This is a genomic window from Salmonirosea aquatica, assembly GCF_009296315.1.
Lineage (GTDB): Bacteria > Bacteroidota > Bacteroidia > Cytophagales > Spirosomataceae > Salmonirosea > Salmonirosea aquatica.
This window is the reverse complement of the sequence record NZ_WHLY01000002.1, coordinates 4,922,916-5,038,258: the sequence shown is the minus strand read 5'-3', so window position 1 is coordinate 5,038,258 and position 115,343 is coordinate 4,922,916. Positions and strand designations below refer to the sequence as shown.

General features: G+C 49.9%; 96 protein-coding genes and 2 pseudogenes (1 of these 98 only partly in view). 53 read left to right on the top strand and 45 right to left on the bottom strand.

Features of this window, described 5'->3' with window-relative positions:
* Positions 1–88 precede the first annotated feature (88 nt).
* From GBK04_RS21930 to GBK04_RS21915, 4 genes are all read left to right on the top strand, one after another.
* Positions 89–1,144, top strand: coding sequence for a M15 family metallopeptidase (locus GBK04_RS21930; protein WP_152763405.1), 1,056 nt, complete (start codon positions 89–91; stop codon positions 1,142–1,144).
* A 399-nt stretch (positions 1,145–1,543) separates the two neighbouring features.
* Positions 1,544–2,413, top strand: a complete 870-nt coding sequence (locus GBK04_RS21925) for a hypothetical protein (RefSeq protein WP_152763403.1) — start codon at positions 1,544–1,546, stop codon at positions 2,411–2,413.
* A gap of 4 nt (positions 2,414–2,417) precedes the next feature.
* Positions 2,418–2,810 carry a hypothetical protein gene (locus tag GBK04_RS21920; RefSeq protein WP_152763401.1) on the top strand — a complete coding sequence of 131 codons (393 nt, stop codon included), beginning with the start codon at positions 2,418–2,420 and terminating at the stop codon, positions 2,808–2,810.
* 110 nt (positions 2,811–2,920) lie between these two features.
* Positions 2,921–4,528: a hypothetical protein gene (locus GBK04_RS21915; RefSeq protein ID WP_152763399.1), complete on the top strand. Its 1,608-nt coding sequence runs from the start codon at positions 2,921–2,923 to the stop codon at positions 4,526–4,528.
* Positions 4,529–4,780: 252 nt separating this feature from the next.
* On the opposite strand, the gene GBK04_RS21910 is transcribed toward GBK04_RS21915, so the two are convergent.
* The gene (locus GBK04_RS21910; RefSeq protein WP_373331203.1) at positions 4,781–5,155 is read right to left on the bottom strand and encodes a transposase; all 375 of its coding nucleotides are present in this window, start codon (positions 5,153–5,155) and stop codon (positions 4,781–4,783) included.
* 685 nt (positions 5,156–5,840) lie between these two features.
* On the opposite strand from GBK04_RS21910, the gene GBK04_RS21905 reads away from it, so the two are divergent.
* Both GBK04_RS21905 and GBK04_RS21900 read left to right on the top strand, forming a co-directional pair.
* Positions 5,841–6,188 (top strand): hypothetical protein, encoded by a 348-nt coding sequence (locus GBK04_RS21905; protein WP_152763397.1) that lies wholly within the window; start codon positions 5,841–5,843, stop codon positions 6,186–6,188.
* A gap of 509 nt (positions 6,189–6,697) precedes the next feature.
* Positions 6,698–7,720 (top strand): ligand-binding sensor domain-containing protein, encoded by a 1,023-nt coding sequence (locus GBK04_RS21900; RefSeq protein WP_152763395.1) that lies wholly within the window; start codon positions 6,698–6,700, stop codon positions 7,718–7,720.
* A 76-nt stretch (positions 7,721–7,796) separates the two neighbouring features.
* On the opposite strand, the gene GBK04_RS21895 is transcribed toward GBK04_RS21900, so the two are convergent.
* From GBK04_RS21895 to GBK04_RS21870, 6 genes are all read right to left on the bottom strand, one after another.
* Positions 7,797–8,015 (bottom strand): hypothetical protein, encoded by a 219-nt coding sequence (locus GBK04_RS21895; RefSeq protein ID WP_373331202.1) that lies wholly within the window; start codon positions 8,013–8,015, stop codon positions 7,797–7,799.
* A 145-nt stretch (positions 8,016–8,160) separates the two neighbouring features.
* Complete coding sequence (locus GBK04_RS21890; RefSeq protein ID WP_152763393.1) at positions 8,161–10,044, bottom strand: malate synthase; 1,884 nt, start codon at positions 10,042–10,044, stop codon at positions 8,161–8,163.
* A 170-nt stretch (positions 10,045–10,214) separates the two neighbouring features.
* Positions 10,215–10,799, bottom strand: a complete 585-nt coding sequence (locus GBK04_RS21885) for a LutC/YkgG family protein (protein WP_152763391.1) — start codon at positions 10,797–10,799, stop codon at positions 10,215–10,217.
* Positions 10,800–11,469: 670 nt separating this feature from the next.
* On the bottom strand, positions 11,470–12,846 hold the full coding sequence (locus tag GBK04_RS21880) for a lactate utilization protein B (protein ID WP_152763390.1): 1,377 nt from the start codon (positions 12,844–12,846) through the stop codon (positions 11,470–11,472).
* The gene (locus GBK04_RS21875; protein WP_152763388.1) at positions 12,843–13,580 is read right to left on the bottom strand and encodes a (Fe-S)-binding protein; all 738 of its coding nucleotides are present in this window, start codon (positions 13,578–13,580) and stop codon (positions 12,843–12,845) included. Before GBK04_RS21875 ends, GBK04_RS21880 begins: the two co-directional genes overlap by 4 nt.
* Positions 13,581–13,647: 67 nt before the next feature.
* The gene (locus tag GBK04_RS21870) at positions 13,648–15,414 is read right to left on the bottom strand and encodes an L-lactate permease (protein ID WP_152763387.1); all 1,767 of its coding nucleotides are present in this window, start codon (positions 15,412–15,414) and stop codon (positions 13,648–13,650) included.
* Positions 15,415–15,549: 135 nt separating this feature from the next.
* Between GBK04_RS21870 and GBK04_RS21865 the strand changes: the two genes are divergently transcribed.
* From GBK04_RS21865 to GBK04_RS21815, 12 genes are all read left to right on the top strand, one after another.
* Complete coding sequence (locus tag GBK04_RS21865) at positions 15,550–16,896, top strand: MFS transporter (RefSeq protein ID WP_152763385.1); 1,347 nt, start codon at positions 15,550–15,552, stop codon at positions 16,894–16,896.
* Between the two features lie 185 nt (positions 16,897–17,081).
* Complete coding sequence (locus GBK04_RS21860; RefSeq protein ID WP_152763384.1) at positions 17,082–17,990, top strand: sensor histidine kinase; 909 nt, start codon at positions 17,082–17,084, stop codon at positions 17,988–17,990.
* Positions 17,991–18,129: 139 nt separating this feature from the next.
* Complete coding sequence (locus tag GBK04_RS30915) at positions 18,130–18,345, top strand: ATP-binding protein (protein WP_373331201.1); 216 nt, start codon at positions 18,130–18,132, stop codon at positions 18,343–18,345.
* A gap of 12 nt (positions 18,346–18,357) precedes the next feature.
* Positions 18,358–21,942 (top strand): response regulator, encoded by a 3,585-nt coding sequence (locus GBK04_RS21850; RefSeq protein WP_152763381.1) that lies wholly within the window; start codon positions 18,358–18,360, stop codon positions 21,940–21,942.
* Positions 21,943–21,953: 11 nt separating this feature from the next.
* On the top strand, positions 21,954–22,352 hold the full coding sequence (locus tag GBK04_RS21845) for a response regulator (RefSeq protein WP_152763379.1): 399 nt from the start codon (positions 21,954–21,956) through the stop codon (positions 22,350–22,352).
* Positions 22,339–22,959 carry a CheR family methyltransferase gene (locus GBK04_RS21840; RefSeq protein WP_373331200.1) on the top strand — a complete coding sequence of 207 codons (621 nt, stop codon included), beginning with the start codon at positions 22,339–22,341 and terminating at the stop codon, positions 22,957–22,959. The genes GBK04_RS21845 and GBK04_RS21840 overlap by 14 nt, the downstream gene beginning before the upstream one ends.
* A complete protein-coding gene (locus GBK04_RS30910; RefSeq protein ID WP_373331477.1) occupies positions 22,890–23,150 on the top strand; it encodes a CheR family methyltransferase in 261 nt (86 codons plus the stop codon). Before GBK04_RS21840 ends, GBK04_RS30910 begins: the two co-directional genes overlap by 70 nt.
* Before the next feature lie 91 nt (positions 23,151–23,241).
* Positions 23,242–23,718 (top strand): chemotaxis protein CheB, encoded by a 477-nt coding sequence (locus tag GBK04_RS21835; protein WP_373331199.1) that lies wholly within the window; start codon positions 23,242–23,244, stop codon positions 23,716–23,718.
* Between the two features lie 52 nt (positions 23,719–23,770).
* A complete protein-coding gene (locus GBK04_RS21830; RefSeq protein ID WP_152763378.1) occupies positions 23,771–24,784 on the top strand; it encodes a 2-hydroxyacid dehydrogenase in 1,014 nt (337 codons plus the stop codon).
* Positions 24,785–24,900: 116 nt separating this feature from the next.
* Entirely contained in the window at positions 24,901–25,818 is a 918-nt protein-coding gene (locus GBK04_RS21825; RefSeq protein WP_152763376.1) for a DUF4886 domain-containing protein, read from the top strand.
* Between the two features lie 49 nt (positions 25,819–25,867).
* Positions 25,868–27,529: a glycoside hydrolase family 140 protein gene (locus GBK04_RS21820; protein ID WP_152763375.1), complete on the top strand. Its 1,662-nt coding sequence runs from the start codon at positions 25,868–25,870 to the stop codon at positions 27,527–27,529.
* A gap of 211 nt (positions 27,530–27,740) precedes the next feature.
* A complete protein-coding gene (locus GBK04_RS21815) occupies positions 27,741–28,265 on the top strand; it encodes a hypothetical protein (protein WP_152763373.1) in 525 nt (174 codons plus the stop codon).
* 54 nt (positions 28,266–28,319) lie between these two features.
* Here GBK04_RS21815 and GBK04_RS21810 read toward each other — a convergent pair whose 3' ends face one another.
* Together GBK04_RS21810 and GBK04_RS21805 are read right to left on the bottom strand one after the other, a co-directional pair.
* Positions 28,320–29,390, bottom strand: a complete 1,071-nt coding sequence (locus GBK04_RS21810; protein WP_152763372.1) for an XRE family transcriptional regulator — start codon at positions 29,388–29,390, stop codon at positions 28,320–28,322.
* Between the two features lie 376 nt (positions 29,391–29,766).
* A complete protein-coding gene (locus tag GBK04_RS21805; RefSeq protein WP_152763370.1) occupies positions 29,767–30,099 on the bottom strand; it encodes a hypothetical protein in 333 nt (110 codons plus the stop codon).
* Positions 30,100–30,524: 425 nt separating this feature from the next.
* On the opposite strand from GBK04_RS21805, the gene GBK04_RS21800 reads away from it, so the two are divergent.
* Entirely contained in the window at positions 30,525–31,079 is a 555-nt protein-coding gene (locus GBK04_RS21800; protein WP_152763369.1) for a dihydrofolate reductase family protein, read from the top strand.
* A gap of 135 nt (positions 31,080–31,214) precedes the next feature.
* On the opposite strand, the gene GBK04_RS21795 is transcribed toward GBK04_RS21800, so the two are convergent.
* On the bottom strand, positions 31,215–32,075 hold the full coding sequence (locus tag GBK04_RS21795; RefSeq protein ID WP_152763368.1) for a helix-turn-helix domain-containing protein: 861 nt from the start codon (positions 32,073–32,075) through the stop codon (positions 31,215–31,217).
* 85 nt (positions 32,076–32,160) lie between these two features.
* The gene (locus tag GBK04_RS21790) at positions 32,161–33,459 is read right to left on the bottom strand and encodes a spondin domain-containing protein (RefSeq protein WP_152763366.1); all 1,299 of its coding nucleotides are present in this window, start codon (positions 33,457–33,459) and stop codon (positions 32,161–32,163) included.
* 346 nt (positions 33,460–33,805) lie between these two features.
* Between GBK04_RS21790 and GBK04_RS21785 the strand changes: the two genes are divergently transcribed.
* Both GBK04_RS21785 and GBK04_RS21780 read left to right on the top strand, forming a co-directional pair.
* On the top strand, positions 33,806–35,308 hold the full coding sequence (locus GBK04_RS21785) for a pyridoxal phosphate-dependent decarboxylase family protein (protein WP_152763364.1): 1,503 nt from the start codon (positions 33,806–33,808) through the stop codon (positions 35,306–35,308).
* Positions 35,309–35,344: 36 nt separating this feature from the next.
* Positions 35,345–35,635, top strand: coding sequence for a P-loop NTPase family protein (locus GBK04_RS21780; RefSeq protein ID WP_152763362.1), 291 nt, complete (start codon positions 35,345–35,347; stop codon positions 35,633–35,635).
* 106 nt (positions 35,636–35,741) lie between these two features.
* Here the strand turns inward: GBK04_RS21780 and GBK04_RS21775 are convergent, their stop codons facing one another.
* The 5 genes from GBK04_RS21775 to GBK04_RS21755 form a co-directional block, all read right to left on the bottom strand.
* Positions 35,742–36,191, bottom strand: a complete 450-nt coding sequence (locus tag GBK04_RS21775) for an SMI1/KNR4 family protein (protein ID WP_152763360.1) — start codon at positions 36,189–36,191, stop codon at positions 35,742–35,744.
* A gap of 9 nt (positions 36,192–36,200) precedes the next feature.
* A complete protein-coding gene (locus GBK04_RS21770; protein ID WP_373331476.1) occupies positions 36,201–36,368 on the bottom strand; it encodes an HNH endonuclease in 168 nt (55 codons plus the stop codon).
* A 304-nt stretch (positions 36,369–36,672) separates the two neighbouring features.
* Positions 36,673–37,059 carry a hypothetical protein gene (locus tag GBK04_RS21765; protein ID WP_152763358.1) on the bottom strand — a complete coding sequence of 129 codons (387 nt, stop codon included), beginning with the start codon at positions 37,057–37,059 and terminating at the stop codon, positions 36,673–36,675.
* A gap of 193 nt (positions 37,060–37,252) precedes the next feature.
* Positions 37,253–38,197 (bottom strand): DUF808 domain-containing protein, encoded by a 945-nt coding sequence (locus GBK04_RS21760; protein WP_152763356.1) that lies wholly within the window; start codon positions 38,195–38,197, stop codon positions 37,253–37,255.
* Positions 38,198–38,245: 48 nt separating this feature from the next.
* Positions 38,246–39,436, bottom strand: a complete 1,191-nt coding sequence (locus GBK04_RS21755) for an MFS transporter (RefSeq protein WP_152763354.1) — start codon at positions 39,434–39,436, stop codon at positions 38,246–38,248.
* A gap of 258 nt (positions 39,437–39,694) precedes the next feature.
* Here GBK04_RS21755 and GBK04_RS21750 point away from each other — a divergent pair, with 258 nt between their 5' ends.
* The 9 genes from GBK04_RS21750 (at position 39,695) to GBK04_RS21710 (ending at position 53,598) form a co-directional block, all read left to right on the top strand.
* Positions 39,695–40,048 (top strand): DoxX family protein, encoded by a 354-nt coding sequence (locus GBK04_RS21750; RefSeq protein ID WP_152763352.1) that lies wholly within the window; start codon positions 39,695–39,697, stop codon positions 40,046–40,048.
* 133 nt (positions 40,049–40,181) lie between these two features.
* Positions 40,182–40,415 carry a DUF433 domain-containing protein gene (locus GBK04_RS21745; RefSeq protein ID WP_152763350.1) on the top strand — a complete coding sequence of 78 codons (234 nt, stop codon included), beginning with the start codon at positions 40,182–40,184 and terminating at the stop codon, positions 40,413–40,415.
* 260 nt (positions 40,416–40,675) lie between these two features.
* Entirely contained in the window at positions 40,676–41,287 is a 612-nt protein-coding gene (locus tag GBK04_RS21740; protein ID WP_152763348.1) for a hypothetical protein, read from the top strand.
* Positions 41,288–41,636: 349 nt separating this feature from the next.
* Complete coding sequence (locus GBK04_RS21735; RefSeq protein WP_152763346.1) at positions 41,637–42,845, top strand: FG-GAP repeat domain-containing protein; 1,209 nt, start codon at positions 41,637–41,639, stop codon at positions 42,843–42,845.
* Positions 42,846–43,238: 393 nt separating this feature from the next.
* Positions 43,239–47,294: a CheR family methyltransferase gene (locus GBK04_RS21730; RefSeq protein WP_152763344.1), complete on the top strand. Its 4,056-nt coding sequence runs from the start codon at positions 43,239–43,241 to the stop codon at positions 47,292–47,294.
* Between the two features lie 230 nt (positions 47,295–47,524).
* Positions 47,525–49,885, top strand: a complete 2,361-nt coding sequence (locus tag GBK04_RS21725; RefSeq protein ID WP_152763342.1) for an ABC transporter permease — start codon at positions 47,525–47,527, stop codon at positions 49,883–49,885.
* A 122-nt stretch (positions 49,886–50,007) separates the two neighbouring features.
* Positions 50,008–51,483: an META domain-containing protein gene (locus tag GBK04_RS21720; RefSeq protein WP_373331198.1), complete on the top strand. Its 1,476-nt coding sequence runs from the start codon at positions 50,008–50,010 to the stop codon at positions 51,481–51,483.
* Positions 51,484–51,548: 65 nt separating this feature from the next.
* On the top strand, positions 51,549–52,007 hold the full coding sequence (locus GBK04_RS21715) for a hypothetical protein (RefSeq protein WP_152763340.1): 459 nt from the start codon (positions 51,549–51,551) through the stop codon (positions 52,005–52,007).
* A 13-nt stretch (positions 52,008–52,020) separates the two neighbouring features.
* Positions 52,021–53,598, top strand: coding sequence for an FG-GAP repeat domain-containing protein (locus GBK04_RS21710; protein ID WP_152763338.1), 1,578 nt, complete (start codon positions 52,021–52,023; stop codon positions 53,596–53,598).
* A 126-nt stretch (positions 53,599–53,724) separates the two neighbouring features.
* On the opposite strand, the gene GBK04_RS21705 is transcribed toward GBK04_RS21710, so the two are convergent.
* Together GBK04_RS21705 and GBK04_RS21700 are read right to left on the bottom strand one after the other, a co-directional pair.
* Complete coding sequence (locus GBK04_RS21705; protein WP_152763336.1) at positions 53,725–54,138, bottom strand: type II toxin-antitoxin system VapC family toxin; 414 nt, start codon at positions 54,136–54,138, stop codon at positions 53,725–53,727.
* Complete coding sequence (locus GBK04_RS21700; protein ID WP_152763334.1) at positions 54,135–54,377, bottom strand: DUF6364 family protein; 243 nt, start codon at positions 54,375–54,377, stop codon at positions 54,135–54,137. The genes GBK04_RS21705 and GBK04_RS21700 overlap by 4 nt, the downstream gene beginning before the upstream one ends.
* Before the next feature lie 248 nt (positions 54,378–54,625).
* Here GBK04_RS21700 and GBK04_RS21695 point away from each other — a divergent pair, with 248 nt between their 5' ends.
* Positions 54,626–55,525, top strand: coding sequence for a sugar phosphate isomerase/epimerase family protein (locus tag GBK04_RS21695; protein WP_152763332.1), 900 nt, complete (start codon positions 54,626–54,628; stop codon positions 55,523–55,525).
* An 83-nt stretch (positions 55,526–55,608) separates the two neighbouring features.
* Here the strand turns inward: GBK04_RS21695 and GBK04_RS21690 are convergent, their stop codons facing one another.
* Positions 55,609–58,311, bottom strand: coding sequence for a PQQ-dependent sugar dehydrogenase (locus GBK04_RS21690; RefSeq protein WP_152763330.1), 2,703 nt, complete (start codon positions 58,309–58,311; stop codon positions 55,609–55,611).
* Positions 58,312–58,525: 214 nt separating this feature from the next.
* Here GBK04_RS21690 and GBK04_RS21685 point away from each other — a divergent pair, with 214 nt between their 5' ends.
* The gene (locus GBK04_RS21685) at positions 58,526–58,756 is read left to right on the top strand and encodes a hypothetical protein (protein ID WP_152763328.1); all 231 of its coding nucleotides are present in this window, start codon (positions 58,526–58,528) and stop codon (positions 58,754–58,756) included.
* Between the two features lie 122 nt (positions 58,757–58,878).
* Here GBK04_RS21685 and kynU read toward each other — a convergent pair whose 3' ends face one another.
* From kynU to GBK04_RS21645, 8 genes are all read right to left on the bottom strand, one after another.
* Positions 58,879–60,174 (bottom strand): kynureninase, encoded by a 1,296-nt coding sequence (gene kynU, locus GBK04_RS21680; protein WP_373331197.1) that lies wholly within the window; start codon positions 60,172–60,174, stop codon positions 58,879–58,881.
* A 117-nt stretch (positions 60,175–60,291) separates the two neighbouring features.
* The gene (locus GBK04_RS21675) at positions 60,292–61,104 is read right to left on the bottom strand and encodes a class I SAM-dependent methyltransferase (RefSeq protein ID WP_152763324.1); all 813 of its coding nucleotides are present in this window, start codon (positions 61,102–61,104) and stop codon (positions 60,292–60,294) included.
* A 224-nt stretch (positions 61,105–61,328) separates the two neighbouring features.
* Positions 61,329–61,676, bottom strand: a complete 348-nt coding sequence (locus tag GBK04_RS21670) for a heavy-metal-associated domain-containing protein (RefSeq protein WP_152763321.1) — start codon at positions 61,674–61,676, stop codon at positions 61,329–61,331.
* A gap of 29 nt (positions 61,677–61,705) precedes the next feature.
* Entirely contained in the window at positions 61,706–61,951 is a 246-nt protein-coding gene (locus GBK04_RS21665) for a heavy metal-binding domain-containing protein (protein WP_152763320.1), read from the bottom strand.
* A 60-nt stretch (positions 61,952–62,011) separates the two neighbouring features.
* Entirely contained in the window at positions 62,012–62,578 is a 567-nt protein-coding gene (locus GBK04_RS21660) for a helix-turn-helix domain-containing protein (RefSeq protein WP_152763318.1), read from the bottom strand.
* A 5-nt stretch (positions 62,579–62,583) separates the two neighbouring features.
* A complete protein-coding gene (locus GBK04_RS21655; RefSeq protein ID WP_152763316.1) occupies positions 62,584–64,836 on the bottom strand; it encodes a TonB-dependent receptor in 2,253 nt (750 codons plus the stop codon).
* A gap of 79 nt (positions 64,837–64,915) precedes the next feature.
* Complete coding sequence (locus GBK04_RS21650) at positions 64,916–65,371, bottom strand: HYC_CC_PP family protein (RefSeq protein ID WP_152763314.1); 456 nt, start codon at positions 65,369–65,371, stop codon at positions 64,916–64,918.
* 75 nt (positions 65,372–65,446) lie between these two features.
* The gene (locus tag GBK04_RS21645; RefSeq protein WP_373331196.1) at positions 65,447–65,680 is read right to left on the bottom strand and encodes a heavy-metal-associated domain-containing protein; all 234 of its coding nucleotides are present in this window, start codon (positions 65,678–65,680) and stop codon (positions 65,447–65,449) included.
* A gap of 162 nt (positions 65,681–65,842) precedes the next feature.
* Here GBK04_RS21645 and GBK04_RS21640 point away from each other — a divergent pair, with 162 nt between their 5' ends.
* From GBK04_RS21640 to GBK04_RS21625, 4 genes are all read left to right on the top strand, one after another.
* Positions 65,843–67,249 (top strand): DUF1800 domain-containing protein, encoded by a 1,407-nt coding sequence (locus GBK04_RS21640; RefSeq protein WP_152763312.1) that lies wholly within the window; start codon positions 65,843–65,845, stop codon positions 67,247–67,249.
* A gap of 13 nt (positions 67,250–67,262) precedes the next feature.
* Positions 67,263–68,462, top strand: a complete 1,200-nt coding sequence (locus tag GBK04_RS21635; RefSeq protein ID WP_152763310.1) for a DUF1501 domain-containing protein — start codon at positions 67,263–67,265, stop codon at positions 68,460–68,462.
* A 110-nt stretch (positions 68,463–68,572) separates the two neighbouring features.
* The gene (locus GBK04_RS21630; protein ID WP_152763308.1) at positions 68,573–69,436 is read left to right on the top strand and encodes a TIGR02587 family membrane protein; all 864 of its coding nucleotides are present in this window, start codon (positions 68,573–68,575) and stop codon (positions 69,434–69,436) included.
* Positions 69,437–69,444: 8 nt separating this feature from the next.
* Complete coding sequence (locus GBK04_RS21625; RefSeq protein WP_152763306.1) at positions 69,445–69,852, top strand: hypothetical protein; 408 nt, start codon at positions 69,445–69,447, stop codon at positions 69,850–69,852.
* 28 nt (positions 69,853–69,880) lie between these two features.
* Here GBK04_RS21625 and GBK04_RS21620 read toward each other — a convergent pair whose 3' ends face one another.
* The 9 genes and pseudogenes from GBK04_RS21620 to GBK04_RS21580 form a co-directional block, all read right to left on the bottom strand.
* Positions 69,881–70,282 carry a VOC family protein gene (locus GBK04_RS21620; RefSeq protein ID WP_152763304.1) on the bottom strand — a complete coding sequence of 134 codons (402 nt, stop codon included), beginning with the start codon at positions 70,280–70,282 and terminating at the stop codon, positions 69,881–69,883.
* A gap of 52 nt (positions 70,283–70,334) precedes the next feature.
* Complete coding sequence (locus tag GBK04_RS21615; RefSeq protein WP_373331195.1) at positions 70,335–72,950, bottom strand: ABC transporter permease; 2,616 nt, start codon at positions 72,948–72,950, stop codon at positions 70,335–70,337.
* A pseudogene (locus tag GBK04_RS21610) lies at positions 72,947–75,555 on the bottom strand (ABC transporter permease). Before GBK04_RS21610 ends, GBK04_RS21615 begins: the two are co-directional and overlap by 4 nt.
* Positions 75,552–78,215, bottom strand: coding sequence for an ABC transporter permease (locus tag GBK04_RS21605; protein WP_152763302.1), 2,664 nt, complete (start codon positions 78,213–78,215; stop codon positions 75,552–75,554). Before GBK04_RS21605 ends, GBK04_RS21610 begins: the two are co-directional and overlap by 4 nt.
* Positions 78,212–78,550, bottom strand: a complete 339-nt coding sequence (locus GBK04_RS21600) for a PadR family transcriptional regulator (RefSeq protein ID WP_152763300.1) — start codon at positions 78,548–78,550, stop codon at positions 78,212–78,214. The genes GBK04_RS21605 and GBK04_RS21600 overlap by 4 nt, the downstream gene beginning before the upstream one ends.
* 141 nt (positions 78,551–78,691) lie before the next feature.
* Positions 78,692–79,408, bottom strand: a complete 717-nt coding sequence (locus GBK04_RS21595) for a LytR/AlgR family response regulator transcription factor (RefSeq protein ID WP_152763298.1) — start codon at positions 79,406–79,408, stop codon at positions 78,692–78,694.
* A gap of 8 nt (positions 79,409–79,416) precedes the next feature.
* Positions 79,417–80,454: a DUF6242 domain-containing protein gene (locus GBK04_RS21590; protein ID WP_152763296.1), complete on the bottom strand. Its 1,038-nt coding sequence runs from the start codon at positions 80,452–80,454 to the stop codon at positions 79,417–79,419.
* 39 nt (positions 80,455–80,493) lie between these two features.
* A complete protein-coding gene (locus GBK04_RS21585) occupies positions 80,494–81,567 on the bottom strand; it encodes a sensor histidine kinase (RefSeq protein ID WP_152763294.1) in 1,074 nt (357 codons plus the stop codon).
* Between the two features lie 156 nt (positions 81,568–81,723).
* Positions 81,724–82,455 (bottom strand): DoxX family protein, encoded by a 732-nt coding sequence (locus GBK04_RS21580; protein ID WP_152763292.1) that lies wholly within the window; start codon positions 82,453–82,455, stop codon positions 81,724–81,726.
* Positions 82,456–82,792: 337 nt separating this feature from the next.
* Between GBK04_RS21580 and GBK04_RS21575 the strand changes: the two genes are divergently transcribed.
* Complete coding sequence (locus GBK04_RS21575) at positions 82,793–84,190, top strand: amidohydrolase family protein (RefSeq protein WP_373331194.1); 1,398 nt, start codon at positions 82,793–82,795, stop codon at positions 84,188–84,190.
* 50 nt (positions 84,191–84,240) lie between these two features.
* On the opposite strand, the gene GBK04_RS21570 is transcribed toward GBK04_RS21575, so the two are convergent.
* Complete coding sequence (locus tag GBK04_RS21570; protein ID WP_152763288.1) at positions 84,241–86,475, bottom strand: heavy metal translocating P-type ATPase; 2,235 nt, start codon at positions 86,473–86,475, stop codon at positions 84,241–84,243.
* A 221-nt stretch (positions 86,476–86,696) separates the two neighbouring features.
* Between GBK04_RS21570 and GBK04_RS21565 the strand changes: the two genes are divergently transcribed.
* The 9 genes from GBK04_RS21565 to GBK04_RS21525 all read left to right on the top strand — a co-directional run bounded on the left by GBK04_RS21565 (position 86,697) and on the right by GBK04_RS21525 (position 98,301).
* A complete protein-coding gene (locus GBK04_RS21565; RefSeq protein ID WP_152763286.1) occupies positions 86,697–87,923 on the top strand; it encodes an ABC transporter permease in 1,227 nt (408 codons plus the stop codon).
* 300 nt (positions 87,924–88,223) lie between these two features.
* Complete coding sequence (locus GBK04_RS21560; RefSeq protein WP_152763284.1) at positions 88,224–88,670, top strand: hypothetical protein; 447 nt, start codon at positions 88,224–88,226, stop codon at positions 88,668–88,670.
* A gap of 58 nt (positions 88,671–88,728) precedes the next feature.
* Positions 88,729–90,120 (top strand): SMEK domain-containing protein, encoded by a 1,392-nt coding sequence (locus GBK04_RS21555; RefSeq protein ID WP_152763282.1) that lies wholly within the window; start codon positions 88,729–88,731, stop codon positions 90,118–90,120.
* Positions 90,110–91,513, top strand: a complete 1,404-nt coding sequence (locus GBK04_RS21550; RefSeq protein ID WP_152763280.1) for an argonaute/piwi family protein — start codon at positions 90,110–90,112, stop codon at positions 91,511–91,513. The genes GBK04_RS21555 and GBK04_RS21550 overlap by 11 nt, the downstream gene beginning before the upstream one ends.
* Positions 91,514–91,809: 296 nt before the next feature.
* Positions 91,810–91,941, top strand: a complete 132-nt coding sequence (locus GBK04_RS21545) for a DUF2281 domain-containing protein (RefSeq protein ID WP_152763278.1) — start codon at positions 91,810–91,812, stop codon at positions 91,939–91,941.
* A 34-nt stretch (positions 91,942–91,975) separates the two neighbouring features.
* Positions 91,976–93,076 (top strand): lactonase family protein, encoded by a 1,101-nt coding sequence (locus GBK04_RS21540; RefSeq protein WP_152763276.1) that lies wholly within the window; start codon positions 91,976–91,978, stop codon positions 93,074–93,076.
* Between the two features lie 138 nt (positions 93,077–93,214).
* Positions 93,215–95,788, top strand: coding sequence for a cation-translocating P-type ATPase (locus GBK04_RS21535; RefSeq protein ID WP_152763274.1), 2,574 nt, complete (start codon positions 93,215–93,217; stop codon positions 95,786–95,788).
* Positions 95,789–95,947: 159 nt separating this feature from the next.
* Positions 95,948–97,249, top strand: coding sequence for an aminotransferase class V-fold PLP-dependent enzyme (locus GBK04_RS21530; RefSeq protein ID WP_152763272.1), 1,302 nt, complete (start codon positions 95,948–95,950; stop codon positions 97,247–97,249).
* A 173-nt stretch (positions 97,250–97,422) separates the two neighbouring features.
* Entirely contained in the window at positions 97,423–98,301 is an 879-nt protein-coding gene (locus tag GBK04_RS21525) for a sensor histidine kinase (protein ID WP_152763270.1), read from the top strand.
* Here the strand turns inward: GBK04_RS21525 and radA are convergent.
* Positions 98,290–99,656: pseudogene (radA, locus tag GBK04_RS21520) on the bottom strand (DNA repair protein RadA). The gene GBK04_RS21525 and the pseudogene radA overlap by 12 nt on opposite strands.
* A gap of 247 nt (positions 99,657–99,903) precedes the next feature.
* Here radA and GBK04_RS21515 point away from each other — a divergent pair.
* On the top strand, positions 99,904–100,626 hold the full coding sequence (locus GBK04_RS21515; RefSeq protein ID WP_152763268.1) for a porin family protein: 723 nt from the start codon (positions 99,904–99,906) through the stop codon (positions 100,624–100,626).
* Positions 100,627–100,707: 81 nt separating this feature from the next.
* Here GBK04_RS21515 and GBK04_RS21510 read toward each other — a convergent pair whose 3' ends face one another.
* From GBK04_RS21510 to GBK04_RS21495, 4 genes are all read right to left on the bottom strand, one after another.
* Positions 100,708–101,538 (bottom strand): amidohydrolase family protein, encoded by an 831-nt coding sequence (locus tag GBK04_RS21510; RefSeq protein WP_152763266.1) that lies wholly within the window; start codon positions 101,536–101,538, stop codon positions 100,708–100,710.
* A 6-nt stretch (positions 101,539–101,544) separates the two neighbouring features.
* Positions 101,545–103,191 (bottom strand): UxaA family hydrolase, encoded by a 1,647-nt coding sequence (locus GBK04_RS21505; protein WP_373331193.1) that lies wholly within the window; start codon positions 103,189–103,191, stop codon positions 101,545–101,547.
* Between the two features lie 88 nt (positions 103,192–103,279).
* Entirely contained in the window at positions 103,280–103,618 is a 339-nt protein-coding gene (locus GBK04_RS21500) for an L-rhamnose mutarotase (protein WP_152763264.1), read from the bottom strand.
* A gap of 235 nt (positions 103,619–103,853) precedes the next feature.
* On the bottom strand, positions 103,854–104,252 hold the full coding sequence (locus GBK04_RS21495; protein WP_152763262.1) for a LytR/AlgR family response regulator transcription factor: 399 nt from the start codon (positions 104,250–104,252) through the stop codon (positions 103,854–103,856).
* Positions 104,253–104,576: 324 nt separating this feature from the next.
* On the opposite strand from GBK04_RS21495, the gene pheS reads away from it, so the two are divergent.
* Positions 104,577–105,617: a phenylalanine--tRNA ligase subunit alpha gene (pheS, locus tag GBK04_RS21490; RefSeq protein ID WP_152763260.1), complete on the top strand. Its 1,041-nt coding sequence runs from the start codon at positions 104,577–104,579 to the stop codon at positions 105,615–105,617.
* Positions 105,618–105,789: 172 nt separating this feature from the next.
* Here pheS and GBK04_RS21485 read toward each other — a convergent pair whose 3' ends face one another.
* On the bottom strand, positions 105,790–106,521 hold the full coding sequence (locus GBK04_RS21485) for an esterase family protein (RefSeq protein WP_152763258.1): 732 nt from the start codon (positions 106,519–106,521) through the stop codon (positions 105,790–105,792).
* Between the two features lie 511 nt (positions 106,522–107,032).
* Between GBK04_RS21485 and clpB the strand changes: the two genes are divergently transcribed.
* Positions 107,033–109,639, top strand: a complete 2,607-nt coding sequence (clpB, locus tag GBK04_RS21480; RefSeq protein WP_152763256.1) for an ATP-dependent chaperone ClpB — start codon at positions 107,033–107,035, stop codon at positions 109,637–109,639.
* A gap of 135 nt (positions 109,640–109,774) precedes the next feature.
* The gene (locus GBK04_RS21475; protein ID WP_152763254.1) at positions 109,775–110,338 is read left to right on the top strand and encodes a type 1 glutamine amidotransferase domain-containing protein; all 564 of its coding nucleotides are present in this window, start codon (positions 109,775–109,777) and stop codon (positions 110,336–110,338) included.
* A 64-nt stretch (positions 110,339–110,402) separates the two neighbouring features.
* On the opposite strand, the gene GBK04_RS21470 is transcribed toward GBK04_RS21475, so the two are convergent.
* On the bottom strand, positions 110,403–111,872 hold the full coding sequence (locus tag GBK04_RS21470) for a gluconokinase (RefSeq protein ID WP_152763252.1): 1,470 nt from the start codon (positions 111,870–111,872) through the stop codon (positions 110,403–110,405).
* 136 nt (positions 111,873–112,008) lie between these two features.
* On the opposite strand from GBK04_RS21470, the gene gnd reads away from it, so the two are divergent.
* Complete coding sequence (gnd, locus tag GBK04_RS21465; RefSeq protein WP_373331475.1) at positions 112,009–112,926, top strand: phosphogluconate dehydrogenase (NAD(+)-dependent, decarboxylating); 918 nt, start codon at positions 112,009–112,011, stop codon at positions 112,924–112,926.
* A gap of 93 nt (positions 112,927–113,019) precedes the next feature.
* Positions 113,020–113,205, top strand: a complete 186-nt coding sequence (locus tag GBK04_RS21460) for a hypothetical protein (RefSeq protein ID WP_152763248.1) — start codon at positions 113,020–113,022, stop codon at positions 113,203–113,205.
* Positions 113,206–113,291: 86 nt separating this feature from the next.
* Here GBK04_RS21460 and GBK04_RS21455 read toward each other — a convergent pair whose 3' ends face one another.
* Positions 113,292–114,530: a metallophosphoesterase family protein gene (locus tag GBK04_RS21455; RefSeq protein WP_152763246.1), complete on the bottom strand. Its 1,239-nt coding sequence runs from the start codon at positions 114,528–114,530 to the stop codon at positions 113,292–113,294.
* A 141-nt stretch (positions 114,531–114,671) separates the two neighbouring features.
* Between GBK04_RS21455 and GBK04_RS21450 the strand changes: the two genes are divergently transcribed.
* Positions 114,672–115,343, top strand: the 5' portion of a protein-coding gene (locus GBK04_RS21450; protein ID WP_152763244.1) for an endonuclease/exonuclease/phosphatase family protein. Its footprint extends 387 nt past the window's final position; the window shows 672 of its 1,059 coding nt (coding positions 1–672); the start codon lies at positions 114,672–114,674; its stop codon lies beyond the right edge, outside the window.

The following is a 115,343-nucleotide window of genomic DNA, read 5'->3' as shown; positions in this document are numbered from 1 at the left end:
GAAGATCGTGATTTTGTGAGGGTAGAATAGGTTTAGTACCACACCAAAATTCTGAAAAACAATCACCCTTCCTGTCCCTGTATGGCCTATGGAATGCTCAAACCTTATTGCTACCGCCTTACAGCAAGGAGACATCAGTGCTTCCTTATTCAAAGGTTCTGCTCACACCGCTTTAATTGCCGACCTGCAACGGGTACTTTTTGAACTAGGCTTCAAACGGGAGTTAAAGTTTGAAAATTACCAAGCCACCGGAGCGTACGACTCGGCCACGGCAAGCGCGGTGACTGCTTTTGCCACAAAAAACAACTTACTTGGCGACGGAACAACCGTTTCGAATCCGTTAGCCAAACTGATGCTTCAGCGGCATAGCTTCCTGCCGGAAATGTACCTGCTGTGGTCCATCCATAATTCCGACCTGAGGACGAAAAAATACATTTCCAAAGGTACCCGGATGAGCGTTACGGCCATCCAACTCATGCTGTTTGAAAGAGGATACGCCGAACAACTAAATTTTAAGAAATTCGGGGCAGATGGAAGTTATGGCAAAAGCACCCGCAAAGCCATGATTGCCTACGCCAAAGACAATGGCCTCGAATCGGATGGCGACCTATTGACCAGGCCCTTGATGGATATCATGCTCAAAGACATCGATGCCTTTTACGGCAAGGATTGGAGCGAACTGGCCGTAAACAATTTACCCAACGCTGATTCACCCCTCGTTTTGTTCGAAGCTTCCCGATTTCAGGGCAAACCCTGCCGCGCGGATGTGCTATTTGTGCCGATGCTCACGAAAATCAACCGCTACGCCGAACAAGCCGATGTTTTTGTTCATGTCACGAGTTCCTTCCGAACCTCCTCGAATGTGGCGGGCGCGATCGTGAAACCCGCCACCCGCTCCAACCACATGGCCGGACACGCCATCGATATGAATGTGATATATGACAATAAACGACAATTTGCCAACTCGAAAGTACTAGCCCGTTATCCGGAAGTACCCGACCCCGTCCGGCGCTTTATCAAATTCATTATAGATGATCCTGATCTTCGGTGGGGCGGTGATTTTAGAGATCGTGATCCGGTGCATATTGATGATCACTTGAATCGGAATTTGGGGCGTTGGGATGAGAGATATTTGGCGATGTAGTGGGCAGTGTAGTTGGGGGAACACTATCAGTGTAATTTCAAGTCTTTATTCCGACTTTTTATGGTGTACAAAAAAAATACTACCGCTTGATAAGTTTTGTGAGATTGACCGTCTCAAGTATTGATTTTATTCTCTACTTTTCCTGAGCGAAGCTAATCATTGATTTTTACTTCTAACGAAAGAATTTGATTAGACGTCGCATATTCGTTGATTATTTTTCGCGGGTATAGCAACATTTTTCTAAGACCTGTGGGAGCACAGGCCACGGTGAATAGATTACCTTAATAGTAGGCATTCTTGCTGATTTACAAACGAAAAAAAAATTTACTCTACATCTGTTATTTTTTATTTTCATATAAAAATTCTTTATTTAATCCTTACACTTAAATACCTAAAGCAATGGCTAAATTTATAAGCTTACTCAAAACAATAATTTTACTTATTTTCTTCGGAGTAAGTATAAGTAGTTGTGTGAACTTGAAAGCAGTTAATGACTATTCCACAAGTTCTTTAAGTAGCATAAAAAAATATGAAGATTTACATTATAGTTTCACTATTCACTGTATTGAAAGGTGTAATTTTGAATTAGTTAGAAAATTTGAAATTAAAAGGGATAATGAGGCAACTTGTGATTGTGAAGACTTTAAAAAAGCCGATCAAGCAACATCACTAATATATCAAGGAATTGTGGGATACTTTGATGGACTATCAAAGTTGTCAAATAAAGATTTGACAACTTATAATTTAGATGGACTCAAAAAATCATTAAATGAAGGAACGTTTGGTGATATTAAAATTGAAAAAGAACAAGTTGACTCTTATTCTAAAATAGCTAATATACTATTACGTGCTACTACTGATGCATACAGAAATAAAAAAATAAAAAGTTATATTGGAGATGCTAATGAGCCTATCCATAAATTACTCACTTCTTTTCAGTTTATCATTAATGATAACTTGAAAAAAGAGCTTGATTTTAAAAAAGAAAAATTATTTTCGTATTACCAAGAATTAAAAAAAGGAAAGACTTTAACGGACTTTGAAAATGGCAAAGCCACGACAGAATATTACCATCAACTTTCAGATATAAATACGAAACAAAAACAAATGGAAATATTTGCAAAGGGTCTATCAAAAATATCAGAAGGCCATCAAAAGCTTTATGAGAATAGAGATAAAATGACAGCTGAAGAGATTAAACAATTAATAATGACATTTTCAATTGATATTAAAGGAATGGTTTCTGAGTTTAACAAATTAAACAAGTAAACACATGGCAAATCTTAGTGCACAAGAAGCCAATAGGTTGGCAAATAACTTTTTAGGATTGGCTCAATCAATTGGTGATTTCCGATTTAACAATTGGAATGTTTTGACAATTGATGAAAATCAGCGGATGGGTGATTTGCAATGGTCAATCTTAAACTATGGTGAAGATATTCTAGCTCTCTCGACTCAGTTAGTAGTCGAAGACTCAAAACAGTCTTTGGAAGAAATTAATGATATATCGACTGAAATAAAAGCTACTATCAATACAATACAGCAAATACAAAAGGGTATCAATGTAGCTACTTCAATAGTTGTTTTGGGGGGCGCAATAGTTAGTAAAAATCCACAAGCAATCATTGATGCATTAAAAGGTGTTGTAGAAAGTTTCAACACCTGATTTTGTATTCCCCCCAGTTCGGGGTAGTGTTCCGAGCGCCGTTGTGCGGGGTCTTCCGAAGGGATACTCCGTACAATATTAATGATGTAGAATGTAAATTATCTTCTGGTATGAGAAATACGTATTTGCTAAGTTTGACATTACTATTAGTTTTGTCACAAGGATGCTTAAAGGATCATTCCTTCCCAGATCCTGAGCAAGGTTTACGGGTATCGGGTAAAGTGCTTCTGCCAACCGGAAGTAAAATAGATGTAAACACGTTATTTGTAAACAATGGCCTGGAAGAAAGTAAAGTGACCGATCAAAAGTATTCAATTATAAACCCTTCCTCTGATTTTACATTCCGGTTTCTTTTAAATGCGAATCAAAATATAATCATGATGGGATATAATTATCCGGAACAAAATAACTATGACATTTCAGTCAGATCTACCGCTATTGGTCTTATTATGAATGTTCCATCGGCTCTTAGCCTTACAAAGGAAGGAAAACTTAAAACTATAAACTTTCTACTTAGTAGTCCGTTGCTCGTGAACGTTGAAAAAGAAATTGAAAAGGTTATCTTTAATAAGATGGACTTATTTGACATAACAAATAAGTCGCTAGCAAAGAGTGTAAGTATCCTATTTACTGCGGCATCAGCAAGAATTTCCGTTGAATCAGAGGTGCCAGTTAATACTTTTCGAGCAGGTACAGAGCTAACGCTTGTAAATAATGCAAGATCACATAAAACGATTGTCGGAATCTATAAAGATGGCGTTAGGCAGAAGATTGAGCAGGAAAATTTTTTGACAATTGACGAAGTTGAATTTGTTCCTGCTTCGTTGAGCGAAATCGCAAACTCAATCTTACAAGTTCCTGAAATAAAAGAGTATAAATATGAAATGAAAGGTGAGGGGAAATTTGAGCTAAGGTACAGAACAGGTAGACCTGGTGAAAGCTTCGATAATAGCGATGAAGCAAAAGATGCATTCCTGAAAAACGTAAAATATGGGGTTTCTAAAATTGGTCTATTGGTCTTGAACTATCTTCCTATTGATGGATGCGCATCCTTATATGGAACGATAATTACGAATCGAGTTGCATTTTTGATCAATAACTATTCGAACAAGAATATTGATGCTGCCGATTTGGTGATTGATGTGCTTTCAAGTGTGTTTTTAAATGACGAAGATGTCGAGGAGCTGACTAAGTGTTTAAAATTAGAGCAAAAAGAGCCCGGAATTAAATTCTTGAAAAATTTTGGAAAAATGCTCAGGTTCGTAGGTCTGGTTAACACTGTTGGGAGCATTGGAAATGCAACTCTTTTCGGATTTCACTGGGACTTCTCAATTTCAAAAATGGATAAATGTTACACTATTGAGAAAGGTGTAGTAAAAGAATGTGATCAAATTACAAAAGATTTTGTATTAAGTGGCGGGCCATCGCCGAGTGCAGAGATTGGAGCTGATGACGATTTTGAAATTTATCTAAATAGCAAAATTATTTTTCAAAATATGGATGGAGTTTCAAATGGATCTCCTGCTCTAAAATTTCAGGCAGCAACTGGCGATACAATAAGAATTGTTGGATACAACACTATACCTCCCTGTGCAATAATTACTCCTTTTTATCTGCACATAGATAATAAGGTGCAAATTTTAACCACAGGGTATCCTCAAAATTGTTCTGTTGCTACGGGTGTATTTTTCGATAAATCATTTACAATAGAATTGTAAGTGAGTAATTCCCCAGTGCTGCGCAGTGTTCGGCTGTTTTGCGGGATCTTCCAAAGTGAGACTCCGTACTCTAAGTGGAAGGCCGTTTGTAACTGTCAGCCTCGTCAAAAGCATAGAAAAATTTCGCATTTTTTCTATGCTTTTGCCATAGAAATCCTTGTTGTGCGAGGTCTTCCGAAGGCAGACTGCGTACCTCATATAATCGGCAGTCTGTGACTGCCACGTTACCATGTTTACGCCTATAACCATCGCTCAAATCAACTCCACGTCCAATAATCCCTTCTGATCATTCATATAATCCCGCGGCGAGGAGCAGCGGTACTCCCAAGGCTCGTCTACCAGCCCCACCTTCACTGGATTCATGTGCATATAATCCAGCTTCTGGTCAATAAACTTATTGCTGATGAGTTCAATCAGATAATTTTCCTGCTGCCAAAATTGGTATTCTTTATTCTTAGAATTTGCCTCCCCAGCTTGTCGAAAAATCCACAACATCCAGCCACGCCGACTTTCGGGCTGCTCCTTATCTGCAATAGCGGCTATGATTTTCCTGGAAGTAATCTTTTTCAAATCCCGTAACGCATCGGAAGGATGATGGCCAAACTCCGTTGAAATCATTAGATTCACATGTTTAGACATATAGCACCAGGCATGGATTCGTAGACCTTTTCTGGCAGTATCGGATACTCTCAAATATAATATCCACATAAACCGGACGCGTGAAGACATCCACCGCACGGGCGACCCCGCCATTGTACGGTAGCGAAGGTCACGAAGTACAGGTCTTCGGGATTTTGGATGCGACGGGCGAAGGGCATGGTTTTGTTCGGTAAGGCTGAGTAGTAAATTTACTAAATTTGTGGCGTTTGTCTTCGAGGCCGTTACAACGGGGCCGGCCTACCGGCGGCCAGCTATTTTCAGTACGCAGTCATTCGATGGAAGACCACGCACAACTCCGAGAAGCTGGCACCTGTTAAAAAGTTAGTATTCGCCATCCCTTCCCAGTAAACTAAGCCTCCTTCTCAAAAGATACCTCTACTCCGTGCAACTTTTAGTATCAGGTAATAGTCTTTGGATCAGATCGTTAAAAACTAAATCTTTGATGTAACAACTCCCTTTCTACAACTGCTTTATAAAGCAAACGCGACTCGGCAAGGATAACCGTAGTAATAACCAGCCATTTCAAGTCTGAATCCTGCCTTTCCGCTTTGTCTCAGACAACTTTTACATATCGTTTACATTCTTTAACAAGTCATTAACCAAAATCAGGAACAATGCTTTGTATGTTTGCTGAAATCCTTAAAATAAAAAAATGATGAAACACCTACCCGTGTACGCTTTGTTACTATTTGTTTCCTGCACTCTCTGTCAGGGACAAATTAAAACGGACCTGTCAAAAGCTACCGAGAAGACCGAAACCAACGTCGCAGCTACTGACAATCGCGCTAATTTTTCTGGGGTATGGAAATTAAATGAGTTGAAAAGTGAACAAATCGGAAACTTTCCTGTCTGCCTTTTCGGAGGATATCATGACCATGTCAGTTCAAAAACCATGAAAATAGCCGATCATGCCGGTTTTCTGACCGTGGATGTACCAAGTCCTGGCGGGGTCCAGTTTACAAGACAAGAGCAACTGACCTTCGACGATAAAGAAAGGTAAGCCATCAGGGTCGGATACCCCAGGGAAAAGTCTACCGCAAAGTGGTCCGATGATGGACAAACGATGACGGTTATCTCGGCAAGAACCTTTGATCCCTATAGTGAACAAGCGGCTGTTGAAGTAACAGAAGCTTGGAAGTTGATCAATAATGGCCAGTCTATCGCTGTCCAGGTCAATGTGAGCTCAACTTCCGGTGAGAATACCAGGAAGCTCGTATATGATAAGCAGTGATCGGTGGATAGTATCACGTATTCCCTGCCACCTGCTCATCCCGCTCTTTGCTCATGACAGTCGCCCGCTGGTAGAGTAAGGACTATCCCATCGCTGGCCGAGTGATCTACCTACTACCGGTTGTTGCTGGTGATAAAAAAGTTTAGAACACCGCTATTCAAGGTTTTCTCAACCAATTTTAACATATCGTTGACAATCATTTACGAGCCATTAACAAAAACCCAGCCCATATACTTGTAGGTTTGTCAGGATTCTTTGTTATCAAAAAAAAGAGGATAATGAAACACTTACCTGCTTACGTTTTATTAATGTTTGTTTTTTGCACTTTCTGCAAAGGACAAAATAATACTGACTGGTTAAAAACTACTGCCAAGCCCGAAACCAAAGCCGTACTTACTTCTTACGGACCTAATACTATTACCCGGAACATACTACAAGATAAAAAGGGCAACATTTGGTTTACCTCCTGGGAGGGTGTTTTTCGGTACGATGGAAAGAATCTGACCAATGTGATCGGTGACGTAAGTTCGGCCCGCTTCTTTTCTATTCTAGAGGATAGTAAAGGCAACTTCTGGCTCGGGTCGATTGGCTCGGGAGTGTATCGTTATGATGGAAAATCCTTTCAAAACTTCACCACCAAAGACGGGCTTCTCAACGATGAGATTACTTGTATGTATGAAGACAAATCCGGTGCTATCTGGTTCGGTGTCAATGGGGGAACAAGCCGTTACGATGGGAAATCATTTCGAAACTACCTGATGAAAGGGGATTCAATAAGTGAAGATTTTACGGGAATACCTTTCCCCAATTTTACCCGCCCACCTCATGAGATTACTTCTATTATTGAAGATAAATCAGGCCAGTTTTGGTTTGGGACCAGGGATAAAACCTTCGTTTATGATGGAAAAACATTTACCCCGGTAACCCATAACGGCGAACCTTTTACGAATGTCCGTACAATCATCGAGGATCAAAGAGGAAATATCTGGCTCGGTGGAAACGATGGCCTTTGGCGCTACGACGGCAGTACCTTTGCCAATATCACGGAAGACTTCGTTGGATATATCTACGAAGATAAAAAAGGCAATATCTGGACGAGTTCAGAAGCGGCCCAGGGTTGGGTACTTTCCCGATACGATGAAAAATCTTTATCCAACAAAAAACCCACGGCCACCGAGATCAATCCTAAAGACGGGAAGATGCTTTTTGGGATCCTGGAAGACAAGGACGGAAATCTTTGGTTCGGTGCTGATGGCGCCTACCGTTACGACGGAACTACCCTCACCGAGCTTATGAAATAAAGCACTTAAAAAGTACTGCGTATATCCAACCGCGTAACTGCTACTTTAAGCATCTTCGCACCTATGGATAGAGGCACTATTCCAGTCCGTATTTATCAATGAGGTAAATCATCGCCGCCATGGCGGCCCCACCCATTTCAAGTTCCCGCTTGCTCACGGCATCGAAGACATCGGAAGCCGCATGGTGGTAGTCGAAGTACCGCTGAGAGTCGGGGATCAGGCCCAGAAGCGTAGCTCCCTGCTGTCCTAGCGGACCAATATCGGCTCCTCCCCCGCCTGGGCCGATTTCGTGCATACCGTAGCGGGCAAATAAGGGCTGCCACGACTGAATTTTCGCCTTTGGGCAGGAGTACCCACGATCGATCCCTCCGCAAACCCGGATCTTCGCTCGACATTGCATCCGCCCGCGTTTGCAACTCGAACAACCGCAAAAGTTTCCCCTACCCCAAAAAATCCAAATTTTCCGTAACCCGCTTCCCTCCCTCAACAAACTGCTCCCTATATAACCCAATCCGCCGCTTCGCCTCGTCCAGATCGGTCGTATTCAGGTTTATATTCAGAAAATCAATAAACCAGGGAAACTTCTGTTCACTGAGTACGTAGGTGAGGACGATCTCCCGGGCGATGGGCAGAGTGGTGGTTTTGGAGTCGTCGAAGACGTCCTTACTGCGGGCGTTCAGGAGTTTTTCGTACTCTTCGGCTACCAGCTTTTTGAATAGGTCGGCGGTAAAAGTATCCCCGGCTTGGGTACTGGTATGGGCGTCGTCTTCGGTGAGGGTGGCGCCTTTGTGTACCCACTCCCACAGGATGCTGAGGCGGATTTCGCCCGTGGCCATGTCTTCCATCAGGTACAGGATGTCGTCGTTGCCAAAAAAGTCGGCCGCTTTGAGGGCGGCGGCCTGCATGCCCTGTCCGAAAGCATTGCCGTACTGCAAGGCCACGCTCAGAAGGTTGCGGGCCCCGCGGATGGTGGTGGGGGCATTTTCAATCAGGATCAATCCGTCGACATCTTGTTGGGTATATGTCAGCCGCGGAAAGGCGCGGCCTGCTTGGTTGGCTTCACCGACTTCCTCCCAAACGGGGCGGACGATGTGTACCATTTTCCAGTGCGCTACCCACTTGCCGCTCGCGCCTTCGCGCTGCTCGCGCTCGGCTCCGGCCACGGCTTTTTTCATACTCGCCGTCACGCCCTCCGCCGAGCCAACGGGGATGTTGGGTTCCATGCCACCCTGCCAGAGGGCAAAGTTGCCGTGGAGGTCGGGGGTATTCACCGCGCAGCGCACGCGGTTTTCGTAGTTGCTCATGTACCCGTAGGTCATGGTGATGGCCTCGATGTCGGGGTTGATAAAACTTTCGTCCCAGGCCATGGCGTCGGATACGCTGTTGATGTAGTCCCAGCGGCCGGTGTTGTAGCCCACAAAGTGCTTGCCCAGCGCCGCCCGGATTTCCATCAGTTGGTGGGTAGCTTCCAGTTGTTCTACCAGTACGTACACTTTGATGGTACCCATGGCCAGGCGCAGATGCGTTTCCAGCGCCGACAACAGATCATTCCACAGCGCCGCTTCGCCCGCGGTCTGAATTTTGGGTAAATACAACACAATCGAAGCGCCTTTCTTTTGGAGCTCCTGGTAGTTGTTCACCACGTACAAAGTAGCATCCACGAGGGAGGCGGCCATGGCTACCCCGTCGGCATCACGGATATGGCGGTCGTCGAGGTGCAGGCCCCGCGCCCGGAAGATGATGGTGGTACAGTCCAGTTGCTGCTGCCAGTCGTGGATGATCTTTCTGCCAAAAAATCCTTGCGCCCAATGATTCATTTCGTCAGCTACTTTCTCAGCCGCTTTCAGGAACCCGGGGTCTTTTTTAATGGCTAGTTTGAGATTTCGCTGGTTATCCAGCGAAATACTGGCGATTTGTCCCAGCGCATCCTCGCCATCGAACATCCAACCATCGGCTCCCGACAGCAAAGCATAGGCTACGTTGCGGATGCTGCTTTCCAGCGGGGCGTTGGGCTTGGCGGCGGGGCCGGTACCCTGTATCCACTGCCGCTGCAAATCAGCCGGGATCACCGATCCTTCAAATTTTCCATCGCGGGCATCCTGTACCTTGATGCTGGTGCGTGGAATGGTGCTTTTTGGGTCGAGGAAGGTGATCCGCTGTCTCTGTTCGGCGCGCTGGGCGCGTCGCTGGAGGCGGGCCTGCATGGCTTCTTTGATGTCTTTATTGAAATGCGCCAGGGCCGTGAGGGCTGCGAGAGCCTCGGGGGTATATATATCGCTGTATTCCTGTTGGAGGTTGCCGTGTATGAGGATTGAATTGTTCATTGTTGCGGGAATTGATTCATTGTTTAGAAAAAGTGTTAACGGTCAACCGGTACGCCGGAGCGGGTTAAAGGTCAAACGGCGTTCTATGCTATCCCGCACGGCGTCCGCTTTTGCCGACAGTTGATAGCCGAAATCAGTTAACCGTTGACCTTTGCCCATTAACCCGACAACTAGCTCAAAAGAAAAACCGCCATCGACAACGGCCCGTGGGCGCCGAGGACGAGGGCCTGTTCGATGTCGGCGGTTTTAGAGGGGCCGCCGATGAAGCCGCCGAAGCCGTAGGTACCTTCACCGATGATCTCATAGGCTTCGTGCAGGGTAGGTACGATGCTATCGGCGCGTACCACGACGGCCAGGTGCTGGCAGATGTAGGGGATGATGCGCTGGCCCATGACTTCGTCCGACAGCCACACGGCCCCGTTTTCGGCGACCGCAAAATGTCCGCGGATGATCGCCAGTTCGATATCTTCGTACGTATGGGGGTCTGCGTTCGGGACAATCCATTCAAAGCCTTCGGTCAGTTCCGGCAGCGTGGTGGCGATGCGTTTTTCGGTGTCGTAGCGCTCGTGGATGATCGCCTGGATGGCGGCGAAATCATCTACCCGGTACACGGTACCCCCAATACTTTCAAAAACGGCTTGGTACCTTTGAACTACTTCCTGTTCTTTGCCCCGGAATCGGGCAATGTCCGGCAGCGGCAGCGAAGCGGGTTGGTTTTGTAAAACTTCTCCCAATATTTTCTCCCGGCTTGTCATGGGTGGTGATTGGTTACTGGTTGTTCGTAAATCTATTTATTGAAAAAATAATTAGCATAAAACTATATCGAAATGCACCTATGTTTGCGGCACCTGGGGCCGGGGCGATTCTCTGTCTTTCTGTATTTTATGCTGATTTATCGGCTCGTGCCAACGCTTGCCCTCCTGGGGCGGGCAGCCCCAATTCCATTGCGGCCGCTTTCTCAACGCCTCTGTATAAAAATGGCCTGCGCAATCCAAGCGCACAAATGCCATTTTTATAGGGTCGGTTTATGAGAAGGCTGAAATTGATTTGCATTTTACTGTATTGCTTTGAATGTTTTCAAAATATATGGTTCGATTCTTGAATTTACCTTTACAAGTAGCTCATTATTATTTTGACCCGTTCATTTCACCATTTTTGAAAGTGAATAAACCTTTTATTGCATGACGCCCCATTTCTCAGCTCTCTCATAAGCCGACCTGATATCAATGGCCAGTGTGCGGCAGGCATGCGCAGGGCCATTGATATCCAAAGGCGTTGAGAAAGCGGCCGCAATGGAATTGGGGCCGCCCGCCCCAGGAGGGCAAAAGCCAGCTTTGCCCAGAACATTGAATAATTGGCAAAAGCATAATAAGTACTACCTTCGACCAGATCACTGGTATGAGCGAGTTACTAGAACCCAACAATCTACTTTTCGTTTTTAAGGTACCATTCACTGAAAGACTCTTTGGGACCTTCCGGCATGTCGCGCTGCTTGTACCAGGGATTGAGCTTGTTATTGACGACGAAGGGTACCTTATGCATAAACCACCTCCCGGCCCGACCGGCTTTGTCTAATTTTTCGGGCGAAGACAACGTCCAGGCCATAGCCTTCATGCCCAGCGCCTTGGTACTCGAAGCGTGACCCTCTTTCACAATCTCCTGCCGCCACTTGTACAGCTGATCGTGGATGTTGATTTTAACTGGACACACGTTGGAGCACGACCCGCAGAGCGTGGAGGCGAAGGGTAGGTCCGCGTGTTTTTTCATATCCAGATTGGGAGCCAGAATCGCGCCAATTGGCCCGGAAATGGTATTGTGGTAGCTCAGTCCGCCGCTTTTGCGGTACACCGGACAGGTATTCATGCAGGCTCCGCACTTGATGCATTTCAGGGAATTTTGAAAATCCTTCCGCCCCAGCTGCCGCGTCCGGCCCGCGTTGACCAAAATCAGGTGCATTTCCTGCCCTTCGCGCGGCTTTTTGTAGTGACTCGAATAGATAGTAATGGGTTGTCCAGTGGCGCTCCGGGCCAGCAGGCGCAGAAAAATACCCAGGTGCTTTTTCTGCGGGATGATCTTTTCCAGACCCATGGAGGCAATCTGTACTTCAGATAAGTGCGCGCCCATGTCGGCGTTGCCCTCGTTGGTACACACCACGTATTCGCCCGTTTCGGCTACGGCAAAGTTGACGCCCGTCAGCGCGGCGCGGCGGGTCATGAACACATTGCGCAGGTGCTTGCGGGCTACCCGCGTCAGCTGCGTTGGGTCCGACAATCCTTTTTCGGTACCCAGGTGCTCATGAAACAGTTCACCGATTTCTTCCTTGCGTTTATGGATGCACGGCAGCACGATATGGCTGGGCGGCTCGTTGTCGATCTGCTGGATGTACTCGCCCAGATCGGAATTGATGACGCCGATGCCCCGCGCTTCGAGGTACTCATTCAGGCCGCACTCTTCGGTGAGCATGGACTTACTTTTCACCATCTGATCGATCTCCTTCGCTTTCAAAATGGCGTACACGATTTCGTTGTGCTCTTCAGGGGTATCGGCCCAATGCACCGTGATACCGTTTTTTTTCAGATTGGCTTCAAACTGCAAAAGGTACCCATGCAGGTTGGAGATGACATTGCTTTTGATCTGCGAGGCGGCTTCTCGCAATTCCTCCCACTCGGGGATGGATTTGGAGGCGATGTCGCGTTTGGCCCGGATGTACCAAAGCGCCCCGTCGTGCCAGTCCACCCGCTCTTCGTCCTGGATGAAGGCCTCGGCCAGGGCCGCGTGATCTTTTGTTTTAGGTTGGCTCATAGCGTTGCATTGAGTATTTCTGAAATATGAATGACCTTGACCGCGCTGTTTTTCCGGTGCAGGATACCTTCCAGGTGCATGAGGCAGGACAAGTCGGACGAGGTGATGTACTCGGCCCCGTTGCGGGTATGGTCCGCCACCCGGTCTTTCCCCATTTTCACGGACACGGCTTCTTCCGACACGCAGAAAACGCCGCCAAATCCGCAACACTCGTCACAGCGATCAAGAGGTACCTGTTCCAGCCCTTTTACCATGGCCAGTAACTGCTGGGGTTTGGAGAAATCGGGCGCGTTGAGTTCGCTCATTTGGGCCAAGCGCAATCCGCGCAAGCCATGGCAGCTGTGGTGTAGCCCTACCTTGTGGGGAAACGCGGCGTCGAGTGATTCGATTTTCAATACATCGGTCAGAAACTCGACCAACTCGTATACTTTTCCCCGAATTTCGGTGGCTATCGCCTCCTGCGTATCCGAATGAAGATGGTCTTTCAGGTGCAGAATACAACTGGCCGACGGCCCGACGATGTAGTCGAACGCCGCAAAGTTTTCGATGAAGGTATTGTTGCAATCCTGCGCCAGATGCTCAAACCCCGAGTTGGCCATGGGTTGCCCGCAGCAAATTTGTTTGGTAGGGTACCTCACGTTAACGCCCATTTTCCGAAGCAATTCCAGCGTCGCCCGCGCGGCTTGGGGGTAAAACTGGTTGACGTAGCACGGTATGAAAAGTCCGACGTTCATGTGAGTCTGTTAAGGGTTGGGTAAATATCAGATTGAACGGAGTTAAATCGCTCGTACTGATATACTTCTATTGTGAAATTCGTGGAAACACTTTTTTTCTGTTGATTACTTTGACCGCCGCCACAAAGACTACCAGTACAATAGCCAAAATCAGCAGGTACAGGTACCCCTCCGTAAAATCAGGGATTACCGAAGCGGCGCCTGCGGCGATCATTTGATAGTGTGGCACAACCCAGCTGAACAGATAAGCCTGGGCCAGTACAATGCAACAGATTGCCATGAGCATGTAGAAACTATGCTTGACCGTAAACCGGAAAAGTTCTGATTCTTTTCCGACCAGATCCCCCGCCGCCGCCGCCACCGCGATGGACTGCGGTGAAATCATTTTGCCGATTACGCCCCCCGATACGTTAGCCGAAACGGTAACGACGGGATCGACCCCAATGGAAGTGGCGGTGGAGGCTTGCAACTTCCCGAACAGCGCATTGGCCGAGGTATCCGAACCCGTAATGAATACCCCCAGCCAGCCCAGCATCGGCGCAAAGAAAGGGAACAGAACACCGGTGTTGGCCAGCGCTTCGGCCATGGTGAGGCTGATGCCCGAATCATTGACGATGTAGGCAAACCCCAGCACGGCGGCGATGGTGATGATGGGAAACGTGAGCTGCCGGAGGGTTTCGCCAAAAACTTTCGTCGCCTCCCGGTATCTCATACCCATCAGGGGAATTGAGATAAGGGCCGACAGTAAAATGGCCGTGCCGGTAGCCGACAGGTAGTTGAACTTGAACAGGTGGGGTACCGCATGGCCGCTGGTATCCAGAATGACATTATGCAGGCCCGGAAACTCAAATTGTACCTGCCCGACCGCGTTGAAAACATCCTTGATCGGTTTTAGGCCCCAGGCGATGATGACGAGGGTGAGCAGTATGAACGGCGACCACGCCCGGATGATCTGCCCCGTTGTGTAGTTGATATCGTTCAGTATCGTCGGGGCGGGCTCGTTGGGAAAGCGCCAGGTACCTTTGGGTTTCCAGAATTTCAATAACACGATCAGACTCACAATGGAGCCGATGCCCGCAATGACATCGGGCAGCGCCGGACCCAGGGTATTGGAAGAAAACCATTGCAGAAAAGCGAACGATACCCCCGCCACCACAATGGCCGGCCATACCTCCCGGGTTTTTCGGAACCCCGCCATAATGACGACCAGATAAAAAGGCAGAAAAACCGACAGGAGCGGTAGCGTACGCCCGACCATCTGCGAAATGGCCAGTTCAGGGATAGCCGTCACCTGCGAGGCTACCGTGATGGGGATACCGACCGACCCGAAGGCCACGGGGGCGGTATTGGCGATCAGGCAAAGGCCAGCCGCATACAGCGGGTTGAATCCCAAACCTACCAGCAGGGCCGCCGTGATGGCTACGGGCGCCCCAAAACCAGCCATGCCTTCCAAAAAGGAACCAAACGCAAAGGCAATCAACAAGGCCTGCAAGCGGCGGTCGGAGGTGATGGAGGCCATATAGTGCTTGATGACCTGAAACTGACCGCTCCGGACGGTGATGTTGAACAGAAAAACGGCAGTAATGATAATCCAGCAGATGGGAAACAGTCCGTACAGGGCTCCGTTGACCGTAGAAAGAAGCGCCAGTTTTACGGGCATGCCATAAGCAGAAATGGCAATGAGGATGGCCAGGACGGTGGCGATCAAACTCGCCTGGTACCCTTTCATTTTTCGGATGATGAGTGCCCAGAATATAAAAAGAATCGGAACCACCGCCAGCAAGGCCGACAGGCCGATATTGCCGAAAGGATCAATTACCTGTTGCCAGTTCATAGGTCGGGTTGCCGGGGGGTTGGAGGGATGGGATTTGATAGCAAAAGAATTTCTTTAAATGGATTTACCTACCGGGCTGAACGGCATTTCTTCTCTTACCAAAATCAAACTACTTTTGGAAAAAACCCTATTCCGATGAATTTGAGAAAACCCGCCCTGTCTTTCGGCCAAATCATCAATATGAATTTCGGCTTCTTCGGGCTGCAATACAGTTTTGGCCTGCAACAGGCCAACATGAGTCCCATTTACTCCTACCTGGGCGCCGATGAAAGCAGTCTGCCGTTGCTCTGGCTGGCGGGCCCCATGACCGGGCTGATCGTACAGCCCATCATCGGGGCCATGAGCGACAAGACCATCACCCGCTGGGGCCGCCGGACGCCCTACTTTCTGATCGGGGCCATTTTTTGCAGCCTGTCGCTACTGATCATGCCGTTTAGTAGCTCGGTGTGGATGGCGGCCAGCATTCTGTGGATTCTGGATGCGGCCAACAATATCACGCAGGAGCCCTACCGGGCGTTCGTGAGCGACAAGCTCGACAAGACCCAGCATTCGCTCGGCTTCCTGACCCAAAGCGCCTTTACCGGACTGGGGCAGACGCTCTCGTACCTGACTCCTTTCCTGCTCATCAATTTTTTTGCCGTATCCGAGTCCGGCCGCATTGGTCGGATACCTACCTCCACCCTGGTGGCTTTCCTCATCGGTTCGGTGGTTTCGATCACCTCCATTCTTTGGACTTTAAAAACCACCCGGGAAATCCCCCTGACCGAGGCCGAAAAAGCGAAAATCAGGGCTTCTCCGGCGGGTGTGCGCTCCACCTTTGCCGAAATCTTCGAAGCGCTGCGCGACATGCCCCTGACTATGAAAACGATGGCACCTATGATGCTGTTCAGCTGGTACGCGATGTTCATCTACTGGCAGTACATTGCCAAGTGCGTTTCCCAAACCCTCTATGGTACCATCGATTCCGAGAGTCCGCTGTTTCGCAAAGCGGAGATTTGGGTCGGGCCGATGGGGGCCTTTTACAACGCCGTCGCGTTCATTTCGGCCTTTGGCCTGGCCTACCTGGCGCGGCAGTACGGCCCCAAGTACCTCCACGGGCTTTGCCTGGCGTCCGCCGGAATCGGTCTGCTGGCCCTACCCTACCTGCACGACAGGTACCTGCTCCTGCTCCCGATGCTCGGGGTAGGATTGTCGTGGGCCAGTATGATGGGCAACCCCTACATCATGCTGGCGGGCAGCATCCCGCCCGAGCGGACGGGCGTGTACATGGGTATTTTCAATATGTTTATCGTAATTCCTATGCTGCTGGAAACCTTCACCATGCCCATGTACTACAAAGCCTGGCTGGGGGATAGCCCGGTCAATGCCATCCGGTTGGCCGGCCTGTTGCTGGTTTTGGCGGCGTTGTCGGTCTTGTTTATCAAAATAAAAAAAGGAGCAGTCGCCGGAGAACCGGGATTTGTAGGAAGTGTTGGACACTGACCTTGGTGTTTTGCTGCGATCATTTTCAGGAAAATCCTTACTTTTACCGCAAATATTCCCCTACCTGCCATGTTGTCTCAGCTGACATCCCTCTGGTTTGTAAAGTCTGGCAAAATGAAGCAAAAGATCCAGTTAAGTAAGGTACCTGCAGGGCTGTTGATGAGTCTGGCTTTCCATCCCCACCCATGATCCTCATTGTCGACGATACCCAGGAGAACCTTTTCTCGCTCAGAACCCTCCTGCAGCTGAATTCCTACGAGGTGGACACCGCCGCTTCCGGTGAGGAAGCTCTGTTAAAAATACTGAAGAATGAATACAGCCTGATAATCCTGGATGTCCAGATGCCGGGCATGGACGGCTTCGAAGTAGCCGAAACCATCACGGGCTACAGCAAAACCCGGGACATTCCCATCCTGTTCCTGTCGGCGGTCAATGTGGACAAGCGCTTCATTACCAAAGGGTACGCTTCGGGTGGAGTAGACTACATCACCAAGCCCTTCGATTCGGACCTGCTGCTGTTGAAAGTAAAGACCTTTTGCCGCCTGCACGATCAAACCCGACAATTACAGCGCGTCCAGAAGGCCTTAAAGGAAGAAATTGAAATCAGGAAACAGGCTCAGGAGGCCGTCGAAGACGTGAATGCACGGCTGGAAGAGCACGTGGAGGAGCGAACCCGGGAATTGCGCCTGGCCAACAAAGAACTGGAAACCCGCAACACCGAACTGGCCCAGTTTGCGTCGTTAGCGTCGCACGACCTGCAGGAACCCCTGCGCAAAATCATCACCTTCGGGCAGCTTTTGGAAACGAAGTACCTGGCTGATTTGGGCGAAGCGGCCGAGCTTTCGCAAAAAATCAATGCCTCAGCCGAGCGGATGCGCAACCTGATCAACGATCTGCTGAACTACTCCAAGCTTTCGGCCCACACGCTGTTCGAACCCGTTGACCTCAACGAATTATTGCAGGACACCCTGTTGAATCTGGAAATTGCCATCGCGGAAAAAAATGCGGTGATCAGGACTGAATTCCTCCCCCCATCGAGGCCATACCCGGCCAGATGCGCCAGGTGTTTCAGAACCTCATTGGCAATGCCCTGAAATTTTCGCAGAAAGGTACCCCCCACTGGTCACCATCCGGGGGGGCTACATCGCCGAGGGCGACCTTTCTGCTCCCTGGACCACCGAGGGAGCGTACATCCGGATTTGCATCGCTGACCGGGGCATCGGATTTGATGAAATGTACCTCGGCAAAATTTTTGCCATTTTCCAACGGCTGCACACCCAGAACGAATACGAAGGCACGGGAATCGGGCTGGCGATTGTCAAGAAAATTGTGGAAAAACACAACGGCCTGATCAGCGCAAATAGTAAACCGAACGAAGGTACCACGTTTAATATCATATTACCCGTCCGGCAGTCCAAGACTTTTGTTCCAGACGAAACACCCGCTTAACTCCCTCCCTACATGAAGACATTCAAACGCAACCTGCTGCTTGGCTACGGCATTTCCATCCTGCTGCTGATGGTCAGTTCCATTGCGTCTTACATCAGTATCCGGAACCTTCTATCCAGCGCCGACCTGGTCAACCACACCAATCTGGTCATCAGCGAACTGAACACGCTCACCTCGGCACTCAAAGACGGCGAGGCCGGCCAGCGGGGGTACCTCCTTACGCGCGACCGCCGCTATCTGATTCCCTACCAGGAAGCGCGGGCGCTGTCGCTCGAAACGAGCCGAAAAGTGGATGAACTGACCAGTGACAATACCGAGCAGCACGCCGACGCCGACGTACTTAAGACATTGACGGATAAGCGGTACAGCATCCTGCAGCAGGTCATTCAGAAATACAACCGCGTGGGTAAAACGGAGGTCACGGACCTGGAAGCCGGACGGGAAACCATGGATCAGATCGAGTCCGTGGCAGAACGCATGGCCGTGCGGGAACAGATCCTGCTGGCTTCCCGGACCGACAAGCTGAAGCAGTTCTCGACCCTGACGCCCATCCTGATCGTACTGGCCTCCCTGCTGGCCATTGTCGTGACGGGGGTATCGTTTGCACGCGTCAACACCGATCTGGAAAAACGAACGCAACTCCAACGGGTACTTCAGGAGAAAGACCGCGAAATATCGGAACGCCTCACTATGGTACAGGGCGTCGCCGACCAAATTTCGTCAGGCAATTATCAGGTCAAGGTAGACGACCAAGGCAAGGATGCCCTGGGCGGAATTGCGGGCTCGCTGAATACCATGGCCGCTTCGCTGGCTGCTTCCTTCGCTACCCTGACCGAAAAGGAATGGCTGCAGACGGGCATCGCCTCCCTGAACGAGAACATTATCATCGACCAGAGTATAAAAGCCTTAGCGCAGAACGCCCTGACCTTCATTACCGAATACTCGGGGAGTCAGGCCGGAGCATTTTACATACTGAACAGCGAAGGTACCCTCGAACTGAAAAGCAGCTATGCGCTCACGGCCACTCAGCTCCGTACGTTGGTGTCCCTGGGCGAAGGCCTGGCCGGGCAGTGCGCCCAACGGGCCCGGATGATGGAAATCGACGAGCTCGTACCCGACGACTATACGCTCAGCATTGTTTCGGGGCAGGTGAAGCCCCGTTCGGTCACCGCCATACCCATCCTGTATAATAACCGGGTGAAGGGCGTCATCGAATTGGCTTCGCTCACGGCCTACTCGCCCAAAGTGAAAGCCTTTTTCGAAGCGGTTTCCCAGAATGTCGGCATCGCCATCAACTCGGCCCAGAGCCGGGAGCGGGTGCAGGAATTGCTGGAAGAAACCCAGGCGCAGGCGGAGGAACTACAAGCCCAGCACAGCGAACTGGAGAATATCAACGCCGAACTCGAAACCCAGGCCGAAAAGCTGCAGGCCTCCGAAGAAGAGCTTCGGGTACAGCAGGAAGAGCTTCAACAGGCCAACCAGGAACTCGAAGAGCGGAGCCGTACCCTGGAAGAGAAAAACGAGTTGATTCTGGAGCGCAATCTCGAAATCCAGGCCAAAGCCGAAGAACTGGCCCAAAGTACCAGCTACAAGTCGGAGTTTCTGGCCAATATGTCACACGAACTGCGCACCCCGCTCAACTCCATTCTGCTGCTGTCGCGGCTGCTGAGCGAAAACCACGAAAGCAACCTGTCGTCAGATCAGATCGAATATGCCAACGTCATTCAAAGTTCCGGCAAGGGCCTGCTCACGTTGATTGACGAAATTCTGGATCTTTCCAAGATCGAGGCCGGCAAGATGCAGCTGGAGTACACGGACGTAAAAATGCAGGATGTGGTCAACGACCTGCTGTCCCTGTTTTCGCCCATCGCCAAAGATAAGGGGATTACGTTCACGGCTACCTTACTGGAAGGCGTGCCGGGTACCCTGGAAACGGACCGGCTCCGGCTGGATCAGATCCTCCGCAACCTGATTTCCAATGCCCTGAAATTCACCAAAAAAGGATCGGTTTCGGTAACGGTGGCCCGGGAAGCCGCTTCCCTCGCCATGACCATACAAGACACCGGAATCGGCATTCCGGAGAACAAGCAGAAAACCATTTTCGAAGCGTTCCAGCAGGCCGACGGCTCCACGCGCCGGCAGTTCGGGGGTACCGGGCTCGGCCTGTCCATCAGCCGCGAGCTGGCCAAACTGCTGGGTGGAGAAATCAAAGTCACCAGCGAGGTAGGTAAGGGCAGCGAATTCACCCTGATGGTACCCTTGCATCGGAGACAGCAGGCTTTCCGGCCGGAAAAAATGAATATTCCGGATGCCAATCCCTTACCCGTATCGGGGGAGGCCGCCCAGCCCGTGGCAGGCAATGAGTACCTGAGCAGCGTCATTCCCGCTTCGATCCCCGACGACCGGGCTACCATCACCAGCGGCGACAAGGTGATTCTCATGATCGAGGATGACACCAATTTTGCCAAATCGCTCCTGGACTACACGCGTAACAAGGGCTACAAGGGCGTGGTGGCAGTGCGGGGCGACGAAGGACTGGACCTGGCCCGGAGGTACCTGCCGATTGGTATTCTGCTCGATGTGCAGTTGCCCGTCAAAAGCGGCTGGGAAGTCATGGATGAACTGAAAGCTGATGCCACCACCCGGCATATTCCGGTGCACATGATGTCGTCCTTCCAGGTCAAGCACCGCAGCCTGTCCAAAGGTGCCCTCGACTTCATCGACAAACCGGTAGCTTTCGAGAAGTTGAGCAGCGTGTTTTCAAAGATCGAAGAAGCCCTGAGCCGGCATCCTAAAAAAGTGATGATCGTGGAAGAAGACGCCAAGCACGCCCAGGCGCTGGCGTATTTCCTCGAAAATTACAATGTCGTGTCGGAAATCAGGCATACCGTGCAGGAGGGAATCATTGCCATCAATCAGGATCAGGTGGACTGCGTGATTCTGGACATGGCCGTAACGGGGAACCAATCGTACGACTTTCTGGAAGAAGTAAAGCAGACGCCGGGCTTCGAGAACATCCCCATCATTATTTTTACGGGCAAGAATCTCTCGACTACCGAAGAGGTGAAGCTCAAGCAGTACGCCGACTCCATCGTGGTCAAAACCGCCCACTCCTACCAGCGCATCCTCGACGAGGTGTCCCTCTTCCTGCACCTGGTGGATGTGAACAGCACCGAAACCAAAACCACTCGCTTCAAACGGCTGGGCAACCTGGAAGAAGTACTGAAAGGAAAAACCATCCTGGTAGCCGACGACGACGTGCGCAACATATTTTCGCTTTCCAAATCGCTCGAGAATTATAAGATGAACGTAGTGTCCGCCGTGGACGGCAAGGACGCCCTCAGGCAACTGGACAAGCACAAAAGCATCGATCTGGTGCTAATGGACATGATGATGCCCGAAATGGATGGCTATGAGTCCACCCGCCGGATCAGGTCCAACCCCAAATACAAGAAGCTGCCCGTGATCGCCATCACCGCCAAAGCCATGACCGGCGACCGGGAAAAGTGCATCCAGGCCGGAGCATCCGACTACATCACCAAGCCCGTGGATGTGGATCAACTCATCTCGCTCCTCCGGGTGTGGCTGTACCAATAAACTAACCCGCTATGAAGAAGTCCATTCTAATCGTCGACGACGACCCCCGAAATATTTTCGCCCTGTCGGCCATGCTGAAAGCCCGGGGGTTTTCCGTTCTATCGGCTACGGGGATGAAGGAAGCGTATACGGTTCTGGAGCAGCAGGGAACGGTCGACGTCATTTTGCTGGACATGATGATGCCCGACATGGACGGGTACGAGGCAATTCCCCGACTGAAACAAGACGACCGCTACAAACATATTCCGCTGATAGCCGTTACAGCACAAGCGATGGCCGGCGATCGGGAGAAATGCCTGGCCGCCGGGGCCGACGCCTACCATTCGAAGCCCATCGACATCGATGCGCTGCTCGAATTGCTGAAATCCCCACCAATAAATCAGATACGGAATACGAATGATACAGGATGAGGATCTGAATCTGTTGTTAAGTGAACTTTCGCACCGCTACGGGTATGACTTCACCAACTATGCCCGGGCATCCCTGAAACGCCGCGTGAACCGGCTGCTGACGATGGACCGTTTCACGAGCTTTGCCGAGTTGCTCTATAAAGTAAAAAACGATTCCGACTATCTGCCGCACGTCGTGGAGCAATTGACGGTGAACGTCACCGAAATGTTTCGTGATCCCAGCCTATTCAAAACGCTCCGCGAGCAGGTACTACCCGTGCTGTCCACCCACCCGCTGATCCGCATCTGGCACGCGGGCTGCTCCACGGGCGAGGAAGTGTACTCGCTGGCCATTATGCTCGAGGAGGCCAATTTGTTGCACAAATCCCTGCTCTACGCCACGGATATCAATCCCACGGTGATTGAGAACATCAAACGGGGTATGTTTCCCATCGGCAACATCAGGCAGTACACCGAGAACTACCTGCAGTCGGGGGGAAGAAAGACTTTTCCTCGTATTATCAGGCTCAGTACGAGTGGGCCAAGTTCGATGAAAGGCTGCGCGCCAATACGATCGTTGCGACGCACAACCTGGTTTCGGACCGTTCTTTCAATGAATTCCAGTTGATTCTGTGCCGCAACGTCCTCATTTATTTCGATAAGGAGTTACAGGATAAAGCCCTGACCCTATTTGACAACAGCCTCGAAAAGCTGGGGTTTCTGGTACTGGGTTCCAAGGAAAACCTCCGGTTCTCACCCATTGCCGCCAGCTACACACAACTCGAAAACAAAGAAAAAATATGGCGAAAAATGCGATAAATCAGCCAAGGTACCTCGTCATCGGTGGCTCGGCCGGGAGCCTGGAAGTAATCCTGGATTTGGTAACCCACCTACCTACCCCCCCCATGCGGTGGTAATCCTGGTGGTGCATCGCAAAAAAGACAAAGACTCCATTCTGGTGGACCTCCTCTCCTACCGTACCAAGCTGCCCGTCAGGGAGGTGGAGGATAAAGAAATCATCAGTCCCAATACCATCTACCTGGCTCCGCCCGACTACCATCTGCTCATCGAGCGAGCGGATCTTTTCTCACTCGACAGCTCCGAAAAAGTCCATTACAGTCGCCCCAGTATCGACGTTACCTTCGAGTCGGTCGCCGAAGCGTTTGGTGACCGCGTGATCGGCATCCTGTTGTCCGGTGCCAATGCAGACGGCGCGGTCGGAATGGCGAAGATCCGGAAAGCCGGTGGCTACACCATCGTGCAGGACCCCGCCACGGCCGATGTCGGCTACATGCCGCAGCAGGCCCTGGCTCTGACTCCGGTCGATAGTGTCCTACCCGCGGCGGAGATACCCGGACTTTTACAAAAGCTGCTGAGAATCCAGTAATATCGGACCTACCGGCCCTGAAAAATTCCCCTCACCCTACTGCAACACATCCATGAAAACCGCCCTATTCAGTACCAAACCCTACGATCGTCACTACTTCGACCGCTACGCATCAGAATACAAGCAAGAACTCACCTACTTTGAAAATCGCCTGGATCTTCGGTCGGCTCCTCTGGCTGGTGGTTATGATGCGGTATGCGCCTTCGTCAACGACCAGCTCGACCGCCCGGTACTGACCCTACTGGCCGAAAACGGCGTGAAACTGATTGCCCTGCGCTGTGCGGGCTACAACCACGTCGATATCGACGCGGCGCAGGAACTCGGCCTGATTGTAGTGAGGGTACCTGCCTACTCACCCCATGCTGTGGCCGAACACGCCGTGGCCCTGATTCTGACTCTAAACCGCAAAATCCACAAAGCCTACAACCGGGTGCGGGAGGGAAATTTCGCGCTGGATCGGCTGGAAGGGTTTGACTTATACAAAAAGACGGTGGGCGTAATCGGAACGGGGAAAATCGGGCAGGTCTTTTGTACCATCATGCAGGGGTTCGGCTGCCGGGTACTGGCCTACGACCCCTACCCCAATGAAGCTCTGGCGCAGCAGGGCGTCACCTACGCAACCATTGAAGAAGTGTTGAGCCAGTCGGACATCGTGTCGTTGCACTGCCCGCTCACGCCCGAAAACCACCACCTGATCAACGCCGGTACCTTACGCCAGATGAAGGAGGGCGTCATGCTCATCAACACCAGCCGGGGGGCACTGATCGATACCAAAGCGATACTGCACGCCCTGAAGCACCGCAAAGTAGGGTACCTGGGCATCGATGTGTACGAGCAGGAAACCGATTTTTTCTTCCAGGATTTATCCGAAGAAATCATCACGGATGACGCCCTGATGCGGCTCATCAGCTTCCCCAACGTACTCATTACCTCCCACCAGGGTTTCTTTACCGAGGAGGCCCTCACCGAAATCGCCCGGATTACACTGACCAACCTTACAAACTACGAACGGGGAGAATTTATAGAGGCCAATACGGTGGTGCACGGCCAGGTCACGGGCAGGTAACTTTACTGGTAGTGATTGAAATGAGTCTGCTCATTTTCAGAAATATCATCCGGGCATCGGTAGAACCCGGCAAATCAGCCGTTTTTATGATTTGCCAAAGCCACAAACCGAACCCTATGACGCTTTTCCTGAAAAAATTCAGTTGTTCTATTCTGCTGTGCCTGCTGGCGTGGGGTACCTTTGCCCAATCGTCGGATACGCTGCACCTTTTCCTGATTGGCAACAGCTTTTCTCAAAACGCCACCCGCTACCTACCCCAGATGGCGGCCGAAGGAGGCCATCCGCTGGTGATCCAGCGGGCCGAGCTGGGCGGCTGCTCGCTCCAGCGGCACTGGGAGCACGCCGCTGCCGCCGAAGCTGACTCCCTCGATCCCAAAGGCAAGCCCTATAAAGGCAAATCACTGAAAATGCTGCTGGCCGAAGGTACCTGGGACATCATCACCCTGCAGCAATATTCCATGCTCTCGGCCGATCCGGCTACCTACGAGCCCTACGCTTCCAAACTTTACGCCTACATCAAGGCCCTGCAACCCCAGGCCAAAATCGTATTCCACCAGACCTGGGCCTACCGCGCCGATGCCGACGGCTTCGGACAGACTTCGGAAGAAAAATTGGCGAGTTCCGAGCAGGAAATGTGGGAGAAATCTCGAAGTGCCTACCACACAATAGCCGATAAGCTGAACACGACCCTGATTCCGGTGGGCGATGCTTTCTGGAAAAACAGCGCGGACCGCCAGTGGGGCTACCACCGAGACACCCAATTCGACTACGCAACGCCCAGGTACCCTGCCCTGCCCGACCAAACCCACTCGCTGCACGCGGGCTACCGCTGGACCAATGACAAAAAACTGGGCTTCGATTCGCACCACGCCAACGAGGCGGGCTGCTACCTGGGCGGACTGGTATGGTACGGTTTTCTGTTCGGCGAATCGCCGCTCAAAGTCAATTTTTTCCCCCAGGAGGTACCCGGAGATTTCGCCACTCATCTCAAAAAAGTGGCCGACGCCACCCTGCTGGAAGCCAAAAAACATTGACCGGCAAGATTCTTAGTTGATTGCCTTTTCACCCTACCTACCCAAACCCATGCGCGCCCTGGTTTCTCTCCTCGTGTTGCTTTATCTAATTGCCCAGCCCGCTCTGCTCCACGCCCAGACGGGCCGTTGGATGAAGTACGAACAGGCATTCCAGAGCGACAAGACCTACGAAAACCCTTTGTATAATGTCCAGAAATTCAGCGTCCGGTTTACCTCACCCTCGGGAAGAGTCAAAACCGTTTTGGGTTTCTGGGATGGGGGTACCTCCTGGCGGGTCCGCTTCGCGCCCGACGAGGTAGGTACCTGGACCTACGCCACCGAATGCTCCGACCAAACCAATGCCGGGCTTCACGGGCAGAAGGGTACCTTCACCTGCGTGGACAAGGCCAGTCCGTACGATATTTACACCAAGGGTACCATCATGCACCCGCAGGGTACCTACCACCTCACCCACGCGGATGGTACCCCCTTCTTCTACACCGCCTGCACGGCCTGGAACGGGGCCCTCAAATCGACTGATGCCGAATGGGATACCTACCTCAAAGACCGCGCGGCCAACCATTACAACGTGATCCAGTTCGTGACTACACAGTGGCGTGGCGGCTCGAAGAACAGCCGGGGACAGGTAGCTTTTACCGGCAGTGGACGCATCAGCCTCAGCCCGGAGTTTTTCCAGTTGCTGGACAAAAAGGTGGATGAAATCAACGCCCACGGGTTGGTGGCTGCGCCCGTGCTGCTATGGGCGTTACCCACCGGGGCAGGGCGGGAGCTTAGTCCCGGCTACCACCTCCCCGAGCCGGAGGCCATTCTGCTGGCCAAATACATGGTGGCCCGCTACGGGGGCCATCACGTGATCTGGTTTCTGGGTGGCGACGGCAAGTACATCGACGAGTATGAGCAACGCTGGAAGAACATCGGCCGCGCCGTATTTGGCGGGGAGAACGGGAACGCCCGACCGCCGGGCGTCGTGGCGCTGCACCCGCAGGGCCGCTCGTGGGTAGGCAAGCAGTACGCCCACGAAGACTGGGTAGATATTCTGGGCTTTCAGACCGGCCACAACGCTACCCCCAACACCCAAAAATGGATCACGGAAGGTCCCATAGCCCAGGAGTGGTCGTACCTACCCCCCAAAGTGTTCATCAACCTCGAACCCGTCTACGAAGATATCAACAAAGACGCCGACGCTGCCGATATCCGCAACGCCAGCTACTGGAGCGTCTTTTCTACGCCCGTGGCGGGCATTACCTACGGCGCCAACGGCATCTGGCCGTGGATACGGCCCGGCGAAGAAATCGAAAACCACGGCAAGCCGCCCATTCTGCGCCCTTGGGACGAAAGCATCAAACTCCCCGGCAGCGTGCAGATAGGGTACCTGGCCGAGTTCATGCGGAAGTACCCCTGGTGGCAACTCAAACCCGCGCCGGAACTGCTGGTCGAAAATAAGGAAGCGGGTGAATTCATCTCCGTGGTACGTTCCGACGACCGCAGTACGATTCTGGCGTATGTACCCCGGCCCGCGACGGTAAAACTCTTCAATCTGTCAGGTATTTCGTATCAGGGGCAGTGGTTCGATCCGGCGAAAAATACCTACGCGCCGGCTACCCTTTCGGTGAAGCAGGGGGTACTGCAAGCGGCTTCGCCGGGCGACGCCTCGCCGAGCGACGCTTCGCCCGACGATGGTGATCGGGTGCTGGTGTTGCAGAGGAAGTAAGGTTGTGCGAAAAAGATAGGTTCTGTGAATCGCAGGCCGGGTGTATGCAAAATCAGCAGCGGGACGGATGAGAGGAAATTTGCGGACTGGAAATTATAGTAAAGGACACATTGTCAGGCACTACCCGTTCACGAAAAGTCTATTCCCGGGTTTGGCTGCCTGCTGATTTTATCGTTACTTTCTTGTCTGTAAACCCTAAATTGCCTCAGGAATGGAACCCAACCCAACGCACGACTATCGTGGTGGCCAGCACGTACCCGCCCAAATTGTACCCCTCACGGCCGAAGACCGGGCTTTTTTTGAAGAAAAGAAAATGAAGATCAGCCCCTGGATGAACTTCCTCATTGCGGCCGCTATCGCCTTTATTTCCTATAAGGTTTTCACCTCCGGGGCCACGATTTGGGTTAGCCTCGGGTTCTGTGTCTTCGTGGGGTTGTGTGTGTTTCTGTTTCGCTATTTTTTCATCACCAAGACCAACCGGATTCTGGCGCATGGCCTGAAACATACCGGCCAGGCCAGAATCGCTAAAAAAATTGCCTACCAGGATTCCAACGGCTCCGCGAGCATCTTTACCCTCACCCTGGATTGGGAATTCAGCAAGAAAATTGGGCAGGTACAGGTTAGCGAGAAACTATACGACCAACTGCAAGAAAACGATTGGGTGTACCTAGAAGCTTCCCCCCTCTCCAAACGGCCCCTCGTGGTGGAGAAAGTTTCTCCTACTAATGAAATTTAAGGGTAGGTTAGGGAACTCGCAGATCGGCAAAAGAGCCAAGCGACTGCGGGAGCTTTAGATAACAATTTTAAATTTAGCCCTATTGGGTTCTTTACCTAGTAGGAAGAAATCAAAGTCTTCACTACTTATACTAATAATGTTTGATAATTCTTCACGAGTGTAGCCAAGTTCATTTATATAGGTTGCAGTAATGAGTTGTAGCAAAGCAGGGGAATCCAAATTAACGTCATTTCTCTCTACTTTCCGTTCACCCGCTCTGCTAAGCTCGATCATCATATTAGTATACTTAGTCTTATCAACATGTTTCAGATCATAAGCTCTTCGAATCAAGGAAGCCTTAGAAACTTTCCAAAAGGCTTTCAAGTCACCAAGCTTGGAAAAGCGAAAGTTTATCAAGTCTCTTCGGATATCTAGTTCAGGCATTAAAAATTCAGAAGCAAAACTGTCAGCTTCCCTTTCTACATCTCTGTCAGGGTCAAGAATTGGAGAAAACGGAAGATGCATAACGTTATGCCCAAACTCATGCGCAATAGTATAGCGCTTACGGTCATTAGACAAAGAATCATTTATTACTATGATGCGCTGTCCAGATTGGGTAACTATTGTAGTACCATCAAATTTCTCAGGCGCATTCTTTAAAAAATACACCATAATTCCGTGCCTTTCGATTGCACGTACAAGATTGTCTATTGGCCCTCTCTGTAAACCCATCAATGCTCTAACCTTACGGGCAATCTCCTCTGGGCTATTATTTCCTTTTACTTCAATAGGGGGTAATTTAAACTCTGGAACATCAACGTCTTGCAATAATCCTTCAATCCAAACCCTGAGGATATCAAAAGTCGCTTCAAGTTTTATTTGCAACTTCCTGGGCATTGAAGCTCGCTTTCTGTAGTAATATTCAGCTTGGTCCCTTATTGGCTTTTCATGAGTAAAAAAACTAGGTAAAAAGTTAAGTTTCTTGGCAATTTCATGCCATGTATCCTCAGGGACAGCAAGTAATCCCTTCTCCATTCGTGAATAGTTTCCCTGGCTTAAATTAGGGATCAGTTTTGTCAACTCGGCCTGGGTTAGCCCACGTGCTTCCCTTGCAATAGGCAAAATCTTAAAATTAAATTTTTCCATAAAAGTGCGTCTCTATGATGGCCGTTGAAAAGTAGACGCAACTCGCTAGTGCTAAATGCTTAACTAGCCGAGTTGGCCTGATTGTCCCGCCTATTTTCTTTTGGTTGTACAATTAATGGTGCGTCATCGTTTGGCGTTATTGGGAACAGGTTAGTCTGCACATGTCCAGATCCACCTAGACGCCTCAAATCTGTAATCCATACTACGTTTCCAAGTGAAATGTAAACTGCACATATCTTTTTAATCTCGTCCCATGCTGTGTTCGGTAAGTACCCAATGAAAATTTCTACTGGCGTATCATTATTGAATGGCAGCTGATACTGATTTAGTATCCGCCTAGACCGCACAGTTGTAATATTCATGGGCTTAAAGGATTTCAATTTTTTGAAGTACAGCCTATACCCCCTTTAACGAAGTAAAAACGATCCGAATCCTCTTTCATTTCATCTGGGAATCGCTCAAAAAGCATGCCTTTGGTCAACTCATTGATTTTGTTTGCTTTTGAAATCCTGTTCTGATAGATAGGAGGGCGTCTTGCCAATTCTGATAGTCCTTCATTAAATGCTGCCTCTATGATACTAGCAAATACTGGAAGTTCTTCTGCCAGTTCAACTTCAAATACCTCTTGAACTGAACGTTGATGGCGCAGACTTGATGGTTGATTTGGCTCTTTGGAACTATCGTAGTCCCACTGTAAATTAGTGTCCATAAATGTGTATAGTTAAAGTTTTATGATAAGATGATTATAATCTGATAACAACACCTCGTCTGCCATTAGCAGTTATTTACTCTGCAAGTATAAATATTTTTTCGTTATAAGTTGTATATATTTATTCATTAAAAGTTGTATTATTTACAACAATCTGATTATGTGAACAGTAAGTTCAGGCGAAATTAGAATTATATTCCTAAATCCATGGTCTGCATTGACTCCTAATGTATTGTGTGGCATATGCCACCACTGTGACCTGAGTCTCCTCAAGTCCTGAAATATGATTTATTGGAGGTATATCATTCCACAGGGTACCTTATCTTTCGCAGTTGGACTGCTACTCGTTTGCCATCGTACTATGACGACTGTGCAAACTTGATTCGCCCAAAATGAAAACAGACAATTGATCAAAACAGAATAAAATGAGAAAGCTAATTGGAGCCATCAACATGACACTTGATGGGTTTTGCGACCATACCGCCATAACTCCTGACGAAGAAATACATCACCATTACGCAGATTTGTTAAGGAACGCAGGTACCATTCTGTACGGGCGGATAACCTACCAACTTATGCAATACTGGCAAACGGTGGTAGAAAACCCTACCGGCAACCAAACCATGGACGAATTTGCGTCGATCATGGACAACGTACCAAAAATGGTTTTTTCCCACACGCTGAAAGACGTAGCCTGGGAAAGTGCCACGTTGGCCAACCGTACCCTTGAAGCAGAAATTTCAGAACTCAAACAGCAAGCGGGTAAAAATATTTTTGTCGGCAGTCGGAGTTTAATCATACAGTTGATGAAACTCAATTTGCTGGATGAACTCCAACTTTGTGTTCACCCGGTCATAGCAGGCGGCGGGTTACCCTTATTCGAAAACATACATGACAGCACGATTCTTACCCTCATACGAACCCAAACCTTTACGGGTGGTGCCGTTATTCTATACTATAAGCCGACAAAAAATGATTGACCGATTGCGTGTACCAAACTTAGGATCAAGAAAAACCGTACACGGAATTCGTGACGGATGGTACCCTTTAAAATAACCCATCCTTGATGCGTTATTTCAGCCTGATGTATCTGATAACCGGAGGGTTGATTTGGATTATTTTTCAAGCGTAAGCAACTGCTGATTCCTGAATTCTGAAAAGTTCATACCCGCATGCAGTTTAAAAAAACGGCTGAAATGGGCCATACTCGTAAAACCAAGCTCACAGGCAATTTCTTTGGCCGATTTGTTGGTGAAATACAAATAACGCTTGGCCTCCGCGATAATCCTTCTTTGGATCAGCTTGGAGGGAGACGGATAATTGCATAACCCGAAGATATTGGTAAGCGTTTTGGGTGATTTGTTCATGGCCTGGGCATAAAACTGTACCTCGTGTTGCGAGCGATAATTGACTTCTACGAGCAGATTGAACTTACGGATTACATCCATTTTCTCTTCGGTGAAGCAGTCGTAATTTTCGGTTTGTCTTTTGGCAATCCGGGTTACTTTGATGATCAGCCGCTTCAAAAGTGTACGCAGCATTTCGCCCTGCATCTTGTCTTTGATCGACATATCTTCCACACACATGGTTTGAATAATGGAAAACCCTTCCATTTCCTGTTCTGACAGCGCAATAAAAAGCGGGTTCTGAATGCCGTAAAACAAAAAACCCACACACCCCACTTCCGCATCGTGATCGGCTATGCAGTAAAAGCTCCGGTTGAACTGCCAGGCAATCAAGCTTTGCGGATTGTCAAACAAAAAATGCTGGTTAGAAACAAGCGGCAGGATTGAACCCGAAGGAAAGGTATGCGTGATTTTATCGATTACAACCTGCTGATCCGGGCCCGGATTAAGGACAATGGTAGACAGTAATTCCTTACTTCCGTTCAGAAGGCCGTCGCCCTTCAGCGTGGTTTCGCCAACGCTCACCTTAAACTGCCCATTCGTCATCCGGTTTTCAAATTGCCACTTCATACTGTGTATGGGTTAAAAACCATACACCATGCATGAGCCTTTTTAAAGGGCCATGCATGGCTATGGGTTTTATGGGTTTCCTCGTTTATTGGATAGTCACTTTTATAAAATCAGTAATGGCTGGAAGCGTCGTGAACGGATTCGGATTAGGTACCGGCGCAATGGGCTTACTTTCGACCAGCGGGGTACCTGCCAAATTAAACTGTGTAATACCGGCTCCCGGGAACTGGTCCAGCGCCGTTCCGTCGTCATACAGCTTGATACTCGATGAAATGTCTCCTTTTTGCGTTGCATCTACCCCGTTATCTATATTGGTAAAAAACCAGTCATTGGAAAATCCGTACATGGTTGCAATGGCAAGGCGGTCGCCACTTTTAACCGAAAGCTCCTGGGACACGCTGCTGCCCGGTGCGCCGTTGATCTTCGGAAGCAGTACCGTGCTCGTTGGTGCGGCAAGAATATAGACGCTCTTAACCCCCGGTTTTGTTTTCAAAGAGGCAGCCAGGTCCGTCGCATTCCCCTGCTGGGCCAGTCTTTTAAGGCCTTCTCCCCGATCGTTTTCGCCCACTTTGAAAATCGGGTTATCGATGCCGTTGTATACGACGACCAGTATGGGCGAAAGCGGTGTAAAGATGCCCGTCTGGGAGGTAACGTAAGCACTCAGCGGCATATTATCCCCCATTTCAGCAATCGAGGTCAATCCGTTGGCGGTGGGCATACCTTCTGAATAGAGAGGGGCCGGGCTCAGTAAATTGCCCCCCACGATATAAGAAACCGACCATACCCCGGGACTGAAGGGTGTTTCGTTGGCCGTTCCGCCGGAAGTGTTCTTCAGCGTCAGGGTGAAGTACGAATTGCCATCATATTTCAAAGTCGCCTGCATCAGGGCCGAAGCTGCCAGATACGTATTACCCTGGGCGTCAGTACCCTTGACCTCCGTGATATTTTTCACCTCCGCGGTGCCCGGGTGGGTTACTGCCGCGCCGGGCATCTGGTTGATACGCGTACCATTGTCCCAAAGCCTGATCTGGGAAGAAACATCACCTTCTATAGGTACCCCTGCCCCGTCATACACCATAATACCCGGATTGGCGGGCGCGAAAAACAAGTCATTGGACCAGCCATACATGGTGGCAAAAGACAGTGCTTCCCCTTTTGCCGCTGAGAATTTGATCGTTACTGACTGCCCGGGAAGAATAACGGGCGGTGTACCTGTTCCCTGAAACGTTCCGGACTCAACCAGGGGCCGGGAATCCAACACATTTTCGATGCTGATCGTCGACTTCTGATCCATGATCACTGGGTCATGATCGGTACAGGCGAAAAAAAATACGGGCGATAAAGCCAAAACTGTCCGATAAAAAATCTGTGTGCGGTGTTTCATAATTGTCTCATAGTTTGCAGGAAACAACCCTGTTTCCTTGTAATGATTGTATGAAACAAATGTAGGCGGCCGGGAAATATGGATAAATGCCCGTATTTCCCGATTACTTGCCTATACCGCCCGACTTGGGGATGCAATGAATGTTTTATAGCAAAATAACAGCAGTTGCCTGTTTTTTTCCGGCCAAGGAGCAGCGCCCTCAAAAATGACGGCTTGGGTGAAAACATCAAATGTATCGTCGTGGCGTATTTCGGGTTGGTACCCTGGCCTGGAATATTTGTACATTCAAAATCCAATCGGTAGATTCAGGTATTGGTTGTACTTCCCTATTCTTTCTCTCACTCCCATGGATACGAATCCTGAACCCTTTGAGAGCCTGGATCTTGACCCGGAGGAGTTCCGGAAGCTGGGCTATCGCTCCGTCGACATGATCACGGACTACTATGCCTCGATTCGGGAATTGCCGGTGTTCCCAAACAGTACCTCCGTCGAAGTGGAGGAAGTCTTCAGAGAAAACCTTCCGGAAACAGGACAAGACCCGCAGCATATCCTGGACGAATGGCAATCGAAGGTGCTTCCCTATACGACGCACCTGGGTTCGCCGCGTTACTTTGGTTTTGTAAACGGGTCGGGCACGATGATAGGTACCCTGGCCGAGGCCCTGGCTGCCTCCGTGAACATGAACACCGGCGGCTGGAAACCCGCCCCGGCGGCTACCGAAATAGAACGTCAGACCATTGCCTGGATGGCCGAACTCATCCACTACCCGACCGACTGCGGCGGGCTGTTTACCAGTGGGGGTACCATGGCTAATTTCACCGCGCTCCAAACGGCCCTGCGGAATATCGCTCCCTATGACACGACAGTCAAAGGACTACAGAATAAAGCGTTTTCCGGTCGCTTCACCGTGTATATGTCCGATCACGAAGGGCATATTTCCATCGTCAGGGCGGCGGATCTTCTGAATTTGGGCCGGGAGTCCATCCGGCTGGTCAAAAGCCGGGAAGACTTTACCATGGACACGCAGGATCTGGAACAGAAACTGGATGAGGATATTGCCCAAGGCGATGTACCGTTTTGTGTGGTGGGGCAAGTAGGCTCTATCAACGTCGGGGCCATCGATCCGCTGGTCGAAATTGCCGAAATCTGTCGGCAAAGGGGCATTTGGTTTCACGCCGACGGGGCCTGTGGAGCCGTCGGGGCCATGCTGCCCGAAAAAAGACCCCAGTACCAGGGCCTTGAATTGGCCGACTCCGTCACGCTCGATCCGCACAAATGGCTGTATATTCCCTACGAATGCGGGTGCGTACTCGTGCGTTATCCCGAAAAACTCAGGCGGGCATTCTCCCTCACCGCACCCTACCTACGGGGCACGCTGCCCTCGGACTACACTGGCCTCTGGTACCTGGACTACGGTCCGCAAATGTCGCGCGGGTTTCGCGCCCTGAAAGTCTGGATGTCCCTCAAACACTACGGCGCCGAAGGATACAGGAATTTGCTGTCCCAAAACATACGGTGCGTGGAGTATCTGGATGCGTGTGTCCGTCGGGATAAAGACTTTGAACCCCTGCACAAACCGAACCTGCTCATGTACTGTTTTCGGTATGCTCCCCGGGATTTGCGTCAGCGATGGGACGATCCCGAAACACTAAACGACTACCTGGACCAACTCAACCAGCAAATAGCCGACGAAATTCAACGCAGTGGGGTTGCCTTTATCATGACGAGCCGGATCCGGGGGCGGGTGATCATCCGGCTGTCGGTCTGCTCCCACCGAACGACACCGGAAGACATCGATATCGTGCTTGCGAAGCTGAAAGAGATCGGGGAAAAGCTCATTCGTATGTAAAACGTAAGCTGTCTGCCTCAACGCCAACTTATATCCTTGTTGTCGGGTGTTTCCACCCGACAGCACACCAATAACTTTGTCGTGGTCTCGACCCACGATCTGGAACTGGCGGAGTACCTGAAAACTTCCTTCGGGCTGTACCACTTTACGGAAGTTATCGAGAACGATCAGATCACATTCGATTATAAGCTGAAACCCGGCAGCCTCACCACCACCAATGCCATTCGAATTCTGGCATTGAATGGGTACCCAGACGAATTGGTTGAGGAAGCTTTCCGCTTGTCGGAAGAAATTAAAAGAGAGAAGGAGCGGAAATTTCACCAGTAGTAAACATAGGCCAGAATCCCGCAAATTCCATTCTGCGAGAAAATGTTCGGGGGGTACCTTCGGCAGAGAGCCGAGCGACTGCGGGGTACAACTAGGGCTTACATTATCAATATAATTTCTCTAAAAAATCTGCGAAACTATCAGCAATCAGATATAGATTATCCCAGGTAAGGTTTCCATTTTCGTCCTTGTTTTCTACTTCATGATCATAGAAATAAACCTTTCCATAATCATTGCCTTGATTTACATTTAGACAAACATAGTTGCCACCAGCGTCATGTCCTATAGGAATAATATGACGTATAAACCTATCTGTATAATTATCAACTAAGTAGTCTAAATTTGAAAAACGAGGTTTAACATCTAAGCCATGAAAAACATCCAAAATATCTATCCCTTGGGAATCACTAATATTAAACTTATCTCTTGTTGGATAACCACCGTTATAGTTTTTTAAAAAACTGAAATAATCATCAGGGAGCTTAAATTTATTCTTTTCTTCAAATGCAATAATTCTAGGGGTGAAAATCATGTCAAATTTTTTCAGAAATTCCATAGTATTTAATTATTCGTCTAGTGATATGTTGTTTTTATAAACCCCTATTCCTCCGGTGTGTTTTACCTGATCATGAATATCAGTAGGAATTAATACCATTGTTTTTGTATCCTCTACATGATGCCATGTTATTTTGTTTTCATCTCTATATCTAAAATTAGAGTTGTTGCACTGAATTAATAAAAGTCAAAATACTATAAATCAGTAAGTTAAATAGATGCCAATGAGTTCGATAGACTGGAAATTTCTGTCAAACTGACCTGATAACCGACTAAATGTGCTTCATGGTCTCTACTACGTATTTTTTGAGATCGGCAAATAGGTGCGGATTTTATTTAACTACCTTATAATCAGCAATGCAACAAGTCTATTAATACCCATTTCAGCATCTGCCGCCCTAAAATTTGCATTCCTATTACCCTTTGTTTGTATAGTTACTTTTACTCCGCACAACGAGGGGTTATCCTTGGTTTACTGACAATTACCCATAGACATAATGATAAATTTGGGTATTGTTGTTTCCCCAATCGATCAGCAGTTCGGTTAAGCTTTGATGATCTAGATTTTCAATAAATATTGAGGGAAGTATCAATGCCTTTACTTCCGAATTTGAGAATGACAAAATATGAGAATTCACACTAAAAAACTCAAATAATTTGGCATCTCGTAGGTTTTCAGCCAGCTTATCATATCTATTATCATTTGGATGCAAGCCTTCCTCCTTCTCCAGATAATAAACCGTATTGTTAGACTCAAAAATCAAATAAGCTGCTTTCTTTCTTACAAAATAACCTCCTGCATGGTATTCAATCGAACTACCAATGTAACTCTTGAAAATTTTATTAATAACCCTTTGCTCTAAATTCATGACATTTTATTTAGAAAATGTCCTAAATCGAATCCCTGGCCTAAAAGACTCAGGCATTAAAACACGCTTCATTGGAGAAATACGGTCTCAGGGTACTTTGTCGCTCTTAGCTAAGGCTGTTTCTCCCTCATCGTAAACTTATATCCTCGTTGTCGGTGGAAACACCCGACAACACACCGATCATTTGCCAGGATTAATGGGCAGTCTTTGCTGTGGAGCGCTTGAAGAGTTTCTGGGCCAGGGCTACCAATTGGGCGATGATGGCCCCCAACACGATACCGCCCAGCGCAAGCACCAGCACTTTCACCAGCCACGCGACGGCAGGTACCCCTCCCAAGGCATGTTCCAGGGCTTCTAATGGATGGTGCAGAAAGGGTAAGCCATGGGCAATGATTTCGGCCCCTACCCAGAGCATGGCCGCCGTACCTATATAACCCAATATAATCAGAAACCGGGGCATCGACTTCACAATACCCCGCCCGATCTTTTGGATCGTCGGGTTGGCACTTTCCCGGGCCAGGTGCACGCCAATGTCATCAGCTTTTACGATCAGGGCCACAAAGCCATACACCGCAACAGTGATAAAGATAGCCACCACAAACATCACCAGGATTTGGTTGACCAACGGACTTTCGGTCACGGTGGAATAAGCAATGGCCATGATTTCGGCGGAAAGGATAAAGTCGGTGCGCACGGCACTGCCTACCCGCTCTTTTTCGAGTTCTTCCGGGGTAATCACTTTCATGGCCTCGGTGGGCTGATCGTCCGGGGCGTGGGCGGATTTACTAAAAATGGAATGGATTTTCTCATAGCCCTCAAAGCACAGGTAGGCCCCACCTACCATGAGCACGTACGGTATCGCCCACGGCGCAAAGTACCCGAGCAGCAGGGCGGCCGGTCCTAAATAAATCACTTTGTTGATGATTGATTTTTTACCAATCTGGTAGATGATGGACAGCTCGCGCTTCGGATCGAGGCCCACCACGTACTTTGGCGTGACGGCCGTATCATCGATCACAATGCCGGAAATCTTGCCTGTGGTTTTAGCTACCTGCGTGGGAACGTCATCGAGGCTTGCCGCACTGACTTTTACCAGCGCCGCCACATCATCTAAAAGTGCCAGAAGTCCTGATGCCATGAATAAGGGATTGGATTATGGATAAAGTTAAGTTCATGTTGCCTCTTCTCAAACTCTTGTGCCAGATGGAGCCGGGGTGCCTTTCCCGGCAGCAACTTTACGGTTCAGGGCATACGTCATGTAGACCTTGGCCAGCAGCACTACGCCCAGAAAGCCCGGTAAGAACGCATAGCCAAGGTAGGAGGCCAGTTTTCCAAAAAGCAGTGGCATGAGGGTGATTCCCACGTAGGCACTGGCCATTTGCAAACCCATGATGGCTTGTGAGTGCTTTTCACCAAAATTGCGCGGAGTCTCGTGCAGCAGGCTGGGAAAAATGGGGGCGCACCCCAGTCCGACCAGAAAAAAGCCCGGCCAAACGGTCGCGTTCACCGGTAGGAACAGGAAGAGCACGCCCAGCAAGATAAGCCCTTGCCCCAGATACACCAGTTGCTGATTCGTGAGCCGGGCGGTTAGGAAGCCGGCTACAAACCGGCCCAGCGTAATGCCGATAAAATAAGTGGAAACTAAGGTAGCTGCTTTTTCGGGTTCATACTGCCGGACGAGCACCAGATAACTTGCTCCCCACAGGCCGAAGGTAGCCTCGATGGTGCAGTAGAGAAAGAAGACCAGGAGGACCTGTCTGAGGCCGGGAATAGCCAGTAGTTTGATAAAAGAAAGCTTTGCCTCGTCTTCTGCCTGCTCCGCTTCCGGCTTTTTGATCCAGTAGGGAATGGAGAAGAACAGCACCGCCACCAGGCCAATCTGAATCCAGCCGACGGTGTTGTAGCCCATGGTCCAGGATTCGCCCCGGGCGAGGTACTTCGCCATGATGAACGGACCGATGGCCGCCCCTACGCCCCAGAAACAGTGTAGCCAGTTCATGTGCCGGGCCTGGTAGTGCAGGGCTACGTAGTTGTTGAGGGCGGCATCCACACAGCCCGCCCCCAGTCCGAGGGGAATGGCCAGAAGGCACAGAAAAAGGAAGCTACTTGAATACGAAAACCCCAACAAGGCCAGGGCCGTGAGCAGTACACTGAGAGTCGTGATGGTGGCTACCCCAAACCGCTGGATGAGTCGGGCGCTGAAGAGGCTGGACAGGACAGTACCTGCGGCTACGACCATCGAAATAACACCCGCGAAATGAACAGGTACCCCGAGGCTCCGGTACATAGTAGGCCAGGCTGGCCCCAGCAACGAATCAGGAAGTCCCAGGCTTATGAAAGCCAGGTAGATGATGATCAGAAGTAGACTCCTATGCAATGGCAGACCAGTTTAGTGACCGCACAAGATACGCAGGGATTTGATTTTAAAGTCTCAACCTTTTTAAACTTACATTACTCCATCGGGTAGTACAGACCATGTGAATACATATAACAACCTGGTTTTTATGGGATAGGATTGAATCATCAAATTGGCGGTAGCGCGGGAGATCTTTGAAAATCCATTTGCGATTAGAAATATGGTATCGCCTACTTTCTTTTTTACTTAAAGAGCCAGACTAACCTTCTTCCACAACCGATGAATACCGCCCTATGGATAGTACAGTGCTTTCTGGCCGTCGTCTTTCTGGCGACAGGTCTGATCAAACTCTTGCAACCCTCAGACAAAGTGTATCAATTGGTACCCAGAGCGTTTCCCTTGCCCTTCATTCGGATATTGGCCGGACTGGAAGTAGCCGGAGCCGTGGTAATGATGGTGCTACTGCTCACGGGTACCTGGCCGATGCTAACGGGCATCATAGCAGTCTGCATGAGTATCGTGCTACTAGGTGCGGGCGTGATTCATACCAGACGACGTGAGTGGTCGAAGCTACCCTTTATCAGTTTTTTATGGATTGGGGCTCTGTTCATTGCCTATTATCATTTTTTTTAGCCCCGCTTGCAAAGTAGAACGAGCGTAGGGGTAGGTTACGCTGAGCAACGCGGTTTAACATTGGATTAGCCTGGGATTAGGACGTTTGGAAACTACTCGGCAAACCTTTAACTTGCTTCCAAACAAATAAGATATGCGCTTTCCCTACATTACCTCCGACGCCGCTATTTTGGGTGGGAAACCCATTATCAAAAATACCAGAATCAGCGTTGAGTTTATTCTTGAACTGATTGCTTCGGGCGGTTCCGTCAGCCAGATTGCCGAAAGCTACCCCCACCTATCAGTTGAAGCCATCCAACAGGCCATTTCTTTTGCCGCTTATAATCTGCGCAACGATGCCTTTTACGAAATGACCCCAGCGATGTGAGGCTCTCTGAATTTAGGTTTCTTACCGATGCACACTTTCCAAATCCAGGATCTGTAAAATCACCTCGGCCGGAGTCGTCTCAGCCCTTCAAACGTGCTATATTTGAGAAATATAGCCTAGGGTACCCTATATCTTCAACGGGGCACAGTTTTTTATTATTCCTTACTACCCTACCAACTTCCTGTTACTGAACTACTACTTAGTATTGGCCCATGTAGGTAGAAGGGGTTTATTGGTACCGTCCCTAACTGATTTGCGCGATGAAAGAAAACGAAGAAATCATCCCTGAACACTATACGGGCAGGACTATTGATACTACCCGTTCCCTTGAACTCGCTAGTAACGAGGAAGCCCGAATCTTTTTTGAAGTAGTCAAAGCGCGGCTTTTGGAGGTGAATTCATGGGGAAAGATAGCGGGCGTAGCAACAGCCGACTTTCAGGTGGTCGATCGGGATGGAAAGGAAGTAAACCGACCGGTCAGGGAAGGTGATTACTTCAAAATCGATGTACCCGGACCTGGCTCCCTGGATGGGGAAGGTCACGATTGGGTGCAGGTTGAGGAATTAAAATTGCTTTCCGGCGCAGATGAGGAAAGTTTAGGAATTCGGGTAAGGCCCAGTGCGAATCCTCAAAGCACGGATAAGAACATAGCCCACTTTTATTCCAGAGAATCCACGAGCATTTTTATGGTAACCCGGCAAGGAAAAAAAATTACGGCCGGGGTTTACGATAGAAACACCAAGCCCAATATGGAAATGCAGAATCCGGTAGATAAAGTACGCCATTGGGTGGTAGGTACCTCCGCTGTGGTCTGGTTCTCGAAATTCCAGTGGCATCAATTAGTAAAGGGATTGCTGGATCAATCCATGTAACGTCAGCGGTACCTTGCAGTTGATTTCCCTAAAAGCCCAAGGTACCTTACCTGCTCCGGGTACTGTCGCCCTATTGGCCAGGCACCCTGGATTCCTGATACTGATACACCCCTAACCTACTCTTGATCAGAAAGAAAAAGTTGGTTTTTACGCTGCGTACGTAGAGGCATCTCGGAAAATTTCCTAATATTACCAATGAATCTTTTTGGCCTACCCATCGCGTTTTGTGACCCGTCCGCCCGATTTTTAGCGCGTATTCGCAAGGCGGGTTGATGAACTGCTGGCTAATGGCCGGGGGTACCTGCCGAGAAGTCATCAAAACGTACTAAACCCTTCAAATCGGATAAACATGGTCCAGAGAATCTATTCAGAATGCCGGAACGGCTTGTTCGCAACACTGCTGGTGATAAGTTTATCGACCACCCAGGCAACCGGCCAGGCCAAAACCTCCACGAACTCCGCTGACTTCAAAAAGATAACCCTTACCCGTGATTTTCTTTCGGAGGGGGTAGCGGTGGCCGATCTGAACAAGGACGGGCGCATGGACATCGTGGCCGGGTACTACTGGTTTGAAGCGCCCGGCTGGCAGCGGCACGAAATGGCCCCGTCGCGCACATTTGACCCCCGGAAAGAGTACAGCAATTCGTTCCTGAACCTGGGCATGGATGTCAACCAGGATGGCTGGGACGACGTGGTAATTGTGGATTTCCCCGGTAAGCCGGGTTTCTGGTTTGAGAATCCGAAAAATAAACCGGGCGAATGGATCAAACACATCCTGGCCGACTCCGTGGGCATCTCGAACGAGTCGCCGGGCTTCATCGACATCGATGGCGACGGACGGCTCGACCTACTATGCGGCGACAAAGACAAGAAACAGATCGTGTGGCTGAAGGCACCGTCCCAACCCGGCGAAACGGAATGGAAGCGGTTTGCACTCAGTCAGGAAAATGTTCCGGGTACCGAGATTTTCTCCCACGGCATGGGCTGGGGCGACGTAAACCAGGATGGCCTGGCCGATGTGGTCGTGCGCGAGGGCTGGTTTGAAGGCAAAGCAAACAAAAAATCGGGTGACTGGACCTTCCATCCCGCCGCCCTGGGCGAACCCTGCTCTCACATGCAGGTACTGGACGTGAATGGCGATGGCAAAAACGATGTGGTCAGTGCGTCGGCCCACGCCCTGGGCGTATGGTGGCACGAACAGGTACCTGACGAATCGGGAAAGATCAACTTCAAAACCCATTTGATGAGCAATACCACCGCTCAGACGCATTCCTCCCTTATGGCCGACCTCAATGGGGACGGCCGGGCCGATTACATCACCGGAAAACGCTTTCTGGCGCACCACGGTCGTGACCCCGGCGACAGCGACCCGGCTATTCTGATGTGGTTTGAGTTTACACCCGGACAGGCCCCTTTTTATAAAGAACATATTGTGGACAACGACTCGGGGGCTGGACTCAACATCACTGTGCACGACATGAACGGTGATAAGAAGCCAGACATTATCGTCGCAAATAAGAACGGCGTATTCCTCTTCGAGAATCTTCTGAAAAAATAAAAATCCTCACGAACATCAAGCAACCAGACACCGATGCTACGGCGTCTGAGGCTATCGGCGGCTTCATGACGGGGCGAAGCAGGTACCCCCCTCAGAAGCAGCCGACCTGATGTCGGGCTGGGGCCACACCAGCCTCCACGTTCCACTTCTCCTGTCCAAGGCTCTGTAACGCAAATTACATCCGTATTTCTTTGCAGAATGGTACAGATTTTATAAGATTAGTCTCAATCTATTTCTGCTACCCTAGCCCTTACCATTATCCATAGGGTAAAAATCCGCCTCGGTATGGTTTATGTAGTTTCTCCCAGTAATCATCTAATCGTAGAAAAAGACAAAATAATACCCGAAACGATTGCTTAACCGAAGGCAATTGCATGATTGAGTTTTAACAGCATGGAAGACCGAGAAGACATTTACGTAGTAGGGGTAGGTGCATCAGCCGGAGGCCTGGATGCCTTATCCCGGTTGCTTTCCAAGTTCAACGGCAATACACATAACTTCTGCGTCGTGATTGTCCAGCACCTGAGTCCTGATTACAAGAGCGAACTAACTTCCATCCTGCGCAGGCGCTGCAAGTGGCCGGTGGAAAAAGCCGAGGACGGTACCCACGTAGCGCCACATCGGGTGTACGTGACTCCCCAGAACTGCTCCATCCTCATACATAACGGTACCCTGCTTCTGGAGAAGCTTCCCAGAAATTATTCCAACGCTCCCTCCATTGACACGTTTCTGAACTCACTTGCTCTTGACAAAAAACAGAAGGCTATCGGCGTTATTATGTCGGGTTTCGGTCAGGATGGTTCGAAGGGGATTCAGGCCATCAAGCAAGCCGGAGGATTTACTCTGATCCAGGACCCTGCCTCGGCCGAACACAAGGACATGCCCATGTCGGCCCTCGCCACCGGCCATGTCGACAGAGTACTCGAACCTGCGGTTATGTATGAAGAAATAACGCACTACATCAACAACCACACCGTACTGCAATCAAGCAATCCCAGGGAAAGAAGCGTCGACGCGATATTCGATTTACTGGCCCAGCGATCAGGAACGGATTTCTCCCAGTACAAGTCCTCGACCATCATGCGCCGCATGGACAAGCGTGTAGAGGCACTGAATCTGCCTTCTTATACGGATTACTACAAGATGATCAGGCAGAATCCCAAGGAGCTGGATGTACTGTTCGACACGGTACTGATAGGAATCACCGAATTTTTCAGGAATAAAGACTATTTCGATTCGCTGGCGAATGAACTGGAATTGCTACTGGGGGAAAAGAAATCCGGCGATAGCATCCGGGTATGGTGCGTGGGTTGCGCCACGGGTGAAGAACCTTATACCGTGGCCATTCTGCTAAGCGAACTTCTGGGTAGCACGATGGGCGATTACCAGCTACAGATCTTTGGCTCCGATATTGATGAAAGAGCGCTCAGCGCAGCCCGAAAGGGGGTATATGCCGCGAAAGATCTGAAGCATTTGCCCGAGGAGATCATGGCGAGGTATTTTGAAAAAACGGTTCAGGGCGGTGGGTACCAGGTCAGAAAAACGCTCAAGAAATACGTCCTATTTTCGAAACACGATATTACCAACGACCCTCCTTTCGTCAAGCTCGATCTGATTACCTGCCGAAATTTGTTCATCTATTTCAATTCCAGTCTTCAGAAAGAAACCCTGAAAGTGTTTCATTACGCATTGGTAGAGAATGGATTGCTCTTCCTGGGAAAATCCGAAAACATTTCCTCGGCCAGCGATCTTTTCATGAAAATCAACAAGCATAAGATTTTCAAGAAAGTCAGTTCGGAAACAACCCATAACCTGAATTTTTCAAGACGCAATGTGAACTATGCGTTTCAGCCTGATATGGAAAAGAAAGCACAGTCGGTCCGGAATATGTCCATCATTGACATCGCCAAAGAAACCCTGTACCATACCCATGAAAACCCTTTCGTCATCATTAACGAACAGGCCGAAATCAAGGAGGTCCAGGGTAGCCTGCGTCTGTACCTGGAAATAAGCCAGGGAGCCATGAATTCGAATCTGCTCAAGATGTCGAACCAGGAAATGACCCTTGAGATCAGGGGATTGCTGGCCCGAGTCAAAAAAACGGGGAAACTACAGGTTGGAAACGTCATCCGGTTTACGCTTTTTGAGAAGGAGCATTTTGTGCGGATCAAGATCATGCCGTTTATCTACCCCACGGGAGAAATGGACCATTTCATCGTGATGTTCGAGCAGATTAATCCGGGCGAGCATTACCTGATGCTGGATCATCAGGCCTCAAGTGCCGATTTTGTCGATTTTCGGATCAAGGAACTTGAACAGGAGCTGAGTATGGCCCGGGAGTACATGCATACCTTCACGGAAGAACTGGAAACCAGCAACGAGGAGCTACAGTCGCTGAACGAAGAGCTACAGTCGGCCAATGAAGAGCTCAAATCGTCCAACGAAGAGATGGAAACCAGTAATGAGGAATTGCAGTCGGCCAATGAGGAGCTGAACACCGCCAATAACGAATTGAGAATTTCCAACGAAATGATCATCGAGCGCGAGGCCGAGCTGAAGGTAGCGACGGATGAATTGAGGCGAAACGAAACCCTGTACCGAACCATTTCGGAGAATATCCCGAACGGGACCGTTGGGATTCTGAATGAGAAACATGAGATAGAATACATCGCAGGGAAAGGCCTGGAACAGTTCAAGATTGATCCCCGCGCCCTGGTAGGACAGAATCTGCCTGATCTGAACCCGTCGTCAACTCAGCGGAAATTATTGAAAAAAACTTTTCGGGATACGCTTGCCGGCAAATCCTGCACCATCGAATTTTCGTACACCAGCCATGCGTATTCTTTGCATACGATTCCCCTAAAGCTGGACATCAACAGCTCTACCAACAAAATCCTGTTTCTTTCCCAGGAAATAACCGAGAAAAAACTGGCCGACAACAGACTCAAACTGGCCATTGAAGCTTCCCGGTTGATTACCTACGATTATGACATTACTTCGGACCGCTATACGCTTTCGCCCGATTTTTATACGTTTTTCGAACTGGAAGAAGACGAATCGATCGGCCTTCAGAGTATTCTTCCCCTGATTCACCCCGATGACCTGCCCATTCGGGATGCGGCGTACGCCGATGCCATGGAGTCCGGGGAATTGAAATACGAAGCCAGACTTGTGCTGAAATCGGGCATAAAATGGATGAAGGTATTTGGGCGCATAATAAACGATACGGAAGGAAAACCACAAGGCGTAATTGGCGCCATCCTGGACAGCACAGCTGACCATGTGCTGCTGGATAAAATAAAAGAAAGTGAGGAACGCTTCAGAATTATTGCCAACAGTGCCCCGGTGAAGATCTGGATGAGTGACCAGGATAAAAGGTTTACTTATTTCAACTCCAAGTGGCTGGCTTTTACCGGCCGAACCCTCGATCAGGAATTGGGAGACGGTTGGCTCGAGTCCGTTCATCCCGAAGACCGGGCACAACTCATGGCTGATTTTAATGCTCATTTCGACCGGCGTGAGCCTTTCGTGCTGGAATACCGCATGATGCGGCATGACGGCACTTATCGCATCATGCAGGATGATGGTGTCCCCCGTTTTTCCGACGGAGGGGTGTTTGAAGGCTATATCGGTTCCTGTGTCGATATTACGGATAAAAAGCAATTCACTGACACCTTGGAACAGGAAGTGCAGCTGAGGACCGAACAACTGAAAGAAAGCAACCAAAAACTATACAAGGTCAACCTGAATCTGGAACAGTTCGCTTATATCGCCAGCCACGATATGCAGGAGCCACTGCGTAAAATCCAGATGTTCATCGCGCTGATGCAGAAGAATCTTTCGAACGAGGAAAAAGCGCTTGCCTACAGCCAAAAGGTTGCTAGTGCCGCCGACCGCATGGCAGCTCTGATCACCAATATACTGGAATACAGCCGGGTAAGCTCGGAAGATGAACGTTTTGAGGAGCTGGATCTCAACACGATCATTGACGAAATAGTCGTGGATTGCGAGCTGTTGATTCAGGAGAAAAATGCGGAACTGATCTACGGTGACCTCGGAAAAATATGGGGAGTCGAAATCCAGCTGTACCAGCTGTTCATCAATCTGGTCAAAAACTCATTAAAGTTCAATGAAGGTAAGCCCATCATTCGTATTACTACCGAAGAAATGGAAGGGAAGTCGCTCAAATCGACTTCTGTGCTCGATCCGGAACGTACCTATAAAATGATCAGAATCCAGGATAATGGAATCGGATTTAAGGAAGAGTACTCCGAAAACATCTTCGAAATGTTCAAAAGGCTGAACAGCAAGGACAAATACGTCGGTACCGGGATCGGTTTGGCCCTTTGCCGTAAAATTGTCGAAATGCATCATGGCTACATCGAAGCAGCCAGTCATGTGGGAGAAGGGGCTACCTTCACCCTGTACCTTCCGGTTCAGAATCGATAATGCTACCCAAAAAACAGAGCTACCTAGGGGTACCTTAAGGTGATTGATCACAGCGATTACCAGTCATAACCAATATCGGCCAGGCTTCACAAATCAGTTCTTCACACGGTACTTGATCGCTACATTCATCGAACAGATTCCGGTCCACTCTGTTCAGGCTCAGCGTAGGGGTGACGGGAATTGATACCCTAAATTCGCTTTTCCCGACACTTTTACCCATTAGCCCAGCCATGATACAAAACTACCTCAAAATCGCCTGGAGGAATCTGCTCAAATACAAGCTTTTTTCCTTCATCAACATCATCGGATTAAGCCTCGCCATTCCTTCCGCGCTGATGGCCCTGATCCAAATCGTGAATTACTATGAGTACGATAATTTCCACCAGGACGAAGAACGAATCGTACGTATCATAACCGACGAAAAACTGAACGATGGTACCATCACCAACTGGGCTTCGAGTCCGGTTCCACTGGCAGGGTACCTTGAAGAAAACCTGCCCGGCATTGACAACTCGGCCACAATCGTGAGGGATTCCAAATGGGTACTGAGTAACGGAATAAAAACCAAAAATATCAATGCGATTTATACCGACGCGTCGTTCTTCAATATGTTCAATTTCCCTTTGGAAAAGGGTACCTACCCCGTCGAGCCTAATTCGATTGTTTTGACCCACGAAACCGCCCAATGGTTTTTTAAAGATACCAATCCCATTGGCAGTATACTGGAGCATCCCCGCTATGGCGGCTTTAAGGTTGTGGGGGTTCTGAAGCATTTCAACCAACAAAAGACTCAGTTCCGAACCGACCTGTTTGTACCCTTCTCCAGCTATCTGAACACCCCGGATAAAACCAGGGACTGGTCGGCGCTCAATGCGCATACCTTCGTCAAACTATCCAGGGGGGTAGTTCGTGCCGATCTTGACCGGCAGTTGTCCGGGGTTTCGGGGCGAATCAGCAAATTCATTAAAACCGGGGATCAGAAAAGCTTTCTTCTGAAAGCGCAGTACCTGAACGAAATTTCGCCGTCGAAGACCATACTGGAAAACGATCCTTATGTCCAGGATATCAGGAGCATCTACCTGAATTTTGCGTTCCAGCTCATCATGATTTTGCTTGCTTCCCTGAACTACATCAACCTTACGTTGGCCCGGTCCATGAACCGAAGTCGTGAAGTGGGCGTGAGAAAAGTGGCCGGCGCTACCAAGACCCAGCTTGTCCTTCAATTCCTGGTCGAATCCGTGTTGGTTTCCTACATTGCCCTGGGGCTTGGACTGCTTTTATTGTGGTTCATCAAGGCTCAGATCCACGTGTCCTGGCTGACCTGGGAAATCGACCACCTAGGCTACCTGATCATACTGTTTTTTGTGTTCAATCTGATTCTGGGCTTGGTAGCTGGCCTATTTCCCAGTCTAATCCTGTCTTCCTATCAGCCGGTAAAAGTGTTGAAAGGTACCATTTCACCCGTAGGTTTTGGGCGAATCGGCTTTCGGAAATCCCTGATCATCGTTCAATTCACCATTGCGCTGGTCTATATCTTTTTCATTGGGCATGGGTTCCATCAAATCAATTACATGGCCCATGACAACGAAAACTACCAGCGCCAGGATATCCTCAATATAAACGTACCCAATGAGCGTTACAGGCTGTTGTCCAACGAATTGAGTGCGCTTAAGGAAGTACAACAGATCGGGTACACCTCGCTTACTTTTGGCAACACGCCCACCCAATCAGAAATCAAATTGGACAAGAACAGCGCGGGGCACCTGGCCTATTTCTATGCTGCAGACCGTCCATACATGGAGAATATGGAGCTAAAAATCGTGGCTGGGACCAATCTACTGGAGAGCAATTCCGATTCAGCCTCATCGATGGTCGTAGTCAATCAAAAGACGGTTGAAAAACTTAATCTGGGTTCAGAAAAGGATGCGATTGGAAAGCCGATCGTTTTGAATGATACCGTTACGGTAACCATCTCAGGAGTCGTAGCCAATTTCTGCCACTACGACTATGAAAAGAAGATCGAACCCATGGTTTTTCAGTACCGTCCCTCCTCATTTAAGGTGATGTGTTTGAAAACAAGCCCCGGGAGTGATCGGGAAGCGCTTGAAGCTTCCGTAGCCGCTATTTTCAAAAAATTCAACCCGTATCAGGAAATGAATGCCCAATGGCTCGATACCGATATGTATGAGCGCTACTACCCCTACGCCACCATGCGATTCATGGGCATGCAGGGTTTGGTGATTTTCGTGATTGCTATACTAGGGATGATTGGCATCCTTACGTACAGCCTGGAGAAGCGCACCAAGGAAATAGGCATCCGAAAAGTAATAGGAGCTACTACCGGCGAAATCATCCGATTGATGTCCCATGATTTTGTCAAACTGCTGGTAATTGCCACGATCATAGCCATCCCGGCCGGCGTTGCCATTGGGCTTTATATGAACACCTACCTCGTGTTCAACAACGGTATCAGTTACCTGACCATGTTTCTGTTGCTGGCCGTTGTGCTCATTTTTGCGCTGGGAGCGGTGGGTTATTTTTCCTGGCGTGCCGCCCAAACCAATCCGGCGGCGACACTGAAGGCCGAGTAGTATTTACTGCACGGTTTGCCTTTGGGCTGTCATGTCGGGCTTCAGAACCATTGGGGTCTATTATGGGTTAAAGGAAACAGTAAATTTCCTCTGTCTCCTTTAACCCTTCAACTTTCAGGCTCGTGAAAAACAGCATATTTACACTTGGCCTCGCTTTTTTACTGCTTCCGGGCCGTGCTTCCGCCCAGTACCTGCAGCCTGGTTTCGACAAGGTCGAGTATATCGAACTCCTGAAAGTGTCGGCGGCTTTTGGCGATTCGGCCTACGTGGCTACCTTTCCCAAGCCCGAACGCTACGATTTTGTGTACCGCTCGCCCGTCGTCGGGCTGGACAACCGATGGGATTTGTGGGTAGCCAAAGACAAAACCCGCCCCACCGCTGTGGTGAGTCTGCGGGGTACCACCGCCAACAGCGTGAGCTGGCTGGGCAATTTTTACGCCGCCATGGTACCCGCCAAAGGCGAGCTTACCTTGGGCGAAAAAGATACTTTCCCCTACGAACTGGCCACCAATCCGGCGGCAGCGGTGCACGTGGGCTGGCTGGTGAGCATGGCGATCCTGTCGCGCGACATCCGTCCCAAGCTCGATTCGTGCTACCGGACGGGTATCCATGATTTTATTCTGATGGGCCACAGCCAGGGCGGAGCCATCAATTATCTGCTCACGGCCTACCTGTACAACCTGCAAAAGAAAGGCGAACTACCCGCCGACCTGCGCTTCAAAACCTATTGTAGCGCGGGGCCCAAGCCCGGCAACCTGTATTTTGCCTACGACTACGAAGCCGCCACGCAGGCGGGCTGGGCCTACAATGTGGTCAACTCGGCCGACTGGGTACCGGAGGTACCTTTGTCCATTCAGACACTCGACGACTTCAATGTTACCAATCCATTCGTGGGGGCCAAGGGGATTATCAAGAAGCAGAAATTCCCGAACCGGGTGGCTTTGAAATACGTCTACAACCGCCTGAGCAAACCTTCACGCCGCGCCCAGAAGAACTACCAGAAATACCTCGGGAATATTGCTTCGGGACTGGTGCAGAAGAATATCGCGGGCTATACACCCTCGGAATATTACAACAGCAATAACTACGTCCGCACGGGCAATACCATCGTGCTGCTCGCCGACGCCGACTACTACCAGAAGTTTCCGGATAGCGCCGAGAAAGTTTTCACGCATCATTTCCATCCACCCTACCTATATTTGGCCCAAAAACTGGACTTGAACAATACGAATTCCGAAACAGGGAACGCACCGACTCCGCTCGAAGGTACCTGGGAGGCCAACTATGTCATGGGCTCTCCCACGCCCTTTGCGGAGCTGTACCCCAACAAAAAACCTGCGCTTGTGTTCGATCTGGCCGAAAAACGGGTGAGTGGTAACACGGGCTGTAATCAGTTCAGTGGCCCGCTGGTGCGCGATGGTAAAAAAATCCAATTCTCCGATCAGATGACCATGACCCGGATGTTTTGTCCCGGCGGCGGAGAAACCTTGTTTTTGAAAACCCTGAATTCGGTCAATTCCTATGCCATTAGCCCCGACGGTACCACGCTCTCCCTGATTGGGGGCGATGTAGCCCTGATGCGCTTGACCAAAAAATAGCTGAAATTTTTAGCTGATGGCTTTACTTTTTGTAAAAAAACACAAACCTAAATCTTTCGAAACCGATGAAGTACCCTCTCTTGCTGGCTACCCTGCTTTTAACCGCTGCCTGTACCTCCGAAAAAACCGACCAAACCGATACCAGTCAGGAATCCGAAGCCGTCGAGGCCGCCGAATCGTCCACCTGCTATGCCGCCATCCTGGGTCAGGATACCCTTTCACTGCGGGTAGAGCGCATGAGCGATGACGTGACGGGTGACCTGGCGTACAATTTTTATGAAAAAGACGATAACGAAGGTACCATCGAGGGAAAAATGCACGGCGATACACTGCTGGCCGACTATACCTTCATGTCCGAAGGTACCGAGTCGGTGCGGCAGGTAGCCTTCCTGAAAAAAGGCGACGGTTTCGTGGAAGGGTACGGCGATATGGAGGATCAGAATGGCAAAATGGTCTTTAAAAATACCGCAGCGCTGGATTTCGGATCGAACTCGGTATTTAAGAAAGTACCCTGCAACGAGTAGCTCCTTCACGACCATGACATTACGCTTTTCATTTTGTGTGATGCTGTACGTATTCGCTGCATGTACGGCCAAAAAGCAGAATGAAAAACCGGAAATCGAGGATATACCCGCTTCCGGCCTTTCCGGAAAAGAGCTTTCCATCGCGCATTGCAGTCGGTGTCATGGGTACGTAAATCCTGAATTATTGCCAAAGTCAAGCTGGCAGGAGGTACTTCCAGCCATGGGACATCGGATGGGTATCTACAGCTCCGGCTCCAGGCCCGACAGCCTGTTTGATGGCGGTACAAGCGGTGCCCGGGTACGCGAGGCCGATATCTTTCCCGAGAAGCCGATCCTGGCGCGGGAGGATTGGATCCAACTGGTGAACTATTACCTCGACAATGCGCCGGACACGATTCCGCCCCCGCTGCGCAAAAGTCCGATCCGCATCGGCCTGAAACATTTCAAATACAAAGAAATCGCCGTTTCGCACCGTCCGGCCCTGACCTCGCTGGTCAAAATCCTGCCCAATCGCCGGGGCATTGTGTATGGTGACGGAAAAAGTGGGCGCAATCTTCTGACCTTTCTCGACGCCGATCTTCGTGAGAATTACAGCCTGCCCCTACAATCGACGCCCGTCCAGTTTTATGAAAAAGACAGTGCCATATACCTGACCACGGTAGGAAAGGGCGTTTTTCCAACGGATGCCGCCGAGGGTACCCTACAGCGGCTGACGAAAAACGGCGCAGCACCAGGCTACCAGCCTGGTGCTGTGGCCATTCAATACCTGCGGCGGCCCGTTTCGATGGCCTACGGCGATTTGAATCAGGACGGGCTCGACGATGTGGTGGCCTGTGAATTCGGCAATCAAACCGGACAATTGGCCTGGTATCCCAGCAACGGCCGGGGAGGGTATGATAACAAACGGATTTTACGCGAGAAACCCGGTGCCATTACGGCCATCGTCAAGGACGCCAACCGCGACGGGCTGCTGGATATTTACGTGCTCATGGCGCAGGGTGACGAGGGCGTTTTTCTGTACGAAAATCAGGGCAAGGGTACCTTTCGGGAAAAACGGCTGCTCTCTTTCCTCCCCCTCAATGGATCGCAATACATCGAACTGGCCGATTTTAACAAAGACGGTTTTGACGATATTGTGTATGTGTGTGGCGACAACGCCGACAAAACCCCGATTCAGAAGAATTATCACGGCATTTATATTTATCTCAACGATGGCAAATCCAACTTCACCCAATCCTACTTCTACCCCCTGAATGGCGCTTATAAAGCCATGGTGCGGGACTATGATCTGGATGGCGACCTCGACATTGCGGCTATTTCGTTTTTTCCGGACTACCTCCGTTATCCCGAGGAAAGTTTCATCTATTTGCAAAACAAGGGAAATCTGAAATTCGACGATTATTCATTTCCCGAAGCTGCCAAAGGTAGGTGGGTGGTGATGGATGCCGGCGACCTGGATGCGGACGGGGATGTGGATCTGGTGCTGGGTTCTTTTGTCTATTTCCTGCCGCAGGGCGATACTACAGGATTAGGTAAAAAATGGCTGTCCACCTCGCCTTCGGTGATTGTGCTGGAGAATACCATTCGTTAAGCAGTATGGCCTGGATTTTACTTATATTCGTCCTTTCACTAAATTTTAGTGACCCATGAATGCTATCCAAACCTTTGCTACGCCTGACCGACTTCGATTGAAAAATCACAATTCAGGTCGATATATTTATAGAGTCAAACAAAACGCATCAGGAGGCTGTATCTTTATTTCGCTTCCTTTAAAATCCTTCACATTGCGTGTAATGATACAGTCAATTTTTTCTACCGAAGACGCGCAGAAAATTTGAATAGAATCTTCGAAATCTTTATGAGTAGACCGTAGTCCTTTTTTTATAATATCCACATCAACGGCTATTACCGTAAGGAATTCCAAAAGAGTATTTAGTACCTCTCTAAGATTCTTTTCTTCAATGTACTTTTTCAATAAATAGTGCGTCGTGGCAATGGAATGTGAGGAGGTAAATAATTCCAAATTGCCTTCTTCTGCATTTTGAAAAATCTCAATGGCGTATTTACTAAACGGCTTTCGATCCGAAATCAGATCCACAATAATATTGGTGTCAAGAAAGATTTTAGTCATAGATGCTTTTTTCCCAATTCGGCTCTTAATACTTTCTTTTCGTCAAAATCGTGTGGAAGATTAACCACGCCTACAATTTTTTTTAATTTAGGAGACAATTCCGTTGTGGGATCTTCTTTTGTTACCATATCAAGATAATTTTCGATTATCTCTGATAAACTTCTTCCCGTGTGCTTAGCGTATGCTTTTGCTCGCTCTATTACTGATTTTTCGACCGTCAAAGTGAGTTTCGTATTCATAACACGTATATTTTTTTTAAAAGTACGTATTACGTTTGAATTCTCCAACCAGCTTGCCCATAAGGTAGCGCAAAAGGGAGGAATTATTCCATTCTAACAGTCACCCCGTCACATTTTAAAAAAAAAGGGCAGGGTACCTTGCCTTTCCTTCGTCATTAGGTCATCCCATCGATTTCAGGAGAAATGAGGGTACCTTTACTTTTGACTCATAACCTACCACTTGTACCAATCAATTATTTAACGACTACATGAAAAAACTATTTGTCCTGACCCTTTTGCTGGGGTTGATTTCCAACATTTCCTTTGCCCAGAAAGGCAAGCCGATGTTTCCGCCCACCGATCAAGAGAAGCTCGGCATGGTATCCTACACCTACCGCAACAGTTTTTCGAAAGATGTGGGCGCTACGCTGGATACCATCAAGGCACTGGGTATTACCAATATCGAATTCTCGAACCTCTTTAAGCGCACGGCGAAAGACATCCGGGCGCTGCTGGACGAGCGGGGCATGAAGTGCACTTCGTTTGGGGTACAGTACCCCGATCTGGAAAACAAAATTGCGGAGGTAGGTACCAATGCCAAAACCCTGGGTGCGGAGTTTGTGCGGGTAGCGTGGGTACCTCATCAGGGCGATTTTACGCTGGACATGGCCAAAAAGACCGTGGATGATTTTAACAAATTCGGCAAGACTTTGAAAGACGACTACGGCCTTGCCTTTACTTACCACAACCACGGCTACGAGTTTCAGCCCGTACCCGCCGAGGTAGCGTCGGAAGTAAAGGGAGGCAACGAAAAAACTTTGTTTGACTACATCGTCCAGAAAACCGATCCCAAATACGTGAATTTTGAAATGGACATTCTCTGGACTTTCTTCCCCGGACAAAATCCGGCCGAAATCCTGAAAAGGTACCCCAACCGCTTCAAACTCATGCACGTAAAAGACCTTCGCAAAGGCGTGGAAGGCAATTTGTCGGGAGGTACCCCGGTGCAGAATGATGTGGCACTGGGCACCGGCCAGCTGAACTTAGCCGAAATCCTGAAAGCCGCCGACAAAACCAGCATCAAGTACTACTACATCGAGGACGAAAGCCCGAGCATTTCGACGCAGGTACCCATCAGTATTGCTTTTTTGCGGGGCGTGAAAAAATAACATCTTGCCCTTGGCCTAAATAGAAAAGCCCCCTGGCATCGGATTCGCCGATGCCAGGGGGCTTTTTTGATTTCCATTATTTTCTAGTCCTTATTGAAATACATCCAGTCCAGGAAGAACATTTCCTCCTTGGCTCCCGAAGGGCTTTTGAAGACAAAATACAGGTCGTGCACACCGGCAGTTGGCTTCAGGCTCGCCGTGGCGTCCTTCCAGCCCTTGGTGTAGTCGGCTGCTTTCCCAGGGGGTACCTTTAGGGTACCTACCAGAGGGCCGTCGGCCTTGTCGAGGTGAATTTCGAGGGTACCCCCTACTCCTTCTTCCAGCAGCCGGAAGGTGATGCTTTTGATATGCGTCAGATCGAGTTGATTAAACCTGACGAACCGATTAGGGTAGGTCTGCCGGATGTAGGTAATAAAGCCTGTGTTTTCCGTCCCGATCACCACCCACACGTTTCCATCTTCATAGTCTTCCAACTCCACTTTGGGATTGCGCAGCACCAGATGCGCCCGCGCCGGCAAAGGTTCGATGCCGTTGGCACCTTTGTCGAGGTAGTTAGCCAGGAGCACGTACGCACCCTGACTGCCTTTGCCAATATGATCGGTCAGCTTGAGTTGACCGCTGAGCGGAAGTGAAACCGGTTTTTCGTCGAGCGAGAGAATGTATCTCACCAGCCCTTTGGCCTCATCGGACGGCAGGTCAGGATGCGCGGACATGGCGTAGGTACCCCAGTTGCCGCTTCCTCCCTTAATCACTTTATCCGCCAGGGCATCCACGGCCCCGGCTTTTCCGTGGTAACGCCCGGCGATGTCTTTGAGGCTGGGCCCGACGGATTTGGAGTCGCGGGCATGGCACGCCTTGCAGTCCAGGGTGTTGTAGAGCTTTTCGGCCTCCGCGTGCCGAAGATCGCCCTGGGTAGCGCCGCTGAGGGCACCGGCCAGGTCTTTGCCAAAGGGCAGGTAGTTGAACGAAACCGTTGCCCGTGTGGCATCGATCGGGTTGTCCTCTGAATCCTGAATCTGCACGCGATAATCCAGCCCGGTACCCTCCCAGTAAAAGCTGCGGTTGGAAGCGCTGGCAATCGTAGCCCGCGGGGGCGAGTTACCTACCTTGATCTCAACCGTAGCCGTCCCTGTGCCGCCCTGCTGGTCCGTGGTTGTCAGGGCCACAGGGTAGGTACCCGGCTTGGTGAACACATGGCTGATTTCCGGCCCGGACCTGGTTTTGCCACCGACCTTCCAGGTATAGGTAAGCTTATCCCCCTGATCATAATCCCGCGAATCGGCGGCCGAAAGTTTGACGGTGAAAGGTACCGCTCCGTACAAGCCACTGGCCCTGATGGCAGCCACCGGATTCCGGTTGCCCTCCGAATACTCCACCCGCAACAGGCCGGCATCGGCACTTTTGGCAAACCAGTTGGTACCGTACGCCAGCAGGTACACGGCCCCGTCGGGCGCAATCTTCATGTCCATGGGCGATATCACTTTCAGGTGGGGCAGGAAGGGCTCCATGCCGACATAATTGCCGTTCGGGTCCAGGGTAACGGCCATGATCCATTTCCGTATCCAGTCATAAATAAAAAGCTTTCCGTGGTAGTAGTCCGGCAGTTTGTAGGGAGCATCGGGGTACAGGTCACTGTAATACACGGGCCCGGCCATGGCGCTGGCTCCGCCCTTTCCCACCAGTGGGAAGCGGCTGGACTCGCCTTTGTTGTACCAGATCATGGGCGGCTGGGCGGGAGGCAGCTCCCGGATGCCGGTGTTGTTGGGCGAATCGTTGATCGGCCGCAGGGGGTCTTTTTTTGGGCCCTCCTTTTTGGTGGCGAAGTCATACTTGGGCAATGCTTCGTTGTTGCCCACAAAATACGGCCAGCCAAAAAAGCCCGGCTGGCGGGCCTGGTTGATTTCATCGAAGCTTATCAACCCGCCCTCGGCCGAGGGTACCTTGGTGTCGGGCCCTACGTCGCCCCAATAAACATAGTTGGTTTTGGGATCGATCGAAACCCGGAACGGATTCCGACTGCCCATGGTATAGATTTCGGGTCGGCCCTTGCTTCCATCCGCCGGAAACAGGTTGCCCTCGGGGATCGAGTAGGCGGGCGCGCCCGCGGGTCCATCCGGTTCGGGCTTGATACGCATGATTTTACCGCGCAGATCGTTGGAGTTGGCCGAGGTACCCTGATCGTCGGCTAGTTCGCGGCCGGGCCGCTCGTCCACGGGTACATAGCCTTCGGTTTCTTCGGCGTTGGTGTTATCGCCCGTAGAGAGGTACAAAAATCCTTTGGCGTCAAAGGTAAGGTACCCCGCCGAATGACAGCAGTACTTGCGCTGGGTAGGAAATTCAAGGAGTGTTTTTTCGGTGTTCAGTAAAAGCTGATCCCCCCGTAGTTCCATGCGCGAGAGCCGGGAGATGGACTTGTCGCCCCCTACGGCATAGAAGAAATAAAGCCAGTGGTTGCGCGCGAAATCCGGGTCGGCGGCAACCCCCAGCAGACCATCCTCGATCCCGCTGAACACGTGCAGGCGGGCGAGGGTTTTGAGTTGCTTTGCCTGAGCGTCGTACATCCGCACGCCCCCTTTCCGCTCGACGATCACCACATTCAGATTGGGCAGAATGGCCATTTCCATGGGTTCGTCCAGGCCCTGGGCCAACATCATGGGCGTAAAACGGCTGCTGTCCGGGATAGCACGCCCGGGCGGGATACCTAGGGTAAGGCGACGATCGGAAGAGACAAAAGAGGCCAGCAATAGCCCCGACCAAACGACCAGATTTACAAGTTTGACGGACATGACATTCAGCGCATTGAAATTAGGTACCGTGTAAAAGTATCCGCTTGCTTAAACCTACCCTGGCAAGGGTTGTTAAACACACCCCTAGGAATCGAGTAGACACAAGGCAAACCCTGTATGTGAGATACGGTCTAGGAAATCGGCATGTCACAAAAAGTCAGTTTGATAATAGAAAATTAATTATTTCCTTACGTCAAACTAACAAGATATACAGATGGACGAAAAACAAATATTTAAGATAACACGTAAGTTTTATGAAGACCTTTTAGATGACTATCAATGGCTTCAAATGACTTTTACTGATAATCTTTATGAAACAATAGAAAAGGTAGTTTCTGAAAATAATGACAAACCGATTTGGATAATTAAAGAAAAGGTAAATTCAGCTATCAGTCATCTATATTTTAATTACCGAACTGTTCGGTTGCAAAGAGATTACATTTAGAGTGTGTTTGTGGTTTGCGGTATTTAAATGTGAGCAGATGCTTTACTTCATAACAGAGAAAGAAATCTCCTAATACTTAATAACTTGATTATGTGCAAGCTACTCCAGCTTATTCCGATAAATTAAAAACTGTTATAAGCATTCGCATTATTGTAAAATTCCTCAAAAACCTCCCCTACCCGCCATACGTCCTCGAAGGAGTTGTAGAGCGGTGTGGGGGCCAGGCGGATGCAATTCGGCTCGCGCCAGTCGCCGATGATATTGTTCTCAACCAGCGTATCAAAGAGCTTTTTGCCGTCTTTTTCCACCAATAACGAGAGTTGACAGCCACGCGCGGCGGGTTCGGCCGGTGTCATGATCGTAATCGGGTTACCAAATTTCTGGTTTATTTCCCCCAGAATGTATTCAAGGTACCCCGTCAACCGCTCGCTTTTGGTCCGCAGATTACCGATCCCGGCTTGCTCAAAGATTGCCAGCGAAGCCCGATGCACGGCCAGGGCCAGAATGGTGGGCGTACTGAGTTGCCAGCCGTCGGCCCCCGGCATGGGCACAAAGCCGGGCGTCATTTCAAAACGGCGGGCTTCATCGTAGCCCCACCAACCCGCCAGGCGGGGCAGGTCGGCATCGTGGTTCTTCTCATGGACAAAAATCCCGGATACCCCGCCCGGCCCCGAATTGAGGTACTTATAGGAACACCAGGTGGCAAAATCCACGCCCCAGTCGCGCAATTGTAGTGGAGCGTTGCCCACCGCGTGGGCCAGGTCGAACCCTACTTTGATGCCGTGCCGGTTTGCTTCGGCGGCAATAGCTTTCATATCGAATACCTGCCCCGTGTAGTAATGCAGTCCGCTCATCATCACCAGCGCCAGGGTACCTTGGTGTTCCCGGATAGCGTCCAGCAGGGTTTCGGTTTTCAGGGTGTAGCTTCCGGCCTCCGGCTTGATTTCGATGATCGTATCAGCCGGGTCGAGGCCCCGGCTCCGTACGTGGGTTTCGAGGGCGTACTGATCGGAAGGAAAATCGCCCGCCACGGTAAGTACCCGGGTGCGGGTACCCTCGGGGCGGTAAAAACTCGTCAGCATCAGGTGCAGGTTCACCGTCAGGTTATTCATCGGGCAAACTTCCGACGGTTTGGCGCCCACAATTTCTGCCAGCGTTTGCTTACAGTACTTATGGTAGTACAGCCAGGGCTCTTTGCCTTCAAACCAGCCCTCCACGCCATGATTTTGCCAGACATCCAGTTCGCGTTCCAGCACCTGCCGCACCGATTTGGGTTGAAGACCCAGCGAATTGCCGCAGAGGTAGGTGATCGTTTTACCATCTTTTTTGGGAATCAGGAATTTGTCGCGAAACGAGCGCAACGGATCGTCCTGATCCTGCTGTTGGGCGTAGGCAAGCGTGGGCGGGTAGTGAAGCACGGGTGGGTATCGGTCAGTTGAATAGTACGAAAATGTAAATCTACTGGAAAGCCGGGGCGAAACCTCAACGCTCCGTACCGACTTTCCGTGATTCAATCCCTTACTACCCAACTACCCTCAACATTGCACCGTTACCCGCAGGTAGATGGCCGGTATCGAAAGGGTGTCGGGGGTAGGACTCGTATTCTGGCTGTTAAACAAGTTTTCGAGTTCCTCCCGCAGCTCGGCGGCCTTGCCATTCTTTTCGGCCGCCTCGAATGCATTCATGGTAGGGCCATAGTATTCCCTGAACATCCTGACAAATTCGGTCGGAGAATAGTCCGCGTAAAAAGTAAAGGTATCGCGCATGAAAGAGATGTTGTCCCGGGAAATCCCCGCAGCACCAAAACGCTCGATCACGTGCTCTTCCACGCCCCATAGCATCGGACTCACAAAGCCCTCGGGAGGTGGTGGCGTATAGGCCGAGCTGATCCTGAGAATCTGAGCAACCAGGGTAGGGTCACCCGGGATCCAGTTTCCCATGACGATTTTTCCACCCGGACGCGTGACACGCACCATTTCCTTAGCGACGTCAAACGGCCTGGGGGCAAACATGACGCCAAAGATGCTTATGATGCGGTCAAAAGCCTGGTCGGGCAATTCGCGCAGATCGGTGGCGTCCCCCTCCTGAAAGGTACAATTGGTCAGTCCCTGCTCCTGCGCACGCCGGTTGCCCGCTGCCACCAGGTTGCTGGCGATGTCGACCCCTAATACCTTAGCACCACGTTTGGCTTCGGGCAGGGCCGTCGTACCATCGCCACATCCCAGTTCAAGAATTTCCAGGTCCGGTGTGATATCAAGTTTGGCGACCAATTCCTCACCGCTTTTGCGCATGGTTTCGGCCATACGGGTAAAATCGCCCTTTTCCCATAATGCTTTGTTTGGATTCATTGTGTTTTGTTTAGATGAAGTAGCTAATTGGAATGCACAACGACATACGGCTTTCTGCCTAACTATGAAATCATTGCCTCCCAAAATTAACATTCCCCCAATAACAGGCTACTAAAACTTAGTGAGTGGTAGGTAGGGGCCGCTACGCGCTACTGGGCATTAAAAAGCCGGAACTTTGAGTGTTCCGGCTATCCTAAAAAAGTAGGTACGCGATTCGGTCAGCCTTACATGTCGCTGTGCGCTGCCGCTGTTTTCTGGCAGCACTTGGGTAGCTTGTCGTGGGCTTTCTGGTCGGCAACCACTTCGTCGGCATCATAGCCGGTTTTCACAATGGTTTCCTTGATAGAAGCTACGTCCGTTTTCTTCGGATTATACTTCACGGTCATGACCTTGTCATCGAGATTGAGGTTGGATTCCTTCACGCCCTTGGACAGTCCCAGGTTACGTTCCAGCCGTTCCTTACACATTTCACAAATGGCGGAGGTCTTTATTTTCACTACTTTCTCACCCGACTGCGCGAAGCTCATTGTCAGGGAAAAGGCGAAGAGAATTGAAAAAAGGATTGTTTTCATGATAGTTATTGATTTGGGTTTTAAATACATTAATGGTCGTGTTGAGTACTGTCGGCATTGGCAAGAGCGATTTCTTTTAAACCCATGGAGCAAACGGGACATTTCCCGGCTTCGGCGTAGGTTTTTTCGCCCTCGCATTTCATCGGGCACGCATACTGCTTGGAACCAGCTACCTGCTCTACTGCGGTTTTTCCGGTAGCCTCGGTGGTACTTTCTTTATGGCCCGAACAAGCGGCCAACGTTCCAAACACCAACGCAAAAAAGACTTTTTTCATGTTTTAAAAGTTGTGATTGATCTGGTAAAATTATTTTCCGGGTAACGCTGACCGCGTTGGTTAAACCTGATCCAGCGTTTTCCGCACCAGACCGGCGTCTTTCTTGTATTGGCCGGGGGTTAGTCCGGTCACTTTCTTAAACTGATTACCCAGATGCGCCGCGCTGCTATAGCCCAGCCGCCAGGCAATTTCGGTCATCGACAGTTCGCCGTAGGAAAGCCATTCTTTCACCTTTTCGATTTTTTGGGCAATGATGTACTGCTCAACGGTTTGTCCAGTGGTCGCCGAAAACAAATGACTCAGGTGAGAATACTCGTAGCCGCATTTTTCCGACAGGTAGTCCGAAAAATTCATCTGCGCCGGTTTCCGGGCTTTAAGGTGTTGTACCTCGTCAATAATCAGCTTTTTCATGTACTCCACCAGCACCAGCCGCGCATCTTCCAGCAGTTCGAAGCCGTTGGCCTCCAGGCGCGCTTTCACCTGCTGCGCCTGTCCGGCGGAAAGCGTCCCGGCCAGTTGGACGGAACCCAGTTCGATTTGTTCAACGGTCAGGCCCAACGCTTCTAGTTCCTCCCGCACCACTTTGATGCAGCGGTCGCACACCATATTTTTGATGGAAAGTTTCATAGGCTTCAGCGTTTGATTTTATAACGTACCCCCGCGTAAATCGTGCGTCCGACTACGGGGGCCCACACGATGCCCGCATCGAACCGCTGTCCGAAAGGATCATTGGCCCCGATAATTGGGTTCGACTGCCGGTAATTGCCCAGATTCTCGCCCCCCAGGTACACATCCCACCGGACAAAGGTCCGGGTAACCTGCGCATTCAGATTAAAGAAAGCCGGAGCTAGGTCGGTGGGCATATTCAGGTACGAAGTATGGTCGTAACCCGGATCCAGGTTCGGGATGCGCCGCTTTCCATTCCACTGTACTGTAAAATCAAACTTCCATTTGTCGTAGGGTAGCGCGTAGCCCGCATTGAACAGCACCCGGTCGCGGTTGATCATCATGCGGGGCAGCAGTACACTTTCTCCGAACGGCTCGCCCATGGTCTGTTTTACGTCGAACAGGCGGTAGGCCAGTTTTAATTCCAGCCGCTTGACGGGAACGAGGTTCACTTCGGCCTGGAAGCTGTTGGCAAAAGCTCTGTCTTGCAAATTATAAAAGTACAGGTACCCCGGATGCTCCACGTCGGCCACCAGTTGGTTCTGGAAGTTGGTGCGGTAATAATCCAAAATCCAGGTACCCGACATAGTACCTACATTGAACTCCCGCGTCAGGCTCGCGCCATAATTCCACGAAACCTCGGGCCGGATTTTCTCCCGAAACACCACCGACCGCGCACTCACCAGATTCCCAAAGTACTCGGCCAACGGATTACTTACCCGGAAACCCCGGCCGGCCGATAGCCGCAGGGCGGTATTGCCGTCAAGCTGGTATTTCAGGTGCAGTCGGGGCGTAAACTGGGTACCGTAGAGGTTATGAAAATCTATCCGCGAGCCCGCCACCAGCGTAAATTTATTGAGATTGTTATACGTGTATTCAAAAAACGCACCGGGTACCGACTCGGTTCGTAGCAAGGTCGTATCCCGGTACAGCTCGTTGTAGTCGTCCAGTAGGTAGCTCACGCCCGTTTTGAAGGCGTGGTTGGTATTGCCGATGATGGATTGGTAGATCAGATTGCCGTACAACGTTTGCTGACGGCCGTTATAGGGCGTAAAACCAAAGTACGAGCGTTGATCGTGGATGGAAGCATTCAGAATCAGACCCAACCCTTTGTAAGGCTGGTCTGGAAAGAGTTTGGCGGTTTTAGAAAACACTTCCAGGCGGTTGATCTTTGCGCCAAATCCGTAGTAGGGCGATCCATTGGGTCCGGTTTGTCCACGTCGGTCGGGATTAAAACCAACTTGTCCGCCCGTTCTGTCTTCGTGCAGCACTTTCACCCCGAATTGTGCCATCATCTTTTCGCTCTGGTACTTCCAGCGCTGCACGGCATTAAATTGAGTATAGAGCGGCAAATCCAGAAATCCGTCGCCGTTGTTGTCCACACGATTGCGCAGGGTACTGGCATGGGTCAGCAGGCCCGCACTCCATTTGTCGTTGATCTGATGCGCCAGATTCAGGTTCAGTTCGGCGCGGCCAAAGTTATTGACGTAGGCATTGACGTAGAGTTTTTCGCGGCTGTCGGGCTTCTGCAATTCCACATTGATCTGTCCCGTCATGGATTCGTAGCCATTCACGACCGAGCCCGCGCCTTTACCAACGTCGATGGATTGAATCCAGGTACCGGGTATGAAATTCAGGCCGAACGTGGTACCTAACCCCCGAATATTCGGAATATTCTCGACATTGGTCTGAATGTAGGTACCATTCAGACCCAGCATCTGAATTTGCTTGGAGCCCGTCACGGCATCGGCATACGAAACCGACACCGAGGCGTTGGTTTCGAAGCTTTCGGACAGATTGCAGCAGGCGGCTTTGGCCAGCGCCCGGCTGGTAATGATTTCGGTTTGGATAGGCGACATCCGGTCGATGGTGGTGGAGTTACCCTGCACCACCACCTCGTCGAGCGATTGCGCCGAACGAAGCACAAACTCTACTTCGGCCTCCCCTACTACTTTCAGGGTATCGTTGAGGTACCCTACAAAGCTCACCACCAAGCGGTTGGATTGGGCGCTGCGCGGAATAGAAAAGTGGCCACTCGTGTCGGTCGTTGCGCCCAGCGTGGTACCGGCCCAATACACATTAGCTCCGGGCAGGGGTACCTTTTGGGCCGTGGTACCTGAGAGTTCGTAGACGGCCCCATGCAGTCCCTGGGCCTTAACGACCCTCGCCGAATACATGAGCAGTGCGATCGTAAGTAAACTATAAAATCGGAAATTCATAGAAAAGACTAGTCATAAAGGATGATAAGAAAGCAAGCCCTATAAGAATAAGACTCTAATTATCAATTAACTAGCTATTCTAAATCAGAAAAGTCTGGACGAACGAAAGCATACTTCGTCCATAGTGAAGGGAGGAAAAGGAATGAAACGAAGTGGTTAGAGGAGAAACAATTAGAGGCAAATTGCTGCCTTCAAACAGGAAGTTCTGAAACGGAATCGCCGCTGGATCAGCCGCTGGTTTGAGAAGCTTTATGGTAAAGGAAGCTGACGAAACCACCTTGACATTGTGGTACTTATGACTCTCTTCGCAGCAAGCTTTTTTCTTAAATTGCAGCGAGGAAGCGATTCGAGTCTTCGATTCCGTAGCCGGTTTACACGCTTTACAACCCGTAGCAGTTTTTTTCAACGCCGCCAACTCCACCGACTTACCCCGCATCATACAGCTGTGTTCCACCAGCCCAAAGCCCGTGCTGCTCAGCAGCACGACAAAGGCCATCACGATGGCAAAAAGTCTATATGGTCGGTTTTGAATCATAAATTGGCCGGGCAGCGATCCGCTATTGGAACAACAACTTCATTATTAAATAGTTCAGCTCAATCCTGGGGCAGGCTATGCAATCGGCATAGCCTCGTAGCCTGCCTCTTTTATTAAACGTGTCACTTCATCGGGTGACTTGTCAGTCTTCACAGTCAGGATGCGGTCGGGGCTTTGCAGATCCACTTCCCAGTTTTCGATGCCCTCGGCCTGATCGAGGTAGGGTTTCACAGCGGCGATGCATCCTCCGCATTTGATATTGGTTTTGAATTCCTGAGTTACCATGGTTTGTACTTTTCGTTTTTGCAAAGGTCGGAAATTTTAGGGAAGGTACCTTTGCAGAATTTTGGTCGGGGGTTGCAGGATTTGATTATTGTTAGCCCATATTTCCAATTTATCCAAACTAATCCATTAAACCACACCGCTTCCGAGGAGTCCAACCGCCGTTGAAAAAACGCAGGTGCAACTACTATGAAAGAATCATTTTTTCTGAGTCAACGGCTGGGCTTCACGAATGCACAGGCCGCACCCATCGGGCGCGTGGGAATCAGGAAATTCCTGACTCTTAGCCTGGCCTCTTCCCCGACTATGCCAGAACCCGCCTTGCTGCAGGGTTCACCGCGTACCCGCGAGGAATTGCGGAACATTCGTCAGATGGATCAGCCGGATAAGGCAAAATTTGCCGTTACCGAGCGCCGGCGCGCCGTAGGACTAGCGCACCTGTGGCTCGAAAAGATGCATACGGATGAATTTCCGCTCCGGGAAAAGATGGTGTTATTCTGGCACAATCACTTTGTTTCGGATATTCAGAAAGTCAAAGTCAGCTACGCGATGTGGCGCCAGAACGCGCTCTTCCGCGAAATGGCCTTCGGGAATTACCGGGAACTCACCCGGCGGATTCTGTACGACAACGCCATGCTGGCGTACCTCGACAATACCCAGAATAAGGCCAATAAACTCAACGAAAACCTCAGCCGCGAGCTGCTGGAACTTTTCACGCTGGGCGTGGGAAACTATACCGAAACCGATATAAAGGAAGGTGCCCGGGCGCTGGCTGGCCTCAACCTCGGTGACGCGGGCGGACAGTACTACAACTTCTGGGAAGACAAGGGTACCAAGACCTACCTGGGCAAGACCGGCAACTGGAAAGCGGACGATATGGTCGATCTTATTTTTGATCATCCCAAAGCCGGAGAACTTTTGATGACGAAATTCCTGAAATTCTTCGTCACCGATTCACCTTCTGCGACACTCGTTGCTGACTACACCACGGCTTTCCGTAAGGCAGATTTTGAAATGACACCTATGCTCGAAAAGTTGGTGGATGATAGCCGCTTTACCCAAAGTCAGGGGATGAAAATCAAAGACCCGGTCACGTATCTGTTGCAGCTTCTGTACGAATTTCAGCAGGAGGTACCCCCGGCGCTCTTCACCCAATACTACTGCAACGAGCAGGGAATGAAGCTGCTGAATCCGCCGAATGTCAAAGGCTGGGATGGTGGCCGATCGTGGCTGAGTTCCCAAAAATTGTTACAGCGCGTGGGGATCGTATCACAGCTGGCGGGTGGCAAGAGCCTTGGAAATCCGAAAGCAGGCAGGCAGATGCAAAGTATGCCCGAAGAAATGAAAACCATGATGGATCCGGAAAACGAACCGCGGACGAAGCCCGCGTTGCGCTGGGACCAAACGCTCACCAAGAACAAGGCCATCATTCAGGAGCTGACCGACCGAAACCTGTTCGCGGTGAGTCCCGACTTGCAGAATGACTGTGAACAACTGCTGAAATACGATTTCGACGCCAAATCAAGTACCGCTAATCTTTCGGTGACTCGTTTGGCCGAGCACATCATGAAATCGCCCGAGTTCCAGATTTATTAAAACCCCAACTTCCATGACTACTTCACGCAGGGATTTTCTCAAAATAGTAGGTACCACCACGGGAGGTATGCTGATGGTACCCAAGTTCCTTCCGGCCATGCCTACTTCAGGTTTATACCGGGGCTACACGACCGACCGCAACGTGCTGGTGGTGATACAGCTCAACGGCGGCAACGACGGGTTGAATACCTTTATCCCCTATGAATCACCCCAGTATTACGATTTTCGCAAAACCATTGCCATTCCCAAAGAGCAGGTACTAAAAGCCGCGGCGGGCGGCATGGGCTGGCATCCGGCCCTATCAGGGTTTGCCGAGATCCAGCAGGCGGGCCACATGGCAGTCATCCAGAATGTAGGGTACCCCAATCCCAACCGTTCGCATTTCCGGAGTATCGAAATCTGGCAGACGGCCTCTTCGGAAAGCGAGTACCTGCGTACGGGCTGGCTGGGCAGGTACCTTGACGCTACCTGTAAGCCTGAGGAATCACTGGGTGCGTTGAACCTGGATACCATTGACAATCCCTCCCTGATTGGCGAAGGCAGTCACGCCTTGACGATGCAGGACCCGCAGCGGTTCGAGCGTCTGTTGAAAGGATTGAATGGGCAAAAAGACGTTCCGTTTGACGAAAACCCCAACCTGGATTTTGTCCGTAAACTCATGATCGGTTCGTTTGAAGGCTCCGATCAAATCGCGCAGGCGCTGGAAAAATCTGCCGCCTCGGCGCCTACCTACCCCCGCTACAAACTGGCCCAAAACCTGAGCTGGATGGCCAAGATGATCAAAGGCGGACTACCTACGCTCGTGTATTACACCGGTATGGGTAGCTTCGATACGCACTCCAATCAACCAGGCAAACACAAAGCGTTGTTGACCGAGCTCTCGGCTTCAGTGAAAGCTTTCTACGACGACCTGGTAGCTTCAAACCTGCTCGATCAGGTCACGATTATGATTTTCAGCGAATTCGGACGCCGGGTCAAAGACAACGGGAGTGGTACCGATCACGGGGCCGCCGCGCCACTGTTTGTCATCGGTGGGAAAAATTCTGGAAAAATACTGGGTACCAATCCCGATTTTGATTCGCTGGTGCAGGGCGATTTGAAGCATCAGTACGATTTCCGGTCGGTGTATGCTTCTATCCTCCAACAAAAATTGGGCGTAGATCCTGTGAAAGCGGGGATCAGGCAGGCGATGTTGTCGGGGATTTTTTCCTAGGTTGACGAGAAAAATCTCTGTACTGGGTACCCTGCTGTTTTTCCTATGCTTTACTTTGGCACAGAATTGCTAATTTTCTGAAAAATCAACGATTCTGTGCCAAAGTCTTCATGAAACCTACCTCGGCCACCCGCCCCCTCCGTGAATCCCTCCGCGAGTACGGCCGGGGCATCGCAGGTGGACTGCTATTTAGCTTTCCATTACTCTACACCATGGAGGTTTGGTGGGCAGGATTCATTGCCTCGTCCTTTCAGTTGATTCTCATCATTTTGTTTACCTACCTGCTTCTGCTGGGTTATAACCGCTACGCGGGCATGCACCCTGATGCTAGCTGGAAAGACGTACTGGTCGATTCGGTAGAAGAATTGGGACTTGGTTTTCTCCTGGCCTTCGCCATGCTGCTCATGCTTCGCCGTATCGAATTGGGAAGTATGTCGACCATCGAAATTATGGGCAAAGTCATCATTGAGGCCATGGTGATGTCCATTGGCATATCCATTGGCACAGCGCAGCTAGGATTCAAGAACGGTAGCGAGGAGGAAGCAGAACAGGAGAAAAAGGATCTTGAAAAAGAAAGACAGTCCGGGCTGGTCGGACTCACTGTGCTGGGGTTTTGCGGGGCGATTGTGGTGGGAGGTAATGTGGCACCCACGGAAGAGGTACTGGCCATCGGCCTGGAAGCGCAGCCCGCACATATTCTGGCCATGGCGTTGGTTTCGATCGCGATGTGCACTTTAATTCTTTTCTACGCCAACTCGCAGGATCCTGGTTCGAAGAACGTCCAACCCGACTACATTACCATTGCTCTGCAAACCTGCTTATGTTACCTGATCGCCCTCGGCGCCTCCGCCGTGCTGTTATGGTTTTTCGGCCGACTGGAAGGCGTCAGTTTATGGACGGGCTTTGCGCAATGTATCGCGTTGGGAGTACTTTCCTCACTAGGGTCGTCTGCTGGCCGACTGCTCATTAATTAAAAATCACTATGGCTAGGAAAAAGGAAAGCGGGTATCAGAATAAAAAGAATTGGTTCGAATGGACAGTTTTTGGGGTCGGTCTGGGCCTGGTAATGAGCATTCTGGGGTACCTGGTTTTTAAAACCGCAACCTACACGGCCGGGCCGCCGGCGCTGTTCGTCGAGTATTTTCCAGAGCCGGGCAAGTACGAGCCCAACCGCTACCACGTGATTTTGCACAACAAAGGCAATGAAACTGCCGAATCTGTCACGGTGGAGCTATCCCTCCAAAAGTACGGACAAGAACCCGAAACCGCCGAACTCGCCTTTGACTACTGTCCCAAAGAATCCACCCGCGAAGGCTGGATATCATTCAGTACCCGGCCCACCCCGACCGATACTGTCCGGACGCGGGTCGTGAGCTACGACAGGCCGTAAACGAATGAATTTTTGCTTTACAGGGTACCTATGCTTTGATGTGTCGTTCTCCAAAACAATAACAAAGTCCATCGGGAGCTACGACGAAAAATACCTTCCATTCGACTTCCCCGTACTTTTGCCGGTCAAACTCGGGCCGTTGCTTTTCAAAGCCGTTGGCTTGTAATTCGGCGAATGCTTTCTCTACATCATCCACTTCAAAAAAACAGCCATCCTGCGTGGGATCACCACCGTTTTCGGCCAACCCCAGTTGAATACCGTCCCGCTCAATAATCGCGGAGAGAAAGGGTACCTCAGATCGGGAAACCAGCTGAAATCCCAGGATGGTCGTGTAAAACGGCAAGGCCTTTTCCAGATTTTCGACGGGTAGCTTCATCCGGTCCTGCTGATAGGGCCAGGCCTTTTTAATGGTAGCTTGGGGCAGTGTCATTCGTCTGGTTGTTTGGTAGATATAGGGTACCTGTGCAGTTCGATGCAGGCTTTTACTCGCTGCGCAGGCTTTTCACCGGATTCACTAATGCAGCTTTGATACTCTGGTAACTGACCGTTAACAAGGTAATGACTAAGGCTCCAAGGCCGGATACAGCAAAAATCCACCACGATATTCTGGTTCGGTATTCATAGCTTTGAAGCCAGCCCGTTAGGAAATAATACGCAACAGGCGCAGCGATAAAAAAGGCAATGATCACCAACACCACGAAATCCTTGGAGAGTAAGGCCCACAGGTCGATCATCGAAGCACCGAGTACTTTACGTACACCCATTTCCTTAGTCCGTTGCTCAGCGATGAATGACGCCAAACCGAATAGTCCCAGACAGGAGATGAAAATAGCCAATACCGCAAAGACCGAAGCAATGGTGCCAATGCGCTCTTCAGCAGCAAATTTCAGACCATACTGCTGATCCGTAAATTTGTAATCGAACGGGCTGCCGGGATTGATTTTCCGGAATACCGCTTCAATCTTACCCAATGATTCGCTGGCACTCAGGGTAGGGTTCAATCGGATATCGATGACACTAGCCCAATTGTAATCCAACAGAAAAGCCGTTTGGTACACCGGCTCAAACGGCGAATCCATCACCATGTCCTGGATTACACCCAATACTTGATAGGGCTTGCCGTTCCATTTGATGATTTTTCCAACCGGATCTTTCAGACCCATGTACCTGACCGCCGTTTCATTCAAAACAAGGCCGGATGAGTCGGTTGAAAAGTCGCGGGAGAAATCCCGGCCGTCCACAAATTGCCAACCCACAGTCTTACCAAAGTCATGGCTTATCGCCATGATTCCTAACTGAGCTCGTAAACCCGGATCTTTGCCTTCCCAGTCAAATCCAATCTGCCGTGAACCAAGCTTCGTTGTTGGAGACGATGAAGTAGCCATTTCCGTCACGGCACCGGTTTCCATCAGTTCACGACGCAGTACATTGTATCGACCGAATAATTCGGGCGTATTCATCGCAATAGTAATCAAGCCATTTCGATCATATCCAATCGGTCGATTTTTGGCATGCTGGATTTGGCGCATGACAATGATCGTTCCGATAATGAGAGTAACAGAAACGGTAAATTGTACAACGACCAGAACCTGACGGGGCAGGGAAGCAAACCGCCCCACCCGGAAGGTACCTTTGAGTACCTTGACTGGTTGAAACGAAGATAGGTAAAGTGCTGGATAGCTACCGGCAATCAGACCTGTAAAGAGGCTAAAACCCAGACTGGTTAGCCAAAAGATCGGCTCATTCCAGGGAAATACAAGTTTCTTGTCCGCCACTTCATTAAAATAGGGAAGCGTGAGCAGCATGAGTCCCAAAGCTAATAGGAAGGCGACCGCAACCACCAGCAATGATTCACTTAAAAACTGACTGATCAGCTGGATACGGACCGAGCCAACGGCTTTCCTGATGCCGACTTCCTTGGCCCGCTTCTCCGACCGAGCCGTAGACAGGTTCATGAAGTTAATGCAGGCTAACAGCAACACCGCTACACCGATGATGCCAAATAACCAGACATACTGAACCCTACCCTCAGCATTCCCCGATTTGTCCCATTCCCCGTACAAATGCCAGCGGCTCATGGGATGTAAAAAAACTTCCGGCTTTACATAAGCACTTTCGGGAACATGGATTACCCGCAAATTTTTTATTTTGTTTGTAATAGTCTCGAAATCGGATTTTGGCGCAATCTGAGCCAGGATCTGAAATGAGTTGTTATCCCATCCGCCATTATCTCTAATCCAGGGTTCCGACGAAAGGTACAAATCCCACGGCGCAATGAACATCATCTCTCTAAACTCGGTGTTGTACGGTAAGTCTTCGTAAACACCCGTTATTTTAACATCCATTTTGTTGTCAATTTTCACAATTTTGCCCAGTGGATCGGCTTGGCCAAAGAGTGCCTCAGCGACCGATTCGGACAATAAAATGGAGGATGGATCTTTTAGTCCCGCCCGCGTACCCTTCAGCATTTTCAGGCTGAACATGTCGGGTGCTTCGGGACTTAAAAAATTGCCCATTTTCGTCATTTTCCGGTCGTCATATGCCAGGATGTGTTCGCGGGTCCAGGAGGAAAGTACGACATAGTCAAAATCGTCCGAAAAATCAGTCTTTAAAGTGTTCGCTAACGGGAGAGGCATGTACTCCCCCACCCCAAAATCACCATTGACGGTTGCACTTTGCACGAGCTTTGCAATGCGGTCGTAATTCTGGTGGTACTTATTGAAGGACAATTCATCATAAATCCATAAGCCGATCATCATTGCTACGGCCATACCCACGGCTAATCCACCAATGTTGATGAAAGAGTATGCTTTGTTCTTGGTCAGATTACGAAAGGCGATTTTCAAATAATTACGGATCATGGCTACGTGTTGGGTTGAAGATGGATAGGTTTCCTTGCTTTGGCGCCGACGCACGAACGGCGGCAGAACAGATAGTACATTCAGCAAATACCGTAGCGTGGCCTGCGTCTGGCCTGAACGGTTGTACCAGTAATCGTATAGCTCTTCCAGGTCGCCTTCGACCTCTTCCAGGGTACCTTCGGGGTGGAGGCTGCGCAGGAGCCGCTTGGCCCATCCGGGTGGGATCGGGGATTTCATTCGCTCCGCAGGCTTTTCACGGGGTTCAATAAAGCAGCTTTAATACCTTGATAACTGACCGTCAGCAAGGTGACGGCTAGCGCTCCCAGACCAGCAAGGGCAAAAATCCACCACGACAATTCCGTTCGATACTGGTAATTCTGGAGCCACCCCGACAACACGTAATAGGCAATGGGAGCCGCCAGACAGAAGGCCACCAGAATCAGCATCACAAATTCCTTCGAGAGCAATCGCCAGACGTTGAAAGTCGATGCACCCAGCACTTTGCGAATGCCTATTTCCTTGGTGCGCTGTTCGGCCATGAACGAAGCCAATCCAAACAATCCCAGGCAGCTAATCAGGATAGCCAGGATCGCAAATCCCCCGCCAGTCGTCCAATGCGCTCTTCGGTGCCGAACTTTTGGGCGTACTGATCATCCACGAATTTGTAGTCGAAGGGTGAATCGGGACTATAGCTTTTGAATACCTTTTCTACTTTCGCCAATGCCTCACGGGCTGATACTTGCGAGGCTAACCGTATATTGATGGTATTGACATTCCGGTAGTTGACGGCAAAAAAAGACGGATTGACGGGCTTGAACGGATCTTCTTTCACCATGTCTTTGATGACGCCAATCACGTTGTATTCACGACCGCCCTGCCGAACGACTTCGCCAACTGGGTTCCGGAAACCCATCAGTTTGACCGCCGCTTCGTTGACGATCATGGCAGAACTATCCGCCGTATAATCACGGGAAAAATCCCGGCCCTCTTTTACCTGCCAACCGATCGTTTTACCAAAATCATGCGATACATAGTTCGTCATCACCAGTGGCTTGCTATCAGGCTTTTTGCCTTTCCACGAAATATCCGTCGTGCCGCCGTACTGTACCGTTACCGAATTCGATGATTCCGACATATCGGTCACAGCCCCTATATTGAGCAAATCACTGCGTAGAACCTCGTAATGCCCGTACAACTCAGGCGCGTTCATGCCGATTTCGATCAGGCCACTGCGGCTGTACCCCACCGGACGATCTTTGGCATGTTCGATCTGCCGGAATACGATAATGGTACCGATGATGAGCATGACGGAAACCGTAAACTGAAAGCCGACCAATACGCGCCGGGGAACAGCCGCAAAGCGATGAGCCCGGAAGGTACCCTTCAACACTTTTACGGGTTGGAATGATGACAGATACAAAGCAGGGTAACTACCCGCAATCAGACCAGTCAACAGACTGAATCCCAGGCCGGCCAGCCAGAACAACGGATTCGCCCACAGAATGACCATCTGTTTCTCAGCCACTTTATTGAAAAATGGTAAGGTAAGCTGCACAAACAGAATGGAAAGCATAAAAGCCAGGATAGCCATCAACAACGATTCGCTGAAAAACTGACCAATCAACTGACTACGCACAGAACCGACCGCTTTTCGAATGCCTACTTCTTTGGCGCGTTTCTCGCTTCGGGCCGTACTCAAATTCATAAAATTGATGCAGGCCAGCAGCAGCACAATCACGCCGATACTGCCAAACAGCCAGACAAACGTAATGAGGCCGCCCGTGTTGACGCCATCTTTAAAATCAGCATATAGGTGCCATTTAGTCATCGAATGCAGGAAAAATTCGGGTTTATAGCCCGGTGGATTATCCAGCTTCATCCGAATATCCTTAATCTTGGCCGACACTTGGTCAAAATCAGCATCCGGTTTAAGTTGAGCAAAGATCTGATAGGAGTTGGAGTCCCATTGATCCTGGTCGCGTTTGGCACCTTCATCGTTGGCCGCAAAAAATTTCCAGGGAGCCAGAAACGTTACGTCGTTGAAGGTACTGTTGGACGGGAAATCTTCGTAAACGCCCGTCACTTTCACCGTTTGCTTGTTGTCCAGTTTGATCAGTTGATTGAGCGGGTTCTCCGTGCCAAACATGGCTTTGGCCAGCGATTCAGAGAGCAGAATTGTATTAACATCATTGCTGCCGAACCGGGTACCTGACACGACGTTTAGCGACAGCATATCGAATAGGTCGGGCTCGACATAATTGCCAAGTTTCAGCAGCTTGCGCTCCCCAGCCGCCAGAATGACATTGCGACTTACCGAAAGACCAACCGACTCGAAATCAGGGTGTTTGCTTCGAAGTTCCTGCGCCAGCGGAATCGGCATCACATCGTAAGACGCTTTTTCGACATCGAACTTCACAAACTGCCAGAGCTTAGCCAGCCGGTCATAGTTTTTAAACTGTTTATTGAACGATAGTTCATCAAACATCCACAGGCCAATGAGTATTGCCACGGCCATACCAGAGGCCAGGCCGAAAATGTTGATGAACGAATACACCCGGTTTTTGGCGAGGTTCCGAAAAGCGATGGTCAGATAGTTACTTAACATGGCTAAGTATGGAGTTGAAGATGGATAGGATTCCTTTCTTTGGCGCTGTCGAACGAACGGCGGCAGCACGGATAGTACATTGAGTAGGTACTTCAGCGTGGCCTGCGTTTTTCCTGAACGATGGTACCAGTAGGCGTACAGCTCATCCAGATCACCCTCGACCTCCTCGAGGGTACCTTCAGGGTGCAGCCAGCGCAGGAGCCGGCGGGCCCAGTGAGGTGGAGTCGGGCTTTTCATTCGCTCCGCAAACTTTTCACGGGGTTCATCAGGGCCGCTTTGATCGCCTGGTAACTCACTGTAAGCAAAGCAATGCCTGCCATCAGCAAGATGGTCAGGGTAAAAATCCACCCGCTTATTTCGATTTTAAATTCAAAACTCTGCAACCACTGGCTCATCGCGTACCACGCAATGGGCGACGCCAGGAGTCCAGCCAGGAAGACCAGTTTCAGAAAGTCCCGGGTCAGTAGGGCAATGATGCTGGTCACCGAAGCACCCAGTACTTTCCTGACACCAATTTCTTTGGTCCGTTGCTCCGCGGCGAAGGTAGCGAGACCGAATAATCCCAGGCAGGCAATCAGAATGGCGATCAGGGTGGAGGTTTCGATAAGTTGTGCAGTGCGTGTTTCGTTTTGGTATGCCTGAGCTAAGGTATCGTCAAGAAATTTGTATTCGAATACCTGATTGGGGAAGGTTTTCTTCCAGGATTTTTCGATCAGTGCCAACGCGGTGTGGATGGTTTCTGTGGTCGGTTTTTCGCTTTTCAGTTTGATACCGGCCTGATAAAAATGCCTGGGAACGACCTGGATCAGCGTGGGGTCAATCTTCTGGTGTAGCGAATTGACATGAAAGTTTTTGACTACGCCGGCAATGGTTGCAAACTGGGACCCATCGCCGAAATACACTTTTTGGCCAATGGCCGCCTCTGGGCTACTAATGCCAGCTCTTTGAAGAAAGACTTCGTTTGCCAGTACTTTGGATGAGGCAGACAACGTATCGGTATCCCGAAGGTTTTCACCGGCCAGAAGTTGAATGCCGTAAGTGTCCAGGAAGTGTGAATCACCCATTTTCATCTGGGTTTTGACTTCCCGGATATCGGCATTTTCGCGGTACTGGATGCCCTGCATCCAGTTACTTTCAGCCGAGGCGCTGTTGAAAGAGTAGGTCAGGTCTTTGATCTGGGACGATTCCATTAACTGGGTCCGAAACAGGTGTAGTTTCTCCGGGTTATTTTCGGGTAGCCCCACAGTAATGATCGCGTTTTTGTTAAATCCAATATCTGCATTCTGGAAAAAGGATAATTGCCGGTTGACCAGTAATGCGCAGCTAACCAGTACCATGGAAACCGTAAACTGCAACACCACCAGTCCCTTTCGTAACGAAATACTCCGTTCTCCCTGAGGCAATCTGTTGCTTTTCAGAGCCCAGAGGGACGACATGCCGGATAACCGAAAGGCCGGATATACCCCGGCGAGCAAAGTGGCTAAGCCCATGAGACCAAGGAGAAAGGCACCGGTCTGCCACGTAAATAAATCTTCTGCTTTCAGAGGAAGTCCCATCATTCCAGCAATTGACGGCAACACGATCCCAGCCAGTAACACAGACGTCACAGTAGCCAGGAAAGTAACCAGTCCCGCCTCTGTCAGAAACTGATAAATAAGCGATAAACGACTACTGCCAACGGCTTTTCTGATGCCTATGGCCTTTGCCCGTTTTAGGGCCTGGGCAGTGGTCAGGTTGATAAAATTGATGCAGGCAATCAGAAGCACAAAAGCACCGATTACAGCCAGTATGTCAAGAAGCCGGGCATTGGCCTGCCGACCGCTCAGGTTGTAGGCATAGTGAATTTCTGATAGGGGGTTCAGAATGAATCGCTGGTTTTCAACGGTCTTGGGGTCTTGCTGGTATTTGACCTGTATATCGTGGAATCGTTTTTCCAGTTGCCCGGGCCGGAAGCCGGGTTTCAATAGCGTATAGATTTGATAATTATCCCCAAAGCCCGTCCAGCCGTGTGAATCATAGTCAGAATTTACTCTTTTGAGGGTAGCAAGGGAAACCAGTACATCGAAGGGAAAATTGGTATTCAAGGGGTAATCTTTGAGTACACCCGCTACCTGTAAATCCTGTTTGTTGTCGTAGTGGATTGTTTTTCCCAGGGCATTAGTCGTTCCAAAAAACTTTTTCGCGTACGACTCGGTTAGAACCACCTGTCCAGGCTGTGAAAGGGCCGAACGCGCATCGCCCGCTATCCATTGGTAATCAAGCAGCTGAAAAATATCTGGATCAACGAAGAAAATCCGTTCTTTGAAAAAATCTCCCGTAGCAGGAATCGACAAGCCCCGCCCTCCCTCGTTCCAGACGGGTACGACAGTCTCAAATTCAGGTGCATCTTTCAGTACATCTCCCAGTTCAGTGTAGGTGCCCGGATGCGCATCCGCATCCGTATTGTTTACGGTTTCTACCCGGTAAATACGGTCAGCGTTTTTGTGATATTTATCATAGCTGGTTTCGTGGTAGATTACTAGGAAAACTAATAATGAGCAGGTAATGCCTAATGTAAGGCCGAAAATATTGATCAATGAAAAAGCTCTGGAATGTATTAAATTCCGGAAAGCAATTTTAAAATAGTTACGGATCATGGCAGTAGTAAGGTTATGAGTAGGTAAGTATTCTTCTTTGCGTTTTCTCCTTCTTACAAACGGCGGCAGCACGGACACTACATTGAGCAGGTACCTCAGCGTGGCCTGGGTTTTTCCTGAACGATGGTGCCAGTAGGCGTACAGCTCATCCAGATCACCCTCGACCTCCTCGAGGGTACCTTCGGGGTGCAGCCAGCGTAGCAGCCGCTTTGCCCAGCGCGGTCCGACGGGTCGGAGCGGAGTAGGTGCCTTGGGGGTCATATTCCCCCGAGTTTTAGGGCATTGGGAGGAACCAACCGCCATAGTTCCTCTCGTAGTTGCTGGGCTTCCCGGAGCGTGCGGCTGCCATAGGCTGTAATCTGGAACATCCGCTTGCGACGCCCTCCCCGCTCGTTGGTCGCGCCGCCCAGCTCTGACCTCACAAAGCCTTTTTCCTCCAGCCGGATAAGCGTGTTGTGTACAGTGCCAAAGGTGACCACACGGCCTGTATGTTCTTCCAGCGCCTGACTGATAGTAACGCCGTAGCCTTCTCCATCCAGAATAGCTACCATCAATAGTATGGTTTCTTCAAATTCGCCTAAGTTGGTTCGGGCCATGCTCCTTGTTTCTATTTGTCTCTATTTTGTCGTACTAATCCAGTGCCATACTATTTCAATACGAACAACTTGCTGATTATAAATCAGTTGGATTTTATCTATATGCATCCCTACTGTCCAAAAACGGACAGAACCTGTCCGCTAGCGGACGTTGAGAAGTACCCTCTCCGCATCCGCCCGGTATGACCTACCCAGGGGGATCGCCAGTCCATCCATCAGCAGTCGATTCCGTTCCAGTCGCGTGACTCGGGGAACCGCCACAATGAATGATTTATGGATTCGTAAAAACTGCGGAGGTGGAAAGAGTGCATACATGGTTTTTATGGAACCCTTCAGCACGATTTTGCTGGTCGTTGTGTAGATCAGAGCGTAGTCTTTCAGGCCCTGTATGTACAGCACATCCGCCAGGTCGAGTCGGATGCGTTGCACGCCGCTTTTCACAATGATGGTTTCGGCCTGATCGTCTGGCGGGTTCGCTTCCAGGTCGGCGGACTGTTCGCGCAGAGAATAGAAGTCGCGGATCTTTTCGATGGCCTGCACGAAGCGGGGATAAGCGATGGGTTTTAGTAGAAAATCGATTACGCCCAGTTCGAAGCCTTCGAAGGCGTAGTTGCGGTAGGCGGTGGTGAATACCGTGACGGGAGGATTTTCCAAGGATCGGAGAAAATCCAGACCGTTCATAGCCGGCATTTCTATATCCAGAAACAGCACATCAACCTCGTGATCTTTGAGATAGGTCAACGCTTCTGCGGTTGAACCAAACGGGATTACCGAACCGATATAATCCAGCAGGGCCAGGTACCCTTCCAACACCTCGCGGGCCAGCGGCTCATCGTCAAGTACTACACAGCAAAGCATAGGCTATTTCAAATCTGCTTCAGCGCCCAAATATCTCCCTTCCACACCGGATTGCCTCCCGTATGCTTGCCGCTGTACAGCCAGAGCCGGTCTTTGAACACCACGCTATTGCCACCGCTCCGCACCGTCCAGGGGGCGTGTTCGGTCTGCCGCACCCATTGCCTGCCATTATCAGAAAACCACACATCGTTCTGAGCGGCCAGATGATGGTCGGGGTTGGTATTGCGCCCGCCGAATACCCACAACTGGTCATCAAATACCACGGCACCGCTATCAAACCTTTCCTTCCAGGGGGCATGAGCGGTAAGCTGCGTCCAGTTTTTGCCATCCACCGACTGCCACACATCCGCCAGGCCCTGCCCGCTAAGGAGGTATAACGTGTCGTGCAACACAAGCACCTGGGGCGAATCGCGTGGCGACCAGGGGGCGTGATCCACCTCTTTGGTCCACTGAATACCATCAACAGAAGACCATACATCGTTTTTCATTTCCAGCGATTCGAAGTCTTTTGAAACCTTACTCACCCCGCCAAACAGCCACAATTTGCCTTTGAATTCGACTACTTCGTGCCCTTTTCGGGGCTCCCAGGCGGCGTTTTTGGCCTGCTGCCACTGAATACCATCTTTCGTAAACCAGACTTCATTCATTAGTTCTCGTTCCTGGTACCGCATACCGCCGTATATCCAAAGGGTATTGTCAAAAAAAACGCTGGTCATCGTGATGCGCTCGCCCCAGTCATTTTTGGGATGATGGGTCCAGTGGATACCGTCTACCGACGACCAGGATGCTTTTTGTCCGATCATCCACAGGTTACCTTTAAACGCCACCAGCGGTTTGAGTCCCATCGGATAGGTACCCGGTTTCCACTCATACTGATGTGTCCCGTTGCCAAAGGGCAGAATTTGGGACCATTCGTACTTGGCGGGGCTTTTGGCTACTTCATACGCTTGTCTCTCAGGAATCTCCTCACCCTCGTTAATAGGGTAAATCAGCACCGGGATTAGTGCCAGCAAAGTGACGGTAATCAGGGAATTACGGTAAGTCATGGCTAGGTGGTTTAAGTGTGTAAGAAATGATTTTATGAATTATCCTTTTTCGGAAAAGGAGATGTGTAAATCGGCTTTGTACGATTCCAGTTTTTCTTCGATATGCAGCGAATACCGACCGGGGTACAGCAATTCCAGCCTTTTGCGGAGGTTAGTCAGGCCAATGCCCCCGTTTTTGTTTTTGGGGCTAATCGCCGGTTTGCTGTTCTCGACCGTCAGAGCCAGTGCCGAATGGTCAACTGCCAGGGTACCATGCATCCAGGCTCGGCCCAAGCGCTTTTCGATGCCATGTTTAAAGGCATTCTCCACCAGCGGCAATAGCAGCAGGGGTGCAATTTCCTGCCCGTTCAGATTCCCCTGTATGTCCAGCGAAATTTCCGAAGCATCGCCGCAGCGCAGCTTTTCCAGCTCCATGTAGTTCTGCAAATAGCTGATCTCCTGGACGAGGGGTACCCGCAGGTCGTCGCTATCGTAGAGCATGTACCCCATCATTTCTGATAGCTTCAGTACCACCTCTGGGGCCAGATCGGATTTTTTGAGGGTAAGAGCGTAGAGGCTATTGAGAATATTGAACAGAAAGTGCGGGTTTACCTGGGAGCGCAGGTAGTTGACTTCGGCCTGTAATTTCTCTACCGCAATCCGCTGCAAAACCCGCTGCTGCTCGTACCAGTCCAGGCTCAGTTTCAGGGCCACCATCAACCACAGGTACCATACGGTGCTGAAAAAAATATACGATATCGTTTCGATCAGCCGGCTGCCGCGCAGCGGCCCTACCACAAAGCCATACAGATAGAAATCAAGCAGACTTTGTATCAATAGGTAGGCCAGAACAGACAGCAAAACCACCAGGCAATAGAGCAGGTAGCGCTTCGCCCTAAGGTACCGGGGCATGTAGTAATGGATATTCAGGTAGGCAATCCCCATCAGAAGCCCCACCCTACTCACCACACATACCAAGAAGTAGGGCAGGTTAGCCTTGACAATCAAAAAACGCCTTTCGTAGAGAAAGAATCCTGTCACCAGCACCCAGTAAGCAGCATGAACCACTGCGTAGCGCAGGGGCACGCGACGGTCAGCCAGGGGAAGTCGTATGGGGCGGTCCAGAAAATCCATATCGTATGATTCTTGCCTGATACTCAGGGCGCTGATTACGAATATAAAGGACGTAAAAAATCGGGGACCAAGGAAATAATGTAGACCAACGACCCGAAAAGTAGAGCAATGAACAGAACCACCCTGGTAATTCTGATTTCAGGAATTTCTGAATCTTTACTGCGGCTTGGTACGCTCTTCCAGCGCTTTGTTATAATTGGCCAGGCACTCGTCAATCAGTTTTCCCTTATTGTAAAGACAATCACAAAATTCCTGGCAGGCAACCGGATCCTCATTGCCTGGACATCCATTGGTGCATTCTTCCTGTGAATTACCGGGTCGGATGTCGTAGAGATACACATTGACTACTACCACAGTCGCCAGCGTCGCAATCACCAACCCGAAAAACAGAAACGAGAATTGGTTGCTCAGGGGTACTTTCCTGGCCGGTTCATCCGCATTCCCAATCGGTTGGAAGGGTAAAATGTATTTAATGCGGTCGTAGTACCATACTACTAAGTATAAACTGGCCAGCAGCATGAAGGTAGTGATACGGGTGCCCTCAAACCGGACGGCGTACGCCAGAACACAGATATTCAGGATAACGGGAAAATACAGCATCGCCCCAAGCGCTGCCGTTCTTCGGAAAAGCAGCAAAAGCGCGATGATCAGCTGCGAAATGCCGATGAAGGTATAATAGAATTCTGTGTGGTGAAGTGCTTCCAGATAATGCCCCATCGGATTATTGACCGATAAGCCGCTGGCAAACCGTTCTCCCTTGATTTTTACAATTCCTGATATAACAAATCCCAAGGCCAGCATGAAGCGACAGAAAACGGCAAAGTAATGAAACCACCTGTTTCCCTTTGCTTCAATGTATGCACGGCTAAGCCTGCTTAGGATATCCATAAGATCAAATTGAGTTGAAGGCCACGGACTAATTTTGGTTTTTTTCTCATCCATTGTCCTGATTGCTGGAATTCAGGATTGAGCTATGTACAATAAAGTACTTTGAATTACAAAGTAAATATAAAAAAACTAAATTCCGAACCTGTCACAAGAAAATTTTATGTAGTTCCGCCTAAGCTTTGTGCAAGCGAATCCGGATAATTGGGTTTTCAAAAAATAACTCTGGCTGCTTTTGGGGTAGGATTTGGATACTACTCTTTGTATCTTTTCTGAGATTTAGTTCAGGATTATAGGTTACTTTCAAATGTTATCAACAGGCATCTTAATTCTAAATTCCATGAAATGCATCCGCCTTTTTACCCTGCTGTTGATCAGCATACAGGCATTTTCGCAAAAATATGCCATTGAGAAAGTTTCCATCATTCCCATGGATCAGGGAATTACCCTGGAAAACCAGACGCTGCTGATGGAAAATGGGAAGATCATCGAAATCGGCTCGGCTGCCCAGATAACCATTCCCAATGGTTTTCAGATTATCGACGGAAAAGGCAAGTTCCTGATGCCAGGACTAAGTGATATGCACGCCCATTTTTTCAATGAGCAGGGCGAGTATAAAAACACCATTGAGGCAGAACTCAAAGTAATGCTGGCCAACGGCCTGACTATGGTCCGCATCATGGCGGGGCACCCCAATTACTTGCAGGCGCGCCAGAGCGTCCGGGAAAAGCGGTGGTTAGGCCCCGACCTGGTGGTGGCCAGTCCGCAATTGGTGGGGCGTTGGCCGTGGGATACCACCTTCCGGAATTATGCGGTTGTGGATACCCCCGCGAAAGCAGAGGATGCCGTCAGGCGGTTCAAAAAGGAAGGGTACGATGCTATCAAAATAACATTCATGGTCGATCGGCCCGCCTTTGATGCGATCAACAAAACGGCCAAAGAGGTCGGGATTAAGGTGGTAGGGCATGTCGGACCGAAAGTAAAATTGCCCGTTGCCCTGGCGGCCGGCGAGCAGATCGACCACATGGACGAATTCATTGATACGCTGCTACCGGACACCAGCTACAACCACGGCGAATCGGTTTCGGATATGAATCTGTGGCGTATGAATGCCTGGAATACGGTACCCTACCTCGACGAAAGTAAGATTCCCGCTTTGAGTCAAATGGTCAAAAAATCAGGAATTTACGTCTGTCCTACCAACTACTTTTTTATCTCCTGTTTTGGAGCTTCTTTTACCGAAGATCATTACAGAAGCAAACCCGATTTTGGCTATATACCACAGGCCATTTTGCCGGAACGATGGCGGGTCATGCAGTTGCAGCGCAAAATGCCCATTCCCCCGGAGAGTATCGAGAAGTATGTCGCTATCAGGAAAAAGCTGACCAAAAGTCTGTGGGAAGCGGAGGTACCCCTCATGGCAGGTTCGGACTCGCCGGAGTGGTTTCTGATGACTGGCTTTTCCATTCATGACGAATTGAGGACATTTGTTGATGCGGGACTGAGTCCGTTTGCGGCTTTACAAACCGCCACCGTACATCCGGCTGACTACCTAGGGCTGCCGCAAAAAGGACGCATCAAGAAAGGCATGGATGCCGACCTGGTACTTTTGAACCAAAATCCATTGGAGAATATCGACCATACCAAAATGATCGCAGGCGTATTCAAAAATGGGCAATGGTTCAGCAGAACAGCACTCGATGAGTTCCTTTCTGAATCAAAGAAAGTATTGGAATGAACTATATGACAGGTACCTGATGACCAAGTTGGTAAAGAACTCTGCCCCCTTCACAACCGCAATCCCCGCAGGCGCAGACTATTCATCACCACCGACACCGAACTCAGTGCCATCGCCGCCCCGGCAATCATGGGATTCAGGAGAAAACTATTGACCGGATACAGTACCCCCGCTGCCAGTGGAATGCCGATCAGATTGTAGATAAAGGCCCAGAACAGATTCTGCCGGATGGTAGTCACCGTGCGGCCCGATAAGCGGAGGGCCTTGGGCAGAGCCAGCAGGTCCGACGTGATGAGGGTCATTTTCGCCACATCCATGGCTACATCGGAACCCCGGCCCATCGCTACGCTGAGGTTGGCTTGGGCTAAGGCCTGCGAGTCGTTAATGCCGTCGCCCACCATGGCTACGGTTTTGCCTTCGGCCTGCAGTTTTTTGACAAAGTCCATTTTATCCTGTGGCTTCACTTCGGCCACGAAGTGCGTAATACCCACCTGATGCGCTACCTGCGCGGCCGTTTGAGCGTTGTCGCCCGTCAGCATGTATACGTCGATGCCCTGCTTTTGCAGTTTTTGTACGGCTTCGGCCGAGGTAGTTTTCAATTGATCGGCCAGGGCAATGAGGGCAATCTGCCTTTCCTTCCACCCTACCCCGATCACGGTCTGAGCCTGCTCGCGGAGGGTACCTTCTAATTTCGTCAGGCTGGTGTCGGCTTGCACACGCTGGCTTTCCAAAAAAGCGGGGGTACCTATCACATAGCGTTCACCATGCACCAGGCCCTCCACGCCATTTCCGGTCACGGACTGGAAACTTTCAACTTTCGGAAGGGTACCTTCGGCCTCAAAAGCCGCAATAGCCTGCGCCAGCGGATGCTCCGAGCGGGCTTCAATGGCCCGGATGGCCGCGGCATGACGCTCCGTATGGGCCAAGCCGTCAGCCCAGTGCCACCCACTTACCCGCGGGCGGCCTTCGGTGAGGGTACCTGTTTTGTCCAGCACTACCGCCTCCACCTTATGCGCAATTTCCAGACTTTCGGCATCACGGATCAGGATATTGTTTTCGGCGCCCTTACCCACCCCTACCATAATGGCCGTGGGCGTGGCCAGGCCCAGGGCGCAGGGACAGGCAATGACCAGCACCGACACCGATGCCAGTAGCGCGTGCGTGAGGGCATTTTCACCGCCCGCCAGCATCCATATTACGAAAGTCAGGACAGCCACCCCGAGTACCACGGGCACAAAGATGCCGGCGATTTTATCTACCAGCCGCTGCACGGGTGCCTTGCTGCCCTGTGCTTCTTTTACCGTTTTTATGATTTGCGCCAGCACGGTTTGCTTGCCTACCTTTTCGGCCTGGAAACTAAAACTCCCCTGCTGATTGAGGGTACCGGCAAACACCTCAGTACCGGGCTTTTTCTCCGCGGGAAGTGGCTCGCCGGTCATCAGGCTTTCGTCCACAAAGGAATTTCCGGAAAGCACTTTTCCATCCACCGGAATTTTCTCCCCGGAGCGAATAATCACCTCATCGCCGATGCGGACTTCTTTGGCACTGATTTCCTGTTCCTGACCATCACGTAGTACCCGCACCATTTTGGGTTGCAGATCCATGAGTTTGCGCAACGCATCCGAAGTGTTGGATTTCGCGCGCTCTTCCAGCAGTTTCCCCAGCAGGATAAAGAAAATAATGATCGCCGCCGCCTCGAAGTAGACGTGCGGTTCGAGGCCCCGGGTGTACCAGTACTCCGGGTAGAGGGTGTTGAAGGTACTGAACAGAAAGGCAATGCCCGTGCTGAGGGCCACCAGCGTATCCATATTGGATTTGCCGTGCCGGGCCTGCTTCCAGGCATTGACAAAGAAGTCTTTGCCAAAAAACACCAGAACCGGCAGTGTAAGCACCAGCATGAGGTAGTTGACATAGGGTAGGTTCATGAAGAACATGCCCAGTACTACCACCGGAGTGGCCAATGCACCGGCACCGATGGTACGTCGTTTGATCTGCCGGTAATGAGTTTCCTGCAATTCCTGTTGTTTGGCCTGGGCGTCGTCCTCTTCGGCTTCGAGTAGCAGACCGTATCCGATGCCCTGCAACACGCCATCCAGGTCGCTCAGACTGACCTGTTGCGGATCGAAGTTTACTTGGACGGATTGATTGGCATAGTTGACGCTGGCATCGCTGACGCCCGGCGTGCTTTTCAGCATGGATTCTACGCTCACGGCACAACCCGCGCACGACATACCCGTGACGGGAAGCGTCATTTTTTTCGTTGTGTGTTCAATTTCAGTTTCCATAGATTGGGAAGCTGAATGGCGAAAGAATCAGCCATTCGGCCGTTTTATTAATGTTATACAAAAATACACTTCCTAAGCCCGGCTTTCTTACGAAACTCTGGAAGAAGCTTACATGATTTTATTTATCGTCAAATTAGCCCACTCATCTGTTTTTGCTTGAATTTGTAAAGGATTTCCACCAACTAGCGTTCCACTCCTTCATCCTGATCCTTACCCGCCTTATGTGGAAGAAAACCCTGATCTCGTTCTCATCGGCCATCAGTACCATCCGATCGCGTTTTTTCCATACGGTACTCTCCGTGTTGGGCATTGTCATCGGGGTAGCTTCGCTGGTGGGAATCCTGTCGCTCATCGATGGCATGGAGCAGTATGCCAACGAGCAGATCAATAAAACCACCTCGCTCAAATCCATCGCCATCTATAACAAGCCCGACAAAGTGGTCAACGGCATCCGGGTTCGTAAGGATACCTTCCCGCTGCTGGATTACCAGCAAATCAATCTACTGCACCAAGACTTAACGCTACCCAGCGAAAAATATATGGTAACCCGACAGGGCCGGGAAGTAACCATGCAAGGTGACACCCAGCGCATCGGGGCCATGTTGAGTGGTACCCTACCTACCCTTGAACCTAACGCAAAAATCAGCCACGGGACCACCTTCACGGATGCTGACCTGACCGAGAAGCGATCCGTTGCGGTAGTGAATGAAACCTTCGCCAAAAAAGCCGCAGGCCCAGGGAAGCTTTCGGATGTACTTGGAAAAAAAGTGTTGGCCGGTGCGCAGGTACTTACGATTATCGGCATCACAGAAGCCGACAGCTTGCGTCCGGCGCGTATTTACTTTCCGGTTTCGCGGATTTCGGAGGCCGAACTGCGAACTACTCCTTTGGATTATGGACTGGAAGCTAAAAACGTAGAAGACGTACCGGCTCTTAAAGCACAGATAGTAGCGTGGCTTGAAAAAAATGTCCCCCATGGAAAAGAAAATTTTACCGTGATGACCAACGAATTCCGGGTACAGCAGGCCGCGCAGGGTTTTCTGGTGTTCCGGGTCATTATGGGCTTCATTGTGGGCATTTCGGTACTGGTTGGGGGCATCGGAGTCATGAACGTCCTGCTGATTTCGGTGTCGGAGCGTACCGCCGAAATTGGTGTCCGCAAAGCCGTAGGAGCAAAAAGGCGCGATATTCTTTTGGAATTCCTTTCCGAGTCGGTCACCATTTCCACCTTTGGCAGCTTGCTGGGGCTGCTCACCGGCGTGGCCGGTACGCTGGTCATTGTACCCATCGTAAAAGCCCTGACCAAGGTACCCTTTCAGGCAGCCTATACCTGGAATACGTTTTTAATTATTTCGATAGTCGCTATCGTAGTGGGGATCGTATTCGGTACCTACCCCGCCTTGCGCGCCGCCCGACTCGATCCGGTGGAGGCGATCCGTAGGGAGTAGGTTGGGGTAGTTTTTTGGTTTTAGGAGAGGAGTTCTTCTCAATTCTAGGACCTTAGAGAGCGAAAAGCCCCAGTCATTACCATTACGCGTGTATTATGTTGTTTCAACAAGGCATTCTGCGTAAAGCGTTTTTTATCAGCAGACTCAATACTATAAAAAAAACATTTACCTACTTGATGATCAGACTATTCTTTGGAAATAATTAATAAAGTTTAGATTTTCAAAAGAAAAATACAGCATTTGGCTTGATTAGTAAAAATCGCGTCTATTTAAGGATTGGAATAAAATGATATAGCAAAAATGAACACGAGATTTGGACATGTAACTTATACCAAACTGGGAATTAGACTTTCGACGCTGGTTTTCTTTTGTAAGGATTTTGAAATTGACCTTCTACAAAACAGAAAGCCATCATCCGTCACGAATACTTTAAAAGAAATTGTTTTAGAGGACAATTTTGTATTCTTTTTATTAGAAAATAAAACTTTTATTAGAATCTACAACTTAGATTATTATAGCAATAAAACAATAGAAATTATTTCTAATAAAATTGGTCGACAGGAACACGAAATACAACAATTTTTCGAAGCTCGAAAATATAAAATAGACAATCGTTACCCTCTTCGATATATTTCATCTTATAAAATAGATTATGAGCTTGGTGGAGACTATAATTTCTTAAGATATGATAAAGATCATATTTACAAGGGGAATTTTGAGTATCGTCGGCGAGAATTAGAACAGTAATACTAAACGTAATTGATTGCATTTATGCAAAATTGGATGTAACCTGAACAAAAAATCTATGAATAAAAAAAAGACAATAGATAGAATTGCTGAACTAATCGCAAGGTTTAGGGCTGAGGTAGAAACTTTAAATAGTGTAAACCTTTATGATATTAATATTCACGCAGAAAATATTCTTATCCCAATCTTAAATTATATATACGGATTAAACTTAAAAAACGCCAATCTAGAAGAAAAAAATTACTCCGCAATAGATTTAATCGATATCGAAAACCGAGTTGCTATTCAAGTAACTTCAACAGCAGATACGGAAAAGATAAAACACACACTTGAACAATATAAGAAGCATAAAGAAAGAGACGAATTTGACTCTTTGCTTATTTATATTATAACCAAAAAGCAAAAAACTTATAGAGATAAAAAGTTTGATGAAATTATCAATGATGAGTTTGAATTCGAATCATCAAAAAACATATTAGATTTTGAAAATCTAATTATTGAGTTAAATTCTTGGATCTCTATACCAAAAATTCAAGAAGTTCTTGATTTGTTTGAACAGGAGTTCACTGAACAAAAAATTGACTATAGAAAATATATCTTAGAAAATAAGGACAAGTTAGTAACTGAGACACTTTATCCCAATCTATTAGAAATAGAACTGCCTAAAACAATATATATTGGTACAATTGGAGTAAACAGGGACGAAATAATCACAAAATCTTGGGAAACTAAATACAAATTACGAAAAAGTGCATCAGATAGGAGTGTTTTAAATAGAGCTTTTGAATATTATGGCATTTCTTATTCGAGAGATTGGCACGTTTTTGAAAAAAAAATCATCTCCTTCAAGCCATTAGATAAGAACTCCGAACCACTAAGTAACTTAGTTGAAACAGGAACTGTAGAAGAGTTTACTCTAGACGAATTTGCCACAAGTGGATATAAATATGAATTAGCATTATCAAGTTTAATAGATAATACAATACAAGAACTAACATCTAAGAAAGAGATTCAATGGCTTAGAAAAGAGAGAATGTTTAGGTTTCGACCACCTAAATTCCTTAAATCTAAAAAGATTACTTGGAAGAATAAAAAAACAGCAACTAGAACAGTCGTAAAAGAGGTTTGGAATAAAGAAAAAACACAAATAACTCATTTTCAGCAATTATCATTTAAGATTCAATCGTTTTTATCAGAGTCTAAGTGGTTTCTGGCGATAACACCAACTTGGAGTTATACATACGATGGTTATCAAGCTCACAAATTTGAAAGTGATTTAATTACTCAAAAAAAGAAACTCGAATCAAATAATTCAGTCTATCAGCATTTCATGTTTATTTCTTATTGCTTAAGTAATAAAGTAAGCGAGAATGAGGAAGACTATAACATTATAAATTTTAAAGAAGCTTTCAAACTTCCGTTAACCTACAAAAGTGATTATGGAAATTAGTTTACTTAAAGAACCAATCTTACAATTCCAAAATGGTGAACATATATGTCCAAGAACGGGAATATATAAATTTGGGGTCGCAGATTTTGAAAATGTTCGTCCTGATAAAATTGTTTTAGGCTTTGTTGGAAACAGTGACAGTATTGGAAGTATAATCAGTTGGATAAAATCCTGCAAAAATCATATTGAGCCCAAAAAGAGTAACCAACCTAATCTATTTATGAATTTTCCGGGGTTCAATGACAAAGTGGCTTTCAAAAGCGAAATCACTTATGACGAATCTTATATCCGAAAAATAAATAATTCAATTTTTGAAAAAGCAAAAAAATCATCTGAAGACATTGATGATTTAATCATAAAAGCTGTAGACTTATTCCTAACTGAAATAAAGTTTCTTGCAAAGAATAAGAACCCTGATGTTATTCTTTGTGTTTTAGATGAAAAATTTACCAATATGATTTATGGCACTAAAAATACAAAGGTTGACGAAGATGACGAAGACAATCTTTCGATGGAAATAAATTTTAGGCGTCTATTAAAAGCCAAAGCAATGGAATATAATATTCCAATTCAAATAGTACGGGATAGAATAGTTAAGCCAGCGAAAGAAATGCAAGATGAGGCTACAATAGCTTGGAACTTCTTTACCGCACTATATTATAAAGCTTCAGGTACACCTTGGGCTTTAAAGAAAAATGCAAACAGTAATACCTGTTTTGCCGGGATAAGCTTCTATAAAAGCAGAGATAAATCAACCACACAAACTAGTGTTACCCAAATATTTAATGAGCAAGGTAATGGAGTAATTTTAAGGGGGACACCTGTAAAAGAAAGTAAAAAGGATAAGCAGCCACATTTATCAGAACAACAGGCTTTTGATTTACTCTATAATTCACTTAAAGAATATTATGAAGCAGTTAAAATTTATCCTCAAAGGTTAGTAATACACAAAAGTTCTAATTATTCAGAAGAAGAAATTGAAGGTTTTGAAAAAGTTGCAGAAAAAATGAATATTAATTCGTTGGATTTAGTGACGATTATGCCAACGAATTTTAGACTATATAGAGAAGGCAACTACCCGCCCCTTAGAGGAACTATGTTAAGTCTTGATAAGCAAAGACATTTTTTATACACAAGAGGCTTTGTTGATTATTATGGAACTTACCCTGGAAGCTATATTCCAAGCCCAATTGAAATAAGGCTATTTTCTTATGATGAGTCACCAGAGCGAATCTGTAATGAAATATTAGCTTTAACAAAAATGAATTGGAACAATACACAATTTGACAGAAAGTTCCCTATAACGATCGACTGTAGTAGAAACGTTGGAGAAATTTTAAAGTATTTGGGAGAAGACCAGAAACCACAAATAAAGTATAGTTTTTATATGTAAGCACTACCGCCAATGATGTGTGTAAACAATCGCGGTTAAAGCGATGAAAAGAGAGTATGAATATAAAACATGAGTTATTACAAAACTGAAAAGTTTGAGATTAAAAATCCGCTACTATTCATACACGAGACCATTAATAGTGGCTCTACTAAAAGTTCATTAATGAAATAACTTTTTCACATTAAATAAGATTCTTTATAACTGAAAATCAAATAGGAAATCCAAAGACATTATAACCTTATACAGCAAATTTACCGTGTTGCCTGACCATCAAAAAGCAGAAGCCTCAGACTTAGTTGACTTTTGGGCAACAAAGCGGAAGAAATCACCAAAAATTAAATTTCAGATTTGGCAGTTGGAAAGGAATGTTCGTAATGGATCCTGACTTTGACGAGCCGTTGAATGATTTTAAGAAATATATGCAATGATTCAGCAAAATCTATTTTAATCTTTTTACTCTTTATGAAACTTACCCTTCTTATCCTTAGCATAGCCCTCGCCGCAACCGCCCAAGCCCAGCCATCTACCGCCCGCTTCTACGTCGGAACCGGCACCAAAGGGCCCGAGTCGGCCATTACGCTTTGTGAATTGAATCTGAAAGATGGTACCATGAGCATCGTCGATACCTTCCATAGCGTGCAGGGGCCGGGCTACGTCAGCCTGTCGCCCGATCAGAAGTACCTCTACTCCGTCAATCAGGACCATACCATTGCCGCCTTTGCGGTAGGCAAAGGGGGTACCCTCACCTATCTCGACAAGCAGCCCGCCGAGGGCGTCAATCCCTGTCATGTCTCGGTGCATCCTTCGGGCAAAATGGCCTTCCTGGCCAACTACACCAGCGGTACCTGGGCCGCCTATCCGATTGCCGCCAACGGCGGAGTCGAGGCGGCTTCGGCCACCTTCACCTTTACGGGTTCGGGGCCGGATAAATCGCGGCAGGAGAAGCCCCACGCCCACTGCGCCATGCCCTCACCCAATGGGAAGTACGTCTACATCAGCGACCTGGGTACCGACCGGCTGATGAACTACGTAGTGGATGCCAAAAGCGGAAAAGTATCGCCCAACCCGGCCCAGAACTACTTCTCGACCCAGCCGGGGGCGGGTCCGCGCCATCTGACTTTCCATCCCTCGGGAAGGTACCTCTACCTGCTCAACGAAATGAAAGCTACCCTGACCGTCTGCGCCGTGGATGCCAACGGCGTAGTGAAGGAAATCGAAACCGTAAATACCGTTCCGGCTGATTTTTCGGGCAAGAATACGGCCGCAGCGGTACACGTACACCCCAATGGTAAATTTGTCTACGCTTCCAACCGGGGCTACAACGCCATCCACGCCTACGAAATCCAGAAGGACGGATCACTCAAAAGCGCGGGCGAAGCGCGCGAAGGCATCAGTACGCCCCGTGATTTCAATTTCGATCCTTCGGGACGGTACATGGTCGTGGGGAATCAGACAACGAATGACCTGGTGGTGTACAAGGTAGACCCCAAAACCGGCGGCATGACCTTCCTGAGCAAGAGCATTTCTCTGAAAGATCCCATCTGTTTCGTCTTTCTGAAATAAGCTATTCTTATACGGCTCATTCGCTCGCCGCCGCCGGGTGATGCCAAAGCCCCGTACCAACCGGTACGGGGCTTTGGCATGAATGGATAGCGTGTATCTTTGCCCTTGCCGCTTCCAACAACACAACTCTCCGCACGAATGAACTACCACAATGCTACCCCCGACGAGGTATTTAAAAAATTAACCACCCAAAAGAATGGCCTCGCCCACGAAGAAGCCCGGAAACGGCTCGAAGAGTACGGGGCCAACGAACTGGAAGGAAAGTCCGGTAAGTCGATCGGACGCCTGATTCTGAATCAGTTTCTGGATGTCATGATCCTGATCCTGCTGGCCGCGGCCGTAGTTTCGGTGCTGGTGGGCGAAGCCACCGACGCTATTGTGATTCTGGTCATCGTGGTACTGAACGCCATCATCGGTTTTGTGCAGGAATACCGCGCCGAAAAGGCCATCGAAGCGCTCCGCTCGATGTCTGCTCCCGAAGCGCTTGTACGTCGGGACGGCACCGAAAAAAAAGTGGAAGCAATCGACCTGGTGCCGGGCGATGTAGTACTGCTGGAGGCGGGAAACCTGGTACCTGCCGACCTGCGGCTGTACGAAGCCGCGTCGCTCAAAATAGAAGAAGCCGCCCTCACGGGCGAGTCGGAAGCGGTCACTAAAAAGACGGAGGCCATTGCCGATGAAGATCCTCCCCTGGGCGACCGCTTCAACATGGCCTACAAGGGTACCCTCGTCAAGGACGGCCGGGCGGAAGGGATCGTGGTGGCCACCGGCATGAAAACCGAGATGGGGCGCATTGCACAGATGCTCGACGAAAGCGACAGCGAAACGCCTCTGCAAAAACGACTGGCCACCTTTGGCAAGCAACTCTCGCTGGGTGTCGTTGTGATCTGTGCGCTGCTGTATGGCGTGGGCCTGCTCCGGGGCGAAGACCCGCTCCGTATGTTACTGACGGCCATTTCGCTGGCGGTGGCAGCCATTCCCGAAGCCCTGCCGGCGGTGGTGACCATTGCCCTGGCATTGGGAGCCAAACGGATGGTCAAGCAAAACGCCCTGATCCGGCAACTGCCGGCGGTAGAGACCCTGGGTTCGGTGACGTACGTGTGTTCGGACAAAACCGGTACCATTACCCAAAACCAGATGACCGTACAGGAATTCTGGCAGCCCGAAGAGGTAGCCCTGCCCGAAGCGACCGAACTGACCAAAGAACAACTGCTCCTGCTGTGCATGGCTTTGAATCATGACGTCAAAAAAGATGAAGAGGGTACCTACCTGGGTGATCCTACGGAAATCGCTTTGGTGGAGTACGTCCGCCAGCAGGAAAGCTATCAGGAAGACTGGGCGACGCAGTACCCCCGGGCCGATGAGGTTCCCTTTGATTCGACCCGCAAGCGCATGACCACGATCCATGAGTTTGGCGACAGGTACCTGGTCATTACCAAAGGCGCTTCGGAAGCAATGGACGATGTTTCCGTGCAGGAAGCGGGGCCCATACTGAATCGGGCGGAACAACTGGCCCATCAGGGCATGCGGGTGATTTCGTATAGTTACAAGATTTTGGATAGTCTCCCAAAGGATCACAATCCTGACACCGCCGAGTCTGATTTGGACTTTGTGGGTATGGTGGCCATGATCGACCCACCCCGCGAGGCCGTGCAGGATGCGATCGCCGAGTGTTTCGACGCCGGTATTACGCCCGTGATGATTACCGGCGACCACCCGGCTACGGCTAAAGCCATTGCGACCAGGGTAGGTATACTGCGGAAGGAAAGCGACAAGGTAATTACCGGCAAAGAGTTGGCCAACCTATCCCCCGAGCAGTTCGAGCAGGAAGTGGAATCCATCAAAGTGTACGCGCGGGTATCCCCCGAACAAAAACTGAATATCGTAACGGCCCTTCAAAAAAGGCATCAGTTTGTGGCCATGACCGGCGATGGGGTCAACGATGCTCCGGCGTTGAAAAAGGCCAATATCGGTATCGCAATGGGTATTACGGGCACGGACGTGACCAAAGAGGCCTCCCACATGATTTTGCTGGACGATAACTTTGCCACTATTCTGAAGGCGGTGCGCGAGGGACGGCGGATATATGACAACATCCGGAAATTCATCAAGTACACGCTCACCAGCAACGCGGGTGAAATCTGGACTATTTTTCTGGCTCCTGTGCTAGGCCTTCCCATACCCTTATTACCTATCCATATTCTGTGGGTCAATCTGGTGACCGACGGGCTTCCGGGTTTGGCACTGGCGGCCGAGCCAGTGGAAAAAAACACCATGAAGCGGCCCCCGCACAACCCCAGGGCCGGCATTTTCGACCGGGCCCTTACGGTGCATATCGGCTGGGTCGGGGTACTCATCGGGGTAATTTGCCTGGGTACCCAGTATCTCGCGATGGAGCTGGACAATCCAAAATGGCGTACCATGGTGTTCACCGTACTTTCACTCAGCCAGCTTGGGCATGCGCTCGCCATCCGTAGCGGCACAGTGTCTCTGTTCCGGCAGGGGCTGGGCAGCAACTGGCAGCTTACCCTCGCCGTAGCATTCACAATTGCCTTACAATTGGCGGTCATTTATGTTCCTTTTTTGCAGGACTTATTCCATACCAAGGCGCTGGCTTGGCAGGAAATGGGTATCTGCTTGGCCGTGTCCAGCATAATCTTCTGGGCAGTAGAGATAGAGAAATGGATCAAGCGTAGCAGGGCGGTGATATAATTCTATCAATATGGAACGATTCTATCGATTTTGAGAGGATTGTCCTGCAATCACCTTTTTATACTTTCAGATACCGAAACTTTTTTGTAAGATTGATCCGTGGCCGCCATCCATATACTTTGCGGGATTCCGAGTAATCAGCAAAAACCCTAACCTAATATGTTCTCACGTCGATCATTTCTTGCTCAGGCGGGTACCGCCCTGACATTGCCCGCTTTCCTCAACTACGCCCAGGCGGAAGGAATCGAGGCAAACAACCGCCAGATCGTGGGTCAAACACCCCAGCAGGTCGCCGAAAACGAAGATTATTGGGCCTGGATCAAAAACGAATATACCGTATCCCCGAATCTGCTTAACCTGAACAATGGCGGGGTATGCCCACAACCGAAAGCTGTACAAGATGCCCACATCCGGTTCTATCAATATTGTAATGAGGCCCCCAGCTACTACATGTGGCGCGTGCTGGACCAGGGGCGCGAAGCACTCCGCGGCAAGCTGGCCGAACTGGCAGGCTGTGATGCCGAAGAACTGGCCATTAATCGGAATTCTACCGAAGGACTCAACACCATCATCTTTGGCTTGAACCTCAAAGCTGGCGATGAGGTAATCGTAACCAAGCAGGACTACCCGAACATGCTCAATGCCTGGAAGCAACGCGAAAAGCGGGAAGGCATCAAGCTTGTGTGGCTTAACTTTGACTTGCCTCAGGAGAACGACGCCTACTTTGTGGATAAATTCGTCAGCGCTTTTACGCCCAAGACCAAAGTTGTACACATCACCCACCTCATCAACTGGATCGGGCAGGTGCAACCAGTTCGTAAAATTGCCGACGAAGCCCACAAGCGGGGTATAGAGGTAATCGTGGACGGAGCCCATACGTTCGCTCACCTGGATTACAAAATTCCCGAGCTAGGCTGCGATTATTTCGCGACGAGCCTGCACAAATGGCTTTGCGCTCCCTTTGGCAGTGGATTGATGTATGTCAAAAAAGATAAAATCAAGGATGTGTGGGCGCTTTTATCCAGTCCCGAGCCCGATGGTACGGATATCCGTAAGTTCGAGAGTCTGGGTACCCGCTCCTTTGCTTCCGAAATGGCCATCGGTTCGGCGATTGATTTTCACAACGGTATAGGCAGTGCCCGTAAATTCGCCCGGTTGCATTATCTGCAAAGGTATTGGACCGACAAAGCGCGGCAAATGCCGGGAGTGACGATACACACCCCCAAAGATCCCAAATACAGCGGTGCCATAGCACTGGTTTCGGTGGAAGGCATGAAACCCACCGAGGTAGACAGCGCGCTGTTCACCAAAGCCAAAATTCATACCGTGGGTATTGTGTGGGAAAACATCAGTGGGGTACGTATAACACCCAATGTATACACCTCAATTAAAGATCTTGACCGACTGGTCAATACCCTTGATACCATTGCCGGTGAAGCCCGGAAAAAGCAAAAAAGCTGAGCGTCAGGCTCTTCAACAAATAAGGTACCCTGTTTAATTTCTAATCAAAATCATTCTAAATTTGTATAATTACACTCGCTATTTTCCCACCAAAATGGGATAAAGGTACGAACAGTCTCAACCGCATTTGTCTAATTGAATCTGTATCCGTTACCTGTATTAACAGTTGCTGAATGACCACTACACGCATTAAATGGAGCTTCGTGCTGCTCGGCGTTCTGGCTTTCCTTGCCTCTGCTGCTCTTATAGCGGATATTCCTTCTTTGGCAGCCGACGAGCGTCTCAAAGCCTTTTTATCCGGTGTTTTTGTCGCCGGAGCCCTCCTGCCCATTCTGGTTATGATCGTCATGGGATGGAGGACGACCGTGTCTAAAGACTCATCACAGAATCAGATGGATTTCATGTACAAAATGACCCATGAGCTTCAGACCCCCGTCTCGAGTATCAGCCTGGCCGCCGACATGCTGGCAACCCCCGCCGTGCAGAGATCGCCGGAACGTATTGGGAAATACGTCCGTATGGTCAAGGAAGAAAGCAACCGGATGCAGTGGCATATCGATAATGTGCTTCATATCGCCAAAGCCGAAAACCAGACTTTGCTGCTCCGGCTGGAAAAAATCCAGGTGAATGACCTGATCGAAAGTGTGGTGGAGCGCTACGGCCGGAAGATCTGCATGGAATTGGATGCGGAGGATTCCACCGCTATAGTAGACCGGCAGCATCTGGCCAACGTACTTCGCAATCTACTGGACAATGCCTTAAAGTACACGCCCGAGAATCCGCGTATCATTATCGCCACGCAACGACTCAACAATACCCTGGTCGTCAATGTACGTGACAACGGCATTGGCATTGCCGAAGAGGAGCAAAAGAAAATCTTCGACAATTTTTATCGGGTACCTAATAACACTTCCAATGTCAAAGGGTTTGGTCTTGGGCTCAGCTATGTCCAGCAAATTGCCCGTGCTCACCACTGGAACCTCGAACTCACAAGCCAGCCAGGGGTAGGTAGTGAGTTCAAGATTACGATTCCTGCAAAATCAGCGAATTAGCTGCTCGAATATCTCGTCCAGACGCGCCACCGGTTTTATCTCGATCGAATATTCCCGAATGTCCAGCCCCTTGGTGTTGTATTTGGATAAATAGATGGTCTCAAAGCCCAGTTTCTGCGCTTCGGCAATCCGGCTTTCGATGCGGTTCACGGCCCGTACTTCACCACCCAGCCCTACCTCGGCCGCAAAACATACTGAACCCGGCACGGGGATATCTTCATATGAAGAAACGATAGACGTCACGACGGCCAAATCCAGCGCGGGGTCGTCCACTTTGAGTCCTCCTGCGATATTCAGAAAAACGTCCTGAATCCCCAAGCGGAATCCACCCCGCTTTTCCAGCACCGCCAGAAGCATCTGCAATCGCTTGGCGTCGAAACCCGTGCTGCTACGCTGGGGGTACCATAGTTGGCCACGCTCACCAGCGACTGGATTTCGATCATCAACGGGCGGTTGCCTTCCAGCATGGAGCCGATGGTAATGCCGCTCAGAGGTTCGTCGCGCTGCGAAATCAGGATTTCCGACGGGTTGGTCACCTGGCGCAGGCCGGTACTCTGCATTTCGTAGATGCCCAGCTCGGAGGTACTCCCGAAGCGGTTTTTGGTCGTGCGCAGAATCCGGTAGGACGTATGCCGGTCGCCCTCGAATTGTAATACCGTATCCACCATATGTTCCAGCACTTTGGGCCCGGCCAGCGAGCCGTCTTTGGTGATGTGGCCGATCATGAAGGTAGGCGTATCGGTTTCCTTGGCGTACTTCATAAATTCGGCAGTACACTGCCGCACCTGCGACACGCTGCCCGCGCCCGTTTCGATGAGCGGCGACTGCATGGTCTGGATCGAATCCACGACGATGATGTCAGGATTCATTTCCTCGATTTGCCGGAAAATATTGGTGGTGGAGTTATCCGTAAGGATAAAGCAGCGATCGCTCTTGCTTTCCATGCGCTCGGCCCGCATCTTGATCTGCTGCTCCGATTCTTCGCCCGAAATGTAGAGTACCTTCTTATCCGAAAGCGTGAGGGCGATCTGCAACATGAGCGTAGACTTCCCGATGCCCGGCTCGCCCCCGATCAACACCAGCGAACCGGCCACAATGCCCCCGCCCAGTACGCGGTTCAGTTCGGCGTCCGTAGTGCGGGTACGGGGTTCCTGTTCGTATTTAATTTCGGCGATGGCCTTGGGACGGCTCGTCAGGGACACCGACTTCCAGACCACCGGACTGTTCTTATCTTCTTTCTCGATTAATTCTTCCACGAATGTATTCCACTCGCCGCAGGAAGGGCATTTACCCAGCCATTTGGGCGAATTGTGTCCACAATTCTGACAGAAATAGGCGGTTTTGATTTTGGCCATAGGGGTACTTTAACAATGGATTGTCTTTACGGTACGGTACTTAAAAGGCAACGACCGGGATACCATTTACTAAAAACAAACGTATCCCGGCTAAAAAAACAGGCTCCGCCGCATAGTCGTTCCAGTAGTTTCGTTATTAGTGGGAATGCTTTCGGCGAGGCGATTTTAATGCCTGGCGATTACCCGATTAAACAAATACACTGTCTAACAATCAAAGGCCAGTATTTAACAAACAAACCAATTCGCCATGAAAAACAAACGCCCCTTCGTTGCCCTATTGCTCTGCTGCCTGTTCAGCGTTACTTCGTCCTTCGCCCAAACCAAGGGATTCGCCTTTGGGGTCAAGGGAGGAGTGAATCTCTCCAAACTTTCCATGGGTAACTTACTCACAACCCGTTACGACAACAACGGGAATCCCTACCTGAACTACAACGGGCAGGAGGTACGGGACAATATCCAGGAAAGCATCGATAGCCGCACGGGCTTTGCCGGTGGGGTGTACGCCCGCTTCGGAAAGCACTTTTTCGTGCAGCCGGAAGTCTTGCTCTCCACTAAGGGGGGTACCTTCGACATCATCCGGAACGACGGGGATTTATCCACCAGGCAGCAGGTCAATGTAAAGTTCAGCAGCATTGATGTACCCCTGCTCTTCGGCCTGAAAGGCGGGCCTTTCCGCATCAACGCGGGCCCTATGGCTTCGTTCCGCGTCGGGGATAATCAGAAACTCAAAGACGCCTTCCATCAGTATACCTCGGGTAGCCTCAACGATGCCCTGTCGGAGGCGGTCTACGGCTATCAATTGGGCGCAGGACTCGACATTTTCGGGATCAGCCTCGATGTACGGCGTGAAGGTACCTTTACGGATTTGGCTACCTTCAAAGTCAACAACCAGGTCATCGGCAGCAATAGCAGCACCGTGCGCCAGAAGCTGACTTCATGGCAAGTAACCCTGGGCATTAAGTTGATTTGATTCTTTCGGTTAGCAGTAAAAAAGGTCCCTTGGTTCGCCGCCAGGGGACCTTTTTTACTTTTGTACTTACGTCTGTCTAGCTTAGTTCAGGTTGTAAAACCGCGCCGCGTTACCTCCCCAGATATTTTCCTTTTCGGTAGAGGTAAAGTTTTCTAGGTACCTTTCAAGTACCTGCTTCACCCGCTGATAATCACCCGCTACCAGGCAGACCGGCCAGTCGGAACCGAACAGCAGGCGATCTGTCCCGAAGGCCTCAAAGGCGACATCAAGATAGGGTACCAGCTGCTCGTAGGTCCAGGTACTCCAATCGGCCTCGGTGATGATACCCGAAATTTTACAGCACACATTTTCCTGGTCGGCCAGGGCTGTCAAGTCCTTTTTCCACGGTTCCAGCAGACCTTCCCGGATATAGGGCTTGGCCAGATGGTCCAGGACAAACGGCTGGTCGGCGCACTGCTGCACCAGCCTGAGCGCGTTGGGCAGGTGCTGGGGATAAATGAGAATGTCGTAGGTGAAACCGTAATCCCTCAGGGCCCTGACACCCGCTATGAAAGCAGGCCGCAGCATGAATGCCTCGTCCGGCTCTGCCTGCAACACGTGACGAAAACCCCGCAGGCGGGGCGCTTTTTGGTATTCGGCGAGTCTTTCGGCCAGATTCGGTGCCTGTAAGTCTGTCCAACCTACTACCCCTTTGATGAAGTCGTTTTCATTGGCTAATTGGAGCAAAAAGTCGGTTTCGGCGATTTCCTGGGCGGCCTGTACCGCCACGCAGCCATCCATCTGATTTTGCTCCAAGACCAATTTAAGATCCGAGGGCAGAAAATCCCGGCGGATGGCTTGCATTTCATCGGTGATCCACGCATCACGGACGGGATCAAAATGCCAGAAATGCTGATGGGCATCTATTTTCATAAGGTACTATAAAGAAACCCCCCGCTTCCAGGGAATGAAGTCGTCTTGCTGATTGAGCACGGCTTTCACGCTGGTTTCGCCGCTGGCTACCGAAATCACGTAATTCAGCAGCCGCTCACCCGCCGCGGCGATGCTCTCCCTACCTTCAATGATGGCGCCCGTGTCAAAATCCATAATGTCGTTCATTTTATTGTACAGCCGGGTGTTGCTGGCGACCTTCACAATGGGCGCAATCGGGTTGCCCGTTGGGGTACCTAGCCCCGTCGTAAACAGCACTACCGTAGCGCCGGCCCCTACCTCCGCCGTGGTAGACTCCACATCGTTGCCCGGTGTGCAGAGCAGCGTCAGGCCCGGTTTGGTGGCTTTTCCGGGATAGTCGACCACATCGACCACGGGTGAGGTACCCCCCTTTTTGGCCGCTCCGGCCGACTTGATGGCATCGGTGATGAGACCGTCCTTGATGTTGCCGGGAGAGGGATTCATGTCAAAGCCCGAGCCGGCGGCCGTAGCCCGCTGACTGTAGGTAGCCATCAGGTGCGCAAAGTGCTCGGCCGTAGGACGATCCACACAACGATCGGCCAGATTCTGCTCAACACCGCACAATTCGGGAAATTCGGACAGGATCACTTTTCCGCCCAGGGCTACCAGCATATCGGAGAAATAGCCCAGCGTGGGGTTGGCCGAAATACCCGAAAAACCATCCGAACCGCCGCATTCCAGTCCCACGCACAGTTTTGATAAAGGTACCTCCGTGCGCTCGCAACGATTGGCCTCCTTTAAGCCAAGCAGTGTCTGTTTCAGGGCCAGATCCATCACCTGCTCTTCGTTGCCCAAAGTCTGGTGGTTGAGTATGTGCACAGGGCGGTCGAAGCCCGGCGCCCGTTTTTCTATTTCCTCACGCAAGGTCGTTTCTTCGGCATTCTGACAACCCAGGCTCAGCACGGTGGCACCGGCCACATTGGGGTGCGTAATGTACCCCGCCAGCAGACCACACAGCGCCCGGGCATCCTGCCGGGTACCTCCGCAGCCCATCTGATGGGTAATAAATTTAATGCCATCCACATTTGGAAATACCGGCGAAACAGGCTTTGTCTTGGTCACCAGCGGCATTTCTTCGCCCAGCAGCAGATCATCCTGTCCGCTCTGTAGCATAGCCAATATTTTTTCTACCTTATGCTGGTAGGGCGTGGCCACTTCGTAGCCCAGGGCGCGGGTAAGCGCCTCTTTCAGAATGCCTACGTTGCGGTTTTCACAAAATACCAGAGGTACCACCAGCCAGTAATTGGCCGTACCCACGCTGCCGTCGCTGCGCTGGAAACCCTTGAAGGTAGCCTGTGCATACTTCGACACATCGGGTGGAGTCCAGTCATAGCGGCTTTCCCGCACGGCCAGGGGTGTGGCCGCATGCTTCGTATTGAAGGTGGTAAGCCAGCTACCCCGCCTAATCTCACTCTGCGCTTTGCCTACCAGTACCCCGTACATATGGATTTCCTCGCCGGGGGCAAAAGTATGGGCCGCGAACTTGTGTTTAGCCGGAATGGCTTCGGTCAGGGTGTATGTTTCGCCATCCAGTTCGACTTCCTCTCCCGCTTCGAGGTCGGTCAGGGCCACGATCACGTCATCGCCGGGATGGACTTTCACGATTTTATTCACTGCTTATCTGGTTTGAATATTTTCGAATTGATTTAGTTAGGGTACCTTAATCCTGTAAAATTACCACTTCCTACCTTGGAAAAGCTGGTCAGGGTAGCTCGAAAATCTTTTCCATGAACACCCATTTCTCACCCGGCTTGGCCCCCGGCACGGCCTGCTGAAAATCCCACATCAGGTTTTCCCATTTCTGGGTTTCAGGGTCCCGGCGGTTCATCTCATCCATGCGCTCAAAGGTGAAGTCATCGTGTACTTCCATGAACATGCACATCCGGGTACCGAACAGGTAAATTTCCATGCGTTCGACCCCCGTAGCCCGGATGTGCCGGTTGATGCCTGGCCACTGATTCTCGGGAGCATGGTGTTCTTTATATTTTTCGATCAGGGCGGGGTCGTCCTTCAAGTCGAGGGTCAGGCAATAGCGCTTCATAGGCTGGTTTTCAAAGAGAGACGATGTTTTGACGGGAATCACCCGGTCTCTTTGTCAAAGTAGCAAATGTCCGAACTTTACCTTTCGGAAATACTGGTTTGCCGCGCAATTTTTCCCTGAACCCACGGTTTCTCCATCCCCTCAGAAACAAAACAAGCAGCTATCGTTCTAGCGACAGCTGCTGTTTAGCGATTTAACCCACTAAAAATGAAGTTCTTTTGGCCGTTTCGGCAGTCTAGGCGCTAATGCGGGTTTCGACCTGATCGAGGATTTCGGCTATTTCTTTGATTTTCCGACGCGACACCATGGCCTGTTTACCACACGACATCCGGATTACCCGGTCGTCGTCCAAGCGCTCGGCGATATAGTCGGTATTGATAATGAACGATTTGTGCACCCGCAGGAAGCTTTCGTCGAGGTGTTCGGTCAGAGATTTCAAAGTCCGGGACACCAGATAACGCTTGCCGCGGCAGGTATAGATGAATGTATAATTTCCCTCTCCTTCAAGACAGGTGATATCCCCGGGCTTCAGCCAAAGTGTTTGATTGAGCAAATGGACCGCGATTTCCGATGCTTCAAAGGGTTTGGCGAATTCAGAAATACTACTGATCGAGTAATTGGAAAAGGTTTTCATAAGTCTTAGTATGTTATGGTTTTAAGGAATCGATGGATCAAATTTAGCCCATGGTACCTTCCAAAAAAAGTACGTAGAAATACCTATTCCATCATAACAACATCATTATCAGTATTTTAAAAACAAGGCCTCGCTAAAAAGGCGTAACGCCACTTGGTAAAACACGTAGTTCTACGTATTGCTAAATTGGAATAAATTCGGGTGGTTTTACCCTGCTCCTGCATCGGAAATAATTTTTACCCAGCGATAGCCCCGGCAAGCCGTACAAACATTTCCTATCTTTGCTCCCTGTTTATCCCAATCTGATCGCTTTTTTATTTGTATATGATTACCGAACAAGTACACGCGTTGCTAACTGAAATTGATCAGTCGGAGGTCGCCAGCCCAGAACAGCTGGAAACCTTCCGCCTGCGATACCTGAGCAAAAAGGGAGTGGTCACCGCGTTGTTTGAACAACTGAAGCAGATCGAACCCGAACAGCGTCGTGCAGTGGGACAGGAGTTGAACAAACTAAAAAACCGGGCTCAGGAGCGCTTTCAGGAGTTCGGCCAGCGGCTGGAAGCTTCGGGACCCATGTCAGCAGGACCGACGGTAGACCTCACCCTACCCGTGGTACCCAACCAATTGGGCAGCCTGCATCCGCTCACGATCGTACGCCGGCGCATCATCGAAATATTCGAGCGGATTGGTTTCAATGTAGCCTACGGTCCCGAAATAGAAACCGACTGGTATAATTTCGGCGCGCTCAATTTTCCCGACAATCACCCTGCCCGCGAAATGCAGGATACCTTCTTTATTGAAAAAAACGGTGGACCCGTGCGGGATGATGTGCTGCTACGTACGCACACTTCCAATGTACAGGTACGGCTGATGGAGCACAAGCGCCCTCCGATTCGTTCCATTATGCCGGGACGCGTGTTTCGCAATGAGGCCATATCGGCGCGGGCGCACTGCGTGTTCCACCAGGTGGAAGGGCTTTATGTCGATACGAATGTAAGTTTCCGGGACTTGAAGGATACCCTGTATCATTTCGCCAAGGAAATGTTTGATAAGGACTCCCAGATCAGGCTTCGTCCTTCGTACTTTCCTTTCACGGAGCCAAGCGCCGAGATTGACGTTTCCTGTTTTATCTGTAAGGGAGCGGGCTGCAATGTTTGTAAGTATTCGGGTTGGGTCGAAATCGCGGGTTCGGGAATGGTAGACCCGGCCGTACTCTCCAATTGCGGCATCGACCCCGAGGAATTTACGGGCTTTGCCTTTGGCATGGGCATCGAGCGAATCACCATGCTGCGCTACGGCATTAAAGATTTACGCCTGTTCACCGAAAACGATGTCCGGTTTTTAGGTCAGTTTAAGGGAGCGTGAAGGAAGGGGCAAAGTAGCATAGTGACAAAGGCACTAAGACACAAAGTCTTTGGAAACAGGAAGCTAATCGTACAAAGCTACCCTATCCCCTACAAGCAAGAACTCAGCTTTCAGAAAGAATCTAGGAAGTCCAAAGTGGGGTACCATGAGGTACCCCACTTTGGACTTCCTTTTAAAACCTCGTTTCCAGATAATGAGGCAGCATCCGGTGCCACACCCACCACTCGTGCGGCATATCGGCCCCCCAAATGTCCAGCTCATGGGGCACGTATTTGCTCTGTAGAATTCCCGAAATATGGCGGGCTGAGTTCGGATCCTCATAAGCTCCCGACCCTGACACCAAATGAATGTGCCGGCTTTGGCGGTAAAGGTCCAGATGCCACTCTGCGTTGAGATTGCGTAGATAGTGAGCGGGTGAATTGAAATATACGTTGTCGTCGTAGTAGCCCCGGGTATAGACACTGAGATCATAACAGCCACTCATGGCCAACACCCCATGAATGATGTCCGGGTGTTTGAAGAAGAGATTGGCCGCATTCAGAGCACCAAACGAAACGCCACAAGTAATAATCGGAGTTTCGGGGCTGGTGGTCTCCCGCACAAAAGGAATTACCTCCCGCACGATATAATCATTATAATGCTGGTGTCGAACGGCCTGATCGTAGCCGTGCATGTAGTCGTTGAGCCAGCTTTCGCTGTTGATACTTCCAACGCAGTATACTTTGACTTTGCCTGATTCGATGAAAGGCCGGATCGTTTCGATCAATCCGTAACGTTCGTATTCAAGGTAATCGGAAGCAGCTGTGGGAAACATGAGCAACGCCGTACCATAATGGCCATACACGGCCACGCTCATATTCTTATTCAATGAAGGGCTATACCATTCCGTAATATCTCGCTGCATACTGTGTAATTAAACGTAGAGGAAACCTGCTTTTTTGATTTGGACGATCGGAGCCGGACAAGAGTCCGGGTATCGGTATATTCATCCAAACAGAATCATAAAGACTATTCCAGCTTGATGTGTTTTGTTATAGTAAACCCTTGTTTAATGATATTTTGTATTATAGCCTTTTATTGGCTAGTCTACATTGCCCATACGCACGTCACATCAAAGATACTTTTTTCTCGCAATTCTCAAAATAATACAATTTTAATACCTGTTTTTCTTTTTAAAATTATAAGAACCTGCATCCAAAATACGATTCTGAGGTACCTTTGGTCACTTGGTGTAACAGTTTACAGCAGCTGATCGAAATGGCTGGACAAGGAATGACGTATTGACAGTAGCTGGGGAATTATTGATACAATACGCGCCAAAATTTCCGATTTCAGGCTAAGGTACATCCTTTTATATAATAGAACTATATAATTCATATTGTATAGTAAATAGTCAAAACTAAGGATCAGCAGTCATGAACTTTAACCAATATACTTTAAAAGCGCAGGAGGTGATCCAGCAGGCGGCACAGATCGCCCAGGCAAACCAGCAACAGGCCGTTGAAACCGGCCACGTCCTGCAAGCTATTTTGCATGAGGACGTCAACACATCCACTTTTCTGATGAAGAAACTGGATGTGAATCAGACAGTACTCGAACAAGCCCTGGAGGCCATTGTAAAGGGCTACCCCAAGGTAAGCGGAGCACAGACCTACCTGGGCACGGATCTAACCAATGCCCTGAATAAGGCCCAGACTTACCTGAAAGAATTTGGTGACGAATTCGTCAGCATCGAACTGATACTTCTCGGTCTGGTCTCCGGGAAAGATTCGGTGGCTCAGTTGATGAAAGACGCCGGATTTAAGGAAAAAGAATTGAAACAAGCTATCAAGGAACTTAGAGGTAAAAATAATCCTGTGAAAGATCAAAACGCCGAAGCAAAATACCGTTCTCTCGAACGTTACAGTAAAAACCTGAATGAATTGGCGCAAGCCGGAAAGATCGACCCCGTAATCGGACGTGACGAAGAGATTCGCCGCGTGCTGCAAATCCTGAGCCGTCGTACCAAGAACAACCCGATCCTGCTTGGTGAGCCGGGCGTGGGTAAGACGGCCATTGTGGAAGGACTGGCCCAGCGCATCGTGCAGGGCGACGTACCCGAAAACCTGAAATCAAAAATTATCGCCTCGCTCGATATGGGCCTGCTGATTGCAGGTGCCAAGTATAAAGGCGAATTTGAAGAGCGTTTGAAAGCAGTTATTAAGGAAGTCACTGACTCGGAAGGAGAAATCATTCTGTTCATCGACGAAATCCACACCCTCATCGGAGCGGGCGGCGGCGGTGAAAGTGCCATGGATGCCGCCAACCTGCTGAAGCCTGCGCTGGCCCGGGGCGAACTACATGCCATTGGGGCTACTACTCTGAAAGAGTACCAGAAGTACATGGAGAAGGATAAAGCCCTTGAGCGCCGGTTCCAGGCGGTAATGGTGGACGAACCTTCTGTGCCCGACGCCATCAGCATCCTGCGGGGGATAAAAGATAAATATGAACTACACCACGGGGTACGTGTGCAGGACGACGCGGTGATAGCCGCCGTAGAATTATCCAATCGGTACATCAGCGACCGGTTTCTGCCTGACAAGGCCATCGACCTCATGGACGAGGCGGCCGCCAAACTTCGCCTGGAAATGGACAGCGTACCTGAAGAATTGGATGAGTTGAACCGCCGCATCATGCAGTTGGAGATCGAGCGTGAAGCGATTCGCCGGGAAGACAACCGCGAAAAGGAAACGGTGTTGAACAAGGAGATTGCCGACCTGAGCGAAGAACGTGATGCCCTGAAAGCCGAATGGGAAAACGAGAAAGGTGCCGTGAACGAGATCCGGTCTCTGAAAGAGTCCGTAGATCAACTTCGCCTGGAAGCCGAGCAGGCCGAGCGGGCCGGAGACTTTGGTAAGGTTGCCGAGATCCGCTACGGGCGCATTCCCGAAGCTCAGCAAAAACTGGATACCTTACAAAAATCAGAAGGTGACCGTCGCCTGATGCAGGAAGAAATCGGCGCCGAGGATATCGCCGAAGTAGTGGCTAAATGGACGGGAATTCCCGTTCAGAAAATGCTCCAGAGTGACCGTGAGAAACTTCTGCACCTGGAAGATCGGCTGCACCAGCGCGTAGCCGGACAAAACGAGGCCATTGAGGTAGTATCAGACGCTGTGCGCCGGAGTCGGGCGGGTCTGCAGGACGCCAAGCGGCCCATAGGTAGCTTTCTGTTCTTGGGACCGACGGGGGTAGGTAAAACCGAATTGGCCAAAACGCTGGCCGAGTACCTTTTCAACGACGAAAACGCCATCGTACGCATCGATATGAGCGAGTACCAGGAGCGCCACGCTGTCAGTCGCCTCGTGGGAGCGCCTCCGGGCTACGTGGGCTATGATGAAGGCGGGCAACTGACCGAAGCAGTGCGCCGGAAACCGTACAGTGTGATTCTGCTGGATGAGATCGAGAAGGCCCATCCTGACGTGTGGAATATCCTGCTACAGGTACTTGACGAAGGCCGCCTGACCGACAACAAGGGTAGGGTCGCCAACTTTAAGAATACGATCATCATTATGACCTCCAACATAGGTAGCCATATCATTCAGGAGAAGTTTGCCGAAGATGAGGGTTGGAACCACAGTCTGATTATCGAAGAAGCCAAGCAGGCCGTGCTGGACTTACTGAAAGCCTCCGTACGACCTGAATTTCTCAACCGCATCGACGAAATCGTGCTCTTTGAACCGCTGACCCAACAGAATATCCGCAAGATCGTGGACATTCAGTTCAAGGGAATCCAGAAAATGCTGGCCGAGCAGGGTATTACACTCGATGCTACGGATGACGCCCTAAGCAAACTCGGGGAGGAAGGTTTCGATCCAGCATTCGGAGCCCGCCCACTCAAACGGGTACTGCAACGTCGCATTCTGAACGAACTGTCCAAAGGAATCCTCAGCGGGCAGGTAGCCAAAGATGCCGTCATCATGATGGAACTGGACGATAACGGCGAGATTTCCTTCGAAAACGTCAGCGGGGGCGTGGAGATTTAACCGTCGTTCTATCAATTCATTGCAAGGACAGGCTTCCTACGGGGAGGTCTGTTCTTTTTTGCTTTTATCTCAGCAGGGCGGTGCGGTGGCACGTGATTTTTACCTACCCTTATTAATCAACAAACTGATGATATCATGGAAAATGCATTGGATAAAATGAAAGTGGCGATTTTGGTTACCGATGGCTTCGAGCAGGTAGAACTGACCGAGCCTCGGGATGTGTTGAACCATCAGGGGGCCACCACGCACATCGTATCGCCCCAGAAAGATTCGGTAAAAGGCTGGAACCACAAGGAATGGGGCGAGACTTTCAAGGTGGATGTACCTCTGGAGAGCGCCCGTCCCGACTACTATGACGCGCTGCTGCTTCCGGGTGGCGTTATGAACCCTGATTCACTTCGTACCGACAAGCAGGCCGTAGAATTTGTAAAAGCGTTTTTTGAAGCGGGCAAGCCCGTAGCTGCCATTTGTCACGGTCCACAGATGCTCATTGAAGCAGGCGTGGCCGATGGGCGCAAACTTACCTCCTACCCTTCGCTGCAGACCGACCTCAAAAACGCCGGAGCCCAGTGGGTAGATCAGGAAGTGGTGGTGGAAAATGGCCTGGTCACGAGCCGCAAACCCGATGACCTGCCGGCTTTCAACAAGGCTATGGTGCAGGAATTCAGCAAACAGGTCGTCGTCGATAGCCACGTTTAAGGGTACCTTACCTTTTTATAAACGGGGCCCTACCTTGATGGTAGGGCCCCGTTTTGGTCTGCATTCAGCCCGAAGCGCCTTTCGATTTCTTATCCAGCATTTTTGCCCAATCGATAAACTCTTCGTACCGTTTTTCATACGCCTGATGATGGGCGGCATTGGGTTTGAAGATGTGGCTGATTTGGGTAAAATCTTTCGCGTCGGCGAAATCTTTAATATGTCCCAGCGCCTTCAAGCCCATCAGCGCTGCGCCCACCGAACCCGTTTCGACCGTATCGTTCAGGTTAACTGTGATGCCAAAAATATCAGCCAGCATTTGCACCCAGATTTTACTCTTGGCGAATCCGCCATTGGCATATATGGCCTTCACCTCATGCTTCTCAATCAGCACTTTCCCGATACTGAGCAGATTCAGCAGGATACCTTCCATAACCGCCCGTACAAAATGGGCCGGTGTGTGGTGAATGTCCAGGCCTACGAATCCACCCCGTACGGTGGAGTTCCAGAGGGGAGCCCGCTCGCCCAGCAGGTAGGGCAGGCACAGCAATCCGTCCGACCCGATGGCTACATCAGCCGCTTGCCTAAATAAAGTCTCGTAATCCGTTTCATCAAAAAAATGGTCTTTCAACCATTCGAAAATGACCGCTCCATTGTTAGACGCCCCGCCGATGACGTAGGTACCCTCGTCCAGAATATAGCAGAATGTCCGCATCTCAGGATCGGCATAAGCCTCAGGTGCACTCACCCGCACGGCTCCGCTTGTACCGACGGTGACCGCCATAGTACCCGGCACAATCGCCCCGCTGCCCAGATTGGCCAGACAGCCATCACTTGCCCCCATGATCAGAGGGGTACCTTCGGGCAACCCCAGGGCGTTGTCGGCGGCCAGCTCTTCGGTATGGTAGGGCGAAACTGGCTCGGAGAGTCGATCGGCGGTCAGATGCAGGTACTTCAGCGTATAATCGTCCCAGGTCGACTTGCGGATATTGAACAGGCCCGTCGCCGAAGCTATGGAATAATCGATCAGGTACTTACCCGTTAGCTTAAACACCACGTACTCCTTGATCCCTACGAAGCGAGCGGCTTCCTTGAACAATTTGGGATCGTTTTCCCGCAGCCATAGCAGCTTACACACGGGAGCCATGGCGTGGATGGGGGTACCATTGTTCTTATAGATTCTCTTTCCCTCGGCCGTTCCGCGTAGGGCGTTTGCCACAGAAGCACTACGGTTGTCGGCCCAGATGATCGAATGGCTCAGCGGCTTTCCCTCAGCATCCAGGGCAATCAGGCTATGCATGGCCGCGCTGAATGATAGCCCCAGCGCCTCGCCGTGCGGTCGGCATTTCTTGACCACCGTTTGAATACAGTATTCTACTGCCCGCACGATTTCTTCGGGGTCCTGCTCGCTCCAGTCGGGATGAGGATGGTACATGGGATACTCTTCGCTATGATCGCCCAGAATCTCGCCCTGCCGGGTAAAGGCCACGGCCTTCACGTTTGTAGTACCAATGTCCGCGCCGATGATGTAAGCCATATGTTAGATTTGAGATAGGAGATATGAATTATGAGATAGCGTTCGGCGGTGATGTTTGTAGCAGAAGTATTTGTAAGGATATAAAAACTTCTTTACATTCCCACATTATCTCCTGATTCATCATTCATCACTCCTAATTCATCACTCTAAAAACATGCAAATCGGAATAATCGGCCTTGGCAAAATGGGGTTCAATCTGGCACAGAACCTGAAAAGAAACGGTCACGAAGTAATAGGAAACGATGTAAACCGCGACCTGGTCGAAGAATTTATCAAGCAGGAAGGTCTCAAGGGTGCCTTTACGCTGGAAGAATTGCTGGAAAACCTAAGCGGACGGCGCATCATCTGGCTTATGGTACCGGCCGGTACCATCACACAGACCGTCATCCACCAGCTTACCCCGCTTCTGAAAGCCAACGACATTATTATTGATGGCGGAAACTCCAATTTCAAGGATTCATTGCTGCGCTATCAGAGCCTGAAAGAAAAAGAAATCGGTTTTCTGGACTGCGGTACCAGTGGTGGCATGGAAGGAGCATTGAACGGAGCGTGTACCATGATTGGCGGTGAAGATGAGGTCTTTGCCCACTGTGAGCAGATTTTCAAGGACATTTCCGTAGAGAACGGCTACCTGCATACGGGCGCGCCCGGTAGCGGACACTTTGTCAAAATGGTACATAACGGCATCGAGTACGGCATGATGCAGGCCATCGCCGAGGGCTTCGAGGTACTCAGCAAATCCAATTTCAAGCTCGATTACGAAAAGGTAGCCCGCGTGTGGGACAATGGCTCGGTGATTCGCAGCTGGCTGATGGAACTCACGGAGCGGGCTTTTTCCAAAGACGCCAATCTGGATCAACTCAAGGGAAAAATGTTCTCATCGGGTGAGGGGAAATGGACGCTGGAAACCGCCCTGGACCTGGGGGTACCTACCCCGGTGATCGCGCTGTCGCTGATGATGCGCTACCGTTCCATGGAGGACGACACGTTCTCGGGCAAGGTAGTAGCTGCTCTGCGCAACGAATTCGGTGGCCATGCCGTGGAGAAAAAATAAAAGTTGACTATCCCTATTCTCCGGATTTTCGTAGATTTGCCTCCGTAACTATAGCGCAAATCTACCGTACCAACAGCTACTACTTTCACAGTAATGGAAAATACTCATACCGATTCTCACGAACTTTCTACTGGCTTTTACGTAGCCTCCTTTCTGATTCTGCTGTTGATCCTGGCTGTTTTCGGCGATCTGTTTGTGTTCATTCTGGGCACAATTGGTGCTATAGTAGCCTACGCGGCCTACTTCACCAGCAAATCGGCGGCCGAGGATCATCACTGACCGGAGCATCAGCTTGATTTTATTAAATCTGACTTCTACACCTACCCGCCGGGTGTGATGGCCGCGTTTTTCTGTTCAATGGCCCTTTATTCTCCATAAAGGCTCAGTTCTTCGTGCGTGAAGGTTACCTCCCAGGTGAGTTTGCCGTCCTTTGTGTTCACGCGCCAGTTCTCTTCCAGTACTTTGGTATCTTCCAGGTCGCGGTAGGTAGCCGTGAGGGTATCGCCCTCGAGTTGCAACAGTACGAAACCGTTGTAGCCCAAGTCGTGGCGCTTGATACGGGTCCGCACGCGGCGGTCGTAGAACGACAGCTTAAGCACATCCGAATCCCGCACCGACATTTTGGTTTCCACGGGCATTCCCCCGTGGCCGATGCAACGGCCATAGGCCTGCAATTCACTCTTATTTTGTCCCATTTGGTAGCCCACCAGGCGGTGGTCATGGCCCCAGAACCATACCACTGGCCGGGCCGCTTCGCCCATAAGTTCGCAAAGCTGTTCGCCCGGTCTGAAGTAGTCTTCCCGGAAAGCAGAGATATAGGGATGGTGGCTCAGGAACACCAGGCCACGGGTATCGGTGGGATCACCTAGCTTGACCACATCCCGTAACCAGGCCAATTGCTCGTCACGGAAGTGGCAGTCGGGCGGGGACAGTACCTCCAGGAAAGGCCGCCCCACAGAAGTGTAACCCGTATCCAGGCCAATGATGCGCCAATGTTCATTTTCCAGACAAAAGAAAGCCGCCCGTTGCGTTTTTTTAACCCCATCCTCATCGACGTACATGGCCGGCAACAGCTGCTGATAGTAGGCCGCGCCGTTGGAGTACATCTCGTGATTTCCGCAGAGCGCCAGGCTCCCCGATGCCCCGTAGTACCAGGAAGCATGCGGAGCGGTAAAGTTTTCTGCTACTTCCTGGGGGGTACCTACGAAATAAATATCGCCCAGGTGAATGCTGTAATCCGGGGCATAGCGGGCCACCAGATGCGCCACTGTATCCGACTCGGTGGTGTCGCTACCCCAGTCCGACAGCAGCGCCAGCGTGATTTCAGGGCGGCTGGGAACGGATGAGTTCAGCCTGAAAATACCGCTGTCGCCCTCGCTCGGGTACGACGGGTAGGGGTACCTGGCGCCAAAGCGGCTGCGCAGATAATGGTAGACAAATCCGAAAATATTGGTGCTGAAAAACTCATTGATCACCCGGGTCACCGAAGAGGTACGGGTTACGTGCTCTTCGTAGAGCTTCTGCTGGGTCTTGGCATGGTTCTCGACCTCCGAATGGCCTAAATCCAAATATTTTTCAACCTTTTTTTCCGGGGTTTCGGGCATAGCAATCGGGCATTGGTGGTTTTGAAGTACAGCCTGTTTTTCTTTGAAAGGGCAATATACTCAATTGTTTTCTGGGAAGTTTTAGGGGAAAACCAACAAAATCTTAGCTTTGTGATCTAGGTATTTCTTTTAACACAACTCATGATCGTCCCAATTCTGCTATACAGCCTGGGTGGATTTATCATCCTGGCTACCCTCATTCCCTTTATCCGAAACGACTACTGGATTTTCAGAGTGTTCGAGTACCCCAGGCTTCAGAAGTGGGTCATTACATTGCTGATCCTTTCGGCGTATGCCTTGCTGACCGATTTCCAGGCCTGGTACCAGTGGGGGTTTTTGACTGCCCTTTTGGCTAATCTGATATATCTGAGCTACCAGATCTACCCATTCCTACCCATTGCAAAACGGCAAATGAAACAGGCGGATTTGTCTGATGCAGGATCTAAATTCAGCCTAATGATTGCCAATGTATTACAGGACAATGAAGACAAGGAACGCCTGTTATCGCTAATAAAAACCCGAAAGCCGGATCTCATCGTGCTCTCTGAGACCGATAGTTCCTGGGCCGACGCCATGACAGCCATCCATGATGATTATCCGTTCCGGAAAGCCAAAGTGCAGGACGATACGTACGGAATTATGCTTTTTTCCCAACTGGAAATTATCGAAAGTGAAATCCAGTACTTGGTCGAGGACCACATCCCTTCCATATTTGCCGTAGCCAAACTTCCCTCGGGCGAGCCGTTTCAGATCATCTGCATTCACCCGACGCCCCCCGTTCCGGGCGAAAACGTACGTTCCACCGAGCGCGAT

Coding starts and splice junctions, on each gene's coding strand:
- pheS (WP_152763260.1), top strand. CDS start 104,577: ATGATTACCGAACAAGTACACGCGTTGCTAACTGAAATTGATCAGTCG.
- GBK04_RS21585 (WP_152763294.1), bottom strand. CDS start 81,567: ATGGATTTTCTGGACCGCCCCATACGACTTCCCCTGGCTGACCGTCGC.
- GBK04_RS21815 (WP_152763373.1), top strand. CDS start 27,741: ATGGAACCCAACCCAACGCACGACTATCGTGGTGGCCAGCACGTACCC.
- GBK04_RS21735 (WP_152763346.1), top strand. CDS start 41,637: ATGGTCCAGAGAATCTATTCAGAATGCCGGAACGGCTTGTTCGCAACA.
- GBK04_RS21540 (WP_152763276.1), top strand. CDS start 91,976: ATGAAACTTACCCTTCTTATCCTTAGCATAGCCCTCGCCGCAACCGCC.
- GBK04_RS21510 (WP_152763266.1), bottom strand. CDS start 101,538: ATGAAAATAGATGCCCATCAGCATTTCTGGCATTTTGATCCCGTCCGT.
- GBK04_RS21875 (WP_152763388.1), bottom strand. CDS start 13,580: ATGAACGTCGGACTTTTCATACCGTGCTACGTCAACCAGTTTTACCCC.
- GBK04_RS21555 (WP_152763282.1), top strand. CDS start 88,729: ATGAATAAAAAAAAGACAATAGATAGAATTGCTGAACTAATCGCAAGG.
- GBK04_RS21650 (WP_152763314.1), bottom strand. CDS start 65,371: ATGATTCAAAACCGACCATATAGACTTTTTGCCATCGTGATGGCCTTT.
- GBK04_RS21765 (WP_152763358.1), bottom strand. CDS start 37,059: ATGAATTTAGAGCAAAGGGTTATTAATAAAATTTTCAAGAGTTACATT.
- GBK04_RS21795 (WP_152763368.1), bottom strand. CDS start 32,075: ATGAAGTGGCAATTTGAAAACCGGATGACGAATGGGCAGTTTAAGGTG.
- GBK04_RS21905 (WP_152763397.1), top strand. CDS start 5,841: ATGATGAAACACCTACCCGTGTACGCTTTGTTACTATTTGTTTCCTGC.
- GBK04_RS21715 (WP_152763340.1), top strand. CDS start 51,549: ATGAAGTACCCTCTCTTGCTGGCTACCCTGCTTTTAACCGCTGCCTGT.
- GBK04_RS21810 (WP_152763372.1), bottom strand. CDS start 29,390: ATGGAAAAATTTAATTTTAAGATTTTGCCTATTGCAAGGGAAGCACGT.
- GBK04_RS21750 (WP_152763352.1), top strand. CDS start 39,695: ATGAATACCGCCCTATGGATAGTACAGTGCTTTCTGGCCGTCGTCTTT.
- GBK04_RS21825 (WP_152763376.1), top strand. CDS start 24,901: ATGACGCTTTTCCTGAAAAAATTCAGTTGTTCTATTCTGCTGTGCCTG.
- GBK04_RS21830 (WP_152763378.1), top strand. CDS start 23,771: ATGAAAACCGCCCTATTCAGTACCAAACCCTACGATCGTCACTACTTC.
- GBK04_RS21725 (WP_152763342.1), top strand. CDS start 47,525: ATGATACAAAACTACCTCAAAATCGCCTGGAGGAATCTGCTCAAATAC.
- GBK04_RS21530 (WP_152763272.1), top strand. CDS start 95,948: ATGTTCTCACGTCGATCATTTCTTGCTCAGGCGGGTACCGCCCTGACA.
- GBK04_RS21705 (WP_152763336.1), bottom strand. CDS start 54,138: ATGACTAAAATCTTTCTTGACACCAATATTATTGTGGATCTGATTTCG.
- GBK04_RS21655 (WP_152763316.1), bottom strand. CDS start 64,836: ATGAATTTCCGATTTTATAGTTTACTTACGATCGCACTGCTCATGTAT.
- GBK04_RS21800 (WP_152763369.1), top strand. CDS start 30,525: ATGAGAAAGCTAATTGGAGCCATCAACATGACACTTGATGGGTTTTGC.
- GBK04_RS21790 (WP_152763366.1), bottom strand. CDS start 33,459: ATGAAACACCGCACACAGATTTTTTATCGGACAGTTTTGGCTTTATCG.
- GBK04_RS21615 (WP_373331195.1), bottom strand. CDS start 72,950: ATGAAATCCCCGATCCCACCCGGATGGGCCAAGCGGCTCCTGCGCAGC.
- GBK04_RS21665 (WP_152763320.1), bottom strand. CDS start 61,951: ATGAAAAAAGTCTTTTTTGCGTTGGTGTTTGGAACGTTGGCCGCTTGT.
- GBK04_RS21455 (WP_152763246.1), bottom strand. CDS start 114,530: ATGCCCGAAACCCCGGAAAAAAAGGTTGAAAAATATTTGGATTTAGGC.
- GBK04_RS21745 (WP_152763350.1), top strand. CDS start 40,182: ATGCGCTTTCCCTACATTACCTCCGACGCCGCTATTTTGGGTGGGAAA.
- GBK04_RS21760 (WP_152763356.1), bottom strand. CDS start 38,197: ATGGCATCAGGACTTCTGGCACTTTTAGATGATGTGGCGGCGCTGGTA.
- clpB (WP_152763256.1), top strand. CDS start 107,033: ATGAACTTTAACCAATATACTTTAAAAGCGCAGGAGGTGATCCAGCAG.
- GBK04_RS21570 (WP_152763288.1), bottom strand. CDS start 86,475: ATGGAAACTGAAATTGAACACACAACGAAAAAAATGACGCTTCCCGTC.
- GBK04_RS21900 (WP_152763395.1), top strand. CDS start 6,698: ATGAAACACTTACCTGCTTACGTTTTATTAATGTTTGTTTTTTGCACT.
- GBK04_RS21920 (WP_152763401.1), top strand. CDS start 2,418: ATGGCAAATCTTAGTGCACAAGAAGCCAATAGGTTGGCAAATAACTTT.
- GBK04_RS21620 (WP_152763304.1), bottom strand. CDS start 70,282: ATGACACTGCCCCAAGCTACCATTAAAAAGGCCTGGCCCTATCAGCAG.
- GBK04_RS21495 (WP_152763262.1), bottom strand. CDS start 104,252: ATGAAAACCTTTTCCAATTACTCGATCAGTAGTATTTCTGAATTCGCC.
- GBK04_RS21640 (WP_152763312.1), top strand. CDS start 65,843: ATGAAAGAATCATTTTTTCTGAGTCAACGGCTGGGCTTCACGAATGCA.
- GBK04_RS21475 (WP_152763254.1), top strand. CDS start 109,775: ATGGAAAATGCATTGGATAAAATGAAAGTGGCGATTTTGGTTACCGAT.
- GBK04_RS21860 (WP_152763384.1), top strand. CDS start 17,082: ATGATCCTCATTGTCGACGATACCCAGGAGAACCTTTTCTCGCTCAGA.
- GBK04_RS21785 (WP_152763364.1), top strand. CDS start 33,806: ATGGATACGAATCCTGAACCCTTTGAGAGCCTGGATCTTGACCCGGAG.
- GBK04_RS21740 (WP_152763348.1), top strand. CDS start 40,676: ATGAAAGAAAACGAAGAAATCATCCCTGAACACTATACGGGCAGGACT.
- GBK04_RS21660 (WP_152763318.1), bottom strand. CDS start 62,578: ATGAAACTTTCCATCAAAAATATGGTGTGCGACCGCTGCATCAAAGTG.
- GBK04_RS21675 (WP_152763324.1), bottom strand. CDS start 61,104: ATGAATCCAAACAAAGCATTATGGGAAAAGGGCGATTTTACCCGTATG.
- GBK04_RS21670 (WP_152763321.1), bottom strand. CDS start 61,676: ATGAAAACAATCCTTTTTTCAATTCTCTTCGCCTTTTCCCTGACAATG.
- GBK04_RS21525 (WP_152763270.1), top strand. CDS start 97,423: ATGACCACTACACGCATTAAATGGAGCTTCGTGCTGCTCGGCGTTCTG.
- GBK04_RS21915 (WP_152763399.1), top strand. CDS start 2,921: ATGAGAAATACGTATTTGCTAAGTTTGACATTACTATTAGTTTTGTCA.
- GBK04_RS21550 (WP_152763280.1), top strand. CDS start 90,110: ATGGAAATTAGTTTACTTAAAGAACCAATCTTACAATTCCAAAATGGT.
- GBK04_RS21580 (WP_152763292.1), bottom strand. CDS start 82,455: ATGGATATCCTAAGCAGGCTTAGCCGTGCATACATTGAAGCAAAGGGA.
- GBK04_RS21605 (WP_152763302.1), bottom strand. CDS start 78,215: ATGACCCCCAAGGCACCTACTCCGCTCCGACCCGTCGGACCGCGCTGG.
- GBK04_RS21865 (WP_152763385.1), top strand. CDS start 15,550: ATGAATTTGAGAAAACCCGCCCTGTCTTTCGGCCAAATCATCAATATG.
- GBK04_RS21845 (WP_152763379.1), top strand. CDS start 21,954: ATGAAGAAGTCCATTCTAATCGTCGACGACGACCCCCGAAATATTTTC.
- GBK04_RS21470 (WP_152763252.1), bottom strand. CDS start 111,872: ATGGCTTACATCATCGGCGCGGACATTGGTACTACAAACGTGAAGGCC.
- GBK04_RS21575 (WP_373331194.1), top strand. CDS start 82,793: ATGAAATGCATCCGCCTTTTTACCCTGCTGTTGATCAGCATACAGGCA.
- GBK04_RS21840 (WP_373331200.1), top strand. CDS start 22,339: ATGATACAGGATGAGGATCTGAATCTGTTGTTAAGTGAACTTTCGCAC.
- GBK04_RS21895 (WP_373331202.1), bottom strand. CDS start 8,015: ATGCACGAAATCGGCCCAGGCGGGGGAGGAGCCGATATTGGTCCGCTA.
- GBK04_RS21880 (WP_152763390.1), bottom strand. CDS start 12,846: ATGAGCCAACCTAAAACAAAAGATCACGCGGCCCTGGCCGAGGCCTTC.
- GBK04_RS30915 (WP_373331201.1), top strand. CDS start 18,130: ATGTACCTCGGCAAAATTTTTGCCATTTTCCAACGGCTGCACACCCAG.
- GBK04_RS21485 (WP_152763258.1), bottom strand. CDS start 106,521: ATGCAGCGAGATATTACGGAATGGTATAGCCCTTCATTGAATAAGAAT.
- GBK04_RS21890 (WP_152763393.1), bottom strand. CDS start 10,044: ATGAACAATTCAATCCTCATACACGGCAACCTCCAACAGGAATACAGC.
- GBK04_RS21805 (WP_152763370.1), bottom strand. CDS start 30,099: ATGGACACTAATTTACAGTGGGACTACGATAGTTCCAAAGAGCCAAAT.
- GBK04_RS21600 (WP_152763300.1), bottom strand. CDS start 78,550: ATGGCCCGAACCAACTTAGGCGAATTTGAAGAAACCATACTATTGATG.
- GBK04_RS21515 (WP_152763268.1), top strand. CDS start 99,904: ATGAAAAACAAACGCCCCTTCGTTGCCCTATTGCTCTGCTGCCTGTTC.
- GBK04_RS21925 (WP_152763403.1), top strand. CDS start 1,544: ATGGCTAAATTTATAAGCTTACTCAAAACAATAATTTTACTTATTTTC.
- GBK04_RS21500 (WP_152763264.1), bottom strand. CDS start 103,618: ATGAAGCGCTATTGCCTGACCCTCGACTTGAAGGACGACCCCGCCCTG.
- GBK04_RS21870 (WP_152763387.1), bottom strand. CDS start 15,414: ATGAACTGGCAACAGGTAATTGATCCTTTCGGCAATATCGGCCTGTCG.
- GBK04_RS21560 (WP_152763284.1), top strand. CDS start 88,224: ATGAACACGAGATTTGGACATGTAACTTATACCAAACTGGGAATTAGA.
- GBK04_RS21625 (WP_152763306.1), top strand. CDS start 69,445: ATGGCTAGGAAAAAGGAAAGCGGGTATCAGAATAAAAAGAATTGGTTC.
- GBK04_RS21775 (WP_152763360.1), bottom strand. CDS start 36,191: ATGGAATTTCTGAAAAAATTTGACATGATTTTCACCCCTAGAATTATT.
- GBK04_RS21690 (WP_152763330.1), bottom strand. CDS start 58,311: ATGTCCGTCAAACTTGTAAATCTGGTCGTTTGGTCGGGGCTATTGCTG.
- GBK04_RS21695 (WP_152763332.1), top strand. CDS start 54,626: ATGAAAAAACTATTTGTCCTGACCCTTTTGCTGGGGTTGATTTCCAAC.
- GBK04_RS21730 (WP_152763344.1), top strand. CDS start 43,239: ATGGAAGACCGAGAAGACATTTACGTAGTAGGGGTAGGTGCATCAGCC.
- GBK04_RS21535 (WP_152763274.1), top strand. CDS start 93,215: ATGAACTACCACAATGCTACCCCCGACGAGGTATTTAAAAAATTAACC.
- GBK04_RS21885 (WP_152763391.1), bottom strand. CDS start 10,799: ATGACAAGCCGGGAGAAAATATTGGGAGAAGTTTTACAAAACCAACCC.
- GBK04_RS21820 (WP_152763375.1), top strand. CDS start 25,868: ATGCGCGCCCTGGTTTCTCTCCTCGTGTTGCTTTATCTAATTGCCCAG.
- GBK04_RS21850 (WP_152763381.1), top strand. CDS start 18,358: ATGAAGACATTCAAACGCAACCTGCTGCTTGGCTACGGCATTTCCATC.
- GBK04_RS21700 (WP_152763334.1), bottom strand. CDS start 54,377: ATGAATACGAAACTCACTTTGACGGTCGAAAAATCAGTAATAGAGCGA.
- GBK04_RS21635 (WP_152763310.1), top strand. CDS start 67,263: ATGACTACTTCACGCAGGGATTTTCTCAAAATAGTAGGTACCACCACG.
- GBK04_RS21685 (WP_152763328.1), top strand. CDS start 58,526: ATGGACGAAAAACAAATATTTAAGATAACACGTAAGTTTTATGAAGAC.
- GBK04_RS21630 (WP_152763308.1), top strand. CDS start 68,573: ATGAAACCTACCTCGGCCACCCGCCCCCTCCGTGAATCCCTCCGCGAG.
- GBK04_RS21460 (WP_152763248.1), top strand. CDS start 113,020: ATGGAAAATACTCATACCGATTCTCACGAACTTTCTACTGGCTTTTAC.
- GBK04_RS21590 (WP_152763296.1), bottom strand. CDS start 80,454: ATGACTTACCGTAATTCCCTGATTACCGTCACTTTGCTGGCACTAATC.
- GBK04_RS21930 (WP_152763405.1), top strand. CDS start 89: ATGGAATGCTCAAACCTTATTGCTACCGCCTTACAGCAAGGAGACATC.
- GBK04_RS21565 (WP_152763286.1), top strand. CDS start 86,697: ATGTGGAAGAAAACCCTGATCTCGTTCTCATCGGCCATCAGTACCATC.
- GBK04_RS21710 (WP_152763338.1), top strand. CDS start 52,021: ATGACATTACGCTTTTCATTTTGTGTGATGCTGTACGTATTCGCTGCA.
- GBK04_RS21595 (WP_152763298.1), bottom strand. CDS start 79,408: ATGCTTTGCTGTGTAGTACTTGACGATGAGCCGCTGGCCCGCGAGGTG.